This window comes from Streptomyces sp. NPDC034085 (assembly GCF_055575555.1).
This window is the reverse complement of record NZ_JBVISL010000001.1, coordinates 619,665-731,962: the sequence shown is the minus strand read 5'-3', so window position 1 is coordinate 731,962 and position 112,298 is coordinate 619,665. Positions and strand designations below refer to the sequence as shown.

102 protein-coding genes, 3 tRNA genes and 1 pseudogene (1 of these 106 only partly in view) are annotated in these 112,298 nt (G+C 72.8%); 56 read left to right on the top strand and 50 right to left on the bottom strand.

Annotated features, from left to right (window positions below; genetic code table 11):
- From leuS to ACZ501_RS03415, 6 genes and pseudogenes are all read left to right on the top strand, one after another.
- Window positions 1-1,860 carry the 3' portion of a leucine--tRNA ligase gene (gene leuS / locus ACZ501_RS03440; protein WP_468792169.1) on the top strand. Its footprint begins 1,005 nt before the window's first position, so the window shows 1,860 of its 2,865 coding nt (coding positions 1,006-2,865); its start codon lies off the left edge, out of view; the stop codon is at window positions 1,858-1,860.
- 105 nt (window positions 1,861-1,965) lie between these two features.
- Window positions 1,966-2,751, top strand: coding sequence for a hypothetical protein (locus tag ACZ501_RS03435; protein WP_361601755.1), 786 nt, complete (start codon window positions 1,966-1,968; stop codon window positions 2,749-2,751).
- A gap of 204 nt (window positions 2,752-2,955) precedes the next feature.
- Window positions 2,956-3,801 carry a DegV family protein gene (locus ACZ501_RS03430; RefSeq protein WP_362460196.1) on the top strand — a complete coding sequence of 282 codons (846 nt, stop codon included), beginning with the start codon at window positions 2,956-2,958 and terminating at the stop codon, window positions 3,799-3,801.
- Between the two features lie 454 nt (window positions 3,802-4,255).
- Entirely contained in the window at window positions 4,256-4,993 is a 738-nt protein-coding gene (locus ACZ501_RS03425) for a ComEA family DNA-binding protein (RefSeq protein WP_468792166.1), read from the top strand.
- Window positions 4,990-7,392, top strand: a pseudogene (locus ACZ501_RS03420) (ComEC/Rec2 family competence protein); the annotation flags it as partial. The gene ACZ501_RS03425 and the pseudogene ACZ501_RS03420, both read left to right, overlap by 4 nt.
- A gap of 136 nt (window positions 7,393-7,528) precedes the next feature.
- Window positions 7,529-8,407: a YceI family protein gene (locus ACZ501_RS03415; RefSeq protein WP_468792163.1), complete on the top strand. Its 879-nt coding sequence runs from the start codon at window positions 7,529-7,531 to the stop codon at window positions 8,405-8,407.
- A 21-nt stretch (window positions 8,408-8,428) separates the two neighbouring features.
- Here the strand turns inward: ACZ501_RS03415 and ACZ501_RS03410 are convergent, their stop codons facing one another.
- The gene (locus tag ACZ501_RS03410; RefSeq protein WP_361601746.1) at window positions 8,429-8,671 is read right to left on the bottom strand and encodes a hypothetical protein; all 243 of its coding nucleotides are present in this window, start codon (window positions 8,669-8,671) and stop codon (window positions 8,429-8,431) included.
- Window positions 8,672-8,732: 61 nt separating this feature from the next.
- Between ACZ501_RS03410 and holA the strand changes: the two genes are divergently transcribed.
- Window positions 8,733-9,722, top strand: coding sequence for a DNA polymerase III subunit delta (gene holA, locus ACZ501_RS03405; protein ID WP_468792160.1), 990 nt, complete (start codon window positions 8,733-8,735; stop codon window positions 9,720-9,722).
- A 213-nt stretch (window positions 9,723-9,935) separates the two neighbouring features.
- Here the strand turns inward: holA and rpsT are convergent, their stop codons facing one another.
- A complete protein-coding gene (rpsT, locus tag ACZ501_RS03400; RefSeq protein WP_079426863.1) occupies window positions 9,936-10,196 on the bottom strand; it encodes a 30S ribosomal protein S20 in 261 nt (86 codons plus the stop codon).
- Window positions 10,197-10,393: 197 nt separating this feature from the next.
- On the opposite strand from rpsT, the gene lepA reads away from it, so the two are divergent.
- The 3 genes from lepA (at window position 10,394) to hemW (ending at window position 15,620) form a co-directional block, all read left to right on the top strand.
- Window positions 10,394-12,259 carry a translation elongation factor 4 gene (lepA, locus tag ACZ501_RS03395; RefSeq protein WP_361601740.1) on the top strand — a complete coding sequence of 622 codons (1,866 nt, stop codon included), beginning with the start codon at window positions 10,394-10,396 and terminating at the stop codon, window positions 12,257-12,259.
- A gap of 191 nt (window positions 12,260-12,450) precedes the next feature.
- Window positions 12,451-14,343, top strand: coding sequence for an AMP-dependent synthetase/ligase (locus tag ACZ501_RS03390; protein WP_468792157.1), 1,893 nt, complete (start codon window positions 12,451-12,453; stop codon window positions 14,341-14,343).
- Between the two features lie 44 nt (window positions 14,344-14,387).
- A complete protein-coding gene (gene hemW / locus ACZ501_RS03385) occupies window positions 14,388-15,620 on the top strand; it encodes a radical SAM family heme chaperone HemW (RefSeq protein WP_468792154.1) in 1,233 nt (410 codons plus the stop codon).
- Between the two features lie 24 nt (window positions 15,621-15,644).
- On the opposite strand, the gene ACZ501_RS03380 is transcribed toward hemW, so the two are convergent.
- The 3 genes from ACZ501_RS03380 to ACZ501_RS03370 all read right to left on the bottom strand — a co-directional run bounded on the left by ACZ501_RS03380 (window position 15,645) and on the right by ACZ501_RS03370 (window position 17,955).
- Window positions 15,645-16,253 (bottom strand): ADP-ribosyltransferase, encoded by a 609-nt coding sequence (locus ACZ501_RS03380; RefSeq protein ID WP_362460212.1) that lies wholly within the window; start codon window positions 16,251-16,253, stop codon window positions 15,645-15,647.
- 141 nt (window positions 16,254-16,394) lie between these two features.
- The gene (locus tag ACZ501_RS03375) at window positions 16,395-17,195 is read right to left on the bottom strand and encodes a DUF3097 domain-containing protein (RefSeq protein ID WP_361601728.1); all 801 of its coding nucleotides are present in this window, start codon (window positions 17,193-17,195) and stop codon (window positions 16,395-16,397) included.
- A gap of 28 nt (window positions 17,196-17,223) precedes the next feature.
- The gene (locus ACZ501_RS03370; RefSeq protein WP_468792151.1) at window positions 17,224-17,955 is read right to left on the bottom strand and encodes an MBL fold metallo-hydrolase; all 732 of its coding nucleotides are present in this window, start codon (window positions 17,953-17,955) and stop codon (window positions 17,224-17,226) included.
- 160 nt (window positions 17,956-18,115) lie between these two features.
- On the opposite strand from ACZ501_RS03370, the gene hrcA reads away from it, so the two are divergent.
- The 12 genes from hrcA to ACZ501_RS03310 all read left to right on the top strand — a co-directional run bounded on the left by hrcA (window position 18,116) and on the right by ACZ501_RS03310 (window position 28,993).
- Window positions 18,116-19,132, top strand: coding sequence for a heat-inducible transcriptional repressor HrcA (gene hrcA, locus ACZ501_RS03365; RefSeq protein WP_361601722.1), 1,017 nt, complete (start codon window positions 18,116-18,118; stop codon window positions 19,130-19,132).
- Complete coding sequence (gene dnaJ / locus ACZ501_RS03360; protein WP_361601719.1) at window positions 19,133-20,275, top strand: molecular chaperone DnaJ; 1,143 nt, start codon at window positions 19,133-19,135, stop codon at window positions 20,273-20,275.
- A 167-nt stretch (window positions 20,276-20,442) separates the two neighbouring features.
- A complete protein-coding gene (locus ACZ501_RS03355; protein WP_361601716.1) occupies window positions 20,443-21,519 on the top strand; it encodes a nitronate monooxygenase in 1,077 nt (358 codons plus the stop codon).
- A gap of 10 nt (window positions 21,520-21,529) precedes the next feature.
- Entirely contained in the window at window positions 21,530-22,276 is a 747-nt protein-coding gene (locus tag ACZ501_RS03350) for a 16S rRNA (uracil(1498)-N(3))-methyltransferase (RefSeq protein ID WP_362460222.1), read from the top strand.
- A gap of 451 nt (window positions 22,277-22,727) precedes the next feature.
- Window positions 22,728-23,087 carry a histidine triad nucleotide-binding protein gene (locus ACZ501_RS03345; RefSeq protein ID WP_361605940.1) on the top strand — a complete coding sequence of 120 codons (360 nt, stop codon included), beginning with the start codon at window positions 22,728-22,730 and terminating at the stop codon, window positions 23,085-23,087.
- Between the two features lie 3 nt (window positions 23,088-23,090).
- Window positions 23,091-24,005 carry a ribonuclease Z gene (locus tag ACZ501_RS03340; RefSeq protein ID WP_361605943.1) on the top strand — a complete coding sequence of 305 codons (915 nt, stop codon included), beginning with the start codon at window positions 23,091-23,093 and terminating at the stop codon, window positions 24,003-24,005.
- A 149-nt stretch (window positions 24,006-24,154) separates the two neighbouring features.
- Window positions 24,155-25,240, top strand: a complete 1,086-nt coding sequence (locus tag ACZ501_RS03335) for a carbohydrate kinase family protein (RefSeq protein WP_468792148.1) — start codon at window positions 24,155-24,157, stop codon at window positions 25,238-25,240.
- A 117-nt stretch (window positions 25,241-25,357) separates the two neighbouring features.
- The gene (locus ACZ501_RS03330; RefSeq protein ID WP_361605946.1) at window positions 25,358-26,395 is read left to right on the top strand and encodes a PhoH family protein; all 1,038 of its coding nucleotides are present in this window, start codon (window positions 25,358-25,360) and stop codon (window positions 26,393-26,395) included.
- Window positions 26,396-26,408: 13 nt separating this feature from the next.
- Window positions 26,409-26,906, top strand: coding sequence for an rRNA maturation RNase YbeY (ybeY, locus tag ACZ501_RS03325; protein ID WP_215019474.1), 498 nt, complete (start codon window positions 26,409-26,411; stop codon window positions 26,904-26,906).
- Entirely contained in the window at window positions 26,903-28,210 is a 1,308-nt protein-coding gene (locus tag ACZ501_RS03320) for a hemolysin family protein (RefSeq protein ID WP_361605950.1), read from the top strand. The genes ybeY and ACZ501_RS03320 overlap by 4 nt, the downstream gene beginning before the upstream one ends.
- Window positions 28,207-28,560, top strand: coding sequence for an MmcQ/YjbR family DNA-binding protein (locus ACZ501_RS03315; RefSeq protein ID WP_362460231.1), 354 nt, complete (start codon window positions 28,207-28,209; stop codon window positions 28,558-28,560). The genes ACZ501_RS03320 and ACZ501_RS03315 overlap by 4 nt, the downstream gene beginning before the upstream one ends.
- Window positions 28,561-28,627: 67 nt before the next feature.
- Entirely contained in the window at window positions 28,628-28,993 is a 366-nt protein-coding gene (locus ACZ501_RS03310) for a cytidine deaminase (RefSeq protein WP_361605956.1), read from the top strand.
- A gap of 105 nt (window positions 28,994-29,098) precedes the next feature.
- Here the strand turns inward: ACZ501_RS03310 and ACZ501_RS03305 are convergent, their stop codons facing one another.
- Window positions 29,099-30,406 carry an MFS transporter gene (locus ACZ501_RS03305; RefSeq protein WP_468792145.1) on the bottom strand — a complete coding sequence of 436 codons (1,308 nt, stop codon included), beginning with the start codon at window positions 30,404-30,406 and terminating at the stop codon, window positions 29,099-29,101.
- Window positions 30,407-30,477: 71 nt separating this feature from the next.
- Here ACZ501_RS03305 and ACZ501_RS03300 point away from each other — a divergent pair, with 71 nt between their 5' ends.
- Together ACZ501_RS03300 and era are read left to right on the top strand one after the other, a co-directional pair.
- On the top strand, window positions 30,478-31,533 hold the full coding sequence (locus ACZ501_RS03300) for a GlxA family transcriptional regulator (protein ID WP_468792142.1): 1,056 nt from the start codon (window positions 30,478-30,480) through the stop codon (window positions 31,531-31,533).
- Window positions 31,534-31,615: 82 nt separating this feature from the next.
- Window positions 31,616-32,566: a GTPase Era gene (era, locus tag ACZ501_RS03295; protein ID WP_468792139.1), complete on the top strand. Its 951-nt coding sequence runs from the start codon at window positions 31,616-31,618 to the stop codon at window positions 32,564-32,566.
- Here the strand turns inward: era and ACZ501_RS03290 are convergent.
- The 4 genes from ACZ501_RS03290 to ACZ501_RS03275 all read right to left on the bottom strand — a co-directional run bounded on the left by ACZ501_RS03290 (window position 32,563) and on the right by ACZ501_RS03275 (window position 35,595).
- Window positions 32,563-33,207, bottom strand: a complete 645-nt coding sequence (locus ACZ501_RS03290) for a class I SAM-dependent methyltransferase (protein ID WP_361605968.1) — start codon at window positions 33,205-33,207, stop codon at window positions 32,563-32,565. The two genes, era and ACZ501_RS03290, sit on opposite strands and share 4 nt — an antisense overlap.
- Window positions 33,208-33,326: 119 nt before the next feature.
- Complete coding sequence (locus ACZ501_RS03285) at window positions 33,327-34,136, bottom strand: GNAT family N-acetyltransferase (RefSeq protein ID WP_468792136.1); 810 nt, start codon at window positions 34,134-34,136, stop codon at window positions 33,327-33,329.
- Window positions 34,137-34,195: 59 nt separating this feature from the next.
- Window positions 34,196-34,468, bottom strand: a complete 273-nt coding sequence (locus tag ACZ501_RS03280) for a protealysin inhibitor emfourin (protein WP_361605974.1) — start codon at window positions 34,466-34,468, stop codon at window positions 34,196-34,198.
- Between the two features lie 50 nt (window positions 34,469-34,518).
- Window positions 34,519-35,595: a M4 family metallopeptidase gene (locus tag ACZ501_RS03275; protein WP_468792133.1), complete on the bottom strand. Its 1,077-nt coding sequence runs from the start codon at window positions 35,593-35,595 to the stop codon at window positions 34,519-34,521.
- A gap of 364 nt (window positions 35,596-35,959) precedes the next feature.
- Here ACZ501_RS03275 and leuA point away from each other — a divergent pair, with 364 nt between their 5' ends.
- From leuA to ACZ501_RS03245, 6 genes are all read left to right on the top strand, one after another.
- Entirely contained in the window at window positions 35,960-37,723 is a 1,764-nt protein-coding gene (gene leuA, locus ACZ501_RS03270; RefSeq protein ID WP_361605980.1) for a 2-isopropylmalate synthase, read from the top strand.
- A gap of 351 nt (window positions 37,724-38,074) precedes the next feature.
- Entirely contained in the window at window positions 38,075-38,770 is a 696-nt protein-coding gene (locus ACZ501_RS03265; RefSeq protein WP_361605983.1) for a TerB family tellurite resistance protein, read from the top strand.
- Window positions 38,771-39,350: 580 nt separating this feature from the next.
- Complete coding sequence (locus ACZ501_RS03260) at window positions 39,351-41,078, top strand: nucleobase:cation symporter-2 family protein (protein ID WP_468792130.1); 1,728 nt, start codon at window positions 39,351-39,353, stop codon at window positions 41,076-41,078.
- Window positions 41,079-41,162: 84 nt separating this feature from the next.
- A complete protein-coding gene (recO, locus tag ACZ501_RS03255; RefSeq protein WP_361603939.1) occupies window positions 41,163-41,909 on the top strand; it encodes a DNA repair protein RecO in 747 nt (248 codons plus the stop codon).
- A gap of 11 nt (window positions 41,910-41,920) precedes the next feature.
- Window positions 41,921-42,742 (top strand): isoprenyl transferase, encoded by an 822-nt coding sequence (locus ACZ501_RS03250; protein ID WP_468792127.1) that lies wholly within the window; start codon window positions 41,921-41,923, stop codon window positions 42,740-42,742.
- 23 nt (window positions 42,743-42,765) lie between these two features.
- The gene (locus ACZ501_RS03245) at window positions 42,766-43,293 is read left to right on the top strand and encodes a YcxB family protein (RefSeq protein WP_468792124.1); all 528 of its coding nucleotides are present in this window, start codon (window positions 42,766-42,768) and stop codon (window positions 43,291-43,293) included.
- Window positions 43,294-43,321: 28 nt separating this feature from the next.
- Here ACZ501_RS03245 and ACZ501_RS03240 read toward each other — a convergent pair whose 3' ends face one another.
- From ACZ501_RS03240 to ACZ501_RS03225, 4 genes are read right to left on the bottom strand one after another with little or no spacing between them, the layout of a single operon-like run.
- Window positions 43,322-43,750: a Fur family transcriptional regulator gene (locus tag ACZ501_RS03240; protein ID WP_361603930.1), complete on the bottom strand. Its 429-nt coding sequence runs from the start codon at window positions 43,748-43,750 to the stop codon at window positions 43,322-43,324.
- 51 nt (window positions 43,751-43,801) lie between these two features.
- Complete coding sequence (locus tag ACZ501_RS03235) at window positions 43,802-44,665, bottom strand: metal ABC transporter permease (RefSeq protein ID WP_361603927.1); 864 nt, start codon at window positions 44,663-44,665, stop codon at window positions 43,802-43,804.
- Entirely contained in the window at window positions 44,665-45,483 is an 819-nt protein-coding gene (locus ACZ501_RS03230) for a metal ABC transporter ATP-binding protein (RefSeq protein WP_468792121.1), read from the bottom strand. Before ACZ501_RS03230 ends, ACZ501_RS03235 begins: the two co-directional genes overlap by 1 nt.
- The gene (locus ACZ501_RS03225; protein ID WP_468792119.1) at window positions 45,483-46,454 is read right to left on the bottom strand and encodes a metal ABC transporter substrate-binding protein; all 972 of its coding nucleotides are present in this window, start codon (window positions 46,452-46,454) and stop codon (window positions 45,483-45,485) included. The genes ACZ501_RS03230 and ACZ501_RS03225 overlap by 1 nt, the downstream gene beginning before the upstream one ends.
- A gap of 154 nt (window positions 46,455-46,608) precedes the next feature.
- Here ACZ501_RS03225 and ACZ501_RS03220 point away from each other — a divergent pair, with 154 nt between their 5' ends.
- Window positions 46,609-47,991, top strand: a complete 1,383-nt coding sequence (locus ACZ501_RS03220) for a glycine--tRNA ligase (protein ID WP_361603921.1) — start codon at window positions 46,609-46,611, stop codon at window positions 47,989-47,991.
- 75 nt (window positions 47,992-48,066) lie between these two features.
- Here ACZ501_RS03220 and ACZ501_RS03215 read toward each other — a convergent pair whose 3' ends face one another.
- The 4 genes from ACZ501_RS03215 to ACZ501_RS03200 all read right to left on the bottom strand — a co-directional run bounded on the left by ACZ501_RS03215 (window position 48,067) and on the right by ACZ501_RS03200 (window position 52,209).
- Complete coding sequence (locus ACZ501_RS03215) at window positions 48,067-48,771, bottom strand: VC0807 family protein (RefSeq protein ID WP_468792116.1); 705 nt, start codon at window positions 48,769-48,771, stop codon at window positions 48,067-48,069.
- A 146-nt stretch (window positions 48,772-48,917) separates the two neighbouring features.
- Window positions 48,918-49,511, bottom strand: coding sequence for a TetR/AcrR family transcriptional regulator (locus ACZ501_RS03210; RefSeq protein WP_468792113.1), 594 nt, complete (start codon window positions 49,509-49,511; stop codon window positions 48,918-48,920).
- Window positions 49,512-49,532: 21 nt separating this feature from the next.
- Complete coding sequence (locus ACZ501_RS03205) at window positions 49,533-50,585, bottom strand: aldo/keto reductase (protein ID WP_468792110.1); 1,053 nt, start codon at window positions 50,583-50,585, stop codon at window positions 49,533-49,535.
- A 97-nt stretch (window positions 50,586-50,682) separates the two neighbouring features.
- The gene (locus tag ACZ501_RS03200) at window positions 50,683-52,209 is read right to left on the bottom strand and encodes an MFS transporter (protein WP_468792107.1); all 1,527 of its coding nucleotides are present in this window, start codon (window positions 52,207-52,209) and stop codon (window positions 50,683-50,685) included.
- Window positions 52,210-52,261: 52 nt separating this feature from the next.
- Here ACZ501_RS03200 and dusB point away from each other — a divergent pair, with 52 nt between their 5' ends.
- The 3 genes from dusB (at window position 52,262) to ACZ501_RS03185 (ending at window position 57,969) form a co-directional block, all read left to right on the top strand.
- Window positions 52,262-53,404 (top strand): tRNA dihydrouridine synthase DusB, encoded by a 1,143-nt coding sequence (gene dusB / locus ACZ501_RS03195; protein WP_361603906.1) that lies wholly within the window; start codon window positions 52,262-52,264, stop codon window positions 53,402-53,404.
- 366 nt (window positions 53,405-53,770) lie between these two features.
- Window positions 53,771-56,479, top strand: coding sequence for a pyruvate, phosphate dikinase (gene ppdK, locus ACZ501_RS03190; protein ID WP_361603903.1), 2,709 nt, complete (start codon window positions 53,771-53,773; stop codon window positions 56,477-56,479).
- 461 nt (window positions 56,480-56,940) lie between these two features.
- Window positions 56,941-57,969, top strand: coding sequence for an ArsR/SmtB family transcription factor (locus ACZ501_RS03185; RefSeq protein ID WP_361603900.1), 1,029 nt, complete (start codon window positions 56,941-56,943; stop codon window positions 57,967-57,969).
- Window positions 57,970-58,086: 117 nt separating this feature from the next.
- Here ACZ501_RS03185 and ACZ501_RS03180 read toward each other — a convergent pair whose 3' ends face one another.
- Window positions 58,087-59,247: an alkaline phosphatase PhoX gene (locus ACZ501_RS03180; RefSeq protein WP_361603897.1), complete on the bottom strand. Its 1,161-nt coding sequence runs from the start codon at window positions 59,245-59,247 to the stop codon at window positions 58,087-58,089.
- A 322-nt stretch (window positions 59,248-59,569) separates the two neighbouring features.
- Here ACZ501_RS03180 and ACZ501_RS03175 point away from each other — a divergent pair, with 322 nt between their 5' ends.
- Entirely contained in the window at window positions 59,570-59,974 is a 405-nt protein-coding gene (locus tag ACZ501_RS03175) for a VOC family protein (protein WP_361603894.1), read from the top strand.
- A gap of 7 nt (window positions 59,975-59,981) precedes the next feature.
- Here the strand turns inward: ACZ501_RS03175 and nirD are convergent, their stop codons facing one another.
- From nirD to ACZ501_RS03160, 3 genes are read right to left on the bottom strand one after another with little or no spacing between them, the layout of a single operon-like run.
- Entirely contained in the window at window positions 59,982-60,320 is a 339-nt protein-coding gene (nirD, locus tag ACZ501_RS03170; protein ID WP_361603891.1) for a nitrite reductase small subunit NirD, read from the bottom strand.
- A complete protein-coding gene (nirB, locus tag ACZ501_RS03165) occupies window positions 60,317-62,848 on the bottom strand; it encodes a nitrite reductase large subunit NirB (RefSeq protein ID WP_468792104.1) in 2,532 nt (843 codons plus the stop codon). Before nirB ends, nirD begins: the two co-directional genes overlap by 4 nt.
- Window positions 62,848-64,113 (bottom strand): NAD(P)/FAD-dependent oxidoreductase, encoded by a 1,266-nt coding sequence (locus ACZ501_RS03160; protein WP_468792101.1) that lies wholly within the window; start codon window positions 64,111-64,113, stop codon window positions 62,848-62,850. The genes nirB and ACZ501_RS03160 overlap by 1 nt, the downstream gene beginning before the upstream one ends.
- A gap of 194 nt (window positions 64,114-64,307) precedes the next feature.
- Here ACZ501_RS03160 and ACZ501_RS03155 point away from each other — a divergent pair, with 194 nt between their 5' ends.
- The gene (locus tag ACZ501_RS03155) at window positions 64,308-65,084 is read left to right on the top strand and encodes a sulfite exporter TauE/SafE family protein (protein ID WP_468792098.1); all 777 of its coding nucleotides are present in this window, start codon (window positions 64,308-64,310) and stop codon (window positions 65,082-65,084) included.
- A gap of 7 nt (window positions 65,085-65,091) precedes the next feature.
- On the opposite strand, the gene ACZ501_RS03150 is transcribed toward ACZ501_RS03155, so the two are convergent.
- Together ACZ501_RS03150 and ACZ501_RS03145 are read right to left on the bottom strand one after the other, a co-directional pair.
- Window positions 65,092-65,700 (bottom strand): class F sortase, encoded by a 609-nt coding sequence (locus tag ACZ501_RS03150; protein ID WP_362460305.1) that lies wholly within the window; start codon window positions 65,698-65,700, stop codon window positions 65,092-65,094.
- Window positions 65,701-65,946: 246 nt separating this feature from the next.
- On the bottom strand, window positions 65,947-66,489 hold the full coding sequence (locus ACZ501_RS03145) for a hypothetical protein (RefSeq protein ID WP_468792095.1): 543 nt from the start codon (window positions 66,487-66,489) through the stop codon (window positions 65,947-65,949).
- A 240-nt stretch (window positions 66,490-66,729) separates the two neighbouring features.
- Between ACZ501_RS03145 and ACZ501_RS03140 the strand changes: the two genes are divergently transcribed.
- Window positions 66,730-67,173 carry a gamma-glutamylcyclotransferase family protein gene (locus ACZ501_RS03140; protein ID WP_361610458.1) on the top strand — a complete coding sequence of 148 codons (444 nt, stop codon included), beginning with the start codon at window positions 66,730-66,732 and terminating at the stop codon, window positions 67,171-67,173.
- Between the two features lie 30 nt (window positions 67,174-67,203).
- On the opposite strand, the gene dnaG is transcribed toward ACZ501_RS03140, so the two are convergent.
- The 4 genes from dnaG to ACZ501_RS03120 form a co-directional block, all read right to left on the bottom strand.
- Window positions 67,204-69,102, bottom strand: a complete 1,899-nt coding sequence (gene dnaG / locus ACZ501_RS03135; RefSeq protein ID WP_468792092.1) for a DNA primase — start codon at window positions 69,100-69,102, stop codon at window positions 67,204-67,206.
- Window positions 69,103-69,136: 34 nt separating this feature from the next.
- On the bottom strand, window positions 69,137-70,411 hold the full coding sequence (locus ACZ501_RS03130) for an NAD(P)/FAD-dependent oxidoreductase (protein WP_361610460.1): 1,275 nt from the start codon (window positions 70,409-70,411) through the stop codon (window positions 69,137-69,139).
- Between the two features lie 93 nt (window positions 70,412-70,504).
- Window positions 70,505-71,827, bottom strand: a complete 1,323-nt coding sequence (locus tag ACZ501_RS03125; RefSeq protein WP_361610461.1) for a deoxyguanosinetriphosphate triphosphohydrolase — start codon at window positions 71,825-71,827, stop codon at window positions 70,505-70,507.
- Window positions 71,828-71,882: 55 nt separating this feature from the next.
- Window positions 71,883-72,596 (bottom strand): sirohydrochlorin chelatase, encoded by a 714-nt coding sequence (locus tag ACZ501_RS03120; RefSeq protein ID WP_468792089.1) that lies wholly within the window; start codon window positions 72,594-72,596, stop codon window positions 71,883-71,885.
- Between the two features lie 447 nt (window positions 72,597-73,043).
- Here ACZ501_RS03120 and ACZ501_RS03115 point away from each other — a divergent pair, with 447 nt between their 5' ends.
- From ACZ501_RS03115 to ACZ501_RS03095, 5 genes are all read left to right on the top strand, one after another.
- Entirely contained in the window at window positions 73,044-73,658 is a 615-nt protein-coding gene (locus tag ACZ501_RS03115) for a SanA/YdcF family protein (protein WP_468792671.1), read from the top strand.
- Window positions 73,659-73,727: 69 nt separating this feature from the next.
- Window positions 73,728-74,492 carry a glucose 1-dehydrogenase gene (locus tag ACZ501_RS03110; RefSeq protein ID WP_468792668.1) on the top strand — a complete coding sequence of 255 codons (765 nt, stop codon included), beginning with the start codon at window positions 73,728-73,730 and terminating at the stop codon, window positions 74,490-74,492.
- Between the two features lie 271 nt (window positions 74,493-74,763).
- Entirely contained in the window at window positions 74,764-76,839 is a 2,076-nt protein-coding gene (locus tag ACZ501_RS03105) for a molybdopterin oxidoreductase family protein (protein WP_468792086.1), read from the top strand.
- A gap of 77 nt (window positions 76,840-76,916) precedes the next feature.
- The gene (locus ACZ501_RS03100; protein ID WP_361601204.1) at window positions 76,917-77,573 is read left to right on the top strand and encodes a DUF6445 family protein; all 657 of its coding nucleotides are present in this window, start codon (window positions 76,917-76,919) and stop codon (window positions 77,571-77,573) included.
- Window positions 77,574-77,700: 127 nt separating this feature from the next.
- Window positions 77,701-78,837, top strand: a complete 1,137-nt coding sequence (locus tag ACZ501_RS03095; RefSeq protein WP_361601210.1) for an RNA polymerase sigma factor — start codon at window positions 77,701-77,703, stop codon at window positions 78,835-78,837.
- A 78-nt stretch (window positions 78,838-78,915) separates the two neighbouring features.
- On the opposite strand, the gene ACZ501_RS03090 is transcribed toward ACZ501_RS03095, so the two are convergent.
- From ACZ501_RS03090 to ACZ501_RS03075, 4 genes are all read right to left on the bottom strand, one after another.
- Window positions 78,916-80,838, bottom strand: a complete 1,923-nt coding sequence (locus ACZ501_RS03090; RefSeq protein WP_361601201.1) for an ABC transporter ATP-binding protein — start codon at window positions 80,836-80,838, stop codon at window positions 78,916-78,918.
- A complete protein-coding gene (locus tag ACZ501_RS03085) occupies window positions 80,835-82,568 on the bottom strand; it encodes an ABC transporter ATP-binding protein (RefSeq protein WP_361601198.1) in 1,734 nt (577 codons plus the stop codon). Before ACZ501_RS03085 ends, ACZ501_RS03090 begins: the two co-directional genes overlap by 4 nt.
- 121 nt (window positions 82,569-82,689) lie before the next feature.
- Window positions 82,690-84,135 (bottom strand): xylulokinase, encoded by a 1,446-nt coding sequence (locus ACZ501_RS03080; protein ID WP_361601195.1) that lies wholly within the window; start codon window positions 84,133-84,135, stop codon window positions 82,690-82,692.
- Window positions 84,136-84,175: 40 nt separating this feature from the next.
- On the bottom strand, window positions 84,176-84,475 hold the full coding sequence (locus ACZ501_RS03075) for a YtxH domain-containing protein (RefSeq protein WP_361601192.1): 300 nt from the start codon (window positions 84,473-84,475) through the stop codon (window positions 84,176-84,178).
- A gap of 146 nt (window positions 84,476-84,621) precedes the next feature.
- Between ACZ501_RS03075 and ACZ501_RS03070 the strand changes: the two genes are divergently transcribed.
- The 3 genes from ACZ501_RS03070 (at window position 84,622) to ACZ501_RS03060 (ending at window position 85,031) form a co-directional block, all read left to right on the top strand.
- Window positions 84,622-84,694: transfer RNA gene (locus ACZ501_RS03070), tRNA-Asn, on the top strand.
- Between the two features lie 5 nt (window positions 84,695-84,699).
- A tRNA-Asn gene (locus ACZ501_RS03065) sits at window positions 84,700-84,772 on the top strand.
- A gap of 185 nt (window positions 84,773-84,957) precedes the next feature.
- Window positions 84,958-85,031: transfer RNA gene (locus ACZ501_RS03060), tRNA-Ile, on the top strand.
- A 111-nt stretch (window positions 85,032-85,142) separates the two neighbouring features.
- Here ACZ501_RS03060 and ACZ501_RS03055 read toward each other — a convergent pair.
- The gene (locus ACZ501_RS03055; protein WP_468792083.1) at window positions 85,143-85,838 is read right to left on the bottom strand and encodes a hypothetical protein; all 696 of its coding nucleotides are present in this window, start codon (window positions 85,836-85,838) and stop codon (window positions 85,143-85,145) included.
- A gap of 29 nt (window positions 85,839-85,867) precedes the next feature.
- Window positions 85,868-86,092, bottom strand: a complete 225-nt coding sequence (locus ACZ501_RS03050) for a hypothetical protein (RefSeq protein ID WP_468792080.1) — start codon at window positions 86,090-86,092, stop codon at window positions 85,868-85,870.
- Between the two features lie 313 nt (window positions 86,093-86,405).
- Between ACZ501_RS03050 and ACZ501_RS03045 the strand changes: the two genes are divergently transcribed.
- Complete coding sequence (locus ACZ501_RS03045) at window positions 86,406-87,392, top strand: helix-turn-helix transcriptional regulator (RefSeq protein ID WP_361601183.1); 987 nt, start codon at window positions 86,406-86,408, stop codon at window positions 87,390-87,392.
- Window positions 87,393-87,526: 134 nt separating this feature from the next.
- On the opposite strand, the gene ACZ501_RS03040 is transcribed toward ACZ501_RS03045, so the two are convergent.
- Window positions 87,527-88,636 carry a carboxylate-amine ligase gene (locus tag ACZ501_RS03040; RefSeq protein WP_468792077.1) on the bottom strand — a complete coding sequence of 370 codons (1,110 nt, stop codon included), beginning with the start codon at window positions 88,634-88,636 and terminating at the stop codon, window positions 87,527-87,529.
- Between the two features lie 250 nt (window positions 88,637-88,886).
- Between ACZ501_RS03040 and ACZ501_RS03035 the strand changes: the two genes are divergently transcribed.
- Complete coding sequence (locus tag ACZ501_RS03035; RefSeq protein ID WP_362459871.1) at window positions 88,887-90,140, top strand: MFS transporter; 1,254 nt, start codon at window positions 88,887-88,889, stop codon at window positions 90,138-90,140.
- A gap of 46 nt (window positions 90,141-90,186) precedes the next feature.
- On the opposite strand, the gene ACZ501_RS03030 is transcribed toward ACZ501_RS03035, so the two are convergent.
- Window positions 90,187-90,606 carry a cupin domain-containing protein gene (locus ACZ501_RS03030; protein ID WP_468792074.1) on the bottom strand — a complete coding sequence of 140 codons (420 nt, stop codon included), beginning with the start codon at window positions 90,604-90,606 and terminating at the stop codon, window positions 90,187-90,189.
- A gap of 49 nt (window positions 90,607-90,655) precedes the next feature.
- On the opposite strand from ACZ501_RS03030, the gene ACZ501_RS03025 reads away from it, so the two are divergent.
- Complete coding sequence (locus tag ACZ501_RS03025; protein ID WP_468792072.1) at window positions 90,656-91,483, top strand: helix-turn-helix domain-containing protein; 828 nt, start codon at window positions 90,656-90,658, stop codon at window positions 91,481-91,483.
- 59 nt (window positions 91,484-91,542) lie between these two features.
- Here ACZ501_RS03025 and ACZ501_RS03020 read toward each other — a convergent pair whose 3' ends face one another.
- From ACZ501_RS03020 to ACZ501_RS03010, 3 genes are all read right to left on the bottom strand, one after another.
- Entirely contained in the window at window positions 91,543-92,886 is a 1,344-nt protein-coding gene (locus tag ACZ501_RS03020) for a carboxyl transferase domain-containing protein (protein WP_468792069.1), read from the bottom strand.
- Between the two features lie 104 nt (window positions 92,887-92,990).
- The gene (locus ACZ501_RS03015) at window positions 92,991-94,556 is read right to left on the bottom strand and encodes a sensor histidine kinase (RefSeq protein ID WP_361601165.1); all 1,566 of its coding nucleotides are present in this window, start codon (window positions 94,554-94,556) and stop codon (window positions 92,991-92,993) included.
- Entirely contained in the window at window positions 94,553-95,590 is a 1,038-nt protein-coding gene (locus ACZ501_RS03010) for a rod shape-determining protein (RefSeq protein WP_361601162.1), read from the bottom strand. Before ACZ501_RS03010 ends, ACZ501_RS03015 begins: the two co-directional genes overlap by 4 nt.
- Window positions 95,591-95,811: 221 nt before the next feature.
- Between ACZ501_RS03010 and ACZ501_RS03005 the strand changes: the two genes are divergently transcribed.
- The gene (locus ACZ501_RS03005) at window positions 95,812-96,525 is read left to right on the top strand and encodes an esterase/lipase family protein (RefSeq protein WP_468792066.1); all 714 of its coding nucleotides are present in this window, start codon (window positions 95,812-95,814) and stop codon (window positions 96,523-96,525) included.
- A 9-nt stretch (window positions 96,526-96,534) separates the two neighbouring features.
- Here ACZ501_RS03005 and ACZ501_RS03000 read toward each other — a convergent pair whose 3' ends face one another.
- Window positions 96,535-97,161 (bottom strand): hypothetical protein, encoded by a 627-nt coding sequence (locus ACZ501_RS03000; protein ID WP_468792063.1) that lies wholly within the window; start codon window positions 97,159-97,161, stop codon window positions 96,535-96,537.
- Between the two features lie 78 nt (window positions 97,162-97,239).
- Between ACZ501_RS03000 and ACZ501_RS02995 the strand changes: the two genes are divergently transcribed.
- On the top strand, window positions 97,240-97,935 hold the full coding sequence (locus ACZ501_RS02995) for an SCO2400 family protein (RefSeq protein WP_361601153.1): 696 nt from the start codon (window positions 97,240-97,242) through the stop codon (window positions 97,933-97,935).
- Window positions 97,936-97,947: 12 nt separating this feature from the next.
- Here ACZ501_RS02995 and ACZ501_RS02990 read toward each other — a convergent pair whose 3' ends face one another.
- Window positions 97,948-98,370, bottom strand: a complete 423-nt coding sequence (locus ACZ501_RS02990; protein WP_361601151.1) for a MarR family winged helix-turn-helix transcriptional regulator — start codon at window positions 98,368-98,370, stop codon at window positions 97,948-97,950.
- Between the two features lie 95 nt (window positions 98,371-98,465).
- On the opposite strand from ACZ501_RS02990, the gene ACZ501_RS02985 reads away from it, so the two are divergent.
- The 3 genes from ACZ501_RS02985 (at window position 98,466) to ACZ501_RS02975 (ending at window position 100,968) form a co-directional block, all read left to right on the top strand.
- Window positions 98,466-99,488 (top strand): NADP-dependent oxidoreductase, encoded by a 1,023-nt coding sequence (locus ACZ501_RS02985; protein WP_361601148.1) that lies wholly within the window; start codon window positions 98,466-98,468, stop codon window positions 99,486-99,488.
- A 65-nt stretch (window positions 99,489-99,553) separates the two neighbouring features.
- A complete protein-coding gene (locus ACZ501_RS02980) occupies window positions 99,554-99,979 on the top strand; it encodes an organic hydroperoxide resistance protein (RefSeq protein WP_361601145.1) in 426 nt (141 codons plus the stop codon).
- Window positions 99,980-100,056: 77 nt separating this feature from the next.
- A complete protein-coding gene (locus ACZ501_RS02975) occupies window positions 100,057-100,968 on the top strand; it encodes an EI24 domain-containing protein (RefSeq protein ID WP_468792060.1) in 912 nt (303 codons plus the stop codon).
- A 31-nt stretch (window positions 100,969-100,999) separates the two neighbouring features.
- Here the strand turns inward: ACZ501_RS02975 and ACZ501_RS02970 are convergent, their stop codons facing one another.
- Together ACZ501_RS02970 and ACZ501_RS02965 are read right to left on the bottom strand one after the other, a co-directional pair.
- The gene (locus ACZ501_RS02970) at window positions 101,000-101,476 is read right to left on the bottom strand and encodes a GNAT family N-acetyltransferase (RefSeq protein ID WP_361601139.1); all 477 of its coding nucleotides are present in this window, start codon (window positions 101,474-101,476) and stop codon (window positions 101,000-101,002) included.
- Between the two features lie 42 nt (window positions 101,477-101,518).
- A complete protein-coding gene (locus ACZ501_RS02965; RefSeq protein ID WP_468792057.1) occupies window positions 101,519-102,442 on the bottom strand; it encodes an NAD(P)-dependent oxidoreductase in 924 nt (307 codons plus the stop codon).
- Window positions 102,443-102,540: 98 nt separating this feature from the next.
- Between ACZ501_RS02965 and ACZ501_RS02960 the strand changes: the two genes are divergently transcribed.
- Window positions 102,541-102,879 carry a winged helix-turn-helix transcriptional regulator gene (locus ACZ501_RS02960; RefSeq protein ID WP_362459903.1) on the top strand — a complete coding sequence of 113 codons (339 nt, stop codon included), beginning with the start codon at window positions 102,541-102,543 and terminating at the stop codon, window positions 102,877-102,879.
- A gap of 19 nt (window positions 102,880-102,898) precedes the next feature.
- Here the strand turns inward: ACZ501_RS02960 and ACZ501_RS02955 are convergent, their stop codons facing one another.
- Together ACZ501_RS02955 and ACZ501_RS02950 are read right to left on the bottom strand one after the other, a co-directional pair.
- Window positions 102,899-103,612 (bottom strand): carbon-nitrogen hydrolase family protein, encoded by a 714-nt coding sequence (locus tag ACZ501_RS02955; RefSeq protein WP_468792054.1) that lies wholly within the window; start codon window positions 103,610-103,612, stop codon window positions 102,899-102,901.
- 47 nt (window positions 103,613-103,659) lie between these two features.
- Window positions 103,660-104,235, bottom strand: a complete 576-nt coding sequence (locus ACZ501_RS02950; RefSeq protein ID WP_361601127.1) for a TetR/AcrR family transcriptional regulator — start codon at window positions 104,233-104,235, stop codon at window positions 103,660-103,662.
- Window positions 104,236-104,394: 159 nt separating this feature from the next.
- Between ACZ501_RS02950 and ACZ501_RS02945 the strand changes: the two genes are divergently transcribed.
- Window positions 104,395-106,860: a beta-glucosidase gene (locus ACZ501_RS02945; RefSeq protein ID WP_468792051.1), complete on the top strand. Its 2,466-nt coding sequence runs from the start codon at window positions 104,395-104,397 to the stop codon at window positions 106,858-106,860.
- Window positions 106,861-106,960: 100 nt separating this feature from the next.
- On the opposite strand, the gene ACZ501_RS02940 is transcribed toward ACZ501_RS02945, so the two are convergent.
- Window positions 106,961-107,857 (bottom strand): SGNH/GDSL hydrolase family protein, encoded by an 897-nt coding sequence (locus tag ACZ501_RS02940; protein WP_468792048.1) that lies wholly within the window; start codon window positions 107,855-107,857, stop codon window positions 106,961-106,963.
- 249 nt (window positions 107,858-108,106) lie between these two features.
- Between ACZ501_RS02940 and ACZ501_RS02935 the strand changes: the two genes are divergently transcribed.
- A complete protein-coding gene (locus tag ACZ501_RS02935; RefSeq protein WP_030160508.1) occupies window positions 108,107-108,601 on the top strand; it encodes a DUF3145 domain-containing protein in 495 nt (164 codons plus the stop codon).
- A 67-nt stretch (window positions 108,602-108,668) separates the two neighbouring features.
- On the opposite strand, the gene fabF is transcribed toward ACZ501_RS02935, so the two are convergent.
- The 4 genes from fabF to ACZ501_RS02915 all read right to left on the bottom strand — a co-directional run bounded on the left by fabF (window position 108,669) and on the right by ACZ501_RS02915 (window position 112,273).
- On the bottom strand, window positions 108,669-109,946 hold the full coding sequence (fabF, locus tag ACZ501_RS02930; RefSeq protein WP_361604150.1) for a beta-ketoacyl-ACP synthase II: 1,278 nt from the start codon (window positions 109,944-109,946) through the stop codon (window positions 108,669-108,671).
- A gap of 79 nt (window positions 109,947-110,025) precedes the next feature.
- The gene (locus tag ACZ501_RS02925) at window positions 110,026-110,277 is read right to left on the bottom strand and encodes an acyl carrier protein (protein WP_361604153.1); all 252 of its coding nucleotides are present in this window, start codon (window positions 110,275-110,277) and stop codon (window positions 110,026-110,028) included.
- Window positions 110,278-110,331: 54 nt separating this feature from the next.
- Window positions 110,332-111,336, bottom strand: coding sequence for a ketoacyl-ACP synthase III (locus ACZ501_RS02920; protein ID WP_362459917.1), 1,005 nt, complete (start codon window positions 111,334-111,336; stop codon window positions 110,332-110,334).
- A 19-nt stretch (window positions 111,337-111,355) separates the two neighbouring features.
- A complete protein-coding gene (locus ACZ501_RS02915; RefSeq protein ID WP_361604159.1) occupies window positions 111,356-112,273 on the bottom strand; it encodes an ACP S-malonyltransferase in 918 nt (305 codons plus the stop codon).
- Between the last annotated feature and the right edge of the window lie 25 nt (window positions 112,274-112,298).

The window sequence follows — 112,298 nt, the reverse complement described above, 5'->3', positions numbered from 1 at the left end:
CACCCGCTGGTCGAGAAGTTCATCCCCGCCGCCTGGCCCGAGGGCACGCACGACGTGTGGACCGGCGGCTACGCCACCCCCGCCGAGGCCGTGGCCGCGTACCGCAAGCAGGCCGCCTCCAAGTCGGACGTGGAGCGGCAGGCCGAGGCCAAGGACAAGACCGGCGTCTTCACCGGTGAGTACGCCCTCAACCCGGTCAGCGGCGAGAAGGTCCCCGTCTTCATCGCCGACTACGTGCTGATGGGCTACGGCACCGGCGCGATCATGGCCGTCCCGGCGCACGACGCCCGCGACTTCGAGTTCGCGCGCGCCTTCGAGCTGCCGATGCGCTGCGTCGTCCAGCCGACGGACGGCCGGGGCACCGACCCGGCCGAGTGGGAGGACGCGTTCGTCTCCCACGACGCGGAGCTGGTGAACTCGGCGGGTGAGGGCATCTCGCTGGACGGCCTGGGCGTGGTCGAGGCCAAGGCCGCCATCACCGAGTGGCTGACCGAGCGCGGGATCGGCGAGGGCACCGTCAACTTCCGCCTGCGCGACTGGCTGTTCAGCCGTCAGCGGTACTGGGGCGAGCCCTTCCCGATCGTCTACGACCAGGACGGCGTCGCCCACTCCCTGCCCGAGTCGATGCTGCCGCTGGAGCTGCCGGAGGTCGAGGACTACTCCCCGCGCACCTTCGAGCCCGACGACGCCACCTCCAAGCCGGAGACCCCGCTGTCGCGCAACGAGGCGTGGGTCAACGTGGAACTGGACCTGGGCGACGGCGTCAAGTCCTACCGGCGCGAGACCAACACCATGCCGAACTGGGCCGGTTCCTGCTGGTACGAGCTGCGCTACCTGGACCCGAACAACGCGTCGGCCCTGGTGGACCCGGAGATCGAGCAGTACTGGATGGGCCCGCGCGAGGGCGCGCCGCACGGCGGTGTCGACCTGTACGTGGGCGGCGCCGAACACGCGGTGCTGCACCTGCTGTACGCCCGCTTCTGGTCCAAGGTGCTGTTCGACCTGGGCCACGTGTCCTCGGCCGAGCCGTTCCACAAGCTGTTCAACCAGGGCATGATCCAGGCGTACGCCTACACCGACGAGCGCGGTGTGTACGTCCCGGCGGCCGAGGTCGAGGAGCGGGACGGCGCGTACTTCCACGAGGGCAAGCAGGTCAAGCGCGAGCACGGCAAGATGGGCAAGTCCCTGAAGAACGCCGTCACGCCCGACGAGATCTGCGAGGAGTACGGCGCGGACACCCTGCGCCTGTACGAGATGGCGATGGGCCCGCTGGACGTGTCGCGCCCGTGGGACACCCGCGCCGTCGTCGGCCAGTACCGGCTGCTCCAGCGCCTGTGGCGCAACATCGTGGACGAGGAGACCGGCCGGGTCACCGTCGTCGACGGCGAGCCCGACGAGGCCACCCTGCGCGCCCTGCACAAGGCGATCGACGGGGCCGGCTCGGACATGGCGGGCCTGCGCTTCAACACGGCGATCGCGAAGATCACCGAGCTGAACAACGCCCTGACGAAGGCGGGGCGCCCGCTGGAGCGGTCCGTGGCCGAGCGGCTGGTGCTGCTGGTCGCCCCGCTGGCGCCGCACATCGCGGAGGAGCTGTGGCACCGCCTGGGCCACACCGACTCGGTCGTCCACCAGGACTTCCCCGTCGCGGACCCGGCGTACGTCGTGGACGAGACGGTCACCTGCGTGGTCCAGGTCAAGGGCAAGGTCAAGGCGCGCCTGGAGGTGCCGCCGAGCATCTCCGACGCCGACCTGGAGCAGCTGGCCGTGACCGACGCGGGCGTCGTCGCGGCCCTGGGCGGTGCGGAGATCCGCAAGGTGATCGTGCGTGCGCCGAAGCTGGTGAACATCGTCATCTGATCGGGGACATCCCGTACGGGCAGGTTGGGGGTTCGAATGGAACCCCTGGCCTGCCCGGGGCGTTTACGGTGGAGGGGACGGGAACCGGCCGGGGAAGGGAACCTCATGGAGGTAGGCGCGTTGATCATCATCTTTGCCCTGGTGGTGCTGTTCGCCTTCCTGGGGCTGGGCGCCTGGGCCACGGTCAAGGCGGTCGGCGCGGCCAAGCGCGGCGTGGACCGGACGATCACGCAGGCCCGCCGGACGGTGGAGGACACCACCCTGAAGGCCAGGAGCCTCGGCCAGGTCGGGGTCAGCGGCGCGCTGGCGCAGCTGCGGCTCGACCTGCGCTCCTCCATGCGCACCACGCAGGCCGCCCTGTACCAGGGTGTGCAGGCGGACAGCTCGCTTCAGGAGTCCATCGCCCTCTTCGAGCGGCTGAGCCGGCACGGGCACGAGCTGGACGACGAACTGAAGCGGCTGGAACAGGAGCCGGACCGCAAGCGGATCGCGGAGCGCCTGCCCGAGCTGCGGGAGCGCACCCTCAAGATCACGAAGTCGGCGGACTCGCTGCGGTGGGCCGCGCGCGACCGCGCCCGGCGGTTCGCGGACGACGACCTGGCGGTCCTGTCGGAGCAGATCGAGGTGGAGTCGGGCGCGCTGCGCGACTGGTCCCGGGAGTCCGTGGACGACCTGGCCGCCGCCGCGGCGGCCTGGGACGCGGGTCAGGCGGGCGCGGCGGGCCCGGATGCGGCGGGTCGGCCGGCCGAGTCGGGTTCGGGTGCGGGGCCGTCGCCGAAGGCTGAGGAACCGGGGCGGTCCGCGGAGGCCGGCCGGGCGGCACTGAATCCTTCCGCCCCGGCGGCGGCTTACCCCTGGCAGAAGGCCCCCCGGCCGGAGGCCACCACCTGAGGGGTGGGCACCGCCTGGTGGGGGCTACTGCCTGAGGGGGTCGTTCGCCTGGTGGGGCTACTACCTGGTGGGGGCGACCGCCTGAGGGAGCACCGGTTGAGCGGGGCCGGTGCCTGAGGGGGTCCGCTGCCTGAGTGGGGCGGTCCGGCGGGTGGGAGGGGCCCGGGCTGCCGGATCACCGCCTCTGCCGGTAACCTCCGGCTCATGTCCCGCCATGTCGCGATCGTCACCGATTCCACGGCCTACCTGCCCCCGCAGGCGATGGCGCGGCACGGGATCACTGCCGTACCCCTGACCGTGGTCCTGGGGGACGAGGCCCTGGAGGAAGGGACCGAGATCTCGGCCCGCAGCCTCGCGGCGGCCTTGCAGAAGCGCCGGTCGGTCACCACCTCCCGCCCCGGCCCCGAACAGTTCGTCCGGGCCTACCGGGCGGCCGCGGACGCCGGAGCGACCGCCATCGTGAGCCTGCACCTGTCCGCCGAGTTCTCCGGCACCTACGACGCCGCCGTGGTCGCGGCCCGGACCGCGCCGGTACCGGTCCGCGTCGTCGACACCGGCATGGTCGCCATGGCCCTCGGCTTCTGCGCGCTCGCCGCCGCCGAGACGGCGGAAGCCGGCGGGTCCGCCGACGAGGCCGTGGCCGCCGCCGAGAAGCGGGCCGCCGAGATGTCGGCGTACTTCTACGTGGACACCCTCGACTACCTGCGCCGCGGCGGGCGGATCGGGGCCGCCCAGGCCCTCCTCGGCTCGGCGCTGGCGGTCAAACCGCTGCTGACCCTGGACGGCGGGCGGATCGAGATGCTGGAGAAGGTGCGCACGTCCTCCAAGGCCATCGCGCGGCTGGAGGAACTGGCCGTCGAACGGGCCGGGTCGCGCAGCGTCGATGTCGCCGTCCACCACCTGGCAGCTCCGGACCGGGCCGAGAAGCTCGCCCAGCGGCTCCGCGAACGCATTCCCGCCCTGGGCGAGATGCACGTCAGCGAGGTCGGCGCGGTGATCGGCGCGCACACAGGGCCGGGGCTGCTGGCCGCGGTCGTCTCGCCCCGCTGATCACCGGAACGAGTGGCCGGGTTGTCCACAACAGGCCGGTCATCCACCGGAATTGAGGGCTCCGAGCGGGTGGTCCGGGTCCGGATCTAGCGTCGGTGGCATGACTCTTCGAACGCGTACGCCGCGTACCTCAGACAGTTCTCGTTTCCCGATCGCCGCCGGGGCCGGCAGCGGGCCCGGGCGGGCGCGCCGCTCCGACGGCCGGCTCCGGGACCGCCGTGACGCCCGGGCGAGGCCCCGACCCGACCCCGCCGAGGTGCGGCGCAGGGCCGAGGCCCTGATGGGGAGTTCCCCGCCGCCGGAGAGGGTGCGGGAGGAGGCAGCCGGGGCCCTTCGGGTGGCCGATCCGCCTCCCGACGCGGAGCCGTGGCTCGGGGCCTATCCGCGGGCCTGGCCGGATCGGCCGGCCGTTGGGGAGGCGGACGCGCAGGCGCAGGCGGAGCTGGAGGGGCCGGTGCCCGTTCCGGTGGGGCCGGGACGGGGGCCCGGGGCGGTCGAGGCGCCGGTGGAGGGCCGCGGGCTGAGGGCCGGGGACGCGCGGCGGCTGGCCCTGCGGGAGCGGTTGCCCGTGTGGGTGCAGGTCCGGTGCGGGGTGGAGCCGCGGACGGTGGCCGCCGTGGCGGTGGTGCTGGTGGTGGCGGTCGGCTTCGCCGCCCAGCAGTACTGGTCCGGGCGGCCGCAGCCGGTGACGGCGCCCGCCGTGGTCGGCCCCGCGCCGGTCCCTTCGGCGTCGCTGCCGGGAGCGGCGCCGGCCGGCGGGGGCGCCCGCATCGTGGTCGACGTCGGCGGCAAGGTCCGCGACCCCGGGGTGCGGCGGCTGCCCAGCGGTTCGCGGGTGGAGGACGCGCTGGCCGCCGCCGGGGGAGTGCGGCCGGGCACGGACATCACCGGGCTCAACCGGGCCCGGGTGCTGGTGGACGGCGAGCAGGTGCTGGTGGGGGCCACCGCGCAGCCGGCTCCGGGCGGGCCGGCGCCCGGCGGGGGCGCGGGTGCCGGTGCCGGTCCGCTGAGCCTCGGCAGCGCGACCGTGGAGCAGCTGGACGGCTTGCCCGGGGTGGGGCCCGTCCTTGCCCGGAACATCGTCGACTTCCGCACCGCCCGGGGCGGGTTCCGGGCCGTGGAGGACCTCCGGCAGGTCGACGGCATCGGCGAGCGGAGGTTCGCCGAGCTGCGCCGGCTGGTGCGGCCGTGAGCGGCGTTGTGGAGGGCCCCGGGGAGGGCGCCGGGGCGGAGCGGGCGGAGCCGCTCGATCTGCGGCTGGCGGTGCCGGCCGTGGCGGCATGGGGTGCGGCGGCCCTGGCGCTCGGGGTGCCGGGCGGGTGGTGCGCCGTCGGGGCGGGGCTCGCGGTGGCCGCGGCGGGGATCCTGCTGCTGGCCGGGTCGAGGGGTGCGCAGCCGCTGTCGAGGGTCGGCCCCGCCGTGGCCGCCGCGCTGCTGTGCGCCGCCACCGGGGCGGGGGTGGCCGGGCTGGAGCGGGCCGAGGCGCGAGCGGGGCCGGTGGCCCGGCTGGCCCGGGAGCACGCCCGGGTGCACGGGGAGCTCACCGTCGGCTCGGACCCCCGGGTGGCCCGCGGCGGGAGCGGGCCGCCGGTGGTGGTGCTGGACGCCGTGGTGACCGGGGTGGGCGGCCCCGACGGGGCGCGGACCCGGGTGGAGACCCCGGTCCGGGTGCTGGCCGGGCATCCGGACTGGGCGCGGCTGGAGCCCTCGACCCGGGTCGCGGTGGTGGCCCGGCTGGCTCCGGCGCGGGACGGGGAGCGGGCCGTGGCGCTGCTCCGCCCGGCGGGGGACACCCCGCCCGGGGTGACGGGCGGCCCCGACCGGGTGCAGCGCCTCGCGGGGACGCTGCGCGCCGGGCTGCGGGAGGCCACCGGAGGGCTCGCGCCGGACGCCAGGGCCCTGCTGCCGGGGCTGGTGGTCGGGGACACCTCCCGGGTACCGCCCGACCTGCACGAGGCGTTCAGGGCCACCGACCTGCTGCACCTGCTGGCCGTCTCGGGCTCCAACCTGACGGTGGTGCTGTACCTGCTGATCGGGCCCCCGGCCCGCGCGCAGCAGGTCGAGCGGCGCGGGCTGGCGCCCCGGCTGGGGCTCTCGCTGCGGGCCACGGCCCTGTGCGGGGCGGCACTGACGCTGGCCTTCGTGGTGGTGTGCCGGCCCGATCCGAGCGTGCTGCGGGCCGCCGCCTGCGGGGCGGTCACCCTGCTCGCCCTGGCCACCGGGCGGCGCAGGTCCCTGATCCCGGCGCTGGCCGGAGCCGTACTGCTGCTGGTGCTGTACGACCCCTGGCTGGCCCGCAGCCCCGGCTTCCTCCTCTCCGTGCTGGCCACCGGGGCGCTGCTCACCCTCGGGCCCCGCTGGGCGGGGGCCCTGCGGCGGCGCGGGGTGGCGCCGCGCCTGGCCGACGCCCTGGGGGCGGCCGCCGCGGCGCAGGCCGTGTGTGCGCCGGTGGTGGTGGTGCTCTCCGCGCGGGTGAGCCTGGTCGCGGTGCCGTGCAACCTCCTGGCGGAGCTGGCGGCGGGCCCCGCCACCGTGCTCGGCTTCGCGGCGCTCGCCGTGGCGCCGCTGTGCATGCCCGTGGCGAAGCTGCTCGCCTGGTGCGCGGGGGTGCCGGCCGGGTGGATCGCCGGCGTGGCGCGGGCCGGGGCGCGGCTGCCGGGTGCGGAGCTGCCCTGGCCGGGCGGGCTCGCGGGCGGGCTGCTGCTGGTCGTGGTCACGCTGGCCGCGGTGGGACTCGGTGCGCGGTTCGGGCGGCGGCGGGGTGCCTGTGCCGTCGTGGCCGTGCTGCTGCTCGTCGCGGTCCTGCGGCCGCCGCAGCTGGTCCGTACGCTCACCGGCTGGCCGCCGTCCGACTGGAGCTACGTGCAGTGCGCCGTGGGCCAGGGCGATGCCGCCGTGCTCGCCGCCGGCCCCGGGACGGCCGTCGTGGTGGACGCCGGGCCGGAGCCGGGGCCGGTGGACGCCTGCCTGCGGGCCTTGGGGGTGACCCGGATCCCGCTGCTCCTGCTGACGCACTTCCACGCCGATCACGTGGGAGGGCTGTCCGGGGTGCTGCGGGGCCGGTCGGTGGGTGTGATCGAAACCACCACGCTGGAGGAACCGCCCCTACAGGCCGCCCTGGTCCGGCGGGCGGCGGCGCGGGCCGGGGTGCCGGTCGTGCCGGCGGCGCCGGGGGAGCGGCGCCGGACGGGACCGCTGGAGTGGCAGGTGCTGTGGCCTTCGGCGGCGGGTCCGCCGCCGGAGGGGCCCAACGACGCGAGCGTCGCCCTGCTGGTGCGCACGTCGGGCCTGACGCTGCTGCTGCTCGGCGACCTCGAACCGCTGTCCCAACAGGCCCTGCTGAGGGAGCATCCGGAGTTGGGGCCGGTGGACGTGCTCAAGGTCGCCCACCACGGTTCGGCGCACCAGGACCCCGGGCTGCAGGACCGGATCCGGCCGCGGCTCGCGATCGTCCCCGTCGGCACGGGCAACCGCTACGGGCACCCCGCGCCGCGTACGCTCGCACGGTTGAAGGCGCTTGGTGCGGCCGTGCTGCGCACCGATGAGGACGGTTCCGTGGCCGTCTCCGGGAGCGGCCCGGGGATGAGGGCCTTTCCGGCCAGGCGGCGTCCGGATCGGCGTGGGCATACCGGGCGCGACCGCTCTGTTTGCCCACAACCCGGCAGCATGATCGAATGCGTCTTCGCCAGAACGGTCCAAGTCCACACAGCACGGGGGTGCACCAGCCATGTTCGGTCGCAGACGGGGGATGGATCCGGCCGCAGGAGCCGGTCCGCAGACATCCGCGACGGTGACTCTGCCGCCTACGGCGCGGCTGTTGAGCTGCCGCGTGCTCGACACGGTCCACCAGCCGGTCCGCCAGGCCAAGTTCGAGGTCACCGATCCGATCGGCCGACGGGTCGTCAGCGGGGAGACCGATCCGTACGGGGGATTCACGGCGGCGATGCCGGAGGGCGAGTACCGGCTCACCGTCACCGCCGAGGGCTACGCGCCCTTCCACGGGGCGACGCTGGTGGGGGACCCGCAGCCCGGCACGGCGGAGATCATCCTGGACGCCGTGGAGCCGCCGCTGCTCCCGCAGCCCGGGCACTGGGAGCTCGATCCGACGCATTCGTCGATCGCCTTCACCGCCCGGCACATCGGCTTCGCGCGGATCCACGGCCGGTTCACGACCTTCGCCGGCGCGGTGCGGATAGCCGAGCGCATGGAGGACTCCTCCATGCACGTGATCATCGACTCGGCGAGCATCGACACCGGGATGCGGAGGCGGGACGACCACCTGCGCTCCACCGACTTCCTGGACGCGGCCCGGCACCCGACGGTGGAGTTCTACAGCGAGCGGTTCATCCACCGCAGCGGCAGCCGCTGGGCGGTCGCGGGGGCCCTCACCCTCCACGGCGTCAGCCGTTCGGTCACCCTCGACACCCAGTACCTGGGGCACGGCACGGGCCTGGAGGGCGAACCGCGGGCCGCCTGCCGGGCCACGGCCGAGCTGAACCGCGCGGACTTCGCCCTCGACTGGCAGTCGGTGCTGGCACAGGGGATCGCGGCGATCGGGCCGAGCGTGGAAGTGCAGCTGGACGTACAGATCGTCCACAAGGCCTGAGGGGGCGGGCGCGGGGCCCTCCTACGGGGCTTCGAGCCAGCCTTCGTACGCGGCGGCGAGTTCGTCCAGCGAGGCGGCGTCGAGCCGCTCGCGGGGGTCTTCGACGACCACCAGCCACTGGGCGTCCTCGGCGTCGTCCTCGCCGGCGAGGGCGTCGCGTACCAGCTGGGGCTCCTCCGGCAGGCCGAAGCGGTCGACGACCTCCTGGGCCACCTCCTCGGCGGCGTCGCGGTCGGGCAGTACCAGTACATGTCGCAGGTTCACCCGGCCATTCTCGGGCACCGGGGGCGGGGCGGTGTCAGTGCGGCGTGGGATGCTGGGGGCGATGGCCACCAGGAAGAACCCCACCGACGATCCGCTCGCCCCGCTCACCCTCGCGGTGGGGCAGGAGGACCTGCTGCTCGACCGTGCCGTACGGGAGGTGGTGGCGGCCGCCCGCGCGGTCGACGCCGACACCGACGTCCGGGACCTCGCCTCCGAGCAGCTCCAGCCCGGCACCCTGGCGGAGCTGACCAGCCCCTCGCTGTTCGCCGAGCGCAAGGTCCTCGTCGTCCGCAACGCGCAGGACGTGGGCGCGGACGCGGCCAAGGAGCTCAAGGCGTACCTGGCGTCGCCGTACGAGGAGATCACGGTCGTCCTCCTGCACGCGGGCGGGGTCAAGGGCAAGGGCCTGCTGGACGCGGCGCGCAAGGCCGGGGCCCGCGAGGTCGCCTGCCCGAAGATGACCAAGCCGGCGGACCGGCTGTCGTTCGTGCGCGGGGAGTTCCGGACGCTGGGGCGTTCCGCGACCCCCGAGGCGTGCCAGACACTGGTCGACGCGATCGGCAGCGACCTGCGGGAGCTGGCCAGCGCCGCGGCGCAGCTGTGCGCGGACGTCGAGGGCACGATCGACGAGGCCGTGGTCGGCCGCTACTACACGGGCCGGGCCGAGGCCTCCAGCTTCACGGTCGCCGACCGGGCGGTCGAGGGCCGGGCCGCCGAAGCCCTCGAAGCCCTGCGCTGGTCCCTGTCGACCGGCGTGGCGCCCGTGCTGATCACCAGCGCGCTGGCCCAGGCGGTCCGCGCGATCGGCAAGCTCGCCTCCGCCCGCGGCGCCCGGCCGGGCGACCTCGCCCGGGACCTCGGCATGCCGCCGTGGAAGATCGACCGGGTCCGGCAGCAGATGCGCGGCTGGTCCGCGGACGGCGTCGCCGACGCGCTGCGTGCCGTGGCCGTGGCCGACGCAGGTGTGAAGGGCGGCGGGGACGACCCGGAGTACGCCCTGGAGAAGGCGGTCGTGGCGGTCGCCCGCGCGGCCCGCCCCCAGCGCCGCTAGGGGGCGTCCGCAAAGTCCCGCACGGACGCCCCGCGGACACGCGAAGGCCCCGGCCGCCGCCCTGGGGAAGGGCGGAGGCCGGGGCCTTCGGTCACTGCTTGGTTGCGCCGCACCCGCGTGGCGAACGCAGGCCGCGTGCGGCGCGGGGTGCCGGTCAGGAGCGGGAGAGAGGGCCCGCTGGGTCCGTTCCGGCGATCACATCGAGTGCGGAGCTCAGATGGAGGCAACCTTGGAGGCCAGCGCCGACTTCTTGTTGGCGGCGGCGTTCTTGTGGATGACACCCTTCGAGACGGCCTTGTCCAGCTTCTTGGAAGCCAGGCGGGCCGCAGCGGTGGCCTTCTCCGCGTCGCCGGCGAGGATCGCCTCGTTGGCCTTGCGGATGAAGGTGCGCAGCTCGGACTTGACCGACTTGTTGCGAAGGCGAGCCTTCTCGTTGGTCTTGTTCCGCTTGATCTGGGACTTGATGTTCGCCACGAAAGAGCCTTTTCAGGTTCAGAGAATTTTCCGGATGTGTCCCGTCTGCTGAGAGGGCATGCGAGACACAGCCACCCAGGCTACCAGGCGCGCTTCGACCGGCCCAAACCGAGCGCATGGCCAGGTCCATGGGACCATGGAGGCTGCGTACCGTTCCGACAGCAGCTCCGACAGCGACCCGAGAATCAGGACACTGCGTGCCCGCCATCCCCAGCCACGTGCCCGAGCCGAGCCGTACCGACCCGGCGCTGATCCGTAATTTCTGCATCATCGCGCACATCGACCACGGCAAGTCGACCCTCGCCGACCGGATGCTCCAGCTGACCGGTGTGGTCGACCAGCGGCAGATGCGCGCCCAGTACCTCGACCGCATGGACATCGAGCGTGAGCGCGGCATCACCATCAAGTCGCAGGCGGTCCGTCTGCCCTGGGCGCCCACGGAGGGGCCGGGCAAGGGCAGCACGCACATCCTGAACATGATCGACACCCCCGGGCACGTCGACTTCACCTACGAGGTCTCGCGCTCCCTCGCGGCGTGCGAGGGCACGATCCTGCTCGTGGACGCCGCCCAGGGCATCGAGGCGCAGACCCTCGCCAACCTGTACCTGGCGATGGAGAACGACCTCGCGATCGTCCCGGTGCTCAACAAGATCGACCTGCCGGCCGCCCAGCCGGAGAAGTTCGCCGAGGAGCTGGCGAACCTGGTCGGCTGCGACCCGGACGACGTCCTGCGCGTCTCGGCGAAGACGGGCATGGGCGTGGACGCCCTGCTCGACAAGGTCGTCGCCACCGTCCCGGCCCCGGTCGGCGTCAAGGACGCCCCCGCCCGCGCGATGATCTTCGACTCGGTCTACGACTCCTACCGCGGCGTCGTCACCTACGTCCGTGTCGTCGACGGCCAGCTCAACAAGCGCGAGCGCATCCGGATGATGTCCACCGGCGCCACCCACGAGCTGCTCGAGATCGGCGTCTCCTCCCCGGAGATGACGCCGGCCGACGGCATCGGCGTCGGCGAGGTGGGCTACATCATCACCGGCGTGAAGGACGTCCGGCAGTCCAAGGTCGGTGACACGATCACCAGCCTGCACAACGGTGCGACCGAGGCCCTCGGCGGCTACAAGGACCCGAAGCCGATGGTCTTCTCGGGCCTGTACCCGCTGGACGGCTCGGACTACCCGGACCTGCGCGAGGCCCTGGACAAGCTCCAGCTCAACGACGCCGCGCTGGTCTACGAGCCCGAGACCTCGGCGGCGCTCGGCTTCGGCTTCCGCGTCGGCTTCCTCGGCCTGCTGCACCTGGACGTGGTCCGCGAGCGCCTGGAGCGCGAGTTCGGCCTCGACCTGATCGCCACCGCGCCCAACGTGGTCTACCGGGTGGTGCTGGAGGACGGCAAGGAGGTCACCGTCACCAACCCGAGCGAATTCCCCGAGGGCAAGATCTCGGACGTGTTCGAGCCGGTGGTACGGGCCACGATCCTCGCGCCCAGCGAGTTCATCGGCGCGATCATGGAGCTCTGCCAGACCCGCCGCGGCACCCTGCTCGGCATGGACTACCTCTCCGAGGACCGCGTCGAGATCCGCTACACGCTCCCCCTCGCGGAGATCGTGTTCGACTTCTTCGACCAGCTGAAGTCCAAGACGCGCGGTTACGCGTCCCTCGACTACGAGCCCACCGGCGAGCAGTCCTCCAGCCTGGTCAAGGTCGACATCCTGCTGCACGGCGACAAGGTCGACGCCTTCTCCGCCGTCTGCCACAAGGACGCCGCCTACGCCTACGGCGTGCGCCTGGTGGCCAAGCTGCGCGAGCTCATCCCGCGGCAGGCCTTCGAGGTGCCGATCCAGGCCGCCGTCGGCTCCCGCGTCATCGCCCGCGAGACGATCCGCGCCATCCGCAAGGACGTCCTCGCCAAGTGCTACGGCGGTGACATCTCCCGCAAGCGGAAGCTGCTGGAGAAGCAGAAGGAAGGCAAGAAGCGGATGAAGATGGTCGGCTCCGTGGAGGTCCCGCAGGAGGCCTTCATCGCCGTCCTGTCCAGCGACGAGTCCGGCGGCAAGAAGAAGTAGCGCCGTATGCGAAACAGGCCCCCGAGCGTACGCTCGGGGGCCTGTTTCGTTATGAATCGGCCGCCGGGTGGCCCTTACGCGCCAGCCGCACGCCCCCTACTCTGAACACTGGTTACTCGCCAGTTACAAGCCCGAAGTCATGCCTGAAGTCATGCCCGAACAGGCCCTGCCGCGTGGTCCGGAGGACGTCCGTGAGCGACACACAGACCTTGATCGAGAACCGCCCGCCCACCGTGGCGGCCCTCTTCCTTGACCGCGTCGCCGCCACGCCGAACGCGGAGGCCTACCGCTTCCCCGTGGCCGCGGCGGGCCGCGAGGGCGGTCCCGACGACTGGAAGTCGCTCAGCTGGGGCCAGGCCGCCGACCGGGTCTTCGCCATCGCCGCCGGCCTCATCGGACTGGGCCTGCACGCCGAGGACCGGGTCGCACTCGCCTCCAACACCCGCGTCGAGTGGATCCTGTGCGACCTCGGCGTGATGTGCGCCGGCGGCGCCGTGACCACCATCTATCCGAGCACCAACGCCGAGGAGTCCTCCTTCATCCTCGCGGACTCCGAGAGCCGAGTGCTGATCGCCGAGGACGCCGCCCAGCTGGCCAAGGCCCGCGAGCGCCGCGCCGACCTGCCCGAACTCGCCCACGTGGTGGTTCTGGAGGCGGCCGACGCCGTCCCCGCCGAAGGCGATCCGGAGGGCTGGGTGCTCTCCCTCGCCGAGCTGGAGGAACGCGGCAAGGAGTACCTCGCCAAGCACCCCGCGGCGGTCAAGGAGCGGATCGCGGCCATCACCCCCGACCAGCTCGCCACCCTCATCTACACCTCCGGCACCACCGGCCGCCCCAAGGGCGTCCGCCTGCCGCACGACAACTGGTCGTACATGGCCAAGGCCACCGTGGCCACCGGCATGATCCACTCGGACGACGTCCAGTACCTGTGGCTGCCGCTGGCCCACGTCTTCGGCAAGGTGCTCACCTCCGGCCAGATCGAGGTCGGGCACGTCACCGCCGTCGACGGCCGCATCGACAAGATCATCGAGAACCTGCCGGTCGTCCAGCCCACCTACATGGCGGCCGTCCCGCGCATCTTCGAGAAGGTCTACAACGGCGTCGCCGCCAAGGCCCGGTCCGGCGGCGGAGCCAAGTACAAGATCTTCCAGTGGTCGGTCGGCGTCGCCCGCGAGTACGCCAAGGTCACCCAGGACAACTACCGCCGCACCGGACGGGCGACCGCCCCCCTCGCCCTCACCGCCAGGCACAAGATCGCGGACGCCCTCGTCTACTCCAAGCTCCGCGAGGCCTTCGGCGGCCGGCTGCGCGCCGCCGTCTCCGGGGCCTCCGCCCTGGCACCCGAGATCGGCTACTTCTTCTCCGGCGCCGGCATCCACATCCTGGAGGGCTACGGGCTGACCGAGTCCAGCGCGGCCTCCTTCGTCAACCCGGGCGAGGCCTACCGCACCGGCACCGTCGGCAAGCCGCTCCCCGGCACCGAGGTCCGCATCGCCGACGACGGCGAGGTCATGCTGCGCGGCCCCGGCATCATGCAGGGCTACCACGGCCAGCCCGAGAAGACCGCCGAGGTCCTGGAGAGCGACGGCTGGCTGCACACCGGCGACATCGGCGAGCTGTCCCCGGACGGCTACCTGCGCATCACCGACCGCAAGAAGGACCTGATCAAGACCTCCGGCGGCAAGTACGTCGCCCCGGCGGAGATCGAGGGCCAGTTCAAGGCGATCTGCCCGTACGTGTCGACCATCGTCGTCCACGGAGCCGACCGGAACTTCTGCTCCGCCCTGATCGCCCTCGACGAGCCCGCGATCCTGGGCTGGGCCGTCGAGAACGGCCTGGAGGGCAGGACGTATGCCGAGGTCCTCGCGGCCCCGGAGACCGACCGGCTGATCGAGACCTACGTCCAGACCCTCAACGAGGGCCTCCAGCGCTGGCAGACGATCAAGAAGTTCCGCATCCTGCCGCGCGACCTCGACGTCGAGCACGGAGACCTCACCCCCAGCCTCAAGCTGAAGCGGCCCGTCGTCGAGCGTGAGTTCAAGCACCTCATCGAGGAGATGTACGAGGGCTCCAGGGAGGCGTAGCCCGAGGCGTAAACGACCATGGGGCGGTGCGGGACAATGGGCGCATGCCTTCCGCACTGCCCGACGGTGAACCCATGCCCGAAGACGGCTCCCTGCCGTCGCACGCCCTGGAGGGCGCCGGGGCGCGGCCGCTGGGGTTCTACCTGCACGTCCCGTACTGCGCCACGCGCTGCGGGTACTGCGACTTCAACACCTACACCGCCACCGAGCTGCGCGGCACCGGCGGCGTCCTCGCCTCCCGGGAGAACTACGCCGACACCCTGATCGACGAGGTCCGCCTGGCCCGCAAGGTGCTCGGGGACGACCCGCGCGCCGTGCGGACCGTCTTCGTCGGCGGCGGCACGCCCACGCTGCTGCCCGCCCGGGACCTCGTACGCATGCTCGCGGCGATCCGCGACGAGTTCGGGCTGGCCGAGGACGCCGAGGTCACGACCGAGGCCAATCCGGAGTCCGTGGACCCGGCGTACCTGGCGGAGCTGCGCGCCGGCGGCTTCAACCGGATCTCCTTCGGCATGCAGAGCGCGAAGCAGCACGTCCTGAAGGTGCTGGACCGCACGCACACTCCCGGGCGCCCCGAGGCCTGTGTCGCCGAGGCCCGCGCGGCCGGCTTCGAGCACGTCAACCTCGACCTGATCTACGGCACCCCGGGCGAGTCCGACGACGACTGGCGCGCCTCCCTGGAGGCCGCGCTCGGCGCCGGCCCCGACCACATCAGCGCCTACGCCCTGATCGTCGAGGAGGGTACGCAGCTGGCCCGCCGCATCCGCCGCGGCGAGGTCCCGATGACGGACGACGACGTCCACGCCGACCGGTACCTGATCGCCGACTCCGTCATGGCCGCGGCCGGGTACTCCTGGTACGAGGTGTCGAACTGGGCCACCTCCGAGGCCGGGCGGTGCCTGCACAACGAGCTGTACTGGCGCGGCGCCGACTGGTGGGGCGCTGGCCCCGGAGCGCACTCGCACGTGGGCGGGGTCCGCTGGTGGAACGTGAAGCACCCCGGTGCGTACGCGGCCGCCCTGGCCGAGGGCCGCTCGCCGGGCGCGGGACGCGAGCTGCTGTCGGCGGAGGACCGGCGCGTGGAGCGGATCCTGCTGGAGCTCCGCCTGGTGGACGGCGTCCCGCTGTCCCTGCTGGCGCCCGCGGGCCTCGCCGCCTCCCGCCGCGCCCTCACCGACGGCCTCCTGGAGGCTGGACCGTACGGGGCGGGGCGGGCGGTATTGACGCTGCGCGGGCGGCTGCTGGCCGACGCGGTGGTGCGGGACCTGGTCGACTGACCAGGTCCCGGCGGACGGGCGGGGTCAGCTCGGCCAGCTGTTGCGCCAGGGCTTGTAGTGCGGGTTGTCCTGGCACTCGTCCATGATCTCGGTCTTGGAGGTCTTGTCGACCGGGCACACCGCGACGATGAAGGAGCGGTCGATGCCGCCGGGGAAGGCGACCTCCGCCTGGGAGGCGTACTTGTGGGTGTCGCCGATGGTCTGGTTGACGTCCACCCCGCCCGGGGCGTCGATGTAGTAGTTCCAGCCGCTCTTCCACCAGGTCTTGTACAGGTCGTGGTCGTAGGTGGTCGACACGTACGGGGAGGGCTGGTTGACCAGCACGTACTGCTCGATGTCGTACTGGCCGTCCAGGGGCGCCTTCGGCTTGAAGCCCTCCTCGAAGACCACCGACGGCGGACGGCCGTCGGAGCGGTAGAGCTGCTTGCAGTTGATCCGCCAGGACGGCGACGGGGTGATGCGCTCCACCACGACGGTCTTGTCCGCCGCGGCGAAGAGGTGGTCGGTCACCCGCGGACAGGAGTTCGCCGGGGCGGCCTGCGCCGTGGCCGAGGCGGAGGCGGGCGGGAGCAGGGCGGCGGCGAGCACGGTCGCGGCGAGGACGGCGCGCTGCCGCAGAGCAAAGGTGATCATGGTGAGCACCCTTGCCCTTCGTGGCGCTCCGCACACGTACTGTCACTCGAAGGTGGGCGAGTCCGGCGGTGCGCGGTGACTCGGCGTGCCGTGCCTCTGCGTGCCGTGCCTCAGAGTGCGGTGCCCTCGGCGTGCCGCGCCTCAGGGCGCCGTGACGAAGTCGATCAGCTCCTCGACGCGGCCGAGCAGCGTCGGCTCCAGGTCCCGGTACGAGGACACCCGCGACAGGATGTGCTGCCAGGCGGCCCCCGTGTTCGGCGGCCAGCCCAGGGCCCGGCAGACGCCCGTCTTCCAGTCCTGGCCGCGCGGCACCTCGGGCCACGCCCGGATGCCCAGCGCGGACGGCTTCACCGCCTGCCAGACGTCCACGTACGGGTGGCCCACGACCAGCACGTCCGGCCCGGTCACCGAGGCCGCGATGCGGGACTCCTTCGAGCCCGGCACCAGGTGGTCCACCAGCACCCCCAGCCGGGCGTCCGGACCCGGGGCGAACTGCGCGACCACCGCCGCGAGGTCGTCGACGCCCTCCAGGTACTCCACGACCACCCCCTCGATCCGCAGGTCGTCGCCCCACACCCGCTCGACCAGCTCGGCGTCGTGCCGCCCCTCCACGTAGATCCGCCCCGCCCGCGCCACCCGGGCCCGCGCACCCGGGACGGCCACCGAGCCCGAGGCGGTCCTGGCGGGCGCGGCGGGCGCCCGTGACGGGCGGACCAGGGTCACCACCGCGCCGTCCAGCAGGAATCCGCGCGGCTCCAGCGGGAACACGCGCCGCTTGCCGAACCGGTCCTCCAGGGTCACCGTGCCCGCCTCGCAGGCCACCACCGCGCCGCAGAAGTCCGTACCCGCCACCTCGACCACCAGGTCCGGGTCGGCCGGCACCTCCGGCACGGCCTTGGCGCGCTTCCACTGCGGGGTCAGGTCGGGGGAGTACTCACGCATCCGGCCGACCCTAGGAGAGCCGCCGCCCTCACACCCGCGACACGCCGAACCGGGCCGCCAGTGTGGCGCGTTGCGCACGCACGAAGCCCGCGTCGACCAGCGCTCCGTGACCCGGCACGTACACCGCGTCGTCGCCGCCCAGGGCCAGCAGCCGGTCCAGCGCGGCGGGCCACTGGCCCGGCACCGCGTCCCGGCCGGCCTGGGGCTCGCCCGACTCCTCGACCAGGTCCCCGCAGAACACCGCCTCCCGCTCGCCCGGCACGAAGACGGCCAGGTCGTGCTGGGAGTGCGCGGGCCCCACGTTGGCCAGCAGCACCTGCACCCCGCCCAGCTCGAGCGTCCACTCGCCCGACACCAGGTGCCGGGGCGCCTGGAGCAGGTCCGCCGCCTCGGCGGCCTCCGCCTCCGCCAGCCCGTGCCGGACCGCGCTCGCCCGTACCTCCTCCCGGCCCGTCGGGGTCGACAGCTGCCGGTCCAGGCCGACCGCACCGTAGAACTCGGCGCCCGCGAAGGCCGCACCGCCCAGTACGTGGTCGAAATGTCCGTGGGTGAATGCGATATGGGTCACGCGCCGGCCCGTCAGCCGCTCCGCCTCGGCCCGCACCCCCGCGCCCTCGCACACACTCGATCCGGGGTCGACCAGCAGCACCGAATCGTCCCCCACCACCAGCCCCACGGTGCAGTCCCACACCGGAAGCCGCCGCCTGCCGACCCGTCCGGTGACCCGTTCCCAGCCCGCCTCTTCCCAACGCACGTCCATGCGGCGACGCTACCCTGGCGGGCCGCCCTTGCCCCCGGACTACTACCCGGCCGTACACTGACCGGGGGATCTCTGGCACTCCCACCCGCTGAGTGCCAGCCAGCCAGGACCGGCCACGGCGGCCACGACCGAGACCGACACGCATCCGGAGGTGTGCGCGATGCTCAGTGAACGCAGACTCGAGGTACTGCGCGCCATCGTCCAGGACTACGTCGGGACGGAGGAGCCCGTCGGCTCCAAGGCCCTCACGGAACGCCACCGCCTCGGCGTCTCGCCCGCCACCGTGCGCAACGACATGGCCGTGCTGGAGGAGGAGGGCTACATCGCGCAGCCCCACACCAGCGCCGGCCGGATCCCCACCGACAAGGGCTACCGGCTGTTCGTCGACAAGCTGGCGGGCGTCAAGCCGCTGTCGACGCCCGAGCGCCGCGCCATCCAGAACTTCCTGGACGGCGCCGTCGACCTCGACGACGTCGTCGGCCGCACGGTACGGCTGCTCGCGCAGCTCACCCGCCAGGTCGCCGTCGTCCAGTACCCCTCGCTGACCCGCTCCACCGTCCGGCACGTCGAGCTGCTGTCGCTGGCCCCGGCCCGGCTGATGCTCGTACTGATCACCGACACCGGGCGGGTCGAGCAGCGCATGGTCGACACCCAGACCCCCTTCGGCGAGAACTCCCTCGCCGACCTGCGGGCGCGGCTCAACAGCAGGGTCGTCGGCCGTCGGTTCACCGACGTGCCGCAGCTGGTGCAGGACCTTCCGGAGTCGTTCGAGATCGACGACAGGGCGACCGTCAAGGCCGTCATCGCGACCCTTCTCGAAACGCTGGCGGAGGAGGCGGAGGAGCGGCTGATGATCGGCGGCACCGCCAACCTCACGCGCTTCGGACATGACTTCCCCCTGACGATCAGGCCGGTGCTCGAAGCACTCGAGGAGCACGTCGTGCTCCTCAAGCTGCTCGGCGAGGCCGGTGAGTCGGGGATGGCCGTACGGATCGGGCACGAGAACGCCTACGAGGGGCTCAACTCCACGTCGGTCGTGTCCGTCGGCTACGGTTCGGGCGGCGAAGCAGTCGCCAAACTCGGCGTGGTCGGACCGACCCGCATGGACTACCCCGGAACGATGGGAGCGGTACGCGCAGTGGCACGTTACGTCGGACAGATCCTGGCGGAGTCGTAAGTGGCCACGGACTACTACGCCGTACTCGGCGTACGCCGCGACGCATCGCAGGACGAGATCAAGAAGGCCTTCCGCCGCCTCGCGCGTGAACTCCACCCGGACGTGAACCCGGACCCGAAGACGCAGGAGCGCTTCAAGGAGATCAACGCGGCCTACGAGGTGCTCTCGGACCCGCAGAAGAAGCAGGTCTACGACCTCGGCGGCGACCCGCTGTCCTCCTCGGGCGGCGGTGGCGGCGCGGGCGGCTTCGGCGCGGGCGGCTTCGGCAACTTCTCCGACATCATGGACGCCTTCTTCGGGCAGGCCTCGCAGCGCGGCCCGCGCTCGCGGACCCGCCGCGGCCAGGACGCCATGATCCGCCTGGACCTGGAACTGGACGAGGCCGCCTTCGGCACGACCAAGGACATCCAGGTCGACACGGCCGTCGTCTGCACCACCTGCTCCGGCGAGGGCGCCGCCCCCGGCACCTCGGCGCAGACGTGTGACATGTGCCGCGGCCGCGGTGAGGTCTCGCAGGTCACCCGGTCCTTCCTGGGCCAGGTCATGACCTCGCGCCCCTGCCCGCAGTGCCAGGGCTTCGGCACCGTGGTCCCGACCCCCTGCCCCGAGTGCGCGGGCGACGGCCGGGTCCGCTCCCGCCGCAGCCTCACGGTCAAGATCCCGGCCGGCGTCGAGAACGGCACCCGGATCCAGCTCGGGGGCGAGGGCGAGGTCGGCCCCGGCGGCGGCCCCGCCGGCGACCTGTACGTGGAGATCCACGAGCTGCCGCACCCGACCTTCCAGCGGCGCGGTGACGACCTGCACTGCACGGTCACCATCCCCATGACGGCCGCGGCCCTGGGCACCAAGTGCCCGCTGGAGACGCTGGACGGCATGGAGGAGATCGACATCCGGCCCGGCACCCAGTCCGGCCAGGCCATCCCGCTGCACGGGCGGGGCGTCACCCACCTGCGCGGCGGCGGCCGGGGCGACCTGATCGTCCACGTCGAGGTCACCACCCCCGGCAAGCTGGACGCCCAGCAGGAGGAGCTGCTGCGCCAGCTCGCGAAGCTGCGCGGCGAGGAGCGGCCGACGGGCCAGTTCGCGCCCGGCCAGCAGGGCCTGTTCAGCCGCCTGAAGGACGCGTTCAACGGTCGCACCTGAGCGGCCCCGAAGGCCTCGTACGAGCCCGGTCCGGAGCGTCCCGGACCGGGCTCCGTGCTTCCCGCCCCACCGCCCCCGGCGATGCGAGGACAGTGCCGGGGAAGCGGACTATGCCAGGCGAATGCGGTGATTCGGCCCGGTGGTCGGGACGTGGCACGATGCAGTCCATGTCCTCCGCGCCGAACGGTCTCCACCGGTACCCGATCGTGCAGGCTCCCATGGCGGGCGGCGTCTCCTGCCCGCCGCTCGTCGCCGCCGTGTCCGACGCCGGCGGGCTCGGCTACCTGGCCGGCGGCTACAAGACCGCCGACGGCATGTACCAGGAGATCAAGCAGACGCGCGGCCTCACCCGGCGGCCCTTCGGCGTGAACCTCCTCATGCCGCAGACCGGCCCCGTCGACCAGACCGCCGTCGAGGCCTACCGCGGGCAGCTGGCCGGCGAGGCCAACTGGTACGCGGTCTCGCTCGCCGCGGAGGACATCATCGGCACCAGCGACGACGGCTACGAAGCCAAGCTGGCCATCCTGCTGGAGGACCCCGTCCCGGTGGTCTCCTTCACCTTCGGCACCCCCGCGCCCGAAGTGCTCGCGCGGCTGCGCAAGGCCGGTACGCACACCGTCGTCACCGTCACCTCGGTCGACGAGGCCCGGGCCGCGCAGGCCGCCGGCGCCGACGCCGTCTGCGTCCAGGGCGTCGAGGCCGGCGGCCACCAGGGCACCCACCGGGACGACCCGCAGACCGACGGCACGGCCGGCGTCGGCCTGCTCGCGCTGGTCGCGCAGGTACGGGAGGCCGTGGCCCTGCCCATCATCGCGGCGGGCGGTCTGATGCGCGGCGCGCAGATCGCGGCGCTGCTGGCGGCGGGCGCGGAGTCGGCGCAGCTCGGCACGGCCTTCCTGGTGTGCCCGGAGTCCGGGGCGCACCCGCTGCACAAGAAGGCCCTGACCGACCCGATGTTCGCCCACACGGAACTGACCCGGGCCTTCTCGGGCCGGCCGGCCCGGGGCCTGGTCAACCGCTTCATGCGGGAGCACGGGCCGTACGCCCCGGCCGCCTACCCGCAGGTCCACCACATGACCGCGGGACTGCGCAAGGCGGCCGCCGCGGCCGGGGACCCGCAGGGCATGTCCCTGTGGGCGGGGCAGGGCCACCGGCTGGCCCGGGCGCTGCCGGCCGGGCAGCTGGTGGAAGTGCTGGCGGCGGAACTGGCCGAGGCGCAGAACGCGTTGCAGGTGTTGAGATGAGGAGAACGTCATGACGGCCCCCGTGTTCGTGGTCGAAGAGGTTCCGGCGGGCCCGGAGTTCGTGCTGGAGGGCCCCGAGGGGCGGCACGCCGTGTCCGTGAAGCGGCTGAACCCGGGCGAGGACGTGATCCTCACCGACGGCCGGGGCCGGTGGACCGAAGGCGTGGTCAAGGCGGCGGAGGGCAAGGACCGCCTGGTGCTCATGGACCTGGAGTCCGTGAGCGAGGAGCCGGAGCCCGACGTGCGGATCACGGTGGTGCAGGCCCTGCCCAAGGGTGACCGGGGCGAGGTGGCGGTCGAGACGATGACGGAGACCGGCGTCGACGCCATCGTGCCGTGGCAGGCCTCGCGGTGCATCACGCAGTGGCGTGGGGACCGGGGTGAGAAGTCCCTGGCCAAGTGGCGTTCCACGGCCCGGGAGGCGGGGAAGCAGTCGCGCCGGGTGCGTTTCCCTGAGGTGGCCGGGGTGATGTCCACGAAGCAGGTGGCCGCGCTGCTGGCGCAGGCCGATCTGGCGGTGGTGCTGCACGAGGACCGGGACACGGCTTCGGCGGCGCTGGCGACGGCGGCGCTGCCGGAGAAGGGGTCCGTGGTACTGGTGGTCGGCCCCGAGGGCGGGGTCTCGCCGGAGGAACTGGCGGTCTTCGCGGAGGCGGGTGCGCGGCCGTACCGCCTGGGCCGCTCGGTGCTCCGCACCTCGACCGCGGGCACGGCGGCCACGGCGGTGCTGTTGGCGCGGTCGGGGCGCTGGTCGTAGCCCTTGCCCTGGCCGGGCGGTGGGCGGGTTGCCGGTGTCCCGGTGGGGCCGGTGCCCTGGCCGGGCGGGGTGTGGGTGGCGGTGTCCTGGCGGACCGGTGGTGCGCTGGCGGGGCCGGGTGTGGGTGCCGGGGTGTTGTGGGCCGGGGTCGGGGGCGGGGTGGGGTGTCGTCCGGGACGGGCTTCGATGTTCGGCGCCTGAGCCTGAGTGGTTTTGCCGGGCGGTGCCGCGCGCCGAATTCATCTCGTTTTAGTCCCGGACGACACCCCACCCCGCCCCCGCCCCCCTCCGGTGAGTGCCCAACCCAGCCTCGCCGGCGTTTGAGGCGCGGGGCCGGGCAGCGCCCGGGGAACGGGGAAGGGCGGGGAGGGGACCCGCTCCGCGCAGCGGTGCCCACCGGCAGGCGGCAGGTAGCATGCCCCGACCGATCATCGTCACGGGAGGCGCAGCAATGGCCGGGGAACCGCAGGCGGACTGCCTGTTCTGCAAGATCGTCGCGGGTGCCGTCCCGGCGACGGTGGTCCGCGAGACCGAGACCACCGTCGCCTTCCGGGACATCAACCCGCAGGCGCCGACCCACGTGCTCGTCATCCCCAAGGTGCACTACCCCGACGCCGCCACCCTCGCCGCCGGCGCGCCGGACGTGGCCGCCGACGTCCTGCGCGAGGCCGCCCGCGTCGCCGCCGACGAGAAGGTCGAAGAGGGCGGCTACCGGGTCGTGTTCAACACCGGCGCCGGCGCAGGCCAGACCGTCTTCCACGCCCACGCGCACGTCCTCGGGGGCCGCGGCCTCCAGTGGCCGCCCGGATAAGCCGTGTCCGTACGCGAGTTCGTGGTCCTCGGCACCGCCAGCCAGGTCCCCACCCGGCACCGCAACCACAACGGCTACCTGCTGCGCTGGGACGGCGAGGGCATCCTCTTCGACCCGGGCGAGGGCACCCAGCGGCAGATGCTGCGGGCCGGGGTCGCGGCGCACGACATCAACCGGATCTGCGTCACGCACTTCCACGGCGACCACAGCCTCGGCCTGGCCGGGGTGATCCAGCGGATCAACCTCGACCAGGTCCCGCACCCCGTGACCGCGCACTACCCGGCCTCGGGGCAGCGGTTCTTCGACCGGCTGCGGTACGCCACCGCCTACCGGGAGACGGTGCGGCTCCGGGAGGAGCCGGTGGCCGAGGACGGGGTGCTCGCGAGCGGGCCCCCGTACGTCCTGGAGGCGCGCCGGCTCTCGCATCCGGTGGAGTCGTTCGGCTACCGGGTGACCGAGCCCGACGGGCGCCGGATGGTTCCCGCGCTGCTCGCGCGGCACGGGATCGCGGGGCCGGACGTCGGCCGGATCCAGCGGGAGGGCCGGCTGGCGGGGCCGCTGGGCGAGGTCACGCTGGAGGCGGTCAGCGAGCACCGGCCGGGGCAGCGGTTCGCCTTCGTCATGGACACCCGGCTGTGTGACGGCGTGGACGCGCTGGCGGAGGGCTGCGACATGCTGGTCATCGAGTCGACCTTCCTCGACGCGGACGTCCGGCTGGCGACCGACCACGGCCACCTCACCGCCGGGCAGGCGGCGCGGGTGGCGCGGGAGGCGGGCGTACGGCACCTGGTGCTGACGCACTTCTCGCAGCGCTACGGGGATCCGTCGGAGTTCGAACGCGAGGCCCGCGCGGCCGGGTTCGAGGGGGAGCTGACGATCGCGGCCGACCTGAGTCGGGTGGCCCTGCCCAAGCGCTAGGGGCGGGTGTTTCTCGAGTGGCGCTGGGGGAGGAGGAGAGCAGGGCTCCGGTGACGTGCGTCACACTGGGTTTGGCCCTGCCGGACCCGGGCAGGACCGGCCTCTCTCCAGCCCGTAAGCAGAAACGACATTTCAACGGGGAGCACACCGTGATCAGTCGGGACAGCCGCATCACCCTCGACCCGCTCGGACCGGTGCGCGATCCCCAAGAGCCGGGCTGCGACGTCTTCCTGACCGGCACGGTGTTCCTCGACATCATCTTCACCGGCCTCGACTCGGCCCCGGTGCGCGGTACGGAGTCCTGGGCGCGGGGCATGGGCTCCAGCCCCGGCGGCGTCGCCAACATGGCCACCGCCCTCGCGCGGCTGGGCCTGCGCACCTCGCTGGCCGCCGCCTTCGGGGACGACCACTACGGGGAGTACTGCTGGGACGCCCTCGAACAGGGCGAGGGCATCGACCTGTCCATGTCACACACCATTCCGGGCTGGCACAGCCCCGTCACGGTCTCCATGGCGTACGAGGGCGAGCGCACGATGGTCTCCCACGGCCACGAGGCCCCGCCCCCGGCCGGCCCCGGCCCCTTCCCCTGGTGTCCGCCGAAGGCGCGCGCGGCGGTGGCCTCGCTCGGCGCCGGCCAGACCGAGGACTGGATCTCGGAGGCGGCCCGCCGGGGCTCGCGGATCTTCGCGGACGTCGGCTGGGACGAGACGGGCCGCTGGGACCTCGGCGCCCTGGCCGACCTCCAGCACTGCGAGGCGTTCCTGCCCAACGCGGGAGAGGCGATGCGCTACACCCGGACCGAGTGTCCGCGCGCCGCGGCCCGGGCCCTCGCGGAGAAGGTGCCGGTCGCGGTGGTGACCATGGGAGCGGAGGGCTCGTACGCGGTCGACAGCCGCACGGGGGAGACCGCGCAGGCCCCCGCCATCGCCGTCGACGCCCTGGACCCCACGGGGGCCGGGGACGTGTACGTGGCCGGGTTCGTCACGGGCAGCCTGGCGGGGTGGCCCCTGGCCGACCGGCTGGCCTTCGCCGGGCTGACCGCCGCCCTCTCGGTCCAGGAGTTCGGCGGCTCCCTCTCGGCCCCGGGCTGGCCGGAGGTGGCCCACTGGTGGCGCACGGCCCCCGACGCCCTGCGGGACCGCTACGCCTTCCTGGACGCCCTCGTACCGCCGGGCGCGGCCCCCTCCCGGCGCCGCAGGGCCGTCCCGACCATCGGCTTCCGGCACCCGGTCTAGATCGGCCCGGAAAACCCCTCGGGATGGCCCCGGGGTGGACGTACCCTTGGTACTCCGGAGGTCGACGATCCGCGCGGCCCCTCAGCGGGAGGTATGCGCAGGCCACAGTGCCGGCCCATGACTCAGACACCGACAGCCCACACCCCGGCGCCGGGCCAGGCGCGAGCCCACTTCACCGTCCCGGCGACGCACCCGATGGTGACCGTACTCGGCTCGGGCGACGCGCTGCTGCGCGTGATCGAGAAGGCTTTCCCGAAGGCCGACATCCACGTTCGGGGCAATCAGGTCAGCGCGGTCGGGTCGGCGGCGGAAGTCGCACTGATCCAGCGCCTGTTCGACGAGATGATGCTGGTGCTCCGCACCGGGCAGCCGATGACGGAGGACGCAGTGGAACGCTCGATCGCCATGCTCAAGGCGAACGGCAGCCCGGGCGGTGACCCGGAGACCCCGGCCGAGGTGCTCACCCAGAACATCCTCTCCAGCCGCGGCCGCACCATCCGTCCCAAGACCCTCAACCAGAAGCGGTACGTCGACGCGATCGACAGGAACACGATCGTCTTCGGCATCGGGCCCGCAGGCACCGGCAAGACCTACCTCGCGATGGCGAAGGCGGTCCAGGCGCTGCAGTCCAAGCAGGTCAGCCGCATCATCCTGACCCGCCCCGCCGTCGAGGCGGGCGAGCGGCTCGGCTTCCTGCCCGGCACCTTGTTCGACAAGATCGACCCGTACCTGCGCCCGCTGTACGACGCCCTGCACGACATGATCGACCCGGACTCCATCCCGAGGCTGATGGCCGCCGGGACCATCGAGGTGGCCCCGCTGGCCTACATGCGTGGCCGCACGCTCAACGACGCCTTCGTCGTCCTGGACGAGGCGCAGAACACCACCGTCGAGCAGATGAAGATGTTCCTGACCAGGCTCGGCTTCGACTCCAAGATCGTCGTCACCGGTGACGTCACCCAGATCGACCTGCCGGGCGGCGCCAAGAGCGGTCTGCGCCAGGTCCAGGAGATCCTCGACGGAGTGCCCGACATCCACTTCTCGCGGCTCACGTCCGAGGATGTCGTCCGGCACAAGCTGGTCGGCCGTATCGTCGACGCGTACGAGAAGTACGACGACGCCCACCAGGCCCCGAACGGCCACCAGCGGAAGTAGAACCCAGCGCACCATGTCGATCGACGTCAACAACGAGTCCGGAACCGAGGTCGACGAGCAGGCGATCCTCGACATCGCCCGCTACGCGCTCACCCGGATGAGGATCCACCCGCTGTCCGAGCTCTCCGTCATCGTCATCGACGAGGACGCGATGGAGCAGCTCCACATCCAGTGGATGGACCTCCCCGGCCCGACCGACGTCATGTCCTTCCCGATGGACGAGCTCCGGCCGCCGGCGAAGGATGACGAGGAGCCCCCGCAGGGGCTCCTCGGCGACATCGTGCTCTGCCCCGAGGTCGCGAAGAGGCAGGGTGAGGACGCGCCCACGCAGCACTCCATGGACGAGGAGCTCCAGCTCCTGACCGTCCACGGGGTGCTGCACCTGCTGGGGTACGACCACGAGGAGCCGGACGAGAAGGCCGAGATGTTCGGGCTCCAGGCCGCCATCGTCGACGGCTGGCGCGCCGAGCGCGGCATGACCGGTCCCTCCCCGGCCCCGACCGTCTCGTGACCGGCGCCCCCCAGCTGATCACCGGGGCGGTCCTGCTGGTCGTGGTCGCCTGGTTCGCGGCGTGCGCCGAGTCGGGTATCGCCCGCGTCTCCAGCTTCCGCGCCGAACAGGCCGTACGCGAGGGCCGGCGCGGCAGCGCGAAGCTCGCCCAGGTCGCCGCAGACCCCACCCGCTACGTCAACGTCGCCCTGCTGGTGCGGGTGACCTGCGAGATGGCGGCGGGGGTGTTCGTCACGTACGTCTGCCTCGACGGGTTCGGCGACCACTGGACCGCGCTGCTCGTCGCCATCGGCGTGATGGTGCTGGTGTCGTTCGTGGCGGTGGGCGTGTCCCCCCGTACGATCGGCCGCCAGCACCCGCTGAACACCGCGACGGCGGCCGCGTACGTCCTCGTACCGCTGGCGCGGGTGATGGGCCCGGTGCCGCAGCTGCTGATCCTGATCGGCAACGCGCTCACGCCCGGCAAGGGCTTCCGCAAGGGCCCCTTCGCCTCCGAGGCCGAGCTGCGCGCGATGGTGGACCTCGCGGAGAAGGAATCGCTGATCGAGGACGACGAGCGCAGGATGGTGCACCAGGTCTTCGAGCTGGGGGACACCCTCGTGCGCGAGGTGATGGTGCCGCGCACCGACCTGGTCTGCATCGAGCGGTACAAGACGATACGTCAGGCGACGACGCTGGCGCTGCGCTCCGGTTTCTCGCGGATCCCGGTCACGGGGGAGAACGAGGACGACATCGTCGGCATCGTGTACCTGAAGGACCTCGTCCGCAGGACGCACATCAACCGGGACGCCGAATCCGACCTGGTCTCCACGGTGATGCGGCCGGCCGTCTTCGTGCCCGACACGAAGAACGCGGGGGACCTGCTGCGCGAGATGCAGTCGGTGCGCAACCACGTGGCCGTCGTCATCGACGAGTACGGCGGCACGGCCGGCATCGTCACGATCGAGGACATCCTGGAGGAGATCGTCGGCGAGATCACCGACGAGTACGACCGGGAGATCGCGCCCGTGGAGGAGCTGGGCGGGGACTCCTACCGGGTCACGGCGCGGCTGGACATCACCGACCTCGGTGAGCTGTTCGGGGCCCTGGCCTTCGACGACGAGGACGTGGAGACGGTCGGCGGCCTGCTGGCGAAGGCGCTGGGCCGGGTGCCGATCGCCGGTGCCTCGGCGGTGGTGGACCTGCCGGACGGGCGTCCGCTGCGGCTGACGGCCGAGTCCCCGGCGGGTCGCCGGAACAAGATCGTGACGGTGCTCGTGGAGCCCGTGGCCGAGGCGCACGCCGCGGGGGAGGAGGGCGAGTGACGCCGGCGGAGCTGCGCGCCTTCTGCCTGGGCTTCAACGCGGCGGTGGAGGAGTTCCCCTTCACCCCGGAGACCTCGGTGTTCAAGGTGCTGGGGAAGGTGTTCGCCCTGACGGCGCTGGACGCCGAGCCGCTGAAGGTCAACCTCAAGTGCGAACCGGAGGCCGCGGTGCGGCTGCGGGCCGAGTACGAGGCGGTCGTGCCGGGATGGCACATGAACAAGCGGCACTGGAACACCGTGACCGTGGGCGGCCTGCCGGACGCGCTGGTGCGCGAGCTGGTGGAGGACTCGTACGACCTGGTCGTCGCGGGGCTGCCGCGGGCGGAACGGCTGCGGCTCGACCGGCCCTGAAGCGCCTCGGAGCGCCCCGGCGGGGTCGTTGCACGGCTCCGCCGGGGTGCTCCCTATGCTTTCGCCTATGACCGAGAGCAGCGTGGGAGCGGGGATCGACCCCGAGGACAGCAAGATCATCACCCTGGCGCGCAGCGCCCGGGCCCGCAACGGAGTCCCCGAGGGCGCGGCCGTGCGGGACGAGACCGGCCGCACCTACGTCGCCGGGACCGTGGAGCTGGACTCCCTGAAGCTCAGCGCGCTCCAGACGGCCGTCGCCATGGCGGTGGCCAGCGGCGCCCGCTCCCTGGAGGCGGCGGCCGTGGTGAGCGCCGCGGACGCCCCCGCCGACGCCGACCGCGCGGCCGTGCGCGACCTGGGCGGCCCGTCCACCCCGGTACTGCTGGCCGGTCCGGACGGCACCCTCAAGTCCACGACCCCCGCCGGGGCCTGACGCGGCGGGTCCCCGGCCCGTGGGCGGTACCCCGGGCCGGTGCCGGTGCCGGTGCCGGTGCCGGTGCCGGGGATGCGGACCGCGCCCGCCGGCTGCGCGTACGGCTCACGCCGCCGCCGTGGCCGGCCGGGCCGTGCGGCGGCGGATGACCATCGCCATCAGCGCGGCCACCGCGCACAGGCCGCCCGAGGCGTACCAGACCAGGTCGTACGAGCCGAGGGCGTCGCGGGCCACACCGCCGAGGAAGGCCACCACGGCCGCCCCGACCTGGTGCGAGGCCAGGACCCAGCCGAAGACGATCGCGCTGTCCGGGCCGTAGTGCTCCCGGCACAGGGCGATGGTCGGCGGGACGGTCGCGACCCAGTCCAGCCCGTAGAAGACGATGAAGAACACCATCGGCGGGTGCACGGCCGGCGCCAACAGCATCGGCAGGAACAGCAGGGAGACCCCCCGCAGGGCGTAGTACACGGCCAGCAGCCGGCGCGCCTCGAAGCGGTCGGTGAACCACCCGGAGGCGATGGTGCCGAGTACGTCGAACACGCCGATCACCGCGAGCAGCCCCGCGGCGGCCGTCACCGGCATGCCGTGGTCGTGCGCCGCCGGCGTGAAGTGGGTGCGCACCAGCCCGTTCGTCGAGGCCCCGCAGATCGCGAAGGTGCCCGCCAGGAGCCAGAAGGGGCCGGTGCGGGCCGCCCGGAAGAGCACGGTCACGGCCCGCCGGGCGGCTCCGGCGGCGGGGGCGGGCTTGGGCTCGTAGGTGCCGCCGTACGGGGCGAGGCCCACATCGGCGGGGTGGTCGCGCAGCAGGAGCCACACGAAGGGGACGACGGCCAGGGCGGCGAGGGACACGGTGACGGACGCCGGGCGCCAGCCGTGGTTCTCCACCAGCCAGGACAGCAGCGGCAGGAAGACCAGCTGCCCGGAGGCGCCCGCCGCGGTCAGGATGCCGGTGACGAGGCCGCGCCGGGCGGTGAACCAGCGGTTGGTCACCGTCGCCGCGAAGGCCAGGGCCATCGAACCGCTGCCGAGGCCCACCAGCACGCCCCAGCACAGCACCAGCTGCCACGCTGCGGTCATCCACACCGTGGCCAGCGAGCCGCCCGCGATGACGGTCAGGGCCAGCGCGACGACCCTGCGGATGCCGAAACGGTCCATCAGCGCGGCGGCGAAGGGCGCGGTGAGCCCGTAGAGCGCCAGGTTGACGGAGACCGCGAAGCCGATCGTGCCGCGCGACCAGTCGAACTCCTCGTGCAGCGGCTCGATGAGCAGGCCGGGGAGGGAGGCGAAGGCGGCCGCGCCGATGATCGTCACGAAGGCCACGGCGGCGGCGAACCAGGCGCGGTGGATGCGTCCGGGCCGGCGGGGGGCCGCGGGGGCGGCGGTGGAGGGGGAGGTGGGGGCTGTCTGTGTCACGCCGACAGCTTCCGGCCCGGGGAGGACCGTACGACAGTGGCCTGGCTGTCATGCTTCGATACGATCGGGCCATGGAAGCCCCGCAGGCCCCGGCCCCTTCGCGCGTCCCGGCCCCCTCGGACGCGCCGACCCTCTCGGACACCCCGGAACCGGCGCCGCACCGGGTCGTCGTGCTCGCGCTCGCCGGGCTGCTCCCTTTCGAGCTCGGCATCCCGCACCGGATCTTCGGGCGGGCCGCGGACGCGGCCGGGCGGCCCCTCTACACGATCCTGACCTGCGCACTCGCCCCCGGCCCGGTGCCCACCGACGCCGACTTCGCCGTGCACGTCGAGCACGGACCGGAGCTGCTCGCCACGGCCGACACCGTGGTGGTGCCGGCCTCGTACGAGCTGGGGCCGGTCTACGAGGAGGGGCGGCTGACCGAGGCGCTGGCGGCCGCCCTCGCCCACATCCGGCCCGGCACCCGGCTGGTGTCCATCTGCTCGGGCGGCTACGTCCTGGCCGCGGCGGGGTACCTGGACGGCCGCCCGGCGACCACGCACTGGGCCTCCGCCGAACATTTCCAGCGGCTGTTCCCCGCCGTCCGGGTCGACGCGGACGTGCTCTACACCGACGACGGGGACGTGCTGACCTCCGCCGGAGTCGCCGCGGGCATCGACCTGTGCCTGCACATCGTGCGCCGCGACCACGGTGCGGCGATCGCCAACGAGACCGCCCGGCGGACCGTCGTACCGCCGCACCGCGAAGGCGGGCAGGCGCAGTTCGTCAAGCGGCCCGTGCCCGAGCCTCAGCGGTCCAGCACCACGGCCGCGCGGGCCTGGGTGCTGGACCGGCTGCACGAGCCCCTGCGGCTGAGCGACCTGGCCCGGCAGGAGGCCATGTCCGTACGGACCTTCACGCGCCGCTTCCGCGAGGAGTGCGGGGTGAGCCCCGGGGAATGGATCACCGGCCGGCGGGTGGAGCGGGCCCGGCAGCTGTTGGAGCGGACGGAGCTGCCGATCGAGGCGGTGGCGCGGGAGGCGGGCTTCGGGACGGCGCAGTCGCTGCGCAAGCACGTGCAGGCGGCGCTGGGGGTCAGCCCCACGTCCTACCGGCGGACCTTCCGGGCGACGGAGGCGGCCCGCTGACGGCTTCCGCGGCAGGGGCCGCCGCCGCGCGGGAGGGCCCCCGGGGCGGGGCTGGTCGGCGCCGGGAGCCGCATCGGGGAGAATGGCCCGTATGAGCGATCGTTCCCCCGAGCCCACCGCCCCGCACCGCGCGGGCTTCGCCTGCTTCGTCGGCCGCCCCAACGCGGGCAAGTCGACCCTGACCAATGCGCTGGTGGGCACCAAGGTCGCGATCACCTCCAACCGGCCGCAGACCACCCGCCACACCGTCCGCGGCATCGTGCACCGCCCGGACGCGCAGCTGGTGCTGGTCGACACGCCGGGCCTGCACAAGCCGCGCACGCTGCTCGGCGAGCGGCTGAACGACGTCGTGCGGACCACCTGGGCCGAGGTCGACGTCATCGGCTTCTGCCTGCCCGCCGACCAGAAGCTCGGCCCCGGCGACAAGTTCATCGCCAAGGAGCTCGCGGGGATCAAGAAGACCCCGAAGATCGCCATCGTGACCAAGACCGACCTGGTCGAGTCCAAGGCCCTCGCCGAGCAGCTCCTCGCCATCCACCAGCTCGGCGCCGAACTCGGCATCGAGTGGGCCGAGATCGTCCCCGTCTCGGCGGTCGGCGACACCCAGGTCCAGCTGCTGGCGGACCTGATCGCACCGCTGCTGCCCGAGAGCCCGCCGCTGTACCCGGAGGGCGACCTCACCGACGAGCCCGAGATGGTGATGGTCGCGGAACTGATCCGCGAGGCCGCGCTGGAAGGCGTACGCGACGAGCTGCCGCACTCCATCGCCGTCGTGGTCGAGGAGATGATCCCGCGCGAGAACCGGCCCGCGGACCGGCCGCTGCTGGACATCCACGCCAACGTCTACATCGAGCGTCCCAGCCAGAAGGGCATCATCATCGGCCCGAAGGGCTCCCGCCTGAAGGAGGTCGGCATGAAGTCGCGCAAGCACATCGAGGCGCTGCTCGGCACGCCGGTCTTCCTCGACCTGCACGTGAAGGTCGCCAAGGACTGGCAGCGCGACCCCAAGCAGCTCCGCAAGCTCGGCTTCTAGCGCAGCCTGCGTACCTTCAGCGCGTTGTCCGGGCGGGTCCCCGGCCGGCCGTCCGGGCCGGTCAGGGCCTGGACGTGCTCGGCCGCGAGCAGCACCTCCCAGCCGCCCCGCGGCAGCTCCAGCCCGGCGAGGACCTCCTCGGCGGTCGGGAAGTGCAGGTCGCGGTGCGCGTCCGGGTCCCAGGACGGCCCGCCCGCGTGGCCCGCGACCAGCAGGACCCCGCCGGGGGCCACTGCCGCGGCGGCCCTGCGCAGGATCCGCTCGCGAGGGAAGTCCCCGTAGGAGTGCAGGAAGCACGCGGAGACCAGGTCGAACTCCCCGCCGGGGAAGGACTCCGCCAGGTCGTGCCGCTCCAGCGCGACGCGGTCGGCGATCCCCGCCTCGGCGGCGTGCTCGGCCGCCCGCTCCAGGGCCACCCCGGAGATGTCGGTCCCGGTGACGTGCCAGCCCCGGCGGGCCAGCCACACCGCGTCGGCGCCCTCGCCGCAGCCGAGGTCGAGGGCGCGGCCGGGGGTGAGGCCCGACACCTCGCGCACCAGCACCTCGTTGGCCCTGCCGCTCCAGATGCGGCTGCTCTCGCGGTAGCGGGCGTCCCAGAACTCCTCGCCCGCGGGCTGGTCCTGGTGGTGGTGTCCGGACATGGGGGCCTCTTCCTCTACGGGTCCGCCGGCACGGCTACGGGTCCGCCGGCACGGCCGATGCTGCTCCGCGCCCACCGCCCGGGCAACTTCCGTTGCCGTTCCGGCAAACCCGCCGGGCCTCAGGCCGCCGGTTCGGCGATCAGGGCCGTCCCCACCCGGCGGAAGCCGGCCCGGGCGTAGATCCGGGCCACGTCCTCGTCCCCGGCGGAGAGGAAGACCGTGCGGGCCCCGCGGGCGCGGGCCTCGGCGACCAGCGCCGCCGTCACCCCGAGGGCCAGCCCCTGGCGCCGGGCCGCGGGCAGGGTGCCGACGCCGACGACCTCGGCGACGTCCCCGACCGGGTTGTACTGGCCGGAGCACAGCACGAGCCCGTCGCGCACGGCCGCGGCCATCGCGGTGCGCCCGTCCGCGAGCATCGCCGAGACCCGGGCCCGGTGCTCCTCGGACGCCGGGTCCTCCAGCGCCGCCGCGAGCTCCGCCGGTCCCGCCGCGCCCAGGGCCGTGCCCGGCTCGCCGAAGGCCAGCGCCGGCACGGTCACGGCGGCCCGCAGCAGCGGGTCGTCGGCGCCGAGCAGCCGCACCTCGGGATGCGGCGGCAGCGGTTCGGCGTCCTCCTCGAGCGCCATCAGCGGGTGCGCGTGCACGTGGAGGCCCGCTTCCTCGACGACGGCCCGCAGTGAGGGGCTGGTTTCGGCCACCCACTCGAAGGACTCGGGCACCTTCAGTTCCCGCTGCCTCTCCAGCACCTTCCGCACGTCCGCGGCGGTCGCGCCGGAGGCGCCGCCCAGCGCGGGCCGTGCGTAGTACTGCCAGCCGAGCCCCTCCTGTACGAAGAGGGTCAGCGGCCCGAAGTCCTCGCTCCGCGCCCCGCCCCTGCGCGGGACGGTGTCGTAGTACTGCTCCAGGGCGGCCAAGATCGTTGAGGTCATCCGGCCATCAAAGCAAAGCCGCCCCGAAGCGGCACGTGGTTTGCCCCGGGCCCGGCCCCCTAGGCGCCTTCCTTCAGCACCCGCGAGACCAGGTCGCGCTGGGCGTCCGACAGGTGCGGGTCGTGGCAGGACACCGTCCGCCCGTCCACCGTGATCCGGTACGCGAACCCGTCCCGCACCCCGTCGTGCCCCTGGGCGGCCCGGGGATCGGGCCGCAGGGCCAGCAGGGCCAGCGCTTGCCACTCCTCCTCGTCGGGCCGGCCCGAGGTGTCCACCTCGGCCCGGCGCTCGATCCCCGCGAAACCGCCCGTCCGCACCACTTCGATCCGCATGGTGCCCCTTCTACCCGCAACCGCGCCGCCGGCCAAGGTCCGCCGTCGGCCTAGCCGAGGCCGACGGCGGACCAGGCCTTCTGGAGCGCCCGGTGCTCCGCGCCGCCCTCCCCGTACCGGGCGACCGCCGCGGCCACCGACAGCCGGGCGAAGTCCCGGAAGTCCGCCCTCTCGCCCAGCTGCCCGCCGGTCAGCGTGTCGTACCAGATCTGCCCGGCCCGCTCCCAGGCCTTGCCGCCCAGCTCGGTCGCCGCGATGTAGAAGGCGTGGTTGGGGATCCCGGAGTTGATGTGGACGCCGCCGTTGTCGCGCGTGGTGTCGACGTAGTCGTCCATCGTCGCGGGCTGCGGGTCCTTGCCGAGCTCGTCGTCGTCGTACGCGGTGCCGGGCGCCTTCATCGAGCGCAGCGCGGCCCCGGTCACGTTGGGCCCCAGCAGCCCCGCTCCGATCAGCCAGTCCGCCTGGTCGGCGGTCTGCCCGAGGGAGTACTGCTTGATCAGCGAGCCGAAGACGTCCGACATCGACTCGTTGAGCGCTCCGGACTGGCCGTGGTAGTCGAGATTGGCCGTGTACTGGGTGACGCCGTGGGCCAGCTCGTGGCCGATGACGTCCACCGACACCGTGAAATCGAGGAACAGGTCGCCGTCACCGTCGCCGAAGACCATCTGCCGGCCGTCCCAGAAGGCGTTGTTGTAGTCCTCGCCGTAGTGGACGGTGGCGTCCAGCGGCAGGCCGGAGTCGTCGATGGAGTGCCGCCCGAAGGCCTTGAGGAAGAGCTCGTACGTCGCTCCCAGCCCGGCGTAGGCGCGGTTGACGGTGGCGTCCCCGACCGGTTCGGAGCCCTCCCCGCGGACCTTCTTCCCGGGCAGCCGCGTGCGGTGCTGGGCGTCGTAGACCGTCCGCGCCGGCCCTTCGGCGGGTGCGTCGGCGAGATCCGGGACGATGCCCCGCAGCGCGCTGACCTGCCGCCGTACGCGCAGGGCGCCGTCGTGCTCGAGGGTCCGCAGGGCGGCATCGGCCCGCGCGGGGTCCGGGGACTGGGCGGCCCTGCGCAGCAGGTGCGGCGGCACCACGGTGCACAGGACGGGGCGGTGAGGGCTGTGGCCTGGGGAAAGGAAGGCATTCATGGACGAAATGTGGCAGTGGGTCATGACGCTGTCACCACCTGCAACCATGATTCATTCGGTTGTCTCAAATGCGCGGCGCCGCGTTGACGGATCACCCTGACCTGGATGCGGTGAAAGAGTCATAGGCCACAAAGGGTGCAAATCGGACCCTCGGGTCTTGCATACTGAAACAGGTCCTCGCGATACGGCGCGGCTCGGTTAGGCTCGGCCCATCATGCGTTTCGGGCTGCTTCTCCTTAGCTGCCGCGGCGAGGGTCTGTAGTCGTAGGCCGGCCCCCTCCCCGCGGAGTTTGGTGTTGCGGTTTTTACGACCGCCGTCGGCCGTTCAGCGAACTACACGCGGACACGCGAGGAGCCCAACGCCATGAGCCAGCAGCCTTTTGTCGGTCGCCCCACGCCCATCACCAACGCGACCCACACCCAGAAGCCCTCCGGGATGCCGATCCACAAGTACGGCCGGTACGAGCAGGTGGACATCCCGGACCGCACCTGGCCGGACGCCCGCGTCACCAAGGCCCCGCGCTGGCTCTCCACCGACCTGCGCGACGGCAACCAGTCGCTGATCGACCCCATGACCCCCGCCCGCAAGCGCGAGATGTTCGACCTGCTGGTGCGCATGGGCTACAAGGAGATCGAGGTCGGCTTCCCGTCCTCCGGCGAGACCGACTTCGCCTTCGTGCGCTCCATCATCGAAGAGGGCGCGATCCCGGACGACGTCACCATCTCCGTACTGACCCAGGCCCGCGAGGACCTGATCGAGCGGACCGTCGAGTCGCTGGTCGGCGCCAAGCGCGCCACCGTGCACCTGTACAACGCGACCGCCCCGACCTTCCGCCGGGTCGTCTTCCGCGGCTCCAAGGAGCAGATCAAGCAGATCGCCGTCGACGGCACCCGCCTGGTCATGGAGTACGCCGACAAGCTGCTGGGCCCCGAGACCGTCTTCGGCTACCAGTACAGCCCGGAGATCTTCACGGACACCGAGCTGGACTTCGCCCTGGAGGTCTGCGAGGCCGTCTGTGACGTCTGGCAGCCGGCCGAGGGTCGCGAGATCATCCTGAACCTGCCCGCCACCGTGGAGCGCTCGACGCCCTCCACGCACGCGGACCGCTTCGAGTGGATGGCCCGCAACCTGACCCGCCGCGAGCACGTCTGCATCTCCGTGCACCCCCACAACGACCGCGGCACCGCCGTCGCCGCCGCCGAGCTGGCGCTGATGGCCGGCGCCGACCGCATCGAGGGCTGCCTGTTCGGACAGGGCGAGCGCACCGGCAACGTCGACCTGATCACGCTGGGCATGAACCTGTTCTCGCAGGGCATCGACCCGCAGATCGACTTCTCGCAGATCGACGAGATCCGCCGCACCAGCGAGTACTGCAACCAGATGGAGGTCCACCCGCGCCACCCCTACGCGGGCGACCTGGTCTACACCGCCTTCTCCGGCTCCCACCAGGACGCCATCAAGAAGGGCTTCGACGCCATGGAGGCCGACGCGGCCGCTCAGGGCAAGACCGTCGACGACATCGAGTGGGCGGTCCCCTACCTGCCCATCGACCCGAAGGACGTCGGCCGCTCCTACGAGGCGGTCATCCGGGTCAACTCGCAGTCCGGCAAGGGCGGCATCGCGTACGTCCTGAAGAACGACCACAAGCTGGACCTGCCGCGCCGCATGCAGATCGAGTTCTCGCGGATCATCCAGGCCAAGACCGACGCCGAGGGCGGCGAGGTCACGCCGAAGGCGATCTGGGACGTCTTCTCGGACGAGTACCTGCCCAACCCCGAGAACCCGTGGGGCCGCATCCAGCTGCGCTCCGGCTCGACCGCCACCGACAAGGACGGCACCGACACGCTGACCGTCGAGGCGGTCGTGGACGGCGTGGAGACGGTCCTGAACGGTACCGGCAACGGTCCGATCTCGGCCTTCTTCGACGCGCTGGCCGGCATCGGCGTCGACGCCCGCCTGCTGGACTACACCGAGCACACGATGAGCGAGGGAGCCTCCGCCGTGGCCGCCTCGTACATCGAGTGCGCGATCGACGGCCGGGTCCTGTGGGGCATCGGCATCGACGCCAACACCACCCGCGCCTCCCTGAAGGCGGTCATCTCCGCCGTCAACCGCGCCGGCCGCTGACCGCGCGCGCCTGAACCCCGCCCCTCCTTCCGGAGGGGCGGGGTTCAGGCGTTTCCGGGGCCGCTCGGCGGGCCAGGCGGCCGTCGCCAGGGCCGGCGCCCGCTCCGTACGGATGGTCCCGGAGCCCACCGCGTTGACGCGGATCCCGTGGGCCGCCCGCTCCACCGGCAGGGGAACGCGGGGCGGCGGCGGGGGCGCACTTCGGCCAACTCGCGCCCCCGCACGATGTTGTCTTGTCGCACGACTGACGCAGCCTCACCGATGTGGCTAACATCACGCCCACCCGGCGGTGCTGCCGGTGGGGGTCCCGCCCGTGCCCGCAGGGCCACGGGGGAGCTACGGAGGTGCGACGTGCTGCCAGTTCGGGGTGGGGACGGCCGGAAGCTGACGGTCTGGGGCATCCGTACCACCTGGAGCACCGTGGGCGACGGGGAGTTCTTCTGCCCCGGGTGCGGCGGTGACCGCAACTACCGCCGGCGCACCGGACGCCGGCGCTTCACCGTGCTCGGTGTGCCGCTGCTGCCGCGCGGCCAGGCCGGGCCCGTCGTCGAATGCCAGGGCTGCCGGCAGCGCTTCGACACCGACGTGCTGGACCACCTGACCACCACCCGCTTCTCGGCGCTGCTGCGCGACGCCGTGCACACCGTGGCGCTGGCCGTGCTCGCGGCGGGCGGCACCGCCTCGCGCAGCGCGCTGGAGGCCGCCGTGTCGGCCGTACGGGCCGCCGGGTTCACGGACTGCACCGCGGAGCAGCTGGAGTCCCTGGTGGACGCGCTGGCCACCGACGAGGGCCGGCTGGGGCTGTACGACGGGCCCGAGTGCTGCGGGGCCGCGCTGTCGATCGAGCTCCACGAGGCGCTCGAGCCGCTCGCCCCGCACCTGGCGGGGCCGGGGCGGGAGTCGATCCTGCTCCAGGGTGCGAGGATCGCCCTCGCGGACGGGCCGTACATCCCGGCCGAGCGCGAGGTGCTGGCCACCGTCGGCGCGGCGCTGCGGATGGGTACGGACGAGGTGGCGGAACTGCTGTCGGCGGTCCGGGCGCCCTAGGGGAACACGTACGAAGGTCCGGGCCCGGCGGGATTTCGCCGGGCCCGGCCGCGTTCCGGGCGCCGAAACCGGCCCGAAAGGGGCGCGGGGGAGGTAACGATCCGGCCTCACGGGGGTGAACCGGGAGGCCCCCGCATCCGTGCAAGGGTGTGGAGCCCGCTCTTCCGTACAAAAGTTCCGCATTTCGGACAGTCGGAATGGGCCCTCGGATTTGCGTGGCCGAATACGTGTGAACCCGGTAGGGGCGTGTCTGGGCGGGAAACTTCGCAGCTGCGCAGCAGGCAAGCCGCATCGCCGATCCTCCGCCCATACCCCCGCCGGGGGCGGGTCCGCCACTGGAGGAAGCTCCAGATCGAGGGCCCCTGTGTGTCAACTCTTTGTAGAAGTCGACGATATCTGTGAGCACTTCCACAGGCGTTCAATTCCGGTCACACGAGGAGACGCCGCCGGAAACATCCGGGCGCTTCGCTCCGCGTATTCGTACGGACGACCCCGGCGGACCAACGGGTTAGCGACCCACTCCGACCAGGGGCCCCCAGATTCCTCTCAGTTACCTACCTCATTGAAGGGCAAGGCAGAGATGGCACGTGTCGCCGCCCGGCTTTCCGCCAACGGAGAGCAGAGCTCGCACCCGGTCGACGAGGTGCTCCCCCTCCCCAAGCTCGCGCTGTACGGCTTCCAGCACGTACTCGCCTTCTACGCCGGCGCGGTGATCGTCCCGATCATCGTGGGCAGCGCACTCAAGCTGAGCCCTGAACAGCTCGTCTACCTGATCAACGCGGACCTCTTCACCTGCGGCATCGCCTCGATCATCCAGGCCTGGGGCATCGGCCGGATCGGCGCGCGGCTGCCGCTGATCCAGGGCGTGACCTTCACGGCCGTCTCCCCGATGATCGCCATAGGCCTCGGCGCCGGCGGCGGCACCGCCGCGCTGCTGGTCATCTACGGCGCGGTCATCACGGCCGGCCTCGCCACCTTCGCCTTCGCCTGGCTGCCCGCCAAGGCGTTCCGGACGGTGATGCGGCTCTTCCCGCCGGTGGTCACCGGCACCGTGATCACGGTGCTGGGCATCGTCCTGATCCCGGTCGGCCTCAACGACGCGGCCGGCGGTCTCGGCAGCCCCGACTTCGGCGAGCCGAAGAACTTCGCCTACGCCGGCGGCACGATGCTCTTCATCCTCGTCCTGATGAAGCTGGGCAAGCCGTTCCTGTCCAGCATCTCCATCCTCCTCGGCCTGGTCGTCGGCACCGCCGCCGCGTTCGCCCTCGGCGACGCGAAGTTCGGCGACGTCGGCAACGCGGGCTGGATCGGCGTCAGCACCCCCTTCCACTTCGGTGTCCCGAAGTTCGAGTGGTTCCCGATCGTCCTGATGCTGATCGTCATGCTGATCACCATGGTCGAGACGACCGGTGACACCTACGCGGTCGGCGACATCGTCGGCAAGGAGGTCGACAGCGAGACCGTGGCCCGCGCCCTGCGTGCCGACGGCGCGGCGACCGCCCTCGGCGGCATCCTCAACTCCTTCCCGTACGTGGCCTTCGCGGAGAACGTCGGGCTGGTGCGGATGACCAAGGTCAAGAGCCGCTTCGTGGTCGTCGCCGCGGGTGTCTTCATGATCATCCTGGGTCTGCTGCCCAAGGCCGCCGCGATCGTCGCCGCCGTCCCGCACGGAGTGCTCGGCGGCGCCGCCACCGTCATGTTTGCGATGGTCGCCCTGGCCGGTATCCAGACCCTGGGCAAGGTGGACCTGAAGGAGGAGAAGAACGCGCTGGTCGTCGGCGTCTCCCTTGCCTTCGCCCTGCTCCCGGCCACCGTCCCGGTCCTCTTCTCGAAGCACATGGACCCGGACCTGTCCTCCCTCCTCAACAGCGGTGTCACCCTCGGTGCCACGGCCGCCATCGTGCTCAACCTGGTGTTCAACGGCATGGCCGCGGACGACGTCCGGACGGCGACCCAGCCGGCCGTGCAGACGGCGATCCGGGCCGTCGAGCCCGGTGCCGGGACCGAGGCCGCTGCCGAGGCCGCTCCCGCGGACGACGCCGCTGCCGCTGCCGCGGACGACGCCGCTGCCGCTGCCGCGGACGACGCCGCTGCCGAGCCCGAGGCCGAGGCCGCCACCGAGGCAGGGGCCGTGGCCGAGCCGGTGACCGCCGCCAAGGACGAGGCAGCCGCCGAGGACGAGCCGGAGCCCGCCGCCGGGTCCGAAGCCCTGGCCGGGCTTCCCGCCCAGCCGGCGGCGGCCCCGGACGGCGCCGAGAAGGCCGGCGCGAAGGCGGCCGTGAAGGCCGGCGACGCGCCCGCCTCCTGATCCTCCCAAGGGGTGCCGACCCCCGTCCGGGCTCCGGTCCCGGACGGGGGTCGGTGCTGTCCGCGCTCAGGGGACAATGGGGCCATGAGTCTGTTCCGCGACGACGGCATCGTGCTGCGCACCCAGAAGCTGGGTGAGGCGGACCGCATCATCACGCTCCTCACCCGCGGCCACGGCCGCGTCCGGGCCGTCGCCCGCGGGGTGCGGCGTACGAAGTCCAAGTTCGGCGCCCGGCTGGAACCTTTCTCCCACGCCGACGTGCAGTTCTTCGCCCGCGGCAGCGAGCTGATCGGCCGGAGCCTGCCGCTGTGCACCCAGACCGAGATCATCGCCCCCTACGGCAACGGCATCGTCACCGACTACGCCCGCTACACCGCCGGCACGGCCATGCTGGAGACCGCCGAGCGGTTCACCGAGAACGAGGGCGAGCCCTCCGTACAGCAGTACCTGCTGCTGGTCGGCGCCCTGCGCACGCTCTCGCGCGGCGAGCACGAGCCGCACCTCATCCTCGACGCCTTCCTGCTGCGCTCCCTCGCCGTCAACGGCTACGCGCCCAGCTTCGAGGACTGCGCGAAGTGCGGGATCCACGGCCCCAACCGGCACTTCTCCGTCGCCGCGGGCGGGGTGGTGTGCGGGGACTGCCGGGTGCCCGGCAGCGTCGTACCCTCGTCGGAGGCCATCGCCCTCCTCAGTGCGCTGCTGACGGGCGACTGGGGGCATGCCGACGCCTGCGAGGCGCGTCACGTGCGGGAGGGCAGCGGGCTGGTCTCCGCCTATTTGCACTGGCATCTGGAGCGCGGGCTACGCTCCCTGCGATACGTCGAGAAATAGGAGCTGGGCACATGGCACGACGCGGGATTCTGGGACGCTCTCGCCGCGAGTACAAGGTTCCGGAGCCGCACCCGTCGGGTGCGCGTCCGCCGAAGATCCCCAGTGAGCTGGTCCCCAACCACGTCGCCATCGTCATGGACGGCAACGGCCGCTGGGCCAAGGAGCGCGGCCTGCCGCGCACCGAGGGGCACAAGGTGGGCGAGGGCGTCGTCCTCGACGTGCTCAAGGGCTGCCTGGAGATGGGCGTCAAGAACCTCTCCCTCTACGCCTTCTCGACGGAGAACTGGAAGCGCTCGCCCGACGAGGTCCGCTTCCTGATGAACTTCAACCGCGACGTCATCCGGCGCCGCCGCGACGAGATGAACGAGCTGGGCATCCGGATCCGCTGGGTCGGCCGCATGCCGAAGATGTGGAAGTCGGTCGTCCAGGAACTCCAGATCGCGCAGGAGCAGACCGTCGACAACGACGCCATGACCCTGTACTTCTGCGTCAACTACGGCGGCCGCGCGGAGATCGCGGACGCGGCACAGGCGATCGCCCGGGACGTGGCGGCCGGCAAGCTGGACCCGTCGAAGGTGAACGAGAAGACCTTCGCCAAGTACATCTACTACCCGGACATGCCGGACGTGGACCTGTTCCTGCGCCCCAGCGGCGAGCAGCGCACCTCCAACTACCTGCTCTGGCAGAGCGCCTACGCCGAGATGGTCTTCCAGGACGTGCTGTGGCCGGACTTCGACCGGCGCAACCTCTGGGCGGCCTGCCTGGAGTACGCGCAGCGCGACCGCCGCTTCGGCGGCGCGGTCCCGAACCAGCCCGAGGGCTCGGCGAGCTGATCCCTCCACTAGGCTCCACCGCCATGGACATGACTGACCGGGCGGTGGAGCTGTACTACCGGGCGGCCCGCCGCGACGCGTGGGAAGTGCTGCGCTGGCGTGCGGTGAAGGTGCCCGCGGGCCGCAAGGAGCTGCTGTTGTGGCTGGTGCTGCTCCCGCTCGTGGCGCCCGCGCTGGTCGTGGCCCAGCACGGCCGGGCGGTGGACCCGGCCTCCCTGGCCGTCGCGGGCGGGGTGGGGCTGGCCCTGGGCGCGGTCTGCCTCTGGCTGGAGCGGTGGCGGACGGCGCGCCGGATGTACCGGTGGGCCTCGGAGCACCGCGAGTACAGGCTGGTGGTCACCGGGCTCGGGATCCAGAACCACCGTCCCGACGGGACGGCGGTGGCCTACCGATGGGACAAGTACAAGGGCTGGGCCGAGACCCGGGGCCTGTTCGTCCTCGTGTTCATCAACGGGGACCTGGGCTGGGTGCCCAAGCGGGACGCCCAGGACCCCGACGATCTCGACCGGATCCGATCGCTCTTCGACCGGAACCTGACCCGTTGGGGCTGAGCCGCCCGCGCCGAGGGCCTGCCTTGAGCTAGCCGGCGGCCGCGCAGTCGGCGCAGGTGCCGAAGATCTCCACCGTGTGGGCGACGTTCACGTAGCCGTGTTCGGCCGCGATGGACTCGGCCCACTTCTCCACCGCCGGGCCCTCCACCTCGACCGCCTTGCCGCACTTGCGGCAGACCAGGTGGTGGTGGTGCTCGCCCGTGGAGCAGCGCCGGTAGACGGACTCGCCGTCGCTGGTGCGCAGGACGTCGACCTCGCCGGCGTCCGCCAGGGACTGGAGGGTGCGGTAGACGGTGGTCAGGCCCACCGAGTCACCGCGGTGCTTGAGCATGTCGTGCAGCTCCTGGGCGCTGCGGAACTCGTCCACCTCGTCCAGCGCCGCCGCGACGGCGGCCCGCTGCCGGGTGGATCGCCCTCGTACTGGCGCGGTATTCGTCTCGCCAGGCGCAGTCGCCACCGGTTCCTCCTCGTTTCGGCCTGCCGCCATTGTGCCAGGCGGCCGCCCGCCCTAGACCTTCACGTCGTCCTGGACGCAGACCTCCTCCGAGGCCCGGGAGGCCCGCGCGCGGCGCCTGGCCAGCGGGGCGGACAGGGCCGTCATCACCATGAAGACGCCGATGGCGAGCAGCACGATCGTGGCGCCCGACGGCGCGTCGATCTCGTACGTGACGGCCGTGCCCGCCAGGGAGACGGTGAGGCTGATCGCGACGGCCAGGCCCAGCGTGGCGGCGAAGCCCCGCGTGATCCGCTGGGCGGCCGCCACGGGGATCACCATCATGGCGCTGACCAGCAGCAGGCCGACGATGCGCATGGCGACGGTGACCGTGACGGCGGCGGTGACGGCGAGCAGCAGGTTCAGCGCGCGCACCGGCAGGCCGGTGACGCGGGCGAACTCCTCGTCCTGGCACACGGCGAAGAGCTGGCGGCGCATGCCGATGGTGACGGCGAGGACGAAGGCGGCGAGGATCGCCATCGCGGTGAGGTCCTCGGGCGCGACGGTGGTGATCGAGCCGAACATGGCGCTGAGCAGGCTGGTGGTGGAGCCGCCGCCGACGTTGATGATCATCACTCCGCCGGCCAGGCCGCCGTAGAAGAGCATCGAGAGGGCCACGTCGCCGCTGGTCTTGCCGCGGGAGCGGATCAGTTCCATGCCGACGGCCCCGAGGACCGCGATCAGGGTGGCCATCCACACGGGGCTGGTCCGCAGGACGAAGCCCAGCGCGACACCGGTCATGGCGACGTGGCCCAGGCCGTCGCCCATGACGGCCTGGCGGCGCTGGACGAGGTACGTGCCGATCGCGGGCGCGGTGATGCCCACGAGCGCGGCCGCGATCAGGGCCCGCTGCATGAAGGCGTAGTTCAGGAGGTCCATCAGCTCAGCAGTCCCGTCCGCAGGGGCTCGGCGTCGTGCGCCGCGTGGGGGTGTACGTGGTCGTGCCCGGGCAGGGCGTGCTGGCCCACGGCCTCCGGGGGCGGGCCGTCGTGCGTGACGCAGCCGTCGCGCAGGACGACGGCCCGGTCGATCAGGGGCTCCAGCGGGCCCAGCTCGTGCAGCACGAGCAGGACGGTGGTCCCGGCCTCCACCTGGCGGCGCACGGCCGTCGCCAGGACCTCCTGGTTGCCCAGGTCCACGCCCGCCATCGGCTCGTCCATGATCAGCAGTTCGGGTTCGACGGCGAGCGCCCGGGCGATGAGCACGCGCTGGTGCTGGCCGCCGGAGAGGGCGTTGACCGAGGCGTCGGCGTAGCCCTCCATGTCGACGAGGGACAGGGCGCGGTCGACGGCGGCGCGGTCGGCCTTGCGGAGCATCCCGAAGCGGGTGCGGGCGAGACGGCCGGAGGAGACGACCTCCCGGACGGTGGCCGGGACGCCGCTGGCGGCGGTGGTGCGCTGGGGGACGTAGCCGATCCGCGACCAGTCGCGGAAACGCTTGAAGTCGGTGCCGAAGAGGGAGAGGGTGCCGCCGGTGAGCGGGACCTGGCCGACGACGGCGCGGACGGCGGTGGACTTGCCGGAGCCGTTGGCGCCGAGCAGCGCGACGACCTCGCCGCGGTGGACGGTGAGGTCGATCCCGCGCAGCACGGGGCGCGAGCCGAGCGAGGCCGTGGCCCCGCGCAGGGATATGACGGGCTGGTCGTCGGCCCCTCGTGGCGTGGACTGCATGGCGCGCGCCTCCGTTGCTGCTGTCATCACTTGGCTCCGAGTGCCTTCTGGAGGTTCTTCAGGTTGGACCGCATGACCTCGAAGTAGTCGGCGCCCTGGGACGTGTCCGTGATTCCTTCGAGGGGGTCGAGCACGTCGGTGGTGAGCCCGGTGTCCCGGGCGAGGCTCGTGGCCGTCTTGTCGCTGGCCAGCGTCTCGAAGAAGACGGTGGTGACATTGTCCTTCTTCGCGACGGCCTGGAGGTCCTTCATCCGGGCCGGGCTGGGCTCGGCCTCGGGGTCGACGCCGGAGATGCCCTCCTGGTCGAGGCCGTAGCGCTCGGCGAGGTAGCCGAAGGCGGAGTGGGTGGTGATGAAGGTCCTGGACGCCGTGTTCTTCAGGCCGTCCTTGAACTCGGTGTCGAGCGCGGTCAGTTTCGCCACGAGCTCGCCGGTGTTCTTCTCGTACTCCGCGGCGTGGGCGGGGTCCGCCTTCTGCAGGGTGGCGCCGAGGCCCTTGGCGATCTCCGCGTACTTGGTGGGGTCGAGCCAGACGTGCGGGTCCCCGCCGGCTTCGTGGCCGTGGTCGTGGCCGTGCTCCTCGGCCTCCCCCTCCGCCGCGTGGTCGTGGCCCTCGTGGCCCTCGGCGCCGTGGACCTCCAGCCGGGTGAGGGCGGCCGCGTCGACGGTGTTCTTGACGCCGGACTGGGCGACGGCCTTGTCCACGGCGGGCTGGAGGCCCTTGAGGTAGAAGGCCAGGTCCGACTCGGAGAGCTGCGCGGTCTGCTTCGGCGTGATCTCCAGGTCGTGCGGCTCGACGCCCGGCTTGGTGAGGGTGGCGACCTCCACGTGCTCCTTGCCTATCTGCTCGGCGAGGAACTGCAGCGGGTAGAACGACGCCGTCACGTGGAGCTTGCCGTCCGCGGCGCCCGCCGCGCCGGAGCAGGCGGTGAGGGCCGTCGCGCCGAGGGCGACGGCGGCGGCGAGGGCAGCGCTGGGTATGAGGCGTCGTACGTTCATGACATCCATTTTCATCAAAGATGGAAACGGTTGTCAACAACCCTGGTCGGAGGGGTACCGGAGGCCGCGGAAGGGCATACCCGATTTGAAAGGGGGGGTGCGGGCGCCGGTAACCTGAGGCATTCGCGTTCGTCCTCGTAATGAAGAGAGCACCGTGGCCGCCGACAAGATCGAAACCATCGTCAGCCTGAGCAAGCGCCGTGGCTTCGTTTACCCGTGCAGTGACATCTACGGCGGCTCCAGGGCTGCCTGGGACTACGGCCCGCTTGGTGTCGAGCTCAAGGAGAACATCAAGCGCCAGTGGTGGAAGGCCATGGTCACCGGGCGTGAGGACGTCGTCGGCCTCGACTCCTCCGTGATCCTGGCCCCCGAGGTCTGGGTGGCCTCCGGTCACGTCGCCACGTTCTCCGACCCGCTGACGGAGTGCACCTCCTGCCACAAGCGCCAGCGCGCCGACCACCTGGAAGAGGCGTACGAGGCCAAGCACGGCCGCCTCCCCGCGAACGGCCTGGCCGACATCAACTGCCCGCACTGTGGCGTGAAGGGGCAGTTCACCGAGCCGAAGCAGTTCTCCGGCATGCTGGAGACGCACCTCGGCCCGACCCAGGACACCGGCTCGAAGGCGTACCTGCGCCCGGAGACCGCGCAGGGCATCTTCACCAACTTCGCCCACGTGCAGACCACCGCGCGCAAGAAGCCCCCGTTCGGCATCGCGCAGATGGGCAAGTCCTTCCGCAACGAGATCACGCCGGGCAACTTCATCTTCCGCACCCGCGAGTTCGAGCAGATGGAGATGGAGTTCTTCGTCAAGCCCGGCGAGGACGAGCAGTGGCAGGAGTACTGGATGCAGGAGCGGTGGAACTGGTACCGCGACCTCGGCATCCGCGAGGAGAACATCCGCTGGTACGAGCACCCGAAGGAGAAGCTGTCCCACTACTCGAAGCGCACCGCCGACATCGAGTACCGCTTCAACTTCGGTGGCAGTGAGTTCTCCGAGCTCGAGGGCGTCGCCAACCGCACCGACTTCGACCTCAAGGCCCACTCCGCCGCCTCCGGCCAGGACCTCGTGTACTTCGACCAGGAGACCAAGGAGAAGTACACCCCGTACGTCATCGAGCCGGCGGCCGGCGTCAACCGCGCCATGCTCGCCTTCATGCTCGACGCGTTCAACGAGGACGAGGCCCCCAACGCCAAGGGCGTCATGGAGAAGCGCACCGTGATGCGCTTCGACCCGCGCCTGGCCCCGATCAAGGTCGCCGTCCTGCCGCTGTCCCGCAACGCGCAGCTGTCGCCGAAGGCCAAGGGCCTCGCCGCAGACCTGCGCAAGTTCTGGAACATCGAGTTCGACGACGCGGGCGCCATCGGCCGCCGCTACCGCCGCCAGGACGAGATCGGTACGCCGTTCTGCGTCACCGTCGACTTCGACACCCTGGAAGACAACGCGGTGACCGTGCGCGAGCGCGACACCATGAAGCAGGAGCGCGTCTCCCTGGACCAGATCCAGAGCTACCTCGGTAGCCGCCTGCTGGGCTGCTAGTTCCCGCTGGAAGGCCGGTGGCCCGGTGCGCGATCCGCGCACCGGGCCACCGGCTTTTTCCCCGTGCCGTGCTGGTCAGGCAGCGGACCCCTCCGCGGCTGCGGCCGCCGCGGCCCGCTTCTCGCCCTCGGCCTTGGTGCGCTTGACGAAGCGGACCGTCCAGAGGGCCAGGCCGCCGAGCGTCCCGTAGATCATGAACGGGCTGAGGGCCACCATGGTGGAGGTGTCCAGCACGTACGACAGGACGATCCGGACCCCCGCCTCGACGAGGTAGACCACGCCCCAGACCAGGGTCATGCGGCGCTGGGCGTTGCGGAAGCCCTCGAACCGCCACAGGCCGTTGTAGTACGCCACACCCGCGGGGGTGCCATCCGTGCCGAACTTGCGGCCGAAGTAGAACATCAGCGGGCGCGGCGCGAGCAGCGTGGCCAGGCACAGGAGGCCGAACAGCCCCGTGACGGCGGAGTCCTTGACCAGCAGGGCGTGGGCGGACTGGGCGCCGACGAGGGAGACGGCGGCGGTGATCGCCAGGAACACCAGGGTGACGACGGCGAACTCGTCGAGCTTGCGCCGCCAGGCCACCATGATGACGCTGTCGAGCACCGGCCAGGCACCGCTGACCAGCAGCGCCGAGGCCTCGCTCCAGCCGTGGTCCTCGGTGAGGACGTTGTAGGTGACGATCGGCGCGACCACGTTGAAGGCGATGGTCAGGAGCAGGCCGACGGCGGCCGCGCCGCCGGAGCGTGCGGGAGGCGCGGGTGGTGCTGCTGCGGTGGACACGGTTCCCCCTGGGACGTACCTGATGAGTGCGGTAGGGGGACCGTAGGGAACGGTTACTGACATGTACAAGTCGGCATGGCCCCAAATGATCGCCAAGCCGTCCGGAGGGCATCATTCCGCCCAACGGGACCCACAGAGGGGCCAGTTCAGGGTCGCAGGCCCCGGATGAGCAGGGCCGTGACCGCCTCGAACTCCGTGAGGATCGTGGGGGAGAGCCAGTCCTCCACGTACTGCGGGTCGTGGAACCGCCCGGTGGCGTCGAAGACGGCGCGGGCGGCCGCCGCGGCGTCGGGCGCGGCCAGCGTGCCGGCCGCGACCCCCTCGGAGATGATCCGGGTCAGCTGGGCGATCAGTTCGCTGAGGTGGGCGTCGACCACCCCACTGCTCTCGCCGAGCAGCACCGTGTACGTCGCGAACAGCTCGGGGTCATCGCCCGCCTTGTGCCGCTTGGCCTCGAAGAGGGCCTCCAGCCAGGCCTCCAGCTTGGAGGGCGCGGGCTCGTCCGGAGCGGAGGCGATCCTCTCCAGCATGACCACGCTCTTGGCGAGCCAGCGGTCGGTGACCGCCTCGCGCAGCGCCGCCTTCGACGGGAAGTGCCGGTAGACGCTGCCGTGGCTGACCCCCAGGGCGCGCGCGACGTCGACCACGGTCGCCTTGGTGGGGCCGAAGCGGCGCAGCACCTCCTCGGTGGTCTCGAGGATGCGCTCGGGGGTGAGGGGCTCGGCGGCAGCGGACGGCATGGGTACGACCGTACCGCCAGCTCAGTGTTCGCTGTCGAGGTGGGCCATCTGCGCCGCCGGATAGCGCTCCCCGGCCGCCGCCCCCGCGGGGACGGCCTCCTCGACGGCGGCGAGGTCGGCCGCGGTCAGCTCCACGTCCATGGCACCCAGTGCCTCGGTCAGGCGGTCCCGGCGCCGCGCCCCCACGAGCGGCACCACGTCCTCGCCGCGGGCGAGCACCCAGGCGATCGCGGTCTGGGCGACGGTGACCCCCTTCTCCTCGGCGACCTTGCGCAGGGCCTCGACCAGGTCGAGGTTGCGGTGCAGGTTGTCGCCCTGGAAGCGCGGGCTCATGCCGCGGAAGTCGCCCGGGGCCAGGGACCGGTCGCGGGTGAAGTGACCGCTGATCAGGCCCCGGGACAGCACCCCGTAGGCCGTGACGCCTATCCCGAGCTCGCGGGCGGCCGGCAGGATCCGGTCCTCGATGCCGCGCGAGATCAGGGAGTACTCGATCTGGAGGTCCGAGATCGGGGCGACGGCGGCCGCCCGGCGCAGGGTGTCCGCGCCGACCTCGGAGAGGCCGATGTGCCGTACGTGCCCGGCCTGGACGGCCTCGGCGATGGCGCCGACCGTCTCCTCGATCGGGACGTCCGGATCGACGCGGGCGATCCGGTAGATGTCGATGTGGTCCCGGCCGAGCCGCTGGAGGGAGTAGGCCAGGAAGTTCCTCACGGCCTCGGGCCGGCCGTCGTACCCGGTGAAACCGCCCTCGACCGTGCGCAGGGCGCCGAACTTGACGCTGGTCAGTGCCTGCTCCCGGGCCGCGGCCGGGGCCGTGCGCAGGGCCTCGTTGATCAGCAGTTCGTTGTGGCCCATGCCGTAGAAGTCGCCGGTGTCGAGCAGGGCGCCCATGCCCTGCGGGACGGCCTCCAGGTAGGCGTGGATCGTCGCGAGGGACTCGGCCCGGTCGGCCTCTCCGTAGAGGGCGGACATGCCCATGCAGCCGAGCCCCAGGGGGAAGACGGCCGGGCCGGTGGCGCCGAGCCTGCGGGCGGTGGCCGGGATGGGGGTGGTGGTGCTCACGTTCGTCGTCATGCAAGAAGAATGGCATGACCGATGACAGATTTCAATATCTGTCACTCGTCAGTGCGTGAGGGCTCGGCGGGGCGCACGGGAGGTGGGGCGGGGCGGGTCAGCCCGCCGGGGCGGGGCCCGGGGCCGGGGGCAGGCCGCCGTCCCGGAGGTGGCCGGTGCCGTGCTCCGGCGGCGGGGGAGCGGAGGGCGCACCGGCGGACGGCTCGAGCGCCCGGGCCGTGCGCAGCGCCGTGGCCCGCGCCCACGGGCCGGTGGTGACCGCGCCGACGACCAGGACCAGCAGCGCGCAGCCGGTGATGATCCACCAGGCCGGCCGGGTGGCCGTCGCGAAGTCCCCGCCCCCCGCGGTGCCGGCCGCCAGCACCGCGCCGATCACGGCCACGCCGAGCGCCCCGCCGGTCTGCCGGCTGGTGGAGGCCACCGCTGCCGCCACCCCCGCCTGGGCGCGCGGCATACCCGACACGGCCGTGTTGGTGATGGGGGCGTTGACCAGGCCGAAGCCGATGCCGAAGAGCACGTATCCGGTGAACATCAGCGGGGTGGAGGTCTCCGCCGAGAACGCCGCGAAGAGCAGCCCGCTCGCCCCCATGGCCACGCCCGAGATCAGCAGGGACGGCCGCGGCCCGTGGCTGGCCACCAGCCGCCCCGACACCGGCGCGCACAGGAAGGCGAACGCGGCCATCGGCAGCATGTGCAGCCCGGCGTCCAGGGCGTCGAGCCCCCGCACCTCCTGGAGGTAGAGGGTGGTCACGAAGAGGAAGCCGGAGAGCGAGGCGAAGGTGCTGACCGCGATCACCGTCGCCCCGCTGAAGGGGGCGCTGCGGAAGAACCGGGGGTCGATCAGCGGGTCCGCCCGCCGGGACTCGTAGACGAGCAGCCCGGCCAGGGCGGCCGCGGCGCCCAGCGCGCACCCGAGGATCGGCGGCGACCGCCAGCCCTCCGCGGGGGCCTCGATGATCGCGTACGTCATCCCGCCCAGCAGCACCATGACCAGCAGCTGGCCCACCGGGTCCGGCCGGCGGGGGCGCTCGGACCGGGACTCCGGGACGTGGCGCAGGGTCAGCACGAGGGCCAGCAGCCCGACGGGCAGGTTGACCCAGAAGATGGACCGCCAGCCCACCGAGTCCACGAGCAGCCCGCCGACCAGCGGCCCGGCGGCCATCGAGATGCCGACCACGGCACCCCAGACCCCGATGGCGCGGGCGCGCTCCTTCGGGTCCGTGAAGGTGTTGGTGATGATCGACATGGCGACGGGATTGAGCATCGCCCCGCCGACCGCCTGGAGCATCCGGAAGGCGATCAGCCACTCCAGGCCGGGCGCCAGGGAGCACAGCACCGAGCCCGCCGTGAAGAGGACCAGCCCCCAGGCGAAGACCTTGCGGCGCCCGATCCGGTCCGCGGTGGAGCCCGCCAGGATCAGCAGCGAGGCGATCACCACGGTGTAGGCGTCGATGGTCCACTGCATGCCCGCGACCGAGGCGTCGAACTCGCGGCGCATCGCCGGGAGGGCCACGTTCAGGACGGTGTTGTCGAGGCTGACGATCAGCAGGCTCATGCAGCAGATCGCCAGGACGAGCAGGCGACGCCTGCGGCTCATGTGATCCACGTCACTGGTGTGATGCATACCGCCGATAGTACGGATAACTAACGAACGGTGCGTGCGCGAGAATGGGGGGATGACCACGCTCCCTCCGCCCCTCGCGATCGGCCCGCACACCGTGCAGCCCCCCGTGGTGCTCGCGCCCATGGCCGGCATCACCAATGCCCCGTTCCGTACGCTCTGCCGCGAGTTCTCGGGCGGCAAGGGGCTGTTCGTCAGCGAGATGATCACGACGCGCGCCCTGGTCGAGCGCAACGAGAAGACCATGCAGCTGATCCACTTCGACGCGACGGAAAAGCCGCGCTCGATTCAGCTGTACGGGGTCGACCCGGTGACCGTCGGCAAGGCCGTCCGCATGATCGTCGAAGAGGACCGCGCCGACCACATCGACCTCAACTTCGGCTGCCCGGTCCCCAAGGTCACCCGCAAGGGCGGCGGCTCGGCCCTCCCGTACAAGCGCAACCTGCTGCGCGCGATCCTGCGCGAGGCCGTCGCGGGCGCCGGCGACCTGCCGGTGACGATGAAGATGCGCAAGGGCATCGACGACGACCACCTCACCTACCTGGACGCGGGCCGGATCGCCGTCGAGGAGGGGGTCACCGCCATCGCCCTGCACGGCCGCACCACCGCCCAGCACTACGGCGGCACCGCCGACTGGGAGGCGATCGCCCGGCTCAAGGAGCATGTGCCGGAGATCCCGGTGCTCGGCAACGGCGACATCTGGTGCGCGGAGGACGCGCTGCGCATGGTCCGGGAGACCGGCTGCGACGGCGTGGTGGTGGGGCGCGGCTGCCTGGGACGGCCGTGGCTGTTCAACGACCTGGTGGCCGCCTTCGAGGGCCGGCCCGAGGACTTCCACAAGCCGACCCTGCGCGAGGTCGCGGGCACCATGCTGCGGCACGCGCAGCTGCTGGGGGAGTGGATCGGCGACGAGGCGCGCGGCGTGATCGATTTCCGTAAGCACGTGGCCTGGTACCTCAAGGGTTTCGCCGTCGGTTCGGAGATGCGGGGCAAGCTGGCGGTCACCTCCTCCCTGGCCGAACTGAACGCTCATCTGAGCGATCTTGATCTGGACCAGCCGTGGCCCGACGGAGCGGACGGCCCGCGAGGCCGTACGTCCGGAAACAACCGGGTTGTCCTGCCCGAGGGCTGGTTGAAGGATCCCTACGACTGCGCCGGTGTGACCGAGGACGCCGAGCTGGACACGTCCGGAGGCTGAGAAATCGCCCTCCGTGCCGCGTGATATACGCCACGCATGGGAGAGGTTTCGCTCAGATGAGCGCTTAAGTCACGGGTAAGACTTTCAAAGGGTGGCACTGGGTGCCACCCTTTGTCCGTTCAAGAGTTGAACGCAAATGTATCGATGATCGCTCATCCGAGCGGGATCAGGCCTCAAGGGCCTGTTCACGCTTCGGCTTCTGAAGGCTCTTCGGGTGATCGCATTACCGATCGGTTACTTTCGATACGGTGGCGCACGGGTGGTTACAGCCCCATGACCGCCAAGTGGACGTACCGATAAGCCTTCGATCTGGGTATGTTCCTGGCCGTCAGGGCAGCCACCCGAGTCCTCGAGGAGTCGAGACCCGTGTCGGAAAACAAAGATCAGAAGTTCGTCTACGACTTCACCGAGGGCAACCGGGACCTCAAGGACCTTCTCGGCGGCAAGGGGGCCAACCTCGCCGAGATGACCAACCTCGGTCTCCCGGTCCCCCCCGGCTTCACCATCACCACCGAGGCCTGCAAGGTCTACCTCGAGAGCGGCTCGGCCCCGGCCGCGCTGCGCGACGAGGTCAGCGCGCACCTCGCCGCCCTCGAGGCGAAGATGGGCAAGAAGCTCGGCCAGTCGGACGACCCGCTGCTGGTCTCCGTCCGCTCCGGCGCGAAGTTCTCCATGCCGGGCATGATGGACACGGTCCTCAACATCGGCCTCTCCGACGAGTCCGTCACCGGCCTCGCCACCCAGGCCGGCAACGAGCGCTTCGCGTGGGACTCGTACCGCCGCCTCATCCAGATGTTCGGCAAGACCGTCCTCGACATCGACGGCGAGCTCTTCGAGGACGCCCTCGACGAGGCCAAGGCCGCCAAGAAGGTCGCCGTCGACACCGACCTCGACGCCGCCGACCTGAAGAAGCTGGTCAAGGTCTTCAAGAAGATCGTCGCGAAGGAGGCCGGCCGGGAGTTCCCGCAGGACGCCCGCGAGCAGCTCGACCTCGCCGTCGAGGCCGTCTTCAACTCCTGGAACACCGACCGCGCCAAGCTCTACCGCCGCCAGGAGCGCATCCCCAGCGACCTGGGCACCGCCGTCAACATCTGCTCCATGGTCTTCGGCAACCTCGGCCCCGACTCCGGCACCGGCGTCGCCTTCACCCGCGACCCCGCCAGCGGCCACCAGGGCGTCTACGGCGACTACCTGCAGAACGCCCAGGGCGAGGACGTCGTCGCGGGCATCCGCAACACCGTCCCGCTGGCGGACCTGGAGGGCATCGACAAGGCCTCCTACGACCAGCTCATGACGATCATGGAGACGCTGGAGACCCACTACAAGGATCTCTGCGACATCGAGTTCACCATCGAGCGCGGCCAGCTGTGGATGCTCCAGACCCGCGTCGGCAAGCGCACCGCCGGCGCCGCCTTCCGCATCGCCACCCAGCTCGTGGACCAGGGCCTGATCGACGAGGCCGAGGCGCTCCAGCGCGTCACCGGCCACCAGCTGGCGCAGCTGATGTTCCCGCGCTTCGACGAGAACGCGAAGACCGAACTGCTCGGCCGCGGCATCGCCGCCTCCCCGGGCGCGGCGGTCGGCAAGGCCGTCTTCGACTCGTACACGGCCGTCAAGTGGTCCCGTTCCGGCGAGAAGGTCATCCTGATCCGCCGCGAGACCAACCCGGACGACCTCGACGGCATGATCGCCTCCGAGGGCATCCTGACCTCGCGCGGCGGCAAGACCTCGCACGCCGCCGTCGTCGCCCGCGGCATGGGCAAGACCTGCGTCTGCGGCGCCGAGGAGCTCGACGTCGACACCAAGCGCCGCCGGATGACGGTCGGCGAGACGGTCATCGAAGAGGGCGACGTCGTCTCCATCGACGGCTCCACCGGCAAGGTCTACCTCGGCGAGGTACCGGTCGTACCGTCCCCGGTCGTCGAGTACTTCGAGGGCCGCATGCACGCCGGCGCCGACGACGCCGACGAACTCGTCGCCGCCGTCCACCGGATCATGGCGTACGCGGACCGTGTCCGCCGCCTGCGGGTGCGCGCCAACGCCGACAACGCCGAGGACGCGCTGCGCGCCCGCCGCTTCGGCGCCCAGGGCATCGGCCTGTGCCGTACCGAGCACATGTTCCTCGGTGAGCGCCGCGAGCTGGTCGAGCGCCTGATCCTCGCCGACACCGACGGCGAGCGCGAGCAGGCACTCAGTGCCCTCCTGCCGCTGCAGAAGCAGGACTTCGTCGAGCTGTTCGAGGCGATGGACGGCCTGCCCGTCACCGTCCGCCTCCTCGACCCGCCGCTGCACGAGTTCCTGCCCGACATCACCGAGCTGTCGGTGCGCGTCGCGCTCGCCGAGTCCCGCAAGGACGCCAACGAGAACGACCTGCGCCTGCTCCAGGCCGTGCACAAGCTGCACGAGCAGAACCCGATGCTGGGTCTGCGCGGTGTCCGCCTGGGCCTGGTCATCCCCGGCCTGTTCAAGATGCAGGTACGGGCGATCGCCGAGGCCGCGGCCGAGCGCAAGAACGCCAAGGGCGACCCGCGCGCCGAGATCATGGTTCCGCTCGTCGGCACCGTCCAGGAGCTGGAGATCGTCCGCGAGGAGGCCGACGCGGTCATCGCCGAGGTCGAGGCCGCCACCGGCACCAGCCTCAAGCTGACCATCGGCACGATGATCGAGCTGCCGCGCGCCGCCCTGACGGCCGGCCAGATCGCCGAGGCCGCGCAGTTCTTCTCCTTCGGTACGAACGACCTGACCCAGACGGTGTGGGGCTTCTCCCGCGACGACGTCGAGGCCAGCTTCTTCACCGCGTACCTGGAGAAGGGCATCTTCGGGGTCTCGCCCTTCGAGACCATCGACAAGGACGGCGTCGGCTCGCTGGTCCGCAGCGCGGTCCAGTCCGGCCGGGCCACCCGCCCCGACCTGAAGCTCGGCGTCTGCGGTGAGCACGGCGGCGACCCGGAGTCGGTGCACTTCTTCCACGAGGTCGGCCTCGACTACGTCTCCTGCTCGCCCTTCCGGATCCCGGTGGCGCGCCTGGAGGCGGGCCGCGCCGCCGCCGAGTCGAAGGGCTCCGACAGCCGCTGAGCCCCCGCGGGGCCTCTCGGGGCCCCGCACCCGGCCCGCCGGCCCCCAGGGGCCGCCGCGAGCCCTCCTGACTGCGCCCTCCCCCGGTTCCCTGACTGCCGGGGGCGGGCGCATCCATTTTCGGGGCCTCGCGCCGGGCCGCGCCCGTATCGCGAAATTTTCAACAATGTCATTACGGCGCCAGGCGGTGGACGGATCCCCACCCGTCCACCGCCTGCCGCCTATCCGCCAGGCACGTCGGCGCTTCCCGGTGCGACCGACCGCCAGGCCCCGCAAAGCCCCCCACGGCCTTCACGGAGCGTTTCGGTCGCGCCGGAGTGTGCCTGGCGGACTACAGGATTTCGCTTGTCACGCCCCTGCCGAAAGGGGTTTCAACTGTGGCCGAAAGGGCGTGGTGACCACGTGTGACGGCGTGCATACTCATGGGGCGGGGGGATTGCGGTTGCACAGGTGGGGGTTCGGTGCTTCGTATCCATTTCACTGGAGTGGACCTGGCACGCGTACGGATGGCAGGGCGTCCCGATGCGTTGTGGGAAACGATTCTTAGTTTTCATCGCTTAAGAGACCGGCGTGACGCCCGGTTCTTCGGCGAATGGCGCACAGAAACCCGGAGCCGGTTGAATGGTGAAACAAGACTGCTGAGCGCGCTCATACCGGCTCGCGGCTATTTCCCCGATTTCCTCACCCCGGCCGAGGGCCAGTACGGCTGGGACCTCGGGCTCGACGCGCTGCGCGGGCTGCGCCCCGAACGGCTGCGCCGGGAGCTGTCCCTCGTGGGCTCCGGCGCCGGGACGGGATTCGGCGCGGCCTTCGGGACCCCGCCGCCGGCCCGGCTGCGGGAGCTGATGGACGGCGGCACCAAGCACCTGCCCCGGCTGCTGGGCGAGCTGCGCGCGTACCACCGGGCGGCCGTGGAGCCGTACTGGACCCACATCCAGGCCCAGATCGAGGCGGAACGGGCGGCGCGCGGCCGCGCCCTCCTCGACGGGGGCGCGGACGAGCTGCTGGCCTCGCTGCCGCCCATGCTGCGCTGGCGGGCCCCGGTGCTGGAGTGCGAGTACCCGGTGGACCGGGACGTACGGCTGCGCGGGCGCGGGCTGCTGCTCCAGCCGTCCTTCTTCTGCCGGCGCACCGCGGTGACCCTGCACGACCCGGAGCTGCCGCCGGTGCTGGTCTACCCGGCCGCCGCCCAGCTCGCCTCCGCGGCGGCGGGCGGGGAGGCCGCCCGGCCCGCCGAGGAGCAGCGCCAGCGCACGCTCGGCAAGCTGGTGGGCCACACCCGCTCGGTGGTGCTGCGGGCCATCGGCGACGGGGCCACCACCAGCGAACTGGCCCGCCGGGCCGGGGTCTCGCTGGCCTCCGCGAGCCAGCACGCCTGCGTGATGCGGGAGGCGGGGCTGGTGACCACCCTGCGCCACGGCAACGCCGTCCTGCACACGGTGACGCCGCTGGGCGCGGCCCTGCTCAAGGGCGGCGCGGTGGTCTCCTGAAGGATCGGTTCGCCAGTGGCTTCGCCGGAACGTGCCGGAGCCCGGCGGGGAGGCACAGGCCCTCCTCGCCGGGCTCCGGCCGCGGTGCGACCGGTACGGCCGGTCAGGAGCCCCGCGTCAGACGCGGAAGGGACCGGTCACCTCGTAGGTGATGCCGCCGCTGGAGGAGCCGCTCGTACCGCGCTGGCTGCTGAAGTACAGCCGGCTGCCGTTCGGCGAGAAGGCCGGGCCGGTGATCTCCGAGGAGGACTGGCCGGTGACCCGCAGGAAGGGCGCCACCACGTCGTCCGGGGTGATCAGGCAGATCTCCATGGTGCCGCCGTCCTCGGCGACGTAGAGGTCGCCGTAGGCGGACCCGGTGACGTTGTCGACGCCGGTCAGCGGCGCCGCGCCGCCCGGGACCAGGGAGTCGTCGTAGGCCAGCTCGTAGGTGCCGGCGGCGAGGTCGAGCTGCCAGACCCGGTTGTCGCCCTTGGTCGTGAACCAGACGGTGTCGTTCGCGTAGTGGCAGCCCTCGCCGCCGTTGAACTGCTTCGCGCCGGAGACCTGGGAGCGGGTGGCGGTCGGCGAGCCGTCGGGGTCCGGCACGTTCTGCCAGCTGAAGGAGCCGGAGGTCCCGCTTCCGGCGACCATGACCTGGAGCGTGCCGGAGGAGAGGCTGCCCCAGGTGGTCGGCACGAACCGGTAGAAGCAGCCGTTCGTCTCGTCCTCGGTCAGGTACACCACCCGGCGCACCGGGTCGGCCGCCGCCGCCTCGTGTTTGAACCGGCCCATCGCGGGCCGCTGCACGGCCGCGTTGACCCCGTACGGGTCGGTCTCGTAGACGTAGCCGAGGCTGACCTCCTCGCACGAGAGCCAGGTGTTCCACGGGGTCTTGCCGCCCGCGCAGTTCTGCCGGGTGTTCGACAGGATCCGGTACGCCCCGGTCACTGTGCCCGAGGAGTCGAACTTCACCGCGCTCGCGCCGCCGCCCGGGTTGACCTCCGAGTTCGAGACGTAGATCCAGCCGGTGCCGTCCGCGAAGCAGGCGCCGCCGTCGGGGGCGCTGTGCCAGGTGTACGAGGTGCCGCTCACCGTCTGCGAGGAGCGGGCGATGACCCGGCTGCTGAAACCGGCCGGCAGCATGATCCCGTTCGCGTCCGCCGCCCCGAGGGCGCCGTAGGGGCCGGCGCCGGGCTGGGCCGGCGCGGCGTGGGCGGCCCCGTGCGTGAGGGTGCCGGCGAAGGCGGCGGCCGAGGTGCCGATGACGGCACCGCGCAGGAAGGTACGACGTTCCACGGTCACTCCTGTGGGAGGAGGGCCCCGCACCCGGTCGGGCGCGGGGTCGCACGCGTGGAGGAACCTAGGGGCTCCGCATGGACGCCACGACAACGGCGCATGACGCGGGAGCGACCGGCTCGCGGTCGCTCCCGCGGCGGCCGCCCCGGCGCACCGGACCGCGTCGCGGGCCGCCGTACACGGCTGTGACCTGCGGAGACGAAATCACCGAAAAAACTTCGCCGGACGGCGATGAGTTCGTGCGGGCCCCCGGGTCTACCCCTTCGACAGCGCACCGCGTAGCGCGCACCACGCACCACGCCACCAGAGAAGAGGAACCGAGATGGCTCAGATGATCTTCGTCAACCTGCCGGTGAAGGACCTGGACGCCGCGAAGGCCTTCTGGGAGAAGCTCGGCTACTCCTTCAACCCGCAGTTCACCGACGAGACGGCGGCCTCCCTGGTGATCAGCGACACCATCTTCGCGATGCTCCTGACCGAGGCGAAGTTCAAGGAGTTCGCCACCAAGCCGGTGGCCGACGCCTCGCAGACCACCGAGGTCATGGTCGCGCTCAGCGCCGACAGCCGCGAGAAGGTCGACGAGGTCGTCGACGCCGCCCTCGCGGCCGGCGCCACCGAGCCCCGCCCGGCCATGGACCTGGGCTTCATGTACGGCCGCGCCTTCGAGGACCTGGACCACCACGTGTGGGAGTACGTCTGGATGGACCCCGCCGCGATCCAGGGCTGACCGGCCCCTAGGAGGCGGGAGCGGAGGCGGTCCGCACCGGGTACGTCCGGACCGCCACCTCCTCGTCGTCCAGGCAGCGCCCCGACTCCAGGTCGAAGCGCTGCTTCAGCAGCGGCGACGCCACGAAGGGCCGGCCCGCCGCCCGGCCCACCAGCCCGCGCGACAGGACGTGCGCGCCGGTGAAGGGGTCCTGGTTGCCGATGGCGTACGGGCGTCCCGCGCGGTCGAGGAAGACCGCCGCCTGGCTCCCGTCGGGCAGCAGGGCCGCGACCCCGCGCCCGGGGACGAGCGCCGAGAGCTCGCACACCGTCAGCCAGCTGTCGGCCACCTTCAGTTCGACGGTCATCGGACCGGTCCTCCAATGGTCAGGACGGCCAGGTCGGGCTTGACCTGGTCGCGCTCGGGAACGAACTTCACGGTCGGGTCGGGGGCGCCGGGGGCGTTCACGAAGGACACGAACCGGCGCAGCCGGTCCGGGTCCGACAGGGTCTCGGCCCACTCGTCGCGGTAGTGCGCCACGTGGTCGGCCATCAGGGCCTCCAGCTCCGCGCACAAGCCCAGCGAGTCGTGCACCACCACGTCCCGCAGGTGGTCCAGGCCGCCCTCCAGCCGGTCCAGCCAGGTGGAGGTGCGCTCCAGGCGGTCGGCGGTGCGGATGTAGAACATCAGGAAACGGTCGATGAGCCGCACCAGTTCGGCGTCGGAAAGATCCTGTGCGAGCAGGTCCGCGTGGCGCGGGGTCGCCCCGCCGTTGCCGCCGACGTAGAGGTTCCAGCCGCTCGCCGTAGCGATCACCCCGAAGTCCTTGCTCTGCGCCTCCGCGCACTCGCGGGCGCAGCCCGACACGGCCGACTTCAGCTTGTGCGGTGCGCGCAGGCCCCGGTAGCGCAGCTCCAGGTCGATGGCCATCCGCACGCTGTCCTGGACGCCGTAGCGGCACCAGGTCTGCCCCACGCAGGACTTCACCGTCCGCAGGGCCTTGCCGTACGCGTGCCCGGACTCGAAGCCCGCGTCGACCAGCCGCGCCCAGATCTGCGGCAGCTGGTCCACGCTCGCGCCGAAGAGGTCGATCCGCTGACCTCCGGTGATCTTCGTGTAGAGGCCGAAGTCGCGGGCCACCTCCCCGATCACGATCAGCTTGTCGGGGGTGATCTCACCGCCCGGGATGCGCGGGACGACCGAGTACGAGCCGTTGCGCTGGAGGTTGGCGAGGAAGTGGTCGTTGGTGTCCTGGAGGGCGGCCTGCTCCCCGTCCAGGACGTAGCCGCTGGCGCCCAGGGCGGGCGCGAGGGAGGCGATGATCGAGCCGACGGCCGGTTTGCAGACCTCACAACCGTCACCGCCGCGCGCCTCCGCCCGGCCGTGGCCGTCCAGCAGCTCCCGGTACGAGGCCAGGCGCCGCGTGCGCACGATCTCGTACAGCTCGGCCCGGGTGTACGGGAAGCAGCCGCACAGCCCCTGGTCGGCCGCGGCCGGCAGCAGCTGCCCGATCACCTTCAGGCAGCTGCCGCAGCCGGTGCCGGCCTTGGTGCACTTCTTCACCTCGGGCAGGGTGGCGCAGGCGGTGATGGCCTTCTTGGTGACGTTGTGGCAGGAGCAGATCACCGCCGTGTCCGGCAGCGAGGACGGGCCGAGCGCGACGGGCGCGCCGACGCCGGCCGGCAGCACCAGCTGCTCCGGGGAGACCGGCGGGACGCTGCCGGTGAGGGGGCGCAGCAGCCCGTACGCGTCCGCGTCGCCGACCAGCACCCCGCCGAGCAGCACCCCGTCGGGGGAGACGACCAGCTTCTTGTAGATCCCGGAGCGGGAGTCGGACCAGACCACGTCCAGGCTGCCCTCCGCCGCGCCGTGCGCGTCGCCGAAGGAGGCCACGTCGACCCCGAGCAGCTTGAGCTTGGTGGACAGGTCGGCCCCCGTGAACTCCTTCTCCCGACCCAGGAGGTCTTCGGCGGCCGTCTCGGCCATCTCGTAGCCGGGCGCGACCAGCCCGTAGACGCGGCCGTCGACGGCCTGCGCGCACTCGCCGATGGCGTACACGTGCGGGTCCGAGGTGCGGCAGCGGGCGTCCACGGTGATGCCGCCGCGCTCGCCGACCGCCAGGCCCGCGGCGCGGGCCAGCTGGTCGCGGGGGCGGACCCCGGCCGAGAAGACCACCAGGTCGGTCTCGACGGTGGACCCGTCCGAGAGGCTCATCCCGCACACCGAGCCGTCCTCGCCGGTCAGCACCGCCTGCGTGCCCACCCCGGTGTGCACCGTCAGCCCCATGGACTCGATGGTGCGCAGCAGGGCCGCGCCGCCGCCCTCGTCCACCTGGACGGGCATCAGGCGCGGGGCGAACTCGACGACGCGGGTGGCGAGCCCGAGCCCCTTGAGGGCGCCCGCCGCCTCCAGGCCGAGGAGGCCGCCGCCGACGACGGCCCCGCTGGTGCGGGTCTTGGCGTAGTCCTCGATCGCGAGGAGGTCCTCGATGGTGCGGTAGACGAAGCAGCCGGGGGCGTCCTTGCCGGGGACGGGCGGCACGAAGGGGTAGCTGCCGGTCGCCAGGACGAGGACGTCGTACGGGAAGACCTGCCCGGAGCGGGAGGTGACGGTACGGGCGCCGGTGTCGACCTGCTCGGCGGGATCGTCGAGGTGGAGCTCGATCCCGTGCTGCTCCATGAACCCGGCCGGGGTGAGGGAGAGGTCCTCGGGGGTCGAGCCGGAGAAGTACGAGGTGAGGTGCACGCGGTCGTAGGCGGGCCGCGGCTCCTCGCAGAGCACCGTGATCCGGTGTGTGGCGGTGGCCCCGCGTTCGGCGAGGGCCTCCAGGTAGCGCTGGCCGACCATGCCGTGTCCGATGAGCACGATCGCGGGCAGGGGCTCGGGCACGGTCATCAGTGGCCTCCGTCGTCGGTGAGCAGGTGGAACGGGTCGTGCGGGGCGGTGAGGAACTCGTCGCCCTCCCAGGTGCGGGCGAGGGCGCCCACGGTGGAGAGCTCGCCGAGCAGCACCCCGCCGACGAGCCGGTCGCCGCGCAGGACGACCTTGCGGTAGGTGCGGCGGGTGGCATCGGCGAGGCGGAGCACGTCGTCGCCGGGGAGCGGGACCGGGTCGCCGAAGGCGGCGAGGTCGAAGGGGCCGGCGCCGTCCGCGGTGGGAAGGGTGAGGCGGGTGAGGGCACGGGTGCCGGTGTACGCGGCGTCCGCCGACCCCCGGAGGACCGCCGCGAGGGCGTCGGCCTGCTCCAGGGCGGGCCCGGCCAGGCCGTACACCCGGCCGTCGTGCTCGGCGCAGTCGCCGATGGCGTGGACGTACGGGTCGCTGGTGCGCAGCCGGGCGTCGACCACGACGCCCTTGCGGACCTCCAGCCCGGCCGCCTGGGCGAGCCCGACCCGGGGGCGGACCCCGCAGGCGAGGACGACGACGTCGGCGTCGAGCCGGTAGCCGTCGGCGAGCTCGACCCCGGTGACCCTGCGGGTGTCCGGGCCGGGCGGGGTGCCGGGCCGCCGGCCGGCCGGGACGGTGGTCAGGCCGCGGACGCGGCATTCCGTGTGGATCTCCACGCCGAGCGCGTCCAGGTGGTCCCGCAGCAGCGCGGAGGCGTCGGCGTCGAGCTGGCGCTCCATCAGGCGCTCCGCCTGCTGGGCGAGGACCACCTGCGCGCCCCGCGCGGCCAGCGCACGGGCCGCGGAGACGCCCAGCAGGCCGCCGCCGATCACCACGGCCCGTACGCCCGGGCCCGCGGCCGCCGCGAGGGCCAGGCAGTCGTCCATGGTGCGGAACGCGTGCACCCCCTCCGGGAGTTCCCGCCCGTCCGGGGTGAACAGCCCGCGCAGCGGCGGGAGCACCGGGTTCGAGCCGGTGGCCAGCACCAGGGTGTCGTACCGCTCCACGGCGCCGTCGTCACAGTGCACGGCGCGGTCCGCGCGGTCGATCCGCACCGCCCGGACACCCCGGCGCAGCGCCGGGCCGGGGGCCGGGAGCGCGGTGACCTCGGGTGCGTACCGGCCGGCCAGCACCTCGGCCAGCAGGACCCGGTTGTAGGGGGCGTGGGTCTCCTCCCCGAGGACGGTCACCGCCGCGCCGGGGCCCAACCGTGCGGCGAGCCGCAGGCCCGCCAGGCCGCCGCCGATCACCACCACACGCTGCTTCGAGGTCATGGAACGAGCGTGCGGGCCCGCTGTTTCCCCGCCGCATCGCCTCTGTTACCCGGACGGAACACCGGCCTCAGCGCCCCCGTCGAGGGCCGGTGAGGCGGCTCGCGGCGGCGCCTCGGCGCGCCGAAGCTCAACCTTTGCGCAAGTTTCCGGTGATCGATGGCTCCTGCACCGAACCGGTCCCTAGGGTCGTGGCCGTGCCTGACATATCAACGACCATGATCATCGTGCTGTGCGCGGCCGCAGCGGCGGCCGGCTGGATCGACGCGGTGGTGGGCGGCGGCGGACTGCTGCTCCTGCCGGCCCTGCTGCTCGGTCTGCCGAACGCCCACCCCGCCGCCGTCCTCGGAACGAACAAGGCGGTCGCCATCGTGGGCACCGCCGGCGCGGCCGCCACCTACGTCCGCAAGACCCCGGTGGACGTGAAGCTCGCCGTCCGCATCGGTGTGGCCGCGCTCGCCGGATCCATGGGAGGGGCCGCGCTCGCCGGGGGCATCAGCAAGGACACGATGCGCCCGCTGATCATGGGGGTGCTGGTGGTGGTCGCGGCCGTGGTCATCTTCAAGCCGGGCTTCGGCGCCGCCCCCGCCGCCTCCCCCGTCTCCCGCGGCCGGGTGCTGCTCACGATCGCCCTCGCGGGCCTCGGCATCGGCTTCTACGACGGCCTCATCGGCCCCGGCACCGGCACCTTCCTGGTGCTGGCCCTGACCGCCCTGCTCCACCTCGACCTGGTCACCGCCTCCGCCACCGCCAAGATCGTCAACTGCTGCACCAACGCGGGGGCGCTGGCCATGTTCGCCTACCAGGGCATGGTGTTCTGGCAGCTGGCCGCGCTGATGGCGGTCTTCAACCTGGCCGGCGGCATGGTCGGGGCCCGGATGGCACTGAAGAAGGGCAGCGGCTTCGTCCGCGGGGTGCTGCTCACGGTGGTGGGCGCGCTGGTGGTGAAGCTCGGCCTCGAACAGTGGGGGTAGCACCCCGTCAGAACGTCCCCGTGAGGTGGGCGAAGACGACGACGTTGCCCTGGTAGCCGGTGCGCGGGGAGAAGGCGCCGCCACAGGTGATCACCCGCAGCTCGGCGCGCGGCGAGGGGCCGTACACGCGCCGGTCCGGGAAGTCCCCGGCGTCGTGGACCTCGACCGCGTGGACGGTGAAGACGGCCGTACGCCCGTCCGCGCGGGCGACCTCGATCCCGGCCCCCCGGTGCAGCGCGCCCAGGTGGTAGAAGACGGCGGGGCCGCTGGCGTGGTCGACGTGGCCCACGATCACGGCGGTGCCCGTCGCACCCGGCGTCGTCCCGTCCCGGTACCAGCCCGCGAGGTCCCGGCGGGCCGGCGGGGGCACTTCGAGGCCGCCGTCGCGGTCCAGGCCCAGTCCCGTGAGCGGGGCGTCCACCCGGATCGACGGGATCCGGATCCGGACGGGCGGCGAACCGGGCAGCGGGCCGATGCTCCCGGGGTAGAGGACCTGCGCGCTCAGCGCCTCGGCGGGGGAGGGCAGCGGGGGCCGTACGGTCACCCCGACGCCGCTGCCGATCAGCCAGACGCCGACGCACGCGGCGAGCGCGACCAGCCCGGCCCGCATCCGCATCCGCACCCGTCGGCCGGTGCCGCCGCGTGAGCCGCTCCGCGCGGCGGCCGGCCCGCCGCTGCCGCCCCCTGCGGCCCCGGGGCGTCCCCGCAGGCCTGGGAAGCCGCCACGCATGCGCCGTACCCCCTTGTCTCGCCGTTCGTGGCAGTGGCCGTCGCCCGGCCCCGCGAACGGGGGGGACCTCGCGGGGCGGGCGACGGGGGGCGGTACCGGTCGGACCGCGGCCGCAGCCGCGGTGGGCGCCCGTCAGCTCCGCGTGCCGCTCGCCCGGCGACGCAGGAGCCAGGTACCGCCGACGGCGGCCGCGGCCAGTACGGCCGCTCCCGCCGTGATCTTGGCGGGGTCGGTGGCGGTGGTCGTGCCACCACCCACCCCGGTCCGGACGTGGCCCCGCGGGCCGCGCTCGGAGACGATCAGGTCGCCGGTCGCGAACTTGCCGTCCGCGCAGGTGGCGCCGATCTCGTAGGTGCCCGGCCGCAGGCCGTGGCCGACCCGGAACTGGCCCGTGACCGCGTCCCCGCGGGTGCCCGGGACCAGCGTGAAGCGGCCGCCGTCCACCGTGCTGGCATCGCCCTCGGCCCGGCCGCCCCGGCCGCACGCCGTCGTGTTCACGGTGACGGTGGTCCCCGGAGCGGCCTTTTTCGGCCAGACTTCCAGTACGGCGAAGTCGCCGGGCGCGAAGGCGGTCATGCCGAGTCCCGCGGCGGCCACCGCCCCGGCGACCGGCCCGGCGAAGGCGACGGCGGTCAGCGCGGTGGCGGTGAGCACGTGGGCGGTGCTGCGGCGCATGGGTAACTCCAGGGGACACGGGGTCGTGTCTCGAGGTAAACCGGCGTGCCCGGCGCCCGCCTGCTGAGCCAGCGTCAGATCCGGCCCGAGCCGCCCGACCGACGGGAATCGGCGCAGGTCAGGGCCGTGAAGGGGCATCCGTGTCCGCCCACGCCGTCCGGGTGACGCCGGGCCCGCGAAGGCGCCGCGTACGGTGGGCCCACGCGGAAGCAGTCGTAGTCGTCGTCGGGGGAGGGCCCTGTGGCATCGGTCGGCCGGCCGGAACCGGAAGGCGGCGTCCTGCCGTTCTTCGTGTACGGGACGCTGCGGCCGGGGGAGGTGAACCACCGCCTGTTCCTGCGGGGCCGCACCGCCGCCGAGGAGCCGGCCCGGCTGCCGGACGCGGCGCTGTACGAGGGGCCCGGCTATCCGTACGCCGTCGACCGCCCCGGCTCCGCCGTGGCCGGCGAGCTGGTCACCGCCGCGCCCGGCGCGTACGCGGAACTGCTGGTCGCGCTGGACCTGCTGGAGGAGTACGCCGGCCCGGGACGCCCGGGGAACGTCTACGACCGGGTCGCCCGCGAGGCCGTGCGGCCCGACGGCAGCCGCGTCCGGGCCTGGGTCTACCTGGCGGCCCCGCCCCTGGCCCACCGCCTCGCGCGGTCGGGCACCGAGATACCCGGCGGTGACTGGCTGCGCCGCTGAGCGCTCCGGGACCTGAAGCGGCTACGGGCCCTACAGCCCCTCGGCGCCGCGGTTGCGCAGGCGCTGGCCGTACTGCTGGAGCACCCACAGCTCCTGCTGGATCGCCGCGTGCTGCTCCGGCGGGGCCTGCGGGCCCAGCCGGGACAGGGCGCCCTGGATCTCGTGGACCCGGCGGTCCACGGCGCGCAGCCGCACCTGCACCAGCTGGACCCCCGCGTACACGTCGTCCACCGTCTTGGCGTGGATCGCCTCCACCGCCAGCTCCGTCACCAGGGCGCGGACGGTGTCGTTCGGGGCCGCCTCGCGCACCCGGGCCACGTAGCCCTCGCCGCCCTGCGACGCGCCGCCCGCGTCCTGGATGGCCTGGCGGACCGCCGCGTACGGCGGAGCGGTGAACTCGTCGGTCCCGTACGCGTCGAAGGCGGGGGAGACCAGCTCCGGCCGCTGGAGCGCCAGCTTGAGCAGCTCGCGCTCGGTGCGGTGCGCGGGGCTGCGCAGGTTCAGGGCGGGGCCGCCGCTCTGCGCGGGAGCGGGCGCGGGGGCGTCCCCGTACGACCGGCCGCGCTGCTGCTGCGGCGGCTGCTGGCCGCGCTCGCGCGCCCAGCGGGCCAGCTGCGCGACCCGCTTGACCACGAACTGCTCGTCGCGGATGCCCAGCATGCCTGCCAGCTGGACCGCCGACTCGTGCTGGATCGCGATGTTCTTGATGCCCGCGACCACCGGCGCGGCCTCGTCCAGCGCGGCCGCCCGGCCCGCCGGGTTCTCCAGGTTGTGCCGGGCCACGATGTGCCGCAGGGCGAACTCGAACAGCGGGGTCCGGGACTCCACCAGCCCGGCCACGGCGCCGTCGCCCTGCGCGAGACGCAGGTCGCAGGGGTCCATCCCGCCCGGGGTGATCGCGATCGAGGTCTCCGCCGCGAACTTCTGGTCGTCCTCGAAGGCCCGCAGCGCCGCCTTCTGCCCGGCCGCGTCACCGTCGAAGGTGAAGATCACCTCGGCGGTCGCGTTGTCCATCAGCAGCCGGCGCAGGATCTTGATGTGGTCCCCGCCGAACGCCGTGCCGCAGGTGGCGATGGCGGTGGTCACCCCGGCCAGGTGACAGGCCATGACGTCGGTGTAGCCCTCGACGACCACCGCCCGGGAGGTCTTCGCGATCTCCTTCTTCGCCAGGTCGATGCCGTACAGCACCTGGGACTTCTTGTAGATCGCCGTCTCGGGGGTGTTCAGGTACTTGGGGCCGTTGTCGTCGTCGCGCAACTTGCGCGCGCCGAAGCCGACGACCTCGCCGCTGATGTCGCGGATCGGCCACATGAGCCGGCCCCGGAAGCGGTCGATGGGCTTGCCGCTGCGGCTGTCCTGGGCCAGACCGGAGAGGATCAGCTCCTTGTCGGTGAAGCCCTTGCCGCGCAGGAACCGGGTCAGGTGGTCCCAGCCGGCCGGGCTGTAGCCCACCCCGAAGTGCTCGGCCGCCGCCTGGTCGAAGCCGCGCTCCGCCAGGAAGCGGCGGCCGATCTCCGCCTCGGCGCCGCCGAGCTGCTCCGCGTAGAAGACGGCGGCGGCCTTGTGCGCCTCGACCAGGCGGATCCGCTCGCCGCGGCCGCTGGTGCCGGCGGTGTAGCCGCCCTCCTCGTACCGCAGGGTGATGCCGGCCTGGCCGGCCAGGCGCTCGACGGCCTCCGAGAAGGAGAGGTGGTCGATCTTCATGATGAAGTCGAGGGTGTCCCCGCCCGCCTGGCAGCCGAAGCAGTGGTAGAAGCCCTTGCTGGGGCTGACCTGGAAGGACGGGGACTTCTCGTCGTGGAAGGGGCACAGCCCCTTGAGGTTGCCGCCGCCGGCGTTGCGCAGCTGGAGGTACTCGGAGACCACGGCGTCGATCGGGACCGCGTCCCGTACCGCCTTCACGTCGTCGTCGTTGATCCGTCCTGCCACCCGTGAAGTCTACGGCCGGACGCCGGCGAACCCGTCAGGCACCCTCCTGCGGCACGAGGGACTCCAGCGGAACCGAGGGGTCCGCCAGCCGTTCCCGGTCCACCGGCGCCTTCGACCTGATCAGGGCCTGGATGTGCCCCGTGACGTCCCACACGTTCACGTTCATCCCGGCCAGCACCCGGCCGTCGGACAGCCAGAACGCGATGAACTCCCGCTTGCCCACGTCACCGCGGATCAGCACCTGGTCGTAGCCGCCCGCCGGGGCGTACCCGGAGTACTCCAGGCCCACGTCGTACTGGTCGGAGAAGAAGTACGGCACCCGGTCGTACGAGACCTCCTGCCCGAGCATGGCCCGCGCGGCGGCCGGGCCGCCGTTGAGGGCGTTCGCCCAGTGCTCGACGCGCAGCCGGGTGCCCACCGCCGGGTGGTGGGCGGCGGCCACGTCCCCGGCCGCGAAGACGTCCGGGTCGGAGGTCCGCAGCGAGTCGTCCACGGCGATGCCGCCGCCGTGCGCCCGGTCGACCAGGGCCAGCCCCGAGGTCTCGGCGAGCGCGGTCCGCGGCGCCGCGCCGATCGCGGCGAGCACCGCGTGCGCCGGGTGCTCCTCGCCGTCGTCCGTCCGCACAGCCAGCACCATGCCGTCGTGGCCGACGATCTCGGTGAGCTTCGCCCCGAAGTGAAAGCGGACGCCGTGCTCGGCGTGCAGGTCGGTGAAGAGCCGGCCGACCTCCGGGCCGAGCACCGCGTGCAGCGGGGTGGCCTCCGGCTCGACCACGGTGACCTCGGCGCCGTAGCCGCGGGCCGCCGCCGCGACCTCCAGCCCGATCCAGCCGGCGCCGGCGATCAGCAGGTGGCCGTTGTCCCGGCCCAGGGCGGCCAGTACGCCCCGCAGCCGCTCGGCGTGCGCGAGCCGGCGCAGGTGGTGCACCCCCGCCAGGCCGGTGCCGGGGACCTCCAGGCGGCGCGGCTCCGCCCCGGTGGCCAGCAGCAGCTTGTCGTAGTGCAGCAGGGTGCCGTCGCCCAGGCGCACGGTCTTGGCATCCCGGTCCAGGTGGACGGCGGGCTGGCCCAGGTGCAGCTCGACGTCGGCGTTCGCGTACCAGGACGGCTCGTGCACGAAGACGCTCTCGCGCTCGTCCTTGCCCACCAGGTACCCCTTCGACAGCGGGGGCCGTTCGTACGGATGGTCGCGCTCGTCGCCGATCAGGATCACCCGGCCCGTGAACCCCTCCGCCCTCAGCGTCTCGGCGGCCTTGGCCCCGGCGAGCCCTGCGCCGACGATGATGAACGTCTGATGTGCGTCGACCACCTGATGCCTCCTCATAACCTCTCGGCCGTTTGCGGCCGCCTTCGAGCGTCCCGCACCCAGCCTGCCGCGTGAAGGGGGAGTGGCCCGATCGGCTCACCCTTCGGCGCGCCGCCCGCGGCGGGTGAGGCGGGCGTGCAGGGAGCGGGCGGACGCGTCGGTGAGGCAGGCGATCTGGTCGATGACCGCGCGTTTGCGGGCCTTGTCGTCCGGCGCCGCGTCGAAGATCGCCCGGAACTGGGGGTCCAGGCCCTCCGGCGCCCGGGAGCTGAGGGCCTCGGCGAGTTCGGCCAGGACGATGCGCTGGTCCGCCCTCAGCCGCTCCTGCTCGTCGCGCTGCATCACGTACAGGTCGGCGACCGCCTTGAGGACCGCGCACTCGTTGCGCGCCTCGCGCGGTACGACCAGCTCGGCCGCGTACCGGGTGAGGCGGCCGGAACCGTACGCCTCGCGGGTGGCGCCCTCGGCCGCCAGGCAGAAGCGGCCGATCAGCTGGCTGGTGGCGTCCTTCAGGCGGGCCTGGGCCACCGCCGAACCGTCGTAGCCGTGCGGCCACCACTCCTGCTCCATCAGCCGGTCCAGCGCCTCGCGCAGCTCCTCCGGAGCGGTCCCGGAGGGCACGTACCGGCCGATCGCGACCTGCCAGATGGCGGTCCGCTCCGGCTCGGCGAAGAGGAGGTTGGGGTCGAGGTGCCCGGCGTGCAGGCCGTCCTCGAAGTCGTGCACGGAGTACGCGACGTCGTCCGCCCAGTCCATGACCTGCGCCTCGAAGCACTTGCGGTCGGCGGGCGCGCCGCGCCGCAGCCACTCGAAGACCGGCAGGTCGTCCTCGTAGGCCCCGAACTTCACCGAATCGGGGTCGGTGGGGTGGCCGCCGCGCGCCCAGGGGTACTTGGTGGCCGCGTCCAGGCAGGCACGGGTCAGGTTGAGGCCGACGCTCACCTGGGTGCCGTCCGGGCCGGTGGCGAACCGTTTGGGCTCCAGCCGCGTCAGCAGGCGCAGCGACTGGGCGTTGCCCTCGAAACCGCCGCAGTCCTTGGCGAACTCGTTGAGCGCCTCCTCGCCGTTGTGCCCGAACGGCGGGTGGCCCATGTCGTGGGAGAGGCAGGCCGCCTCGACGAGGTCGGGGTCGCAGCCGAGGGCCGCGCCGAGCTCCCGGCCGACCTGCGCGCACTCCAGCGAGTGCGTCAGCCGGGTACGGGGGCTCGCGTCCCACTCGAAGGAACGGGTGCCCGGGGTGACGACCTGGGTCTTCCCGGCGAGGCGGCGCAGCGCGGCCGAGTGCAGCACCCGGGCGCGGTCGCGCTGGAAGGCGGTGCGGCCGGGCCGCTTGTCGGGCTCGGCGGCCCAGCGCTCGGTGGCGGCCGGACCGTAGGACTCGGTGGACTCACAGGCGGGGGCGTGCGCGGTGCCTTCCATGGTCAGACGTTAACCGGAGCCACCGACAATCCGAGCAATCCGAACCGACCGGGCGTCAAGCGGTGGCGAGTTCCCGGTGGTGCGCGGGACGGGCCAGTGCCTCGTCGTAGCGCCGCAGGACCAGCCGGGCCAGCGCCGGGTGCGCGCCGAGCGGTGCCGCCGCCGGGCCGGCCGCGGCGGCGGCACTCGCGGAGGCGAAGCGGCCCGGCGCGGCGAAGTAGGAGGCCACCGCGGCCCGGTGGTGGCCCCGGGCGGCCAGCGCCCGGACGGCGTCCGCCACGCTCGGCGCGGCAGCGGAGGCGTACGCGGGGACGACGGGGACCCCGCCGAGCCGCTCGGAGAGCAGGTCGGCGCTGCGGCGGGTGTCGGCGGCGGAGTCCGGGTCGAGGGACCCGGCCGCGGCCAGCACGACGGCCGTGCCGGGTGTCCAGCCCGCCTCCAGGAGCCGCTCGAAGAGGGCCTCGGCCAGCAGCGGGTGGGGGCCCAGCGGGACGGCGATGCGGATCCGCAGGTGCCCGGCGCGGGCCGCGGCGGCGGGGAGGTCCCGCTTGACGTGGGTGCCGCGGCCGAGGAGCAGCGGTACGAGGACGGCCGGACCGGCGGCGTCCCGCAGGGTGTCGGCCAGCAGCGGCCGGTTCAGCTCGATGTGCCCGAGCCGGACGTCGAGGGCCGGGCGGAGTTCGCGGACCCGTTCGAGCAGGGCGTGGACGGTGTGCGGGGCGCGCGGGTCGCGGCTGCCGTGGGCCACGGCGACGAGGGTGGGGTGCATGGGGGGACTCCGTGGTGCCGGGCGCGGGGCGGGCGCAGGCCGCTGAGCTGGGTGCCGAGCTGGTCGGTGATCCGGGTCAGCAGCTCGGCCGCGGTGCCGAAGGGGAGGGAGGGCGGGAGGGGGTGGGTGGCGGGAGGGTGCACCGGCTCCGTCATGGACCGATCCTGCGGGGTCCGGGTTGCGGGGGTGTTGCGCGGGGATGACGGGTGTTTTCCTCCTGCTCACTCGCTCATTCGTACGAGTGAAAGGTGGGGTGTCCGGAACTGGCGGCCCGGGCGGTTCGTCATTGCGTGCGAGAGGCGTGTGGAGCGAGGGGGAGCGGTCATGGGGAAGCCGGTGTGGGGGAGGAGGGCCGTGGCCGCTCCGGCGGGGCGGTCGCGGCCCGCGGGGCCGGGGCGGGGGCGGTGGAGGGCGGTGCGGGTCCGCCGGCGGGCCGTGCAGGCGGTGATGGCGTTGTGCGTCCTGGCGCTGTTGCCGTCGACGTGGACGCACGCCGCGGCCGCGGACCGGCTGCGGACCACCGCCGGGGCGCCCGACGCGGGGGTGGCGGTGGTCTTCGGCGCCGGGCTGTGGAGGGGCCGGCCGACCCCGTACCTGGCGTACCGGCTCGACGCGGCCGTGGAGCTGTACCGGGCCGGCAAGGTCAAGGTGGTCCTGGTGACCGGGGACAACAGCCGCACCGAGTACGACGAGCCGGGCGCCATGCGGGCGTACCTCAGGGGGCACGGCATACCGGACGACCGGATCGTCAGCGACTACGCCGGATTCGACACGTGGGACTCGTGCGTGCGGGTCCGGGAGATATTCGGGGTGCGCCGAGCGGTACTGATCAGCCAGCACTTCCACATCCACCGCGCGGTGGCCCTGTGCCAGGCGGCGGGCGTGGAGTCCTACGGCGTCGGCGTCGACGACGAGCACGATTCCACCTGGTACTACGGCGGCGTCCGCGAGGTCTTCGCGGCCGGCAAGGCCGCTCTCGACGCGGCCTTCCAGCCGGAGCCGAGGTTCCTCGGACCCAAGGAGCAGGGGGTGTCGCGGGTCCTGGCCGCTCTGGCAGACTGACGCCGCGATCGGCCCTATGCCGGTTAGTCATATGGGGATGTGTCTGCGTCAGGGGTGCGGAACGTGGCTGTGGTGGATCTGAGCGACAAGGTCGTGGTCATCACCGGTGGGGCCCGGGGGCTGGGAGCGGCGGCGGCGCAGGCCGTCGTGGACGGGGGCGGACGGGTGCTGATCACCGACCTGCTGGAGGCAGAGGGCGCCGCGACCGCCGCCGCACTCGGCGCCGACGCCCGCTTCGTGCGGCACGACGTGACGAGCGAAGCCGACTGGCAGGCGGTGCTGGAGTACGCGGTCGCGGAGTTCGGCCGTGTCGACGGTCTCGTGAACAACGCCGGCATCTCCACCGGCCAGTTCCTCGAACACGAGAGCGTCGAGCACTTCCGCCGGGTCGTGGAGGTCAACCTGGTCGGCGTGTTCATCGGCCTCAAGGCGGCGATACCTCTGATGCGGGCGAACGGCGGCGGATCCATCGTCAACATCTCCTCCGCGGCCGGCCTCACCGGCCTCGCCCTCACCGCCGGCTACGGAGCCTCCAAGTGGGGCGTGCGGGGGCTGTCGAAGATCGGCGCCGTCGAGCTGGCCGAGGCGAAGATCCGCGTCAACTCCGTCCACCCGGGCATGACGCTGACCCCGATGACCGCCCCGGTCGGCATCCGGGCGGGCGAGGGCAACTACCCCGGTGCCCCGCTGGGCCGCGTCGGCGTCCCCGAGGAGATCGCGGCAGCCGTCGCCTTCCTCCTCTCCGACGCCGCCGGCTACATGACCGGCGCCGAGCTGGCCGTGGACGGCGGCTGGACGGCGGGCCTGACGGTGAAGTACCTGACCGGGCAGTAGGCCGGGCTCACCGCGCGAGGCGTACCAGATCGATGTCGAGGTCGAAGGGCACGCTCGTCTTGAGGCGCGGTCATGGTCTCCTCCAGCCTTGGCCCCGGCAGCCTGGGGGGTGTCCGCAAAGTCCCGCCTGCCCTGCGCCGCCCCACACCGCACCTCGCCGCGCCGTCGGGTGCGGCTCACCGCGCGGTGGCGGGCGCTGGGAGGCCTGCGTACCCCACGTGTAACGCGAGGTGAGGCCCCCGCGTAACACCCCCGCCGCACCCTGGGGCGTATGCACAGCTCCCCGGAAGCGACCGCCACCCACTGCCCCTACTGCGCCCTGCAGTGCGGCATGAACCTGCGCCCCGCCGCCGACGGGTCGGTTGCGGTCGAGGAGCGGACCGGGTTCCCCGTCAACCGGGGCGCGCTGTGCGGCAAGGGCCGCACCGCCCCCGCCGTGCTCTCCTCCCGGGTACGCCTGACCGAGCCGCTCGTCCGCACCCACGCCGGCGGGCCGCTCGTATCGGTCACCTGGGAGGAGGCCCTCGACGCCGTCGCCGAGGGCCTCGCCCGCACGCGCCGCGCCCACGGCCCGGACGCCGTCGGCGTCTTCGGCGGCGGCGGCCTCACCAACGAGAAGGCCTACGCCCTCGGCAAGTTCGCCCGCGTCGCCCTCGGCACCTCGCAGATCGACTACAACGGCCGTTTCTGCATGTCCTCGGCCGCCGCCGCGCACCAGCGGGCCTTCGGCCTCGACCGGGGACTGCCCTTCCCGCTGGAGGACATCCCCCGCACCGGCTGCGTCATCCTCGTCGGCTCCAACCCCGCCGAGACCATGCCCCCCTTCGTGCGCTACCTCACCGAACTCAAGGCCAACGGCGGCACCCTCGTCGTCGTCGACCCCCGCCGCACCCGCACCGCCGAGCAGGCCGACCTGCACCTGGCGCCCCGCCCCGGCACCGACCTCGCCCTGGCCCTCGGGCTGCTGCACCTGGTGGTGGCCGAGGGCCGCACCGACGAGGAGTTCATCGCCGGGCGCACCACCGGCTGGGAGGACGCCCGGGCCGCCGCGATGGCCCACTGGCCCGAACTGGTCGAGCGCATCACCGGGGTCCCCGTACCGGAACTGCGCCGGGCCGTGGAGCTGTTCTGCGCCCCCTCCTCCGCGATGGTCCTCACCGCCCGGGGGCCGGAGCAGCAGTCCAAGGGCACCGACACCGTCGGCGCCTGGATCAACCTCTGCCTCGCCACCGGCCGGGCAGGGCGCCCCCACTCCGGCTACGGCTGCCTCACCGGCCAGGGCAACGGCCAGGGCGGCCGGGAGCACGGCCAGAAGGCCGACCAGCTCCCCGGCTACCGCAAGCTCACCGACCCGGCGGCCCGCGAGCACGTGGCCCGGGTCTGGGGCGTCGACCCGCAGAGCCTGCCCGGCCCCGGCCGCAGCGCGTACGAACTCCTCGACGCCCTCGGCGGCGACGTCAAGGCCCTGCTGCTCATGGGTTCCAACCCGGTGGTCTCCGCGCCCCGCGCCGCCCACATCGAGGACCGCGTCCGCTCCCTGGACTTCCTCGCCGTGGCCGACGTCGTCCTCTCCGAGACGGCCGCGCTCGCGGACGTGGTGCTGCCCGTCACCCAGTGGGCGGAGGAGACCGGCACCACCACCAACCTGGAGGGCCGGGTCCTGCTGCGCCGCCGGGCACTGACCCCGCCGCCCGGGGTCCGCAGCGACCTGGAGGTGCTGCACGGGCTGGCCGCCCGCCTCGGCGTGGAGAAGGGCTTCCCCACCGACCCCGAGGAGGTCTTCGGGGAACTGCGCCGCGCCTCCGAAGGCGGACCGGCCGACTACTCCGGCATCTCCTACCCCCGCATCGAAGCCGAACAGGGCGTCTTCTGGCCCTGCCCCGAAGGCTCCGCCGGACAGCCCCGGCTCTTCCTCGACCGCTTCGCCACCGACGACGGCCGGGCCCGCTTCACCGCCGTCTCCCACCGCGACGCCGCCGAGGTCCCCGACGCCGAGTACCCCCTGCTGCTCACCACCGGCAGGGTCGTCGCCCAGTACCAGTCCGGGGCGCAGACCCGCCGCGTGCCCGAGCTCAATGCCGCCGCCCCCGGCCCCTTCGTGGAACTCCACCCGCGCCTCGCGGCCCGCCTCGGCGTCACCGACGGCGTCCCGCTGGCGGTGACCTCCCGCCGCGGGCGCGCCGTCGCCCCGGCCCGGGTCACGGACGCCGTCCGCGCGGACACCGTGTTCATGCCGTTCCACTGGCCCGGCGAGGGCCGCGCCAACACCCTCACCAACCCGGCCCTGGACCCCGTCTCGCGGATGCCGGAGTTCAAGGTCTGCGCGGTCCGCGTGGAGCCCGCGTAGCCCCGTACCATCTCTTGCCGCAGTCTTGGCGCCCGCTTTGGCGAGGGGCGGCTGCGGCCCGAACTACCGTTCCGCGCATGCCACTTCGAGCGCTCCCCTACCGCAAGCCGACCCGCGGCCGCGACTACTGGGTCCTGGACGGCGTCCTGCCCGACCCGGACGCCGTACGGGCCCGCCTGCTGGCCGCCGAGGACTGGGTGCAGGGCGCCCCGCACAAACCGGAGCCCTGGCCGGGCCTGCGCGCCATGCCCGCGCTGGAGCCGGCCGAACTGGCCCGCGTCGAGGAGCTGGTGCGCCGGGCCACCGGCGCCGGACGGATCTGGGCCGAGGACCCTCGGGGCGCCGGCACCTTCAACCACAACTGCGTCCAGGTCGTCGGCGAGGACGAGTGCGAACCCCGCCCGCACACCGACTCCCGCTCCGTGTGCCGGTACGCCGCCGTCCTCTACCTGAGCCCCGGCACTCCCGGGGACTGCGGCACCAGCTTCTACCGCCAGAGCCTGCCCGGCGGCACCCTCGGCGGCAACCAGGTCCTCGCCCCGCACGACAACCTCGTCGACGCCCTCGGCACCCGCTTCGTCCCCGCCGACTCCTTCACCGAGGACGTCCGCGTCCCGCACCGCTACAACCGCCTGCTGTTGTACTCCGCCAACCTCATCCACAGCGCCACCGGCTACTGGGGCACCACCCTGGAGGACAAGCGGATGACGGCCGTCTTCTTCTGGATGGCCTGAGGCGGCAGTGGATCGGACATGAGTCCGATCCGCATCGGGTTTCCCGCCCGGGGGTAACCATCCGTCACGCAGCGGGCTCAGAAAGTGCTCGCACGCCCCTCGTGGCAGCGATGTGTCGTACCCCACACTGAGGTGCGGTGCCACCGTCCTCGGAGCCCTGGAGGTCGCCCCCGTGCAGACCCAGACCCTGACCGTGACCGTGAACGTGAGCCGCCCCGCCGACGACGCCTCCGATCCGGATCCCGAGGCCGAGGCCGTGGAAGACGCCGGGGAAGAAGAGCCCGAAGTCCTCGAACTCATCGAGCCGGTGCCGCCGCAGCGCCCGCGCGGCAGCGACAGCGGTGCCGGAACCGGGCCGTCCGCAGACCTGTTCCGCCAGTACCTGCGCGAGATAGGCAGGATCCCGCTGCTCACCGCCGCCGAAGAGGTGGAACTCGCACGGCGGGTGGAAGCGGGACTCTTCGCCGAGGAGAAACTCGCCGGCGCCGCCGACCTCGACTCCCAGCTCGCCGTCGACCTCGACAAACTCGTGGTGATGGGCCGGATGGCCAAGCGCCGGCTCATCGAGTCGAACCTGCGGCTCGTCGTCTCCGTCGCCAAGCGCTACGTCGGCCGCGGCCTGACCATGCTCGACCTGGTCCAGGAGGGGAACCTCGGACTCATCAGGGCCGTCGAGAAGTTCGACTACGCCCGCGGCTACAAGTTCTCCACCTACGCCACCTGGTGGATCCGGCAGGCGATGTCACGGGCCCTCGCCGACCAGGCCCGCACCATCCGCGTGCCCGTCCACGTCGTCGAGCTGATCAACCGGGTCGTGCGCGTCCAACGCCGCATGCTCCAGGAACGCGGCTACGAGCCCACCGCCGAAGAGGTCGCCGTCCACCTGGAACTGACCCCCGAGCGGGTCCTGGAGGTGCTCCGCCTCGCACAGGAGCCCGTCTCCCTGCACGCCCCCGTCGGCGAGGAGGACGACGTCGCGCTCGGCGACCTGATCGAGGACGGCGACGCCGCCTCCCCCATGGAGTCCGCCGCCTTCTTCCTGCTGCGCGAGCACCTCGAAGCCGTCCTCTCCACCCTCGGCGAACGCGAGCGCAAGGTGGTCCAGCTCCGGTACGGGCTCGCCGACGGCCGGCCCCGCACCCTCGAGGAGATCGGCCGCATCTTCGGCGTGACCCGCGAGCGGATCCGCCAGATCGAGTCCAAGACCCTCAACAAGCTGCGCGACCACGCCTTCGCCGACCAGCTGCGCGGCTACCTCGACTGACCCGGCCGACACGGGAAGGGGGCGCCCCGAAGGACGCCCCCACCCGTACGGCCGCGGCCGCCGCCGCGGCGCCCCCGGTCAGTCGACCTCGGCCACCGCCTGCGCGAACTGCGCCGCGTACAGCCGCGCGTACGCGCCGTCCGAGGCCAGCAGCTCCTCGTGCGTACCCTGCTCCACGATCGAGCCGTTCTCCATCACCAGGATCACGTCCGCGTCGCGGATCGTGGACAGCCGGTGCGCGATCACGAAGGACGTACGGCCGTGCGCCAGGCGCGCCATCGCCTTCTGGATCAGCACCTCGGTACGGGTGTCCACCGAACTCGTCGCCTCGTCCAGCACCAGGATCACCGGATCCGACAGGAACGCCCGGGCGATGGTGATCAGCTGCTTCTCGCCCGCGCTGACCCCCGCGCCCTCGTCGTCCAGCACCGTGTCGTAGCCGTCCGGCAGGGTGCGGATGAAGCGGTCCGCGTGCGCCGCCCGCGCGGCCTCCTCGATCTCGGCGCGCGTGACCTCGCGCGAGGCACCGTAGGCGATGTTCTCCGCGATCGTGCCGCCGAACAGCCACGTGTCCTGGAGCACCATGCCGATCCCGCCGCGCAGCTCCTCGCGGGTCATCTTCGCGATGTCCACCCCGTCCAGGGCGATCTCCCCGCCCGTGACCTCGTAGAACCGCATCAGCAGGTTGACGAGCGTGGTCTTGCCCGCGCCCGTCGGGCCGACGATGGCGACCGTCTGGCCCGGCTCCACGGTCAGCGACAGGTTCTCGATGAGCGGCTTGTCGGGCTCGTAGCGGAAGGCGACCTTGTCGAGGGTGACCTGGCCGCGCAGTTCCTGCGGACGCTCCGGAACCTCCGCGTCCGGCTCCTGCTCCGGCGCGTCCAGCAGCTCGTACACCCGCTCCGCCGAGGCGACGCCCGACTGCACCAGGTTCGCCATCGACGCCACCTGCGACAGCGGCATCGAGAACTGGCGCGAGTACTGGATGAAGGCCTGCACGTCACCGATCGACAGGGTGCCCGAGGCCACCCGCAGACCGCCGACGACCGCCACCAGCACGTAGTTGATGTTCGATATGAAGAACATCACCGGCTGCATGATGCCGCTGACCAGCTGCGCCTTGAACGAGGCCCGGTACAGCTCCTCGTTCTGCTCGGCGAAGACCGCCGCCGACTCCTTCTGCCGCCCGAAGACCTTCACCAGCGAGTGGCCGGAGTACATCTCCTCGATGTGGGCGTTCAGCGCACCCGTGGTCTTCCACTGCGCCACGAACTGCGGCTGGGACTTCTTGCCGATCTTCGCCGCGACCACGACCGAGACGGGGACGGTCACCAGCGCGACCAGCGCCAGCAGAGGCGAGATCCAGAACATCATCACCAGCACGCCGACGATCGTGAGCAGCGAGTTCATCAGCTGGCCCATCGTCTGCTGGAGGGTCTGGCCGATGTTGTCGATGTCGTTCGTCGCGCGGCTCAGCACCTCACCGCGCTTCTGCTGGTCGAAGTACGACAGCGGCAGCCGCGACAGCTTCGCCTGGAGCTCCTCGCGCATCCGGTACACGGTGCCGTTCATCACGTGGTTCGACAGCCGAGTGGCGACCAGCATCAGCAGGCCCGCCAGGGTGAACACCACCAGCGCCCAGACCGCGGTGACCCCGACGGCACCGAAGTCGATGCCCTGGCCGGGAGTGAAGTCCGTGCCGGACAGCATGTCCGCCATGCCGCCCTGGCCCTTGGCGCGCAGCCCGTCCAGCGCCTGCTGCTTGGTGAGGCCGTCCGGCATCTGCCGGCCGACGATCCCCGCGAACACCAGGTCGGTGGCCTCGCCGAGGATCTTCGGCCCGACCACCGCGCAGCCGACGCTGCCGACCACGGCCGCGACCATGCCGCCCAGCTTGGCCCGGTCCTGCGCCAGCTGGGCGAGCAGCCGCTTGCCGGACCCCTTGAAGTCCAGGGACCGCTGGCCCGGCCCCATCATCATCCGTCCTCCGGGCCCGCTCATGCGGCCTCCGCCTCCGTCAGCTGGGAGAGCACGATCTCCCGGTAGGTCTCATTGCCGGCCATCAGCTCGTGGTGGCGTCCCTCGCCCACCACCTGGCCCTCGTCGAGGACGATGATCCGGTCGGCGTCGCGGATCGTGGAGACCCGCTGGGCGACGATGACCACCGTCGCCTCCTCGGTCTCCCGGGCGAGCGCCGCGCGCAGCGCCGCGTCCGTCGCGTAGTCCAGCGCCGAGAAGGAGTCGTCGAAGAGGTAGATCTCCGGGCGCTGCACGAGGGTGCGGGCGATCGCCAGGCGCTGGCGCTGGCCGCCGGAGACGTTGGTGCCGCCCTGGGTGATGGGCGCTTCCAGCCCGCCCTCCAGCGCGGACACGAAGTCCTTGGCCTGGGCCACCTCCAAGGCCCGCCACAGCTCCTCGTCGGTCGCGTCGGGGCGTCCGTATCGCAGGTTGGAGGCGATGGTCCCGGAGAAGAGGTACGGCTTCTGCGGGACCATCCCGACCGTCCGGGCCAGCAGCTCCGGGTCGATCCGGCGTACGTCCTCCCCGTCGACCAGCACCTCGCCACCGGTCGCGTCGAACAGCCGGGGCACCAGCCCCAGCAGCGTGGACTTGCCGCTGCCGGTGGAGCCGATCACCGCCGTGATCTCGCCGGGGCGGGCCACCAGGTCCACCCCGCGCAGCACCGGGGCCTCGGCGCCGGGATAGCGGAAGTCGGCGCCGCGCAGTTCGAGCTGCCCGCTCCGGGCGAGCGTGCGCACCGGGTCGGTGGGCGGGACCACGCTGGACCTGGTGTCGAGCACCTCCTGGATGCGCTCGGCGCAGACCTCGGCGCGCGGCACCATCATGAACATGAAGGTGGCCATCATCACGGCCATGACGATCTGCATCAGGTACGCCAGGAAGGCGGTCAGCTGGCCGATCTCCATGTCGCCGTTGTCCACCCGCATCGCGCCGAACCAGATGACGGCCACGCTGGAGATGTTCACGACCAGGATGACGACGGGGAACATCAGGGCGAGCAGCTTGCCCGAGGCCAGGGAGACGTCGGTCAGCGCGGTGTTCGCCTTCCGGAAGCGCTCCTCCTCGTAGTCGTCGCGCACGAAGGCGCGGATCACCCGGTTGCCGGTGATCTGCTCGCGCAGCACGCGGTTGACGACGTCGAGGCGCTCCTGCATCAGACGGAACAGCGGCCGCGTCTTCCAGACGATCGCGCCGACGGAGACGCCCAGCACGGGCACCACCGCGAGCAGGACGCCCGACAGCTTCACGTCGAGCGAGAGCGCCATGGCGATGCCGCCGACGCACATGATCGGCGCCGACACCATCAGGGTGAAGGTCATCAGGACCAGCATCTGGACCTGCTGGACGTCGTTCGTCGTCCGGGTGATCAGCGACGGGGCGCCGAACTGGCCCATCTCCCGGGCGGAGAAGCTCTGCACCCGGTCGAAGACGGAGGCCCGCACGTCCCGGCCGAGCGCGGCCGCGGTGCGGGCCCCGTAGTAGACGGCCCCGACGTTGCAGACGAGCTGGACGAGGGAGACACCGAGCATCAGCGCGCCGAAACGCAGGATGTAACCGGTGTCCCCGTTGACGACACCGTTGTCGATGATGTCCGCGTTGAGCGTGGGCAGGTAGAGGCTCGCACTGGTCTGCAGGAGTTGCAGCAGCACCAGTACGGCGATGGGTTTCTTGTACGGACCCAGGTGGGTCCGCAGCAGTCGTATGAGCACGCGCAGGCTCCGGTAGGCAAGATCGAGGGGGGTTCACTCCATCTTGTGCCAACCGGTGGCCTGATCCCACCGGATTTCGCAAAGCCCGGTCAAAAGGAGTAGGCCACCACGGCCCCGCGGCCTAGAACGCGAAGGCGCCGGGGTGCAGCTGCTCCCGCGTCGTGACGTACTGCTGACGGACCGCCTGCCAGGCCGCGAACTCCTCGCCCGGCTCGAACACCTGGGCCGCCGGAGCCGGCCACAGCGGCGGGACGTGCGGGGCCAGCGTGCCCTGCTGCACCCCGAGCGCCCAGGCCGCCTGGCGGGCCGCGCCCAGCGCCGCGTAGTCCGCCGGAGCGGGCACGACCACCTGCGTCCCGAACAGCCCCGGAGCCGCGGCCTGTACGGCGGGCAGCTCGGCGGCGGCTCCGAGCAGGAACACCCGGCGTATCTGCGCCCCCCGGTGCCGCAGCACGTCGAGCGCGTCCACCAGCCCGCACAGCATGCCCTCGAAGGCGGCCCGCGCGAGGTGCTCGGGCTTCATCGAGTCCCGGCGCAGCCCGCTCAGGGTCCCGGCGGCGTGCGGCAGGTTCGGTGTCCGCTCTCCCTCCAGGTACGGCAGGAGCACGAGCCCGTGTGCACCCGGAGTCGACTTCAGCGCGAGCGCGCTCAGCCCCTCCAGGTCGGTGCCCAGCATGTCGGCGGTGCCCCGCAGGGCCCGTACGGCGTTGGAGGTGTTCACGACCGGCAGGTGCATGCCGCCCGCGTCGGCGAGCGAGGTGATCAGGCCGCCCGCGTCCGAGAGCGCCTCGTGGTGCACCGCCATCACGGAACCGGAGGCCCCGAGCGAGACCACCGCGTCCCCCGGCCCCAGGCCCAGCCCGAGCACGGCGGCCGTGGTCTCCCCGGTCCCGGCGGAGATCAGCAGCCCCTCCGGGGTCATCCCGGCGGCGTCGGCGGGACCGAGCACCTCGGGCAGCAGCGCCTGGTGCCCGAGCGCCAGCTCGACCAGGTCGGGGCGGTACGCGCCGGTGGCCGCCGACCAGTACCCGGTGCCCGAGGCGCCGGCCCGGTCGGTGGTGCGCCGCACGGGCCGGCCGAGCAGCTGCCAGACGAGCCAGTCGTGCGGGGACATCAGCACCGCCACCCGGCGTGCGGCCTCGGGCTCGGTACGGGCCAGCCAGGCGAGCTTCGCGATCGGCTGCGCGGAGTGCGGGACCGACCCCACGGCCGCCACCCAGGCGGCCCGCCCGCCGAGCGCCTCGACCAGATCGGCCGCGGCGGCCTGCCCGCGCTTGTCGTTGCCGACCAGGGCCGGGCGGACCAGCGCGCCCTGCGCGTCCAGCGGCAGCACGCCGTGCTGCTGCGCGGAGACGCCGATGGCCTGGACCCCCTCCAGCAGCCCGCCCCCGGCGGCCTCGCCGAGGGAGAGCAGCCAGGCCTGCGGGTCGGTCTCATGGGGGACGGTCTCACCGGCGGGCTGCGGATGGGGCGCGTAGCCCTGGCGCAGCACGGCCCCCGTGTCCGTGTCGCAGACGACGATGCGTGTGAAGGCGGAAGAGCTGTCCAGCCCGGCGACTATCCCCATGGGGAGAATTCTGCCGCACGCCGGGCCGGTACCAGCCGCCTCAGGTGTTGCTCGTGCCCCACTCGTCCTCGGTGCCCTGCCCGCGCTCGCGCAGCGACCGCACGCGCTTCGCCAGGGAGTCGGGCACGGCGTCGCCGACCTTGCCGCCCACCACCGTGAGCGCCTTGCCCGCGAACTGCCGCCCGGTCTGCCCGGCGGACTCGGCGGCGTTGCGCACCGCCGGGTTCTGCGCGATCCGCCGGGCGGACTTCTTCATCTCCTCGTAACGCTCCCGGCCCGCGGCCGTGCCCACCACGTACCCGAGGGCCACTCCGGCGAGGAACGTGACCTTGTAGCGCATGCCTTCCACCCTTCGTCGTCTCGGTGCCCGGCCTGCCGCGATACCGATTGGCGGAGCACCCCCCTGCTTGCGCTAATCTATGTCTCGCAACGAGCGCTCGCCCCCCGGCAAGGCCGGAGGTGGGGCTGTTCGGTGCACCGCAGCAATCCCCTGTAGCTCAATTGGCAGAGCAGCCGGCTGTTAACCGGCAGGTTACTGGTTCGAGTCCAGTCGGGGGAGCGCAGTCCCCTGTAGCTCAATTGGCAGAGCAGCCGGCTGTTAACCGGCAGGTTACTGGTTCGAGTCCAGTCGGGGGAGCAAGAAGAGGAAGAGGACCCGGGCGGGTCCTCTTTCTTTTTGCCCTGATCGGGGAACCGGGCAGCCGTCGGTACGGTCTCTCTGAGCAAGCGCAGCCGATCTTGCGGGGCATCCGAGGCAGGAGATCGTATGAGCGGCTATGCTGCGGCAGACGGCGCGCACACGTGTACGCGCCACGCCGTAAAGGGGCGGTAGCTCAGCCGGTTAGAGCAGCGGACTCATAATCCGTCGGCCGTGGGTTCGAGTCCCACCCGCCCCACCGTAGACCGCAGGTGCAGAAACGATTGCACCTGCGGTTTCGGCGTTTCCGGGGGAGGTGCACGGACGGCCGTGTGGCGCGCGTCACGGTGCGGACGGAATCCCCGCGCGGCTATCGCCCGTTCAGCGCCTCGGCCGTGGCGGCCAGCAGGGGGGCGGGCAGGGCGAAGCCGTTGAGCGGGTTCCGGTAGCTGTGCGAGCCGTCGCAGACCCGGGTGCCGTGGGTCTCGCGCCAGCGGGCGGGGCTCCACAGGCCCTGGTTCACCAGGAGCGTGCGGGCGAGCCCGGCCGGGTCCTCGACGACGGTGAGCGCCTCCAGCGCCGAGGCGAGGCGGGGCGCCGCCCCCTGCGGTACGTCGGCGTCACCGAGCATCGGGAACAGCAGCAGCAGCCGGGCGTCCGGATCGGTGACGCCGGTCGTGGCGTCCAGGCCGGCCGAGGCCTCCAGCTCGGCCCAGGACAGCCCGGGCCCCATGAAGTGGCCGTCGACGGCCGCCAGTGTGACGGCCCGCGGCCAGTCGGGGTGCAGCAGCAGGTAGTCGACGCCGTGGTCGCCGTCCCAGTTGCGGTAGACGACGTGGAGCACGTATCCGGAGTGCAGGGGGACGGTGAACACGGGCCAGGCGCCCGGGGAGGCGAGGGTCGCGGACAGCTCCTGGGCGTCGTCCCAGTCGGGGCCCAGGGCGTTGGCCTGCGCTTCCTCGCCGCGCAGGCTCGCACCGAGGTGGCAGGGCCAGAAGAGGGGCGTGTCGAGGAACCGCGACCCGTCCACCAGCGGGCCGCCCTCGTACCCTGCGATCTCCGGCATGGGCCAATGATCGCAGAGGCGGACGGCGGTCAGTCCCAGCCGATGGTGCGCTTGTCGGTGGCCGCGGAGTCCCAGCCGATCGTCTGGGCACCCGCCGCCCGCACCGAGTCCCAGCCGATGGTTCCGGGGGCCGTGGCCGCCTGGACCGAGTCCCAGCCGATGGTGCCCGGGCCCGTGGTGACCGCGACGGCGGCGGTGGCGGACAGCAGGGCGGTGAGGCCGGCGGCAGCGATCAGGCGAGCGGTGCGAGACATGGAATCCCCCTGGAACACGAGCGGTTGCGGTGTGGTGCGAGTGGGGCGCGCGCTGCACCGGTCCGGCCTTTCGGCCCTGGCCTGGGGTGGGGCTCCGTGCCCCGCCGTCCCGGTGGACACCATCCTGGCGGCCGCCGTATGGGTGCAGAAGAGGTTTCCTATGGCACCAAGGTGTCAGGCACCTTGGTGCCGATCGCACGCCCGATCCGACAAGATCGAAAGAGACCGCCTATGGCTCGACCTGCGCACCTTTAAGATCAAGACAGATCGGCGGGAAGTCGTCCGCCGTGACCGACAGGCCGGGGGGCACAGCATGCTGGAAGCGTTGGGACTGGATACGCTCGTCGAGGCCGTCTACCGGGAGATGCTCGCCGATCCGACCGGCGGAGTGGCCGAACTGGGGGAACGGCTGGGGCTGAGCGAGGCGCAGGTGCGCGAGGGGCTCGACCGGCTCGTCGACCTCGACCTGCTCACTCCGTCCCGGGACCAGGCGGGCGGGCTGCGGGCCGTCAGCCCGGAGGCGGGGCTCGAGCAGATCCTGCGCCGCCAGGAAGAAGACCTGATCCGGCGTCAGCAGGAGCTGGCGGCCAGCAAGGCGGCCGCGGCCCGCGCCGTCGCGGAGTACGCGGGCCTGCGGCCCAACACCGAGTCCGACGGCGCCGAGCGGCTCGTGGGCCTCGACGCCATCCAGTCCCGGCTGGAAGTCCTCGCCCGGGACCTCACCGTCGAATGCCTCTCCATCATGCCGGGCGGAGCGCAGTCCCAGGCCAGCCTGGACGCCTCGCGGCCGCTGGACGAGGACGCCCTGCGCCGCAGGGTCCAGCTGCGGTCGATCTACCAGGACAGCGTCCGCAACGACCCGGCCACCCTGGCCTACGTGCAGTGGGAGACCGACCTCGGGGCGCAGGTCCGCACCTGCCCCGTGCTGCCGCCCCGTCTGGTGATCTTCGACCGGAAGACCGCCGTGGTGCCCATCGACCCCGCGAACTCCCGGCTCGGCGCCCTGTGCACCACCGCCCCCGGCATCGTGGCCTCCCTCGTCAGCCTCTTCGAGCAGACCTGGGAGCAGGCCGTCCCGCTCGGCGCCGCCCGCGAGCAGGCCGGCGACGACGGGATCACCGCCGGCGAACGGGAGCTGCTCAAGCTGCTGGCCTCCGGGATGACCGACGAGGCCGCCGGCAAGCGGCTCGGCGTCTCCCTGCGCACCGTCCGGCGCCAGATGTCCGCGCTGATGGAGCGGCTCAACGCCACCAGCCGCTTCGAGGCCGGCCTGCGCGCCGCCCAGCGCGGCTGGCTCTGAGACGCGCCGCGGCCGCGGACGCCCCGAGCGGGCGCCCCGCGGCCACGGCCGTGCCGCCAGGCCGTGTCGTCGCAGTCCCTCCTGGCCGGTGGGCCCCGCCCTGCGGGCGGCCGGAGCCGCTGCGGCGGCACTCCCTAGAAGTTCTCCGTCTCCTCCACCAGGAAGCGCAGTACGTCCGACAGGTCCGCGCGGCGGGCGAACGCCGCACGCTGGCGGGCGGCCCCCGATCCGTCGCGCAGCAGCCCGCCCAGGGTCTTCGCCGCGTGGTCCAGGTCGCCGGCGGCGGCCAGGTCCGGGGCGACCAGGTCGAGCAGCGCCTCCGCCAGGTCGGCCGCCGGAATCTCCGCGCCCGTGTACGGGTCCAGGCCGAAGCCCTCCAGCCCGTCGTGCGCCGCCCGCCAGCGCGCGAGACGCAGTACGTCGTCCCGTACGGGCGGATCCGGCTGCTGCTCGGCGATCGCCCGCAGCGCCGAGGCCACCAGCGCGCGCCCCAGCTCTGCCTGGAGCACGGCCGTGTCGATGTCCGGGGACATGTCGGGCGCCCGGATCTCGAGCGTGGGCCAGTTCCCGGAAGGGCGGAGGTCCCAGTAGACCATCTTGGTGTCCAGGGCCGCCCCGGAGCCGAGCAGGGTCTGCACCGAGCGCCGGAAGTGGGCCGTGGACGGGAAGTGCGGGGGCGGCCCCGCCGAGGGCCAGCCCGACCAGGCCATCGCCCGCCAGCTGGAGTGCCCGGTGTCCCGGCCGCCCCAGAAGGGGGAATTGGCCGCCAGCGCGATCAGCGTGGGCAGCCATGGTCTGACCCGGTTGGACACGGCCACCGCCGTGTCCACGTCGAGGGTGCCGATGTGGATGTGGCGGCCGCAGCTCACCAGGGTGTCCGTCAGCGCGCCGAACCGCCGGTGCTGCTCGCGCTGGCGCGGCTCGTCGTCGGTCAGGTGCAGGGGACCCTCCACCGCCACCACGGGCGACGGGGCGGCCAGCAGCCGGCAGCCGTGTTCCCGCGCCGCCGCGGAGAGGGTGCGCCGCAGGACGGCGAGCTCCTCGCGCAGGGTCACCGCCGAATGCGCGACCGGAGTGGAGATCTCCACCTGGTACCGGGTCCCCTCGGGGTGCAGCTGCTGCGGGAGCCCCGCGGCGGTGGCGAGGACGAGCGGTGCGGCCGGTACCACCCGCAAGGTGGTGGCGTCGACGAGCAGGAACTCCTCCTCGACGCCGACCGTGAGCGGGGTGGGGACGCCGCTCACGGTGGTGCTCGTTGTGCTGTTGCCAGGTTCGATCACTACGCCTCCCTGGACATACGAGTCTTTTCATCATGAGCGGAACAGGAGGCCCGGAGGGTACGTCGATCCGGTCAAATGTCGGGTATCAGTGGCGGGTTAGCGGCAAGCCCGGCCCCGCCCTGGGGCGCCGGGTCCGGGTGGTGAGGGCGGTGCGCGTGGGTGCACGCGTCCCGTGCTCCAGGGCGGCCCCAGCCGGGTCCGGTTACCATCCCGTGTGACCGGTACCGCCTCCCCTCCCCGACCGAAACGGCGCATATTCGCCGACCTCACCCCCCTGCGCACCTCCGCCGACTACCGGCGGCTGTGGGTGGGCGGCACCATCTCCTGGATGGGCCAGGCCATGACGGCCCTGGCGATCTCGCTCCAGGTCTACGAGATCACCGGCTCCAGCTTCTCCGTCGGACTGGTCGGGCTCTTCTCGCTCGTCCCGCTCGTCGCCTTCGGCCTGTACGGCGGCGCCATCGCCGACACCGTGGACCGGCGCAAGCTCGGCCTCTACAGCCAGACCGGGCTCACCGTCCTGTCCGCCGGCCTGGCCGCCGCGGCCCTGCTCGGCTACCACCGGGTCTGGCTGCTCTACACCGTCGTCGCCCTCCAGGCCGTCTGCGGCGCCCTGAACGGGCCCGCCCGGTCCGCCATGATCCCCAAGCTGCTGCCGCCCGAGCAGCTCCCCGCCGCCAACGCGCTGGGTTCCGTCACCATGACCTCCGGGACGATGCTGGGCCCGGTGCTGGGCGGCCTGATCGTCGGCTGGTGGGGGTACCAGGCGGCGTACCTGATCGACGCGGTGACCTTCATCGCCGCCCTCTACGCGATGTGGCGCCTGCCCGCGATGCTGCCGGAGGGCCGCAAGGGGCGGGCCTCGGTCATGGACGGCCTCCGCTTCCTCGGGACCCGCCCCAACATCCGGATGACCTTCTTCTCCGACATGGCGGCCATGGTGCTGGCCCACCCGAGGGCCCTGTTCCCGGCCATCGCCGTGCTCTGGTACGGCGGCGACGCCAAGACCGTCGGCCTGCTGGTGGCCGCCCCCGCGGTGGGCGCGCTGCTGGGCGGGCTGTTCTCCGGCTGGCAGGGCCGGATCCGGCGGCACGGGCTGGCGATCCTGCTGTCGGTCGGGGCGTGGGGGGTGGCCATCGCCGTCTTCGGCCTGACGCGCAACCTCTGGCTGGGGCTGGTCTTCCTGGCGCTGGCCGGGTGCGCCGACACCATCTCGATGGTGTTCCGCAGCACGATGCTCCAGGCGGCGACGCCGGACGCGATGCGGGGGCGCCTGCAGGGCGTGTTCATCGTGGTCGTCGCGGGCGGCCCCCGGCTCGGGGACTTCCTCGCCGGGTCGGTCGCCGACCTCGTCTCGCCGGGGGCGGCGGTCACCGGGGGCGGGGTGGCATGCGTGCTGGTGCTCGCGCTGCTCGCACTGCGGTGGCGGGGCTTCGCCCGCTACGACGCCCGCTCACCACAGGCATAGCCCGGACCCTTCCCGGGCGCCGCCCGGCGCCGCCGGGGAAGCGCCGCTACGCCTCGACCGGGGGGCGGGTGCGGGGGCCGGGCCGGGCGCCCGTGTTCGCGGTGCCCGCCGGTTCGAAGAGCAGGATCGCGGCCTCCTCCGCCGCCTCCGGGCAGTGTTCGACCCCGCGCGGGACCACGTACAGCTCGCCGGGCCCGAGCACCACGTCCCCGTCCCGCAGGTGGATCGTCAGCGTGCCGCTCACCACCAGGAACAGCTCGTCGGTCTCGTCGTGCGCGTGCCAGACGAACTCCCCCTGGACCTTGGCCACCTTCACCTCGTAGTCGTTGACCCGGGCGATCGTGCGCTGGGCCCACTGCTCGGTGAACCCGGCCAGCTTCTCCGCGATGTCGACCTTGCCGCACAGCGCCGAAGGCGCCGTCTGCGCTGTCTGCGCTGTCTGTGTCGTCTGTGCTGTCTGTGTCATGGGGACAGCGTCACGCCTGCCCCGCGGGCCGGTCTTGTACGTTTCTGACATGTCCGCCGACTCCCGCCCGCGCAGCACCGTCTCCGCCTGGCGGCCGCCGGTCACCGGCATCGCCGAGGTCTTCCACGCCCGCTTCACGGACCACGCGTACCCCGTCCACGTGCACGACACCTGGGCCCTGATGATCCTGGACGGCGGGCGGGTGGGCTTCGCCCTCGAACGCGAGCGGTACGGGGCCGGGGTCTCGGACAGCGTCGTCCTGCTTCCGCCCGGCGTGGCCCACGACGGCCGGACCGTGACCGAGACGGGCTTCCGCAAGCGGGTGCTGTACCTCGACACCTCGGTGCTGCCCGAGCACCTCACCGGCTCCGCCGTCGACGCCCCGCTGCTGGCCGACCCCGCGCTGCGCGGCCGCGTACACGGCCTGCACCGGGCCCTGCGGGATCCCGACCCCCTGGAGGCGCAGTCGCGGCTGGCCTTCGTGGGGGAGCGGCTGCGCTGGTGGCTGGGGGGAAGGAAGCCGATGCCGTACGAGGCGCCGCGCGCGCGAACCGCCGTACGGCTGCGCGAGCTGCTGGACGCGCGGGCCGCCGAGGGGGTCACCCTGGAAGAGGCCTCTGCGGCGCTGGGCGGCACGCACCCCACCCACCTCATCCGCAGCTTCCGCCAGGCCTACGGGCTGCCCCCGCACGCCTACCTGACGGGCCGCCGGGTGGCACGGGCCCGGGAGCTGCTGCTCGCGGGGATGCCGGCGGCCCGGGCGGCGACGGAGGCGGGCTTCTACGACCAGGCCCACCTGACGCGGCACTTCGCGCGCCACGTCGGGACCACCCCGGCGCGGTTCGCCCGCCCGGCGGCCGGCAACCGCCCCGTGTGAACGGCAGCTCGCGATCACGGCCGGGCTGTACCTCGCCGACCAGGGATCAGCGGGCGGGATCAGTGCGCGGGAGGAACGATTCCCCGGGCCACCCCCAGGGCCACCAGGTCCTGCGGCCGGATGCGCAGCTGGTCCGCCGTGGCGGGGGCCTCCTCGGCGGGGCGCTTGAGGATGGCCGCCGCCAGTTCCGGGGCGATCACCGAGAAGTAGCTGTCCGGAGTGACCCAGGTGTTTCCCGGCGCGGCCAGCGCGAGCGCCCCGCCGGAGCCGCCCTCGCCGATCAGCAGGGTGGTCACCGGTACGGAGGCCTCCGCGAGTGCCGCGAAGGTGTCGGCGATGGCCGGGCCGGCGCCGGCGTGTTCGGCGGCGGCGTCGTTGGCCGCGCCGGGGGTGTCCACCAGGGTCAGCACCGGGATCCCGAGCCGGTCCGCCAGGCGGATGACCCGGGCCGCCGTACGGTAGCCCGCCGGGCGGGTCGCGGTGCCGCACTGGGCCGCGTACGCGACCGCCCGCCCCTCGCGGAGGCCGAACCCGCACAGCATCCCCGGGTCGGCCGCCCCGGCCCGGTCACCGCGCAACGGCAGGCGCAGCTCGAAGTAGGCCTCCAGGTACGCCTCCGCACGCGGGCGGTCGGGATGCCGGGCCTGCCGGACGGCGTCCCACCCGGTCTCCGGGGGCGATACGGCGGCCAGCGCGGCCGGGGGCTCGACGGCGGTGGCGGCGCGGGGCGCGGCCAGCACCCGCAGCCAGTCCGCGACGGCCGCCGGAAGCTCCGCGGCCGGGACGACGGCGTCGACGTGCCCGGCGGCGTACTGCCCCTCGGCGGTGTACGCCGCCGGATCCGCGTCCGCCGGCCGCACCCGGGATCCGGCGAAGCCGACCTGCGCCCCGGGCAGCGCCAGCACGACATCGGCCCCCGCCCCGAGGGTGGCCCAGCCGCCGCCGGTGGTGGGGTCGCGCAGCACCGCGATCTGCGGGAGCCCGGCGGCCCGGGTGAGCACGCACTGCCGCGCCACGCGCTGGAGCTGGGTCAGCGCCAGCATCCCCTCCTGCATCCGGGACCCGCCGGTGGCGATCAGGGAGACCAGCGGCAGGCGCTGCTCGCGGGCGTGACGGTACGCGGCCTCGAGCCGGTCCCCGGTGCGCCGGCCGAGGGATCCGCCGAGGAAGCCGAACTCGAAGCAGATCACGGTGGCCGGGCGGCCGCCGATGAGGGCGGTGCCCGTGACGACGGACTCCTGCTCGCCGGTCCGCGCGGTGGCGCGGGCGCGGGAGGCGTCGTAGCCGGTCCAGCCGATGGGACCGTCGTCGGGGTACTCCGCGCGGGGCGCGGGGAGTTCGGCGAAGGAGCCGGGGTCGGTGAGGGCGGCGATGGCGGCACGGGCCGAGAGACGGGTCGTCACCGGGCCACCCTAGGCCGTGGGGGCCCGGGGTGCGCTGCCGATGCCGTCCGGGGACGGCTCCTGCCTTTTCGGCGACTGGTGGGGATCGGGTCTCCGCGCGCCCTCTACAGCGCCGACTCCCACACCACCGTCGTGCCCCGGGTGCCGGCCTCCGTGCGGCCGTCGTCGGCGACCGTCAGGCGGACGCGGGAGGGGGTGGCGTCGACCTCCACCTCGATCGACGTGACCTCGCTGCGGCGGTGCGCCGCCGCCAGCGCGCCGCGCAGCGTCGACAGCAGTGCCGTCGTCACCGGGTCCGGGAGCAGCGCGTCCACCGCCCCCGCGAAGTGCACCGACGGCTGGAAGCCGAGGAGGACGGCGGCTCCGCCGGTTTCGCGGAGCACCCGCCCCCGGAAGGTCGTCGGGGCGTCGCTCGGCGGCTGCTGGAGGGCGAAGATGGCGGTGCGGACCTCCTGGATGGTGGAGTCCAGCTCGTCCACGGCCCGGCTCAGTTCCTCGCCGACGGTGTCCCCGGCCGCCGCGTTGGACGACCGCCGCCGTGTGCTCTCCAGCATCATCTCGGTGGCGAACAGCCGCTGGACCACCAGGTCGTGCAGGTCGCGCGCGATCCGGTCGCGGTCCTCGTAGACGGCCAGCTGCTCCCGGTCGTGCTGCGCGTCCGCGAGGACCAGGGCCAGCGCGGCCTGGGAGGCGAACTGGGAGGCCAGCAGCCGGTCCACCGCGTCGTACGGTTGCCCGCCCCGGGCCCGCGGCAGGGCGAGGGTGCCGATCAGCTGGCCGCCGCTCTGCAACGGGAGCATCATGCTCGGGCCGAAGCGTTCCCGCACGTGCGTGGTCATCCGGGGGTCGGTGGCGGAGTCCTCTATGAAGACCGGTTCGCCGCCCAGCAGTTGCTCCAGTACCGGGGAGCCGGGGGCGATGGCGGTGCCGACGAGGTCGCCGGGGTCCCCGTGCGTGGAGGCGGCCACGATCTCCATGCCGCCCTCCGGCGTGGGCTGGAGCACCACGCCCGCCGCGGCGTCCGCGAGCAGCCGGGCGCGTTCGGCCACGCACATCAGGGCGTCCGCGGCCGGGCGTCCCGCCAGCAGGGTGGTGGTCACGGCGGCGGCGCCCTCGATCCAGCGCTCGCGGCGGCGCGCGGTCTCGTACAGGCGGGCGTTGCCGATCGCTATGCCGGCCTGCGAGGCCAGGACGCGCATCAGCGCGAGGTCCTCGTCCGTGAAGGGGCCGCCGCCGCGCTTCTCGGTGAGGTAGAGGTTCCCGAAGACCTCGGTGTGGACGCGGATGGGCACGCCCAGGAAGCTGCGCATGGCCGGGTGGCCGGGCGGGAAGCCCGCCGAGCGGGGGTCCTTCGTCAGGTCGTCCAGCAGCAGCGGCCGGGGGTCGCTGATCAGGGCGCCGAGCAGGCCGGTGCGGCCGTCCGGCAGCCGGGGGATCGCGCCCCGTTCGGCCCCGGTCATCCCGGCGGTGAACAGCTGGGTCAGGCGGGCGCGCTCGGGGTCGACGACCCCGAGCGCTCCGTACCGGGCCCCGCACAGTTCGGTGGCGGAGTCCACGACGTGCTGGAGGGTGGTGTGCAGTTCCAGTTCGGAGCCGACGCTGAGGACCGCCTCCAGCAGCACCGGGAGGCTCGAGGGCGCGCCGGCGCCGCCGGGTTCGTCCAGGGTCATCCGGCCAGCGGGTTGAGGACCATGGGGGCGATCTTCCCTTCCAGCATCGCGCCGAGTCCCAGCACGGCGCAGACGTCGGGCCGTTCGGCGATGGCGACGGGCATTCCGGTGGAGTCCCGCAGCATCTGGTCGAGGCCGGGCAGCCGGGCGCTGCCACCCACCATCATGATCCCCCGGTCCGTGAGGTCCGCGACCAGGTCGGGCGGGCAGTCCCGCAGCACCTTGCCGATGCCGTCGAGGACGGCCGTCAGCGGGGTGTGGATGGCGTCCCGCACGGCCGCGGTGTCCACGTGGACGGAGCGGGCGAGTCCGGTGGCCACGTCGCGGCCGTGGATCAGGGTGGAGGCCGGGCCGTCGGGGGTGATGCCGTTGCCGTGGAGGGCCAGCTGGAGGGGGCGTACGGCCTGGCTCGGCAGCATCAGTTCGTGCGCGTGCCGCAGGTGCTGGACCACGGCGTGGTCGATGGCCTCGCCGCCGACGGGGATCCGTTCGGCGGTGACGATCGAGCCGAGGGAGAGCACCGCGATCTGGGTGGCCGCCGCCCCGCACACCATGATCATCGTCGCGGTCGGCTGCTCCACGGGCAGGCCGCAGCCGACGGCCGCCGCGATCAGGGTGTCGACCAGTTCGACGCGCCGGGCGCCGAGCCCGACCATGGTCTCCACGGCCGCCCGCTGGGCGAGCGGGTCGGCGTCGTGCGGGGTGCAGGCGGCGGCGCGCAGCCGGGGCTTGCGGCGCAGGGCGCGGCGCAGTTTCTCGCCGAGCAGGTGGCGCAGCATGCGCTGGGCCATCTCGATGTCCACGACGGTGCCGCCGGAGACGGGGCGCACGACGCGGATGTAGTCGGGTGTGCGGCCGGTCATGCGTTCGGCGAAGGTGCCGACGGCGATGAGGGCGCCGGTGCGGGTGTTGACCGCGGCGGCGCTGGGCTCGTCGACGACGAGTCCGGCTCCCTTGACGTAGACGCGGGTCCTGGCGGCTCCCAGGTCGACGGCGACGTGGCAGCGACGCAACTGCTCCAGACTGACGGTCACGGCAGATCCTCCCGAGAGCGCTGACGCAGGATGAGACCGGCGGCCGCCGATCGCTTTCACATCTTGTCGGATAAATGGGTCGTATCGCCCGTTGGAATGCTCCGGCCGTGGTGTGTCGTACGGGTGAGGGGTGCTGCACGGGGGTGGATTTCTGTACCGACAGGCAGCAGCATGCGCGCACCATCCGCGCTACCCGTACGTAACAAGGTAAAGGGGACCCGATGCTGACGCCCCGCCAGAAACTCCTGGCGCTCCTGACCCTCTGCCTCACCCTCCTGGCACCCCTGCCGGCCCAGGCCGCCGACCGGGCGGCGCCCGAGGCCCCCCACCGGGCGGCCGCCGCCCGCAATCCGGTGGTCTTCGTGCACGGCTACAACGCGGACCCGGGGGTCTGGGGATCCCTGCGCGAGGACCTGAGGGCGGACGGGTACACGGACGCGGAGCTGTTCTCCTGGGGCTACGACACCCACCAGTCCGTCAACGAGGTGCTCTCCGGCAGGCTCGCCGGCTACGTCGACCAGATCCTGCGGGAGACGGGCGCCGCCCGCGTGGACCTCGTGGGGCACTCCTTCGGCTCGCTCGTCGGCCGCTGGTACGTCAAGTTCGGCGGCGGCACCGCGACGGTGGAGCACTGGGTCTCCCTGGCGGGCCCCAACCACGGCACGTCCACCGCCTGGACCTGCGCCCTGTGGGACCAGGCGTGCCGGGACATGACCCCGGGGTCGTACGTGGCGAAGAACCTGGCCTCGGGCGACGAGACCCCGGGCGCGGTGAAGTACGCGACCTTCTGGTCGGAGTGCGACGAGGTGGTCAACCCCGACAGCAGCGTCCCGCTCTCCGGCGCCCTCAACACCCCGGCCGGCTGCCTGAAGCACAACGACCTCCTCGGTGACGACGCCACCTCGGCCGGCGTCCGCGCCTTCCTGCGCAGCTAGACCGGGTCGTCACTGACCCCCCTGGCCGGTGGGGCCCGGCACGCACGCTCCCCATCCCGGGCCCTCCTGCACCCGCTGGAGCAGCCCGTACGTGAACTCCGCCACCAGGGGCCGGTCCGACGCGGTGAACGCCAGCCGCCAGCGCGTCGGGGCCGTGCCCTCCATCGGCCGGGCCGGCGCGAAGGCCCGGGCCACCTCGTCCACCGTCGCCGACCAGGGCCGCAGGTCCCCGGCCGTCTCCAGTACGGGGCCCCGCACGCCCGGGGCCCGCACCAGCCACTCGTTCCACACCGCCCCGTCCGGCGCGGCCAGCACCTCGAACCGCAGCTCCGGCCACAGCGGCACCGGCCACAGCAGGGCCTCGCACTCCAGGTCGCCGATGCTGCGCCGCTCCGCGGACTCCGGCGGCCCGAGCACCGACCGGTAGCGCGCGAGGGCCCCGCGGGACCGGGGCGAGCGGATCATCGCCTGCCAGCGCCGGTTGGCCTCCCGCTGCTCGGCGAGCGTGGCGCCCAGCCGCAGCCGGGCCTCTTCGGCGAGGCCGGGCTGGAAGTCCGCCATCCTGCGCAGCAGCACCAGCTGGAAGGCGGTCGGCCCGAAGGCCCCCGGACGCCCCGGATTCCGCGTCGCTGTCATGGACGTAACGATTCCACACAGGATCCTTACGTTCCCGGAATGCTTATGTTGCCGGGGACCGCATAGCCTGCGGGCGCCATGAACTACTGCCCCGCCTGTCAGAGGCATCTCAACGGAGCACTCGCGTGCGCCGGCTGCGGCACCCCGGCCCAGTACCTGGCCGCGGCCGGACCGGCCGCCGCGACGCCCGCCCACGAGCCGCAGCCCGCGCTGGCCGAGGTGTTCGCGGATTCACTCGTCGTGCTGTCCGGCCCCCACGAGGGCCGTGCGGGCAGCCGCAAGCGCGCGGCCAGCCGCCGCAGACGGGGCCGGGGCGTGCTCGCGCTCGGGCTGGGGCTGGTGCTCGCGACCGGGGGCTCGATAGCCGTGGCCCGGATCGTGACGGACGACGAGGGCGCCGACCGGGCCGACAAGGTGGTGCTGACCGACTCCGGTCCGGAGCAGCCGGACGCGCTGCCCAGCGGGCCCGCCGCGCCGGCGGCACTGCCGTCCGGCAAGGGATCCGGGGGAGCGGGGAAGTCGGCCCGGCCCAGCGGCAGCCCGAGCGGGACCGCGCAGCCCTCGGCGAGCGGGAGCGCCTCCGCCTCCGGGTCGGGGGAGCCGTCGCAGGGCGGTACCGGCGGCGGGACATCCGTAAAGCCGACGAAGCCGGCGCAGCCCGCGCCGGGCCCCACCGGCACGGCGCAGCCCCCTCAGCCGTCCCCGACGAAGCCGAGGCCGACGAAGCCGAAGCCGACGCCCACCGAGACCTGCGTGCTCTGGGTCTTCTGCTGACGACGGGCCGGCTCAGGCCAGCATGCGCCTGAGTAGGTCCCGCAGCGCCGTGCGCTCCTCCGAGGAGAGGCCGGCCAGCGGCTCGCGCGCGAAGTCCAGCGTCTCGCGCAGCCGCTCCGCGGTCTCGACGCCCCCCTCGGTCGGCGCGGCCAGCTTGACCCGGCGGTCGGCCGGGTCCGGGCGGCGTTCGACCAGGCCGCGGGTCTCCAGCCGGTCGATGATGCCGGTCACGTTCGAGGGCTCGCAGCGCAGCTTCTGCGCGATGCGCCGCATGGGCAGCGGCTCCAGGGACAGCATGTTCAGCACCTTGGCCTGGGCGCCGGTGAGCTGGTGGCGGGCGGCCGCTTCCTCGTACTCCATGTGGTAGCGGGCCACGACATCGCCGATGAGCTCGACGACCTCGAGGGTGACTGGGTCTGCGCGACGACTGGGCATGGCTCCAGGGTACCCGTTTACTTGACAACATGAAATATCCAGGCGCATGGTTGTTTCACGTCCTGAAGTAATCTTCGTTCTCCCAGGAGTCCCTCATGTCTCAGATCCCCGCCGTCAGCCGCGAGTGGCACCTCGTCCGCCGCCCGCAGGGCTGGCCCGTGGCCGAGGACTTCGCCCTGCGCGAGGTACCCGTCTCCGCCGAGCCCGCCGCCGGCCGGATCCTGGTCCGCAACCTCCACATGTCCGTGGACCCCTACATGCGCGGCCGGATGAACGACACCAAGTCCTACATCCCGCCCTTCCAGCTGGACGAGCCGATGCAGGGCGGCGCGGTCGGCGAGGTCGTCGCCTCCAACGCCGAGGGCTTCGAGGTCGGCGACCACGTCCTGCACCACCTGGGCTGGCGCGAGTACGCCGAGGTGGACGCGCAGCACGCCGCCAAGGTCGACGCCTCCCTCGCCCCGCTCTCCGCCTACCTGGGCGTGCTCGGCATGCCGGGTCTGACCGCCTACGCGGGCCTCTTCGAGGTCGCCTCCTTCAAGGAGGGCGACTCCGTCTTCGTCTCCGGCGCGGCCGGTGCGGTCGGCAGCCTCGTCGGCCAGTTCGCGCGGATCAAGGGCGCTTCCCGGGTGATCGGCTCCGCCGGCTCGGACGAGAAGGTGACGCTGCTCACGGAGAAGTACGGCTTCGACGCCGCCTTCAACTACAAGAACGCCCCCGTCGCCGAGCAGCTGCCCGCGGCCGCTCCCGAGGGCGTCGACGTCTACTTCGACAACGTCGGCGGCGACCACCTCGAGGCCGCCATCACCAGCATGAACGTCCACGGCCGCGCCACCCTCTGCGGTGCCATCGCCGGCTACAACGACACCGAGGCCGCCCCCGGCCCGCGCAACCTCATGATGGTCATCGGCAAGCGCCTGCGCCTCCAGGGCATCCTCGTCGGCGACCACTACGGAATGCAGCAGCAGTTCGTCAAGGACGTGGCCGGCTGGCTGGCCTCCGGCGAGCTCCGCTACGACGAGACGGTCGTCGAGGGCGTGGAGAACGCCACCGACGCCTTCCTCGGAATGCTGCGCGGAGAGAACACCGGAAAGATGATCGTTTCTTTCACGGGTTAGGCTCACTCCACGACCGTCGCGATCGTGGGCGCGCATCGCGGCGATTCATCTGGAGGAAGTTCTTCATGTCCATCACGCAGACCGACGTCGCGTACACGGCCGTCGCCACCGCCGAGAACGGCCGTGACGGCCGCGTCGCCACCAACGACGGCCAGCTCGACGTCGTCGTGAACCCGCCGAAGGAGCTCGGCGGCAGCGGCGCCGGCACCAACCCGGAGCAGCTGTTCGCCGCCGGCTACAGCGCCTGCTTCCAGGGTGCCCTCAGCGTCGCCGCCCGCAACGAGAACGTCGACGTCACCGGCTCCACGGTGACGGCCGAGGTCGGCATCGGCAAGAACGACGACGGCTTCGGCATCATCGTCAAGCTCACGGCCTCGATCCCGACCGTGGACGCCGCCACGGCCAAGGACCTGGTCGAGAAGGCCGACCAGATCTGCCCGTACTCCAAGGCCACCCGCGGCAACATCACGGTCGAGCTGAACGTCGCCTGACCGCGTCGCACGCCTCGCGCAGGCCGCACCCCCCGGGGGGTGCGGCCTCCGCCGTTCCCGGCCCATAAACTGGCCCCATGCGTGATCTTGCGGTGGGCTTCCGGTACTTGCTGGCCGGTCAGCGATGGGTGCTGCGGAACGGCCGCTGGCTGGGCTTCGGCCTGCTGCCGGGCCTGGTGTCGCTGGTGCTGTACGCCGCCGCGCTGGCCGGCCTCTTCTACGGGGCCGACGACTTCGTCGACTGGGCCACGCCCTTCGCCTCCGACTGGTCCTCGCCCTGGATCGGGCTCTTCCGCGGCTTCCTGACCGCCGTGGTCGTCTCCCTCGGGCTCTTCCTCTCGGTGATCACCTTCACGGCCGTGACCCTGCTGGTCGGCCAGCCCTTCTACGAGTCCCTCTCGGAGCAGGTGGACCGCACCGAGGGCGGCGAGGTCCCCGAGTCCGGGCGCTCGTTCTGGGAGGACCTGTGGATCTCGGGCCGGGACAGCGTGCGGCTGCTCGGCCGGGTGGTGCTGTACGGGATCCTGCTGTTCGCCCTCGGGTTCATCCCGGTGATCGGGCAGACCGTGGTGCCGGCGATCGGCTTCTGCGTCTCCGGCTTCTTCCTCACCCAGGAGCTCACCTCCGTCGCCCTCCAGCGGCGCCGGGTGGACCTGGCCGAGCAGCTGGTCCTGCTGCGCGGGCGGCGGGCGCAGGCGCTGGGCTTCGGCGTGCCGCTGGTGCTGGCGTTCCTGGTCCCGCTGGTCGCGGTGTTCCTGATGCCGGGGGCGGTGGCGGGGGCGACCCTGATGGCGCGGGACCTGGTGGGCGCCGACTCCGCCGACGACGACGGGGACGCGGGGGACGGCGACCTGCGGCAGCCCGGTTCCGAGCCCGGCGCGCAGGGCCCGTACGGGCATCAGTACGGCCAGGACCCATACAGCCAGGGCCCCGGCCAGGGCGGCGCGGGCCCCCAGGGCCGCACCCCCAACCCCTACAGCCAGGGCTGACCCCGGCCGGGCCGCGGACCGGGGCTCCTGGTCAGCGAGTGGTGGTGACGTCCGCCTGACGGGCCACGGTGAACCGCAGTTCCGGCCGCGCCCACGTCACCTTGGGCGGGGAGGCGGGGACCGTTCCCACCGGTTCGGCCCCCATGCGCCGGTAGAACTGCTCAGCGGGCGGGTTCGACACCACACGGACGTGGGTCAAGCCCGCCTGCCCCGCTTGGTCGAGCATGTGCTCCATGAGGAGGCGGCCGATGCCCGTCCCCTGCGCCTCGTCCGACACGAAGGCCAGGTCCAGCTCGGCGGGGTCGAGCACCAGCGCGTAGAAGCCCAGCGGTCGGCCCGTCGAGTCCACGGCCGTGAAGACCAGGTTCCGGGCGATGTAGTCAGGCGTCACCCGGTAGCCGGATATCACCGAGGCATACCGGCCCTGGTAGGCGCTGGACGCATGGACCAGCGCGGTGAGGGCGTCGGCGTCCTGCTCGATGGCGCGTCGAACCGTCAGGGGTTGCATGCACCCGAGTATAGGAACGCAGCCCCCTCGTGCCTCTTACCTTCAGCCGGGGAGTCCGGCTTTCGCAGGCAGCCCCTGGCGCCGCAGCAGGGTGAGCGCCCCGACGGTGTCCTCGCCCGCGTGGGCCGCCGGGTCGGCCTCCAGCCGCTCGCGCATCAGGTCCAGGTACGGCTTGATGAGCTCGGGGCTGACCCCCTGGCCGGCGGCGGTGCGCAGCAGCGTGCCGCTGGAGGCGACCTGCATCGCCAGGTTGGACACCACCCCGCTGGTGAAGTCCCGGGAGCTCAGCCGCTCGGCGGCGTTGCCGACGAAGAAGCCCATCGCGCCGAGCCACTCGGACAGCAGCGGCGCCAGGTCCCCGGGGGCGATGCCCTCGCCCTCGATCAGCGCGTAGGCGTGCGAGACGCCCGCGAACATCCCGTACATCGCGCTGAGCAGTGCCACGTCGTGCAGCGCCGCGTGGCCCGGGTCCTCCCCGACGAAGCGGGCGACGGCCGGGACCTCCAGGGCGGCCCGGTGGGTGTCGAAGAGGGCGCGGGAGCCGCTGTAGAAGACGTACGCCCCGGAGCCGGGGGCGCCGATCATGTCCGGCGTCGCCATGATCCCGGCGTCCACGAACCGGGCTCCGCGCTCCTCGGCCCACGCGGCCCGCGCCCGGCCCTCGGCGGGGGTGCCGGTGGTGAGGTTGACGATGTCCTTGCCGGTCAGGTCGATGCCCTCCAGGGCGGCTTCGATGCTGGCGTCGTCCAGCAGGCAGAGCACGACGAGGGTGTGCGCGGCGACGGCCTCGGCCGGGCCCGCGGCGACGGCCGCGCCCTCGGGGGCCAGGGCGGCGGCCTTGGCGGCGGTGCGGTTCCAGACGGTCAGGGGGTGCCCGGCGGCGAGCCAGGTGCGGGCGAGGGCGGTGCCCATGTCACCGGTGCCGAGGAGGGTGAGCGGACGCTTCGTCACGTGTGTGTCGGTCATGCCGTTTAGCCTGGTGGCGGGCGTTGCGGCGTTCAAGTACGCACTTCGGGGTGGGTGGTTACCCCGAAGTGAGCGAGCAGGTGGGAGGGGAGTGCGCGATGGCGGTCACAGGACGACCGGGGGCGGACCACTGCGGGATCGCCGCGGCGATGGCGGTGATCGAGGGCAAGTGGAAGGTCTCGCTGCTGTGGGAGCTGGAGCGCTGTCCGCGCATCCGCTTCGGCGAGCTGCGCCGGCTCGTCCCGGGGGTGTCGGAGAAGGTCCTCGCGGCCCAGCTGCGCGAGTTGGAGAACGACGGCATAGTCCACCGCGAGGTCTACGACGAGGTCCCGCCGCGCGTGGAGTACTCCCTGACCCCGCTCGGCGAGGAGCTGAACGGGGTCCTGGAGCCCCTGGGGGAGTGGGGAACCAAGCACCTGCTGCCGGACTCCGCCTGAACGGTGCCTGGCGCGGCCCTCAGGCGGGGATCTCCACCGTGACGACGTCCGGGCCGAGGTCGTCGGCCTCGGCCAGCAGCGTGCCGTCCGGGGCCCATACGGCGGCGCCGCCGCAGCCCGTCCACGGGCCCGCCGGGCCGACGTGGTTGGCGAGGACCACGTACAGGCCGTGCTCCTTCGCGATCCCGGGGTGGATTCCCGCCCGCTCGGCCCGCCCGTCTCCCGTGCCGTAGAGGGAGCTGGCCAGGTGCACCGTGCAGCCGTCGGCCGCGCTGCGGGCGGCCAGCTCCGGGAAGTGGTTGTCGAAGCAGACGCCCAGCGAGAAGCGCAGGCCGCCCAGTGCGAAGCGGCCGTCGGTGCGGCCCGCGGCGAAGGCGCCCTGCTCGTGCCGGTAGAGGTGCTGTTTGGCGTACGTCGTCACGTGCGCCCCGTCCGCGTCGTACACCAGCGTCGCGATGGCGGGCAGCGGCCCGCCGGTGCGCAGGGCGGCGTTGACGGCCACGGCGGTGCCGGCGGAGCGCAGCCCGTCCAGGCGGGGGTCCTCGGCGTCGGCCAGCCACAGGCCGGGGTCCCCGGCGAGGGCCTCCAGCTCGTACCCGGTGAGCGTGAACTCGGGGAACACCACGAGCTCCGCGCCCTGCCCCCGGGCCCGGGCGGCGAGGGCGGCGGCGTACGCGGCGTTGGCGGTGACGTCGGCGGGGACGCAGGTCAGCTGGGCGGCGGCGATCTTCACGGCCTCAGGATGCCAGCCCTTCCCGGAGCTGCGGCTCCCGGGCGCGGCTACGCGCCGGGGCCCCTCAGCAGGGTGAGGAAGGAGCGGAACGCGGCGGGCATGTCCACCGATTCCGGGGCGAGCAGCCACTGGTACTGGAGGCCGTCCATCACCGCCGTCAGCAGCGGAGCGGCCTGCTCCGGGGTGAGGCCGGAGGGGAGGCGCTCGCCGAACTCGGCGCGCAGCAGCGTGGCCATCTCCGCGCGCACCTGCGCGTACCGGTCGGTGAAGAACGCGCGGGCCGGGTGGCCGTCGGTGACGCTCTCGCCGAGCAGCGCCGAGAAGGTCTGCACGATGCCCGGGCGCATGGCGTTGTACTCCACCAGCGACTCCAGCAGGTCCAGGCGCCAGGCGTCGGCGGCGGTGCGCGAGCCGCCGCCGGTGTCCCAGCGGTCGCGCTCCTCCAGGACCGCGACCAGCAGGGCCTCCTTGGTCGGGAAGTAGTGCAGGAGGCCCTGCTGGGTCAGCCCCACGCGTTCGGCGACGGAGCCCAGGGAGGCACCCCGGTAGCCGCGCTCGGCGATCACCTCGACCGCCGCGCGGACGATCTCGCCGCGCCGCTCCTCGCTCTTCGCCCTGGCCATCGCCGGACCACCCCTTCCGCTCACACCTGCCAGCAGGACCGTACGGCATGCTCACATCACGAAATGATAACAACGCCTACCACTCTACAGGTGTCGGCGCGACGATGGGGCCGTTCGCACCGCACCGCACCGCACCGCACTCGACGAGGAGGCACGGCCGTGACCGATGCCGATCAGGTACACGACGAGGACCAGGACCGCGACGACCGGGCCCGCGAGGACGCCGTCGAAGCGGCACTGGGCAAGCTGGACCTCGACACCAAGGCCCGCCTGCTGGCCGGACGGGACATGTGGTCCCTGCCGGCCCTTCCCGGGATCGGGCTCGGCTCCCTGGTGATGTCCGACGGGCCGATCGGCGTCCGGGGGGTGCGCTGGACCGCCGACGACCCCTCCGTCGCGCTGCCCTCCCCGACCGCCCTCGCCGCCGCCTGGGACCCCGCCCTCGCCCGCCGCGCGGGCCGGCTGCTCGCCCAGGAAGCCCGCCGCAAGGGCGTGCACGTCCTCCTCGCCCCCACCGTCAACCTGCACCGCTCCCCGCTGGGCGGCCGCCACTTCGAGTGCTACTCCGAGGACCCCTGCCTCACCGGCGCCATGGGCACCGGCTACGTCAGGGGCGTGCAGGACGGCGGGGTCGCCACCACCGTCAAGCACTTCGTCGGCAACGACGCCGAGACCGAGCGCTTCACCGTCGACAACGTCATCGCCGAGCGCACGCTGCGCGAGCTGTACCTCGCCCCCTTCGAGGCGATCGTCACGGGCGCCCGCCCCTGGGGCGTCATGACCGCGTACAACCGGGTCAACGGCACGACCATGACCGAGCACCGGCACCTGGTGAACGAGGTGCTGCGCGGCGAGTGGGGCTTCGACGGATGCAACGTCTCCGACTGGATGGCCGCCCGCTCCACCACCGGGGACGTCCTCGGGGGCCTCGACGTGGCCATGCCCGGCCCGCAGACCGTGTACGGGCCCGCGCTGGCCGAAGCCGTGCGCGCCGGGGAGGTCCCCGAGTCCGCCGTCGACGGGGCCGTGCGCAACGTCCTGCGGCTCGCCGCGCGCGTGGGCCTGCTGGAGGGCGCCCCCGCCGTCGTCGCCGAACCGCCCGCGCCGGTCGACGGGCAGGCGCTGGCCCGCGAGCTGGCCGCCCGCGGGTGCGTCCTCGTACGCAACGACGCCGGCGCCCTGCCGCTGGACGCGGGCCGCACCGTCGCCCTGATCGGGGCGGCCGCCCGCGACGCCCGCGTCCTCGGCGGCGGGTCGGCGACCGTCTTCCCCGAGCGGGTGGTGTCACCGCTGGAGGGACTCGCCGCCGCGCTCCCCGAAGGCGCGCTGACCTACGCGGTCGGCGCCGACCCGAGCGGGGAACTCGTGCCCGCCGGCCAGGGCTTCGACCTGCGCGCCGTCTGCCGGGACGCCTCCGGAGCCGTCATCGGCGAGGGCAGCCTGCCGAGCGGGCAGGTGCAGTGGATCGGCGACGACCTGCCCGCGGGGGCCGCGTACGAGACGATGGCCACCATCGAGGTCACCGGTACGTACGTGCCGCGCGAGAGCGGCGAGCACGCCTTCGGCACCCGCGGCCTCGGCGCGTTCACCCTCGCCGTCGGCGGCCGCACCCTCTGGGAGGGCGTCCAGGAGACGGGGGACGAGGCCGACCCCTTCGAGGCCTTCTTCGGAGCGCCGAGCGAGCGCGCCCGGACCGTCCTCACCGAGGGCGAGCCGGTCGGGGTGTCGCTCACGTACCGGGTCCCCGACCTGAGCGCGCTGCCGCTGCGGGCGGTGCTGTTCTCCCTGCTCCACCTCGGGCCGCGGCGCGACGCCGACGAGCTGATCGCCGAGGCGGTCGGGGCCGCCCGCGCCGCCGACACGGCCGTCGTGGTGGTCGCCACCACCGAGCGGGTGGAGTCCGAGGGCTTCGACCGGCGGGACCTCGCACTGCCCGGCCGCCAGGACGACCTGGTGCGCGCCGTCGCCGCCGCCAACCCGAACACCGTGGTCGTCGTCAACGCGGGCTCCCCGGTGGAGCTCCCCTGGCGCGAGGACGTCGCCGCCGTGCTGCTGACCTGGTTCCCCGGACAGGAGGGCGGGGCCGCGCTGGCCGACGTACTCCTCGGGAAGGCGGAGCCCGGCGGGCGGCTGCCCACCACCTGGCCCGCCTCCCTCGCCGACGCGCCCGTCACCGAGGTCGTCCCCGCCGACGGGCGGCTGGAGTACCGCGAGGGGCTCTTCATCGGCTACCGGGCGTACGAGGCGCGGGGCGTGGCCCCCGCCTACCCCTTCGGCCACGGCCTCGGCTACACGGACTGGGCGTACGACTCCCTGGAGGCGGCCCCCGACACGGTCCGGGTCCGCCTCACCAATACCGGGACCCGGCCCGGCCGGGAGGTGGTCCAGGTCTACCTGGCGCCCGTGGCGGACCGGGCCGGGCGTCCGGCGAGCTGGCTGGCCGGGTTCGCGGGCGCCGAGGCCGGCCCCGGCGAGAGCGTGGAGGTGGAGATCGCGCTGCCCGCCCGGGCCTTCGAGGTCTGGGACGAGGAGGCGCGCGGCTGGCGGCGGATCGGCGGCACCTACGAGGTCCGCGCGAGCCGCTCGCACGCCGACACCCGGCTGACGGCGACCCTCGACCTGTGACGGCCGGGCGGCGCGACACGCCGTAGCGTGAAATTGGCCGGAATCAACCCGTGTACCGGGCCGGGAGCGGTCCCTGGCACCGCTCCCGGCCCCCCGCGCGTCAACCAGGCGGTGCGGCCGCCGTCACCTGTCGGTGCGCCAGTTCCGCGAGCCGCGCCTGGCCGTCCCGGCCCGGGTGGAACCAGTCCCAGCGGCTCAGCTGTTCCTCGCCGAAGGGGTACTGGAAGACGGCGCCGCCGTCGTAGCGGCACAGCGCGTCGGCCGCGCAGACCTCGCGCAGCACCTCGTTGTACTCGACCACCCGCGCCCGTACCTTCTCGCGGCGCGCGGTCGCCACGGCCTCCGCCGACAGCGGGTCGGCCAGCATGGACTGACAGATCCCCAGCTTCCAGACCTGCCGCACGACCGGGATGTCCTTGCCCTGCTCCCACAGCCGCTGGAGGTCGGGCACGGAGGACACGTACACCTGCGACGCGGGCGACGCCGTCCGCAGGTCCTTCAGGGCCCGCGCGAAGTCGGCGCGGAACTGCTCCACCGGCGTCATCGACGAAGCCGTCGGCCGGCAGGCGTCGTTGGAGCCCACCATGACCGTGACCAGGCCGGGCTTGTGCTGGGCCGCCGAGGCCATCTGCCCCGGGAGGTCCGCCATGCGCGAGCCGGTCACCGCGTAGTTCCAGCTGCGCGCCGGCACCTCGGCGTCGCCGAGCAGCCGGGCGGCCAGGGAGCGCACGGCGGGATCGCTGCCGGTCGCCCAGGAGACCTCCGGGCAGTCGGCCAGCACCGAACAGGCGTCGAAGCCGCGGGTGATGGAGTCGCCCACCGCGGCGACCGACGCGGGCGAGGTGTTCCAGCGGGGCGCGGAGTGGCCTCCCCGCTCGTTCCCGGCCGACGGCCCGGCGGAGTCACACCCCGTGACCGTCGCGGCGAGGAGGGCCGCCGCCACGCCCGCGCCCGCGGACGTCCGGCGCGCGAGACGGCGGGCGGCGGTGGTGGGCATGGGGTGGTCCTCCCTCGTCGCCCCGCGTCCTTCCGGGGGCGTCCTGCTGAGTGAATGCTCGGTGTTTACGGGCCTCGGAGCGACCGTACGTCACACCATGCCCCCTGGCGCACGGTAGCTTTTTCCCGTGGCGTTTCGGCCGCCGGTGCCGCAACGCAATGTCAAATAATTTCCGTTACATTACATCACGTCACATACTGTCCGTTTTCTGGAGTTTATTCCCGACCTCGTCCCACACTGGAGGTCCCGGTGACGACACGTGGAGTTCTGTACGTGCATTCCGCACCGCGCGCGCTCTGCCCGCACGTGGAATGGGCTGTTGCGGGGGTGCTCGGGGTGCGGGTGAACCTCGACTGGATCAGACAGCCCGCCTCCCCCGGCACCTGGAGAGCCGAGTTCTCCTGGCAGGCAGAGGCGGGAACCGCCTCGAAACTCGCCTCCGCCCTGCGCGGATGGCACCTGCTGCGCTTCGAGGTGACCGCCGAACCCTGCCCGACCGCCGAGGGCGAGCGCTACAGCTCCACCCCGGAGCTCGGCATCTTCCACGCCGTCACCGGCATGCACGGGGACATCCTGATCCCCGAGGACCGGCTGCGCGCCGCGCTGGCCCGCTCCGCGCGCGGCGAGACCGACCTGGAGGCGGAGATCGCCAAGCTGCTGGGCAAGCCGTGGGACGACGAGCTGGAGCCCTTCCGCTACGCCGGCGAGGGCGCCCCGGTCCGCTGGCTCCACCAGGTGGTCTGAAACCGGTAAGAGGATGGCCCCCGCCCGGCAGCGCCGGGCGGGGGCCATCCTCTTACGGTCTCTGCCTTCAGACGGTGCGGAAGGCGAGGGAGACGTTGTGGCCGCCGAAGCCGAAGGAGTTGTTGATCGCGGAGATCGGGCCGTCGACCGGCAGCTTGCGGGGCTCGCCGCGCACGATGTCCGCGTCGATGTCCTCGTCCAGCTCGTCGACGTTGATGGTCGGCGGGGCGATCCGGTGGTACAGCGCCAGCACGGTCGCGACGGTCTCGATACCGCCCGCGCCGCCCAGCAGGTGGCCGGTCATCGACTTCGTCGCGGAGATCGCGATGTGGTCCAGGTCGTCGCCCAGGACCTTGCGCAGGGCCTTGAGCTCCGCCGTGTCACCCTGCGGGGTGGACGTGGCGTGCGCGTTCACGTGGACCAGCTCGGACGGGTCCAGCTGCGTGTTGTCGAGCAGGTTCTGCACGGCGGCCGCGACACCGCGGCCCGTCGGCTCCGGCTGTGCGATGTGGTGGCTGTCCGCGGACAGGCCCTGGCCCAGCACCTCGCAGTAGACCCGGGCACCGCGCGCGGCGGCGTGCTCGGCGGACTCCAGCACCACGACACCGGCGCCCTCGCCGAGGACGAAGCCGTCGCGGGCCTTGTCGTACGGGCGGGAGGCCGTGGTGGGGCTCTCGTTGTTCTTGGACATCGCCATCATGTTGGCGAACGCCGCGATGGGCAGCGGGTGGATCGCCGCCTCGGTACCGCCGGCGACGACCACGTCGGCGCGGCCGGTACGGATCATCTCGACCGCGTACCCGATGGCCTCGGCGCCCGACGCGCACGCGCTGACCGGGGTGTGCACACCGGCGCGGGCGTTGACCTCGAGACCGACGTTGGCCGAGGGGCCGTTCGGCATGAGCATGGGAACGGTGTGCGGGGAGACCCGGCGCACACCCTTCTCCTTCAGTACGTCGTACTGGTCGAGCAGGGTGGTGACACCGCCGATGCCGGAGGCGATCACGGTACCCAGACGCTCGGGGACGACGGTCGGGCCCTCGCTGTCCGCGGTACCGGCCGGGGCGGTGTAACCCGCGTCGGCCCAGGCCTCGCGGGCCGCGATGAGGGCGAACTGCGCCGAGCGGTCGAGCTTGCGGGCCAGCGGGCGGGGCAGTACCTCGCCCGGGTCCACGGCGGCCTGGGCGGCGATGCGGACCGGCAGTTCGGCGAAGCGCTCGCCCTCCAGGGGCGAGACGCCGGACCGGCCGGCGAGCAGACCTTCCCAGGTCGAAGCGCTGTCGCCACCCAGCGGAGTGGTTGCGCCGATACCGGTGACGACCACGGTGCGATTGGTCGGGCTCACAGGAATTCTTTCTCCACGTCTCAGGGGGTGCTGAATTGTCACGGCGCCACCGCCGGGTGGCGACAAACGCTCGTCAGGCTCAGGCGGCCTGGTGCTTCAGGATGTAGTCAGCGGCGTCGCCGACCGTCTTGAGGTTCTTGACGTCCTCGTCCGGGATCTTGACGTCGAAGCGCTCTTCGGCGGCGACGACGACCTCGACCATGGAGAGCGAGTCGACGTCCAGGTCGTCGGTGAAGGACTTGCCGATCTCGACGTCCTCGACCGGGATGCCCGCGATCTCGTTGACGATCTCCGCGAGACCCTCGACGATTTCGTCCTGCGTGGCGGCCATGTGGCGCTCCTTCTGTAGCTAACTGGTGGATCAGGGCGGGAAGTGATCCCGGCCCTAGGGGAGGGTAACGACCGTCGCGGCGTAGACGAGCCCCGCCCCGAAGCCGATGACGAGCGCGGTGTCGCCGCTCTTCGCCGCTCCGGTCGCCAGGAGCCGCTCCATGGCGAGCGGGATCGAGGCGGCCGACGTGTTGCCGGTGGTTTCCACGTCACGGGCGACCGTGACGTGCTCCGGCAGCTTGAGAGTCTTCACCATCGAGTCGATGATCCGCATGTTGGCCTGGTGCGGAATGAAGACGTCCAGGTCATCCGGGGTGATCCCGGCGGCGTCGAGCGCCTGCTGGGCCACCTTGGCCATCTCGAAGACGGCCCAGCGGAAGACCGCCTGGCCCTCCTGCGTGATGGCCGGGAACTTCTCGCCGCCGTCCTTGCCGAGGTACTCGTCCCACGGCACGGTCTGCTTGATGGTCTCGGACTTGTCGCCCTCCGAGCCCCACACCGTGGGGCCGATGGCCGGCTCGTCCGAGGGGCCGACGACCACGGCGCCGGCGCCGTCGCCGAACAGGAAGGCCGTCGCGCGGTCCTCCAGGTCGGTCAGGTCCGAGAGCCGCTCGACGCCGATGACGAGCACGTACTCGGCGGAACCTTCCACCACCATGCCCTTGGCGAGCGTCAGGCCGTAGCCGAAGCCGGCACAGCCCGCGGAGATGTCGAAGGCCGCGGGCTTGCCCGCGCCGATCCGGTGCGCGATGTCGGTCGCGACGGCCGGGGTCTGCTTGAAGTGCGAGACCGTCGAGACGATCACCGCGCCGATCTGCTCGGGGGAGACCCCGGCGTCGGCGAGCGCCTTGCCGGAAGCCTCCACCGACATCGCGGAGACCGTCTCCTCGGGCGAGGCCCAGTGCCGGGACGCGATGCCGGAGCGGGAGCGGATCCACTCGTCGGACGAGTCGATCGTCTCGAGGATGACCTCGTTGGGCACCACACGGGTCGGACGGTAGCCGCCGACGCCGAGGATGCGGGCGTACGGGGAGCCCTTGGCCGGCTTGATCTTGGACATGCTGTGTGGGCTCCTTCTCTCAGGCCGACTGCTCGGCGATGAGCGCCGCGGCCTTGTCGAGATCGTCCGGCGTCTTCAGTGCCACGCTCGGCACGCCCTTGAGCGCGCGCTTGGCCAGACCGGTGAGGGTCCCGCCCGGGGACAGTTCGACGATCCCGGTGACGCCGAGCTCGGCGAACGTCTCCATGCACAGGTCCCAGCGAACCGGGTTCGCGACCTGGCCGACCAGGCGGGCGACGACGTCGGCGCCCGAGGTGACGACGAGGCCGTCCTTGTTCGAAACGTACGCCATCGCCGGGTCGGCCGGGGAGAGGGCCTCGGCGGCCTTCTCCAGCGTGGTGACCGCGGGGGCCATGTGGTGCGTGTGGAAGGCGCCCGCGACCTGGAGCGTCACGACCTTCATGGAGCCCTCGGGCTTCTCGGCGACCAGGGCCTCGATCTGCTCCTTGGTGCCGGCGGCCACGATCTGGCCCGCGCCGTTGATGTTGGCCGGGGTCAGGCCCAGCTTCTCCAGGTGCGCGACGACCACGTCGCGGTCGCCGCCGAGCACCGCGGCCATGCCCGTCTCGGTGACGGCGGCGGCCTCGGCCATGCCGAGACCGCGGGTGCGTACGAAGGACAGCGCGTCGCCCTCGCTCAGCACACCGGCGACGGCGGCAGCGGTGATCTCACCGACGCTGTGGCCGGCGACGGCACCGAAGGCCGCCGGCGAACCGAGCGCGGAGGCGGACAGCAGGCCTGCCGCGACCAGCAGCGGCTGGGCCACGGCCGTGTCGCGGATCTCGTCCGCGTCGGCGTTCGTGCCGTAGTGGGCGAGGTCGAGCCCGATGGCGTCGGACCACCCCGCCACGCGCTCGGCGGCGCCGGGGAGTTCGAGCCAGGGAGTCAGGAAGCCGGGCGTCTGAGCGCCTTGGCCTGGAGCGACGAGTACGAGCACCCTCACACTCTCTCTTGTGGATGGT

Excerpts from the sequence above, each read along its gene's own strand:
- ACZ501_RS02965 (WP_468792057.1), bottom strand. The coding sequence starts at position 102,442 with ATGACCGACACACACGTGACGAAGCGTCCGCTCACCCTCCTCGGCACC.
- ACZ501_RS03210 (WP_468792113.1), bottom strand. The coding sequence starts at position 49,511 with ATGCCGTCCGCTGCCGCCGAGCCCCTCACCCCCGAGCGCATCCTCGAG.
- ACZ501_RS03075 (WP_361601192.1), bottom strand. The coding sequence starts at position 84,475 with ATGCGCTACAAGGTCACGTTCCTCGCCGGAGTGGCCCTCGGGTACGTG.
- ACZ501_RS03205 (WP_468792110.1), bottom strand. The coding sequence starts at position 50,585 with ATGACGACGAACGTGAGCACCACCACCCCCATCCCGGCCACCGCCCGC.
- nirB (WP_468792104.1), bottom strand. The coding sequence starts at position 62,848 with ATGACCGTGCCCGAGCCCCTGCCCGCGATCGTGCTCATCGGACACGGC.
- ACZ501_RS03435 (WP_361601755.1), top strand. The coding sequence starts at position 1,966 with ATGGAGGTAGGCGCGTTGATCATCATCTTTGCCCTGGTGGTGCTGTTC.
- ACZ501_RS02920 (WP_362459917.1), bottom strand. The coding sequence starts at position 111,336 with ATGTCCAAGATCAAGCCGGCCAAGGGCTCCCCGTACGCCCGCATCCTC.
- ACZ501_RS03005 (WP_468792066.1), top strand. The coding sequence starts at position 95,812 with ATGCTGACGCCCCGCCAGAAACTCCTGGCGCTCCTGACCCTCTGCCTC.
- ACZ501_RS03415 (WP_468792163.1), top strand. The coding sequence starts at position 7,529 with ATGTTCGGTCGCAGACGGGGGATGGATCCGGCCGCAGGAGCCGGTCCG.
- ACZ501_RS03100 (WP_361601204.1), top strand. The coding sequence starts at position 76,917 with ATGCCACTTCGAGCGCTCCCCTACCGCAAGCCGACCCGCGGCCGCGAC.
- nirD (WP_361603891.1), bottom strand. The coding sequence starts at position 60,320 with ATGACCGTCGAACTGAAGGTGGCCGACAGCTGGCTGACGGTGTGCGAG.
- ACZ501_RS03200 (WP_468792107.1), bottom strand. The coding sequence starts at position 52,209 with ATGCATCACACCAGTGACGTGGATCACATGAGCCGCAGGCGTCGCCTG.
- ACZ501_RS03375 (WP_361601728.1), bottom strand. The coding sequence starts at position 17,195 with ATGCGTGAGTACTCCCCCGACCTGACCCCGCAGTGGAAGCGCGCCAAG.
- ACZ501_RS03300 (WP_468792142.1), top strand. The coding sequence starts at position 30,478 with ATGGAAGCCCCGCAGGCCCCGGCCCCTTCGCGCGTCCCGGCCCCCTCG.
- recO (WP_361603939.1), top strand. The coding sequence starts at position 41,163 with ATGAGTCTGTTCCGCGACGACGGCATCGTGCTGCGCACCCAGAAGCTG.
- ACZ501_RS03430 (WP_362460196.1), top strand. The coding sequence starts at position 2,956 with ATGTCCCGCCATGTCGCGATCGTCACCGATTCCACGGCCTACCTGCCC.
- ACZ501_RS03235 (WP_361603927.1), bottom strand. The coding sequence starts at position 44,665 with ATGGACCTCCTGAACTACGCCTTCATGCAGCGGGCCCTGATCGCGGCC.
- ACZ501_RS03230 (WP_468792121.1), bottom strand. The coding sequence starts at position 45,483 with ATGACAGCAGCAACGGAGGCGCGCGCCATGCAGTCCACGCCACGAGGG.
- ACZ501_RS03250 (WP_468792127.1), top strand. The coding sequence starts at position 41,921 with ATGGCACGACGCGGGATTCTGGGACGCTCTCGCCGCGAGTACAAGGTT.
- dusB (WP_361603906.1), top strand. The coding sequence starts at position 52,262 with ATGACCACGCTCCCTCCGCCCCTCGCGATCGGCCCGCACACCGTGCAG.
- ACZ501_RS03030 (WP_468792074.1), bottom strand. The coding sequence starts at position 90,606 with ATGACACAGACAGCACAGACGACACAGACAGCGCAGACAGCGCAGACG.
- ACZ501_RS03145 (WP_468792095.1), bottom strand. The coding sequence starts at position 66,489 with ATGCGCCGCAGCACCGCCCACGTGCTCACCGCCACCGCGCTGACCGCC.
- ACZ501_RS03045 (WP_361601183.1), top strand. The coding sequence starts at position 86,406 with ATGCTGGAAGCGTTGGGACTGGATACGCTCGTCGAGGCCGTCTACCGG.
- ACZ501_RS03125 (WP_361610461.1), bottom strand. The coding sequence starts at position 71,827 with ATGGAAGGCACCGCGCACGCCCCCGCCTGTGAGTCCACCGAGTCCTAC.
- ACZ501_RS02980 (WP_361601145.1), top strand. The coding sequence starts at position 99,554 with ATGTCCATCACGCAGACCGACGTCGCGTACACGGCCGTCGCCACCGCC.
- ACZ501_RS02950 (WP_361601127.1), bottom strand. The coding sequence starts at position 104,235 with ATGGCCAGGGCGAAGAGCGAGGAGCGGCGCGGCGAGATCGTCCGCGCG.
- ACZ501_RS03280 (WP_361605974.1), bottom strand. The coding sequence starts at position 34,468 with ATGCGGATCGAAGTGGTGCGGACGGGCGGTTTCGCGGGGATCGAGCGC.
- ACZ501_RS02970 (WP_361601139.1), bottom strand. The coding sequence starts at position 101,476 with ATGCAACCCCTGACGGTTCGACGCGCCATCGAGCAGGACGCCGACGCC.
- ACZ501_RS02990 (WP_361601151.1), bottom strand. The coding sequence starts at position 98,370 with ATGCCCAGTCGTCGCGCAGACCCAGTCACCCTCGAGGTCGTCGAGCTC.
- hemW (WP_468792154.1), top strand. The coding sequence starts at position 14,388 with ATGCCTTCCGCACTGCCCGACGGTGAACCCATGCCCGAAGACGGCTCC.
- ACZ501_RS02995 (WP_361601153.1), top strand. The coding sequence starts at position 97,240 with ATGAACTACTGCCCCGCCTGTCAGAGGCATCTCAACGGAGCACTCGCG.
- ACZ501_RS03285 (WP_468792136.1), bottom strand. The coding sequence starts at position 34,136 with ATGACCTCAACGATCTTGGCCGCCCTGGAGCAGTACTACGACACCGTC.
- holA (WP_468792160.1), top strand. The coding sequence starts at position 8,733 with ATGGCCACCAGGAAGAACCCCACCGACGATCCGCTCGCCCCGCTCACC.
- ACZ501_RS03370 (WP_468792151.1), bottom strand. The coding sequence starts at position 17,955 with ATGGACGTGCGTTGGGAAGAGGCGGGCTGGGAACGGGTCACCGGACGG.
- ACZ501_RS03105 (WP_468792086.1), top strand. The coding sequence starts at position 74,764 with ATGCACAGCTCCCCGGAAGCGACCGCCACCCACTGCCCCTACTGCGCC.
- ACZ501_RS03290 (WP_361605968.1), bottom strand. The coding sequence starts at position 33,207 with ATGTCCGGACACCACCACCAGGACCAGCCCGCGGGCGAGGAGTTCTGG.
- ACZ501_RS03050 (WP_468792080.1), bottom strand. The coding sequence starts at position 86,092 with ATGTCTCGCACCGCTCGCCTGATCGCTGCCGCCGGCCTCACCGCCCTG.
- ACZ501_RS03000 (WP_468792063.1), bottom strand. The coding sequence starts at position 97,161 with ATGACAGCGACGCGGAATCCGGGGCGTCCGGGGGCCTTCGGGCCGACC.
- ACZ501_RS03160 (WP_468792101.1), bottom strand. The coding sequence starts at position 64,113 with ATGACCTCGAAGCAGCGTGTGGTGGTGATCGGCGGCGGCCTGGCGGGC.
- ACZ501_RS03015 (WP_361601165.1), bottom strand. The coding sequence starts at position 94,556 with ATGACCCTGGACGAACCCGGCGGCGCCGGCGCGCCCTCGAGCCTCCCG.
- ACZ501_RS03175 (WP_361603894.1), top strand. The coding sequence starts at position 59,570 with ATGGCTCAGATGATCTTCGTCAACCTGCCGGTGAAGGACCTGGACGCC.
- ACZ501_RS03225 (WP_468792119.1), bottom strand. The coding sequence starts at position 46,454 with ATGAACGTACGACGCCTCATACCCAGCGCTGCCCTCGCCGCCGCCGTC.
- ACZ501_RS03350 (WP_362460222.1), top strand. The coding sequence starts at position 21,530 with ATGACGGCCCCCGTGTTCGTGGTCGAAGAGGTTCCGGCGGGCCCGGAG.
- ACZ501_RS03120 (WP_468792089.1), bottom strand. The coding sequence starts at position 72,596 with ATGCACCCCACCCTCGTCGCCGTGGCCCACGGCAGCCGCGACCCGCGC.
- ACZ501_RS03115 (WP_468792671.1), top strand. The coding sequence starts at position 73,044 with ATGGCGTTGTGCGTCCTGGCGCTGTTGCCGTCGACGTGGACGCACGCC.
- era (WP_468792139.1), top strand. The coding sequence starts at position 31,616 with ATGGCCCGTATGAGCGATCGTTCCCCCGAGCCCACCGCCCCGCACCGC.
- ACZ501_RS02925 (WP_361604153.1), bottom strand. The coding sequence starts at position 110,277 with ATGGCCGCCACGCAGGACGAAATCGTCGAGGGTCTCGCGGAGATCGTC.
- ACZ501_RS03310 (WP_361605956.1), top strand. The coding sequence starts at position 28,628 with ATGACCGAGAGCAGCGTGGGAGCGGGGATCGACCCCGAGGACAGCAAG.
- ACZ501_RS03380 (WP_362460212.1), bottom strand. The coding sequence starts at position 16,253 with ATGATCACCTTTGCTCTGCGGCAGCGCGCCGTCCTCGCCGCGACCGTG.
- ACZ501_RS02985 (WP_361601148.1), top strand. The coding sequence starts at position 98,466 with ATGTCTCAGATCCCCGCCGTCAGCCGCGAGTGGCACCTCGTCCGCCGC.
- ACZ501_RS03345 (WP_361605940.1), top strand. The coding sequence starts at position 22,728 with ATGGCCGGGGAACCGCAGGCGGACTGCCTGTTCTGCAAGATCGTCGCG.
- ACZ501_RS02975 (WP_468792060.1), top strand. The coding sequence starts at position 100,057 with ATGCGTGATCTTGCGGTGGGCTTCCGGTACTTGCTGGCCGGTCAGCGA.
- ACZ501_RS03090 (WP_361601201.1), bottom strand. The coding sequence starts at position 80,838 with ATGAGCGGGCCCGGAGGACGGATGATGATGGGGCCGGGCCAGCGGTCC.
- ACZ501_RS03260 (WP_468792130.1), top strand. The coding sequence starts at position 39,351 with ATGGCACGTGTCGCCGCCCGGCTTTCCGCCAACGGAGAGCAGAGCTCG.
- ACZ501_RS03080 (WP_361601195.1), bottom strand. The coding sequence starts at position 84,135 with ATGGGGATAGTCGCCGGGCTGGACAGCTCTTCCGCCTTCACACGCATC.
- ACZ501_RS03330 (WP_361605946.1), top strand. The coding sequence starts at position 25,358 with ATGACTCAGACACCGACAGCCCACACCCCGGCGCCGGGCCAGGCGCGA.
- ACZ501_RS03245 (WP_468792124.1), top strand. The coding sequence starts at position 42,766 with ATGGACATGACTGACCGGGCGGTGGAGCTGTACTACCGGGCGGCCCGC.
- ACZ501_RS03355 (WP_361601716.1), top strand. The coding sequence starts at position 20,443 with ATGTCCTCCGCGCCGAACGGTCTCCACCGGTACCCGATCGTGCAGGCT.
- ACZ501_RS03275 (WP_468792133.1), bottom strand. The coding sequence starts at position 35,595 with ATGAATGCCTTCCTTTCCCCAGGCCACAGCCCTCACCGCCCCGTCCTG.
- ACZ501_RS02940 (WP_468792048.1), bottom strand. The coding sequence starts at position 107,857 with ATGCCCACCACCGCCGCCCGCCGTCTCGCGCGCCGGACGTCCGCGGGC.
- ACZ501_RS03150 (WP_362460305.1), bottom strand. The coding sequence starts at position 65,700 with ATGCGGATGCGGGCCGGGCTGGTCGCGCTCGCCGCGTGCGTCGGCGTC.
- hrcA (WP_361601722.1), top strand. The coding sequence starts at position 18,116 with ATGCTCAGTGAACGCAGACTCGAGGTACTGCGCGCCATCGTCCAGGAC.
- ybeY (WP_215019474.1), top strand. The coding sequence starts at position 26,409 with ATGTCGATCGACGTCAACAACGAGTCCGGAACCGAGGTCGACGAGCAG.
- ACZ501_RS03025 (WP_468792072.1), top strand. The coding sequence starts at position 90,656 with ATGTCCGCCGACTCCCGCCCGCGCAGCACCGTCTCCGCCTGGCGGCCG.
- leuA (WP_361605980.1), top strand. The coding sequence starts at position 35,960 with ATGAGCCAGCAGCCTTTTGTCGGTCGCCCCACGCCCATCACCAACGCG.
- ACZ501_RS02960 (WP_362459903.1), top strand. The coding sequence starts at position 102,541 with ATGGCGGTCACAGGACGACCGGGGGCGGACCACTGCGGGATCGCCGCG.
- ACZ501_RS03055 (WP_468792083.1), bottom strand. The coding sequence starts at position 85,838 with ATGCCGGAGATCGCAGGGTACGAGGGCGGCCCGCTGGTGGACGGGTCG.